General features: G+C 66.8%; 108 protein-coding genes, 1 pseudogene and 1 riboswitch (1 of these 110 running past the window's edge). Of the genes and pseudogenes, 44 read left to right on the top strand and 65 right to left on the bottom strand.

The window, feature by feature from the left end:
- From ABNX08_RS34185 to ABNX08_RS34155, 7 genes are all read left to right on the top strand, one after another.
- A protein-coding gene (locus ABNX08_RS34185; RefSeq protein ID WP_041681677.1) for a hypothetical protein crosses the window boundary here: on the top strand, positions 1-98 show its final stretch. The gene continues 1,225 nt to the left of window position 1, outside the view; the window shows 98 of its 1,323 coding nt (coding positions 1,226-1,323); the start codon falls outside the window, past its left edge; its stop codon occupies positions 96-98.
- 179 nt (positions 99-277) lie between these two features.
- A complete protein-coding gene (locus ABNX08_RS34180) occupies positions 278-1,045 on the top strand; it encodes a ParA family protein (RefSeq protein WP_022537623.1) in 768 nt (255 codons plus the stop codon).
- A gap of 868 nt (positions 1,046-1,913) precedes the next feature.
- Entirely contained in the window at positions 1,914-2,231 is a 318-nt protein-coding gene (locus ABNX08_RS34175; protein ID WP_022537622.1) for a hypothetical protein, read from the top strand.
- A gap of 338 nt (positions 2,232-2,569) precedes the next feature.
- Positions 2,570-2,941, top strand: a complete 372-nt coding sequence (locus ABNX08_RS34170) for a hypothetical protein (RefSeq protein WP_022537620.1) — start codon at positions 2,570-2,572, stop codon at positions 2,939-2,941.
- A gap of 239 nt (positions 2,942-3,180) precedes the next feature.
- Positions 3,181-3,624, top strand: coding sequence for a GNAT family N-acetyltransferase (locus tag ABNX08_RS34165; protein WP_349605834.1), 444 nt, complete (start codon positions 3,181-3,183; stop codon positions 3,622-3,624).
- Between the two features lie 149 nt (positions 3,625-3,773).
- Positions 3,774-3,938, top strand: a complete 165-nt coding sequence (locus ABNX08_RS34160; protein ID WP_349605832.1) for a hypothetical protein — start codon at positions 3,774-3,776, stop codon at positions 3,936-3,938.
- Positions 3,939-4,245: 307 nt separating this feature from the next.
- Complete coding sequence (locus ABNX08_RS34155; RefSeq protein WP_041681676.1) at positions 4,246-4,818, top strand: hypothetical protein; 573 nt, start codon at positions 4,246-4,248, stop codon at positions 4,816-4,818.
- 39 nt (positions 4,819-4,857) lie between these two features.
- Here ABNX08_RS34155 and ABNX08_RS34150 read toward each other — a convergent pair whose 3' ends face one another.
- Both ABNX08_RS34150 and ABNX08_RS34145 read right to left on the bottom strand, forming a co-directional pair.
- Positions 4,858-5,787, bottom strand: coding sequence for a glyoxylate/hydroxypyruvate reductase A (locus ABNX08_RS34150; RefSeq protein ID WP_022537616.1), 930 nt, complete (start codon positions 5,785-5,787; stop codon positions 4,858-4,860).
- A 2-nt stretch (positions 5,788-5,789) separates the two neighbouring features.
- Entirely contained in the window at positions 5,790-6,560 is a 771-nt protein-coding gene (locus ABNX08_RS34145; protein WP_022537615.1) for a class II aldolase/adducin family protein, read from the bottom strand.
- A gap of 111 nt (positions 6,561-6,671) precedes the next feature.
- On the opposite strand from ABNX08_RS34145, the gene ABNX08_RS34140 reads away from it, so the two are divergent.
- Positions 6,672-7,352, top strand: coding sequence for a Crp/Fnr family transcriptional regulator (locus tag ABNX08_RS34140; protein WP_022537614.1), 681 nt, complete (start codon positions 6,672-6,674; stop codon positions 7,350-7,352).
- Between the two features lie 46 nt (positions 7,353-7,398).
- Here ABNX08_RS34140 and ABNX08_RS34135 read toward each other — a convergent pair whose 3' ends face one another.
- The 5 genes from ABNX08_RS34135 to ABNX08_RS34115 all read right to left on the bottom strand — a co-directional run bounded on the left by ABNX08_RS34135 (position 7,399) and on the right by ABNX08_RS34115 (position 12,529).
- Positions 7,399-8,409 (bottom strand): transketolase family protein, encoded by a 1,011-nt coding sequence (locus ABNX08_RS34135; RefSeq protein ID WP_022537613.1) that lies wholly within the window; start codon positions 8,407-8,409, stop codon positions 7,399-7,401.
- Positions 8,406-9,251, bottom strand: coding sequence for a transketolase (locus tag ABNX08_RS34130; protein WP_022537612.1), 846 nt, complete (start codon positions 9,249-9,251; stop codon positions 8,406-8,408). Before ABNX08_RS34130 ends, ABNX08_RS34135 begins: the two co-directional genes overlap by 4 nt.
- A gap of 53 nt (positions 9,252-9,304) precedes the next feature.
- Entirely contained in the window at positions 9,305-10,633 is a 1,329-nt protein-coding gene (locus ABNX08_RS34125; protein ID WP_022537611.1) for an MFS transporter, read from the bottom strand.
- 84 nt (positions 10,634-10,717) lie between these two features.
- Positions 10,718-11,467 (bottom strand): SDR family NAD(P)-dependent oxidoreductase, encoded by a 750-nt coding sequence (locus tag ABNX08_RS34120; protein WP_022537610.1) that lies wholly within the window; start codon positions 11,465-11,467, stop codon positions 10,718-10,720.
- Positions 11,468-11,647: 180 nt separating this feature from the next.
- Positions 11,648-12,529, bottom strand: coding sequence for a LysR substrate-binding domain-containing protein (locus tag ABNX08_RS34115; RefSeq protein ID WP_022537609.1), 882 nt, complete (start codon positions 12,527-12,529; stop codon positions 11,648-11,650).
- Between the two features lie 261 nt (positions 12,530-12,790).
- Here ABNX08_RS34115 and ABNX08_RS34110 point away from each other — a divergent pair, with 261 nt between their 5' ends.
- The 4 genes from ABNX08_RS34110 to ABNX08_RS34095 all read left to right on the top strand — a co-directional run bounded on the left by ABNX08_RS34110 (position 12,791) and on the right by ABNX08_RS34095 (position 14,660).
- Complete coding sequence (locus ABNX08_RS34110) at positions 12,791-13,225, top strand: Ohr family peroxiredoxin (RefSeq protein ID WP_022537608.1); 435 nt, start codon at positions 12,791-12,793, stop codon at positions 13,223-13,225.
- Positions 13,226-13,370: 145 nt separating this feature from the next.
- On the top strand, positions 13,371-13,625 hold the full coding sequence (locus ABNX08_RS34105; RefSeq protein WP_022537607.1) for a hypothetical protein: 255 nt from the start codon (positions 13,371-13,373) through the stop codon (positions 13,623-13,625).
- A 194-nt stretch (positions 13,626-13,819) separates the two neighbouring features.
- A complete protein-coding gene (locus ABNX08_RS34100; RefSeq protein WP_022537606.1) occupies positions 13,820-14,281 on the top strand; it encodes a MarR family winged helix-turn-helix transcriptional regulator in 462 nt (153 codons plus the stop codon).
- Positions 14,282-14,381: 100 nt separating this feature from the next.
- Positions 14,382-14,660 carry a hypothetical protein gene (locus ABNX08_RS34095; RefSeq protein WP_041681675.1) on the top strand — a complete coding sequence of 93 codons (279 nt, stop codon included), beginning with the start codon at positions 14,382-14,384 and terminating at the stop codon, positions 14,658-14,660.
- Here ABNX08_RS34095 and ABNX08_RS34090 read toward each other — a convergent pair.
- From ABNX08_RS34090 to ABNX08_RS34050, 9 genes are all read right to left on the bottom strand, one after another.
- Complete coding sequence (locus ABNX08_RS34090; protein WP_022537604.1) at positions 14,646-15,731, bottom strand: LacI family DNA-binding transcriptional regulator; 1,086 nt, start codon at positions 15,729-15,731, stop codon at positions 14,646-14,648. The two genes, ABNX08_RS34095 and ABNX08_RS34090, sit on opposite strands and share 15 nt — an antisense overlap.
- A 56-nt stretch (positions 15,732-15,787) precedes the next feature.
- The gene (locus ABNX08_RS34085) at positions 15,788-16,771 is read right to left on the bottom strand and encodes a tripartite tricarboxylate transporter substrate binding protein (RefSeq protein WP_022537603.1); all 984 of its coding nucleotides are present in this window, start codon (positions 16,769-16,771) and stop codon (positions 15,788-15,790) included.
- An 87-nt stretch (positions 16,772-16,858) separates the two neighbouring features.
- Positions 16,859-17,965: a porin gene (locus tag ABNX08_RS34080; RefSeq protein WP_022537602.1), complete on the bottom strand. Its 1,107-nt coding sequence runs from the start codon at positions 17,963-17,965 to the stop codon at positions 16,859-16,861.
- 91 nt (positions 17,966-18,056) lie between these two features.
- The gene (locus ABNX08_RS34075; RefSeq protein ID WP_022537601.1) at positions 18,057-18,398 is read right to left on the bottom strand and encodes a cupin domain-containing protein; all 342 of its coding nucleotides are present in this window, start codon (positions 18,396-18,398) and stop codon (positions 18,057-18,059) included.
- Positions 18,395-19,372 carry a zinc-binding alcohol dehydrogenase family protein gene (locus ABNX08_RS34070; RefSeq protein ID WP_349605828.1) on the bottom strand — a complete coding sequence of 326 codons (978 nt, stop codon included), beginning with the start codon at positions 19,370-19,372 and terminating at the stop codon, positions 18,395-18,397. The genes ABNX08_RS34075 and ABNX08_RS34070 overlap by 4 nt, the downstream gene beginning before the upstream one ends.
- 38 nt (positions 19,373-19,410) lie before the next feature.
- Complete coding sequence (locus ABNX08_RS34065; protein ID WP_022537599.1) at positions 19,411-20,295, bottom strand: 3-keto-5-aminohexanoate cleavage protein; 885 nt, start codon at positions 20,293-20,295, stop codon at positions 19,411-19,413.
- 36 nt (positions 20,296-20,331) lie between these two features.
- Complete coding sequence (locus ABNX08_RS34060; protein ID WP_022537598.1) at positions 20,332-21,081, bottom strand: SDR family NAD(P)-dependent oxidoreductase; 750 nt, start codon at positions 21,079-21,081, stop codon at positions 20,332-20,334.
- A 43-nt stretch (positions 21,082-21,124) separates the two neighbouring features.
- The gene (locus ABNX08_RS34055) at positions 21,125-22,063 is read right to left on the bottom strand and encodes a dioxygenase (RefSeq protein ID WP_022537597.1); all 939 of its coding nucleotides are present in this window, start codon (positions 22,061-22,063) and stop codon (positions 21,125-21,127) included.
- 260 nt (positions 22,064-22,323) lie between these two features.
- On the bottom strand, positions 22,324-23,274 hold the full coding sequence (locus tag ABNX08_RS34050) for a LysR substrate-binding domain-containing protein (RefSeq protein WP_022537596.1): 951 nt from the start codon (positions 23,272-23,274) through the stop codon (positions 22,324-22,326).
- 118 nt (positions 23,275-23,392) lie between these two features.
- Here ABNX08_RS34050 and ABNX08_RS34045 point away from each other — a divergent pair, with 118 nt between their 5' ends.
- The 3 genes from ABNX08_RS34045 (at position 23,393) to ABNX08_RS34035 (ending at position 26,789) form a co-directional block, all read left to right on the top strand.
- Positions 23,393-25,222 (top strand): gamma-glutamyltransferase family protein, encoded by a 1,830-nt coding sequence (locus ABNX08_RS34045; protein WP_022537595.1) that lies wholly within the window; start codon positions 23,393-23,395, stop codon positions 25,220-25,222.
- 75 nt (positions 25,223-25,297) lie between these two features.
- Entirely contained in the window at positions 25,298-26,275 is a 978-nt protein-coding gene (locus ABNX08_RS34040) for a tripartite tricarboxylate transporter substrate binding protein (protein WP_022537594.1), read from the top strand.
- 10 nt (positions 26,276-26,285) lie between these two features.
- Positions 26,286-26,789: a GAF domain-containing protein gene (locus tag ABNX08_RS34035; protein ID WP_051369941.1), complete on the top strand. Its 504-nt coding sequence runs from the start codon at positions 26,286-26,288 to the stop codon at positions 26,787-26,789.
- A gap of 215 nt (positions 26,790-27,004) precedes the next feature.
- On the opposite strand, the gene ABNX08_RS34030 is transcribed toward ABNX08_RS34035, so the two are convergent.
- Together ABNX08_RS34030 and ABNX08_RS34025 are read right to left on the bottom strand one after the other, a co-directional pair.
- Positions 27,005-27,436, bottom strand: a complete 432-nt coding sequence (locus ABNX08_RS34030; RefSeq protein WP_041681674.1) for a hypothetical protein — start codon at positions 27,434-27,436, stop codon at positions 27,005-27,007.
- Positions 27,417-28,484, bottom strand: a complete 1,068-nt coding sequence (locus ABNX08_RS34025) for a type IV toxin-antitoxin system AbiEi family antitoxin (protein ID WP_349605825.1) — start codon at positions 28,482-28,484, stop codon at positions 27,417-27,419. Before ABNX08_RS34025 ends, ABNX08_RS34030 begins: the two co-directional genes overlap by 20 nt.
- Before the next feature lie 166 nt (positions 28,485-28,650).
- Here ABNX08_RS34025 and ABNX08_RS34020 point away from each other — a divergent pair, with 166 nt between their 5' ends.
- Genes ABNX08_RS34020 through ABNX08_RS34005 form a run of 4 tightly spaced genes read left to right on the top strand, consistent with a single transcriptional unit; the run spans position 28,651 to position 33,838 of the window.
- Positions 28,651-29,394 carry a DUF3348 domain-containing protein gene (locus tag ABNX08_RS34020; RefSeq protein WP_022537590.1) on the top strand — a complete coding sequence of 248 codons (744 nt, stop codon included), beginning with the start codon at positions 28,651-28,653 and terminating at the stop codon, positions 29,392-29,394.
- 10 nt (positions 29,395-29,404) lie between these two features.
- A complete protein-coding gene (locus ABNX08_RS34015) occupies positions 29,405-32,542 on the top strand; it encodes a DUF802 domain-containing protein (RefSeq protein ID WP_022537589.1) in 3,138 nt (1,045 codons plus the stop codon).
- Entirely contained in the window at positions 32,539-33,186 is a 648-nt protein-coding gene (locus ABNX08_RS34010) for an OmpA family protein (protein WP_022537588.1), read from the top strand. Before ABNX08_RS34015 ends, ABNX08_RS34010 begins: the two co-directional genes overlap by 4 nt.
- Positions 33,179-33,838, top strand: coding sequence for a DUF2894 domain-containing protein (locus ABNX08_RS34005; RefSeq protein ID WP_022537587.1), 660 nt, complete (start codon positions 33,179-33,181; stop codon positions 33,836-33,838). Before ABNX08_RS34010 ends, ABNX08_RS34005 begins: the two co-directional genes overlap by 8 nt.
- A gap of 18 nt (positions 33,839-33,856) precedes the next feature.
- On the opposite strand, the gene mdcH is transcribed toward ABNX08_RS34005, so the two are convergent.
- The 11 genes from mdcH to ABNX08_RS33950 all read right to left on the bottom strand — a co-directional run bounded on the left by mdcH (position 33,857) and on the right by ABNX08_RS33950 (position 45,950).
- A complete protein-coding gene (gene mdcH, locus ABNX08_RS34000; protein ID WP_022537586.1) occupies positions 33,857-34,789 on the bottom strand; it encodes a malonate decarboxylase subunit epsilon in 933 nt (310 codons plus the stop codon).
- Positions 34,786-35,433, bottom strand: coding sequence for a malonate decarboxylase holo-ACP synthase (locus tag ABNX08_RS33995; protein WP_022537585.1), 648 nt, complete (start codon positions 35,431-35,433; stop codon positions 34,786-34,788). Before ABNX08_RS33995 ends, mdcH begins: the two co-directional genes overlap by 4 nt.
- Complete coding sequence (gene mdcE / locus ABNX08_RS33990) at positions 35,421-36,257, bottom strand: biotin-independent malonate decarboxylase subunit gamma (RefSeq protein ID WP_022537584.1); 837 nt, start codon at positions 36,255-36,257, stop codon at positions 35,421-35,423. Before mdcE ends, ABNX08_RS33995 begins: the two co-directional genes overlap by 13 nt.
- On the bottom strand, positions 36,254-37,105 hold the full coding sequence (locus ABNX08_RS33985; protein WP_022537583.1) for a biotin-independent malonate decarboxylase subunit beta: 852 nt from the start codon (positions 37,103-37,105) through the stop codon (positions 36,254-36,256). Before ABNX08_RS33985 ends, mdcE begins: the two co-directional genes overlap by 4 nt.
- Positions 37,102-37,422: a malonate decarboxylase subunit delta gene (locus ABNX08_RS33980; RefSeq protein ID WP_022537582.1), complete on the bottom strand. Its 321-nt coding sequence runs from the start codon at positions 37,420-37,422 to the stop codon at positions 37,102-37,104. The genes ABNX08_RS33985 and ABNX08_RS33980 overlap by 4 nt, the downstream gene beginning before the upstream one ends.
- A complete protein-coding gene (locus ABNX08_RS33975; RefSeq protein ID WP_022537581.1) occupies positions 37,422-38,351 on the bottom strand; it encodes a triphosphoribosyl-dephospho-CoA synthase in 930 nt (309 codons plus the stop codon). Before ABNX08_RS33975 ends, ABNX08_RS33980 begins: the two co-directional genes overlap by 1 nt.
- Complete coding sequence (gene mdcA, locus ABNX08_RS33970; protein WP_022537580.1) at positions 38,351-40,009, bottom strand: malonate decarboxylase subunit alpha; 1,659 nt, start codon at positions 40,007-40,009, stop codon at positions 38,351-38,353. Before mdcA ends, ABNX08_RS33975 begins: the two co-directional genes overlap by 1 nt.
- A gap of 135 nt (positions 40,010-40,144) precedes the next feature.
- Entirely contained in the window at positions 40,145-41,062 is a 918-nt protein-coding gene (locus tag ABNX08_RS33965; RefSeq protein ID WP_022537579.1) for a LysR substrate-binding domain-containing protein, read from the bottom strand.
- A gap of 64 nt (positions 41,063-41,126) precedes the next feature.
- Positions 41,127-43,109: an acetate--CoA ligase gene (gene acs, locus ABNX08_RS33960; RefSeq protein ID WP_022537578.1), complete on the bottom strand. Its 1,983-nt coding sequence runs from the start codon at positions 43,107-43,109 to the stop codon at positions 41,127-41,129.
- Between the two features lie 33 nt (positions 43,110-43,142).
- Positions 43,143-44,546, bottom strand: coding sequence for an SLC13 family permease (locus ABNX08_RS33955; RefSeq protein WP_022537577.1), 1,404 nt, complete (start codon positions 44,544-44,546; stop codon positions 43,143-43,145).
- A gap of 459 nt (positions 44,547-45,005) precedes the next feature.
- Positions 45,006-45,950, bottom strand: coding sequence for a LysR family transcriptional regulator (locus ABNX08_RS33950; protein WP_022537576.1), 945 nt, complete (start codon positions 45,948-45,950; stop codon positions 45,006-45,008).
- Positions 45,951-46,052: 102 nt separating this feature from the next.
- Between ABNX08_RS33950 and ABNX08_RS33945 the strand changes: the two genes are divergently transcribed.
- Positions 46,053-47,075 carry an aldo/keto reductase gene (locus ABNX08_RS33945; protein WP_022537575.1) on the top strand — a complete coding sequence of 341 codons (1,023 nt, stop codon included), beginning with the start codon at positions 46,053-46,055 and terminating at the stop codon, positions 47,073-47,075.
- Between the two features lie 83 nt (positions 47,076-47,158).
- On the opposite strand, the gene ABNX08_RS33940 is transcribed toward ABNX08_RS33945, so the two are convergent.
- Both ABNX08_RS33940 and ABNX08_RS33935 read right to left on the bottom strand, forming a co-directional pair.
- The gene (locus tag ABNX08_RS33940) at positions 47,159-47,509 is read right to left on the bottom strand and encodes a hypothetical protein (RefSeq protein WP_022537574.1); all 351 of its coding nucleotides are present in this window, start codon (positions 47,507-47,509) and stop codon (positions 47,159-47,161) included.
- Between the two features lie 135 nt (positions 47,510-47,644).
- The gene (locus tag ABNX08_RS33935; RefSeq protein ID WP_022537573.1) at positions 47,645-48,499 is read right to left on the bottom strand and encodes an amidohydrolase; all 855 of its coding nucleotides are present in this window, start codon (positions 48,497-48,499) and stop codon (positions 47,645-47,647) included.
- A gap of 120 nt (positions 48,500-48,619) precedes the next feature.
- On the opposite strand from ABNX08_RS33935, the gene ABNX08_RS33930 reads away from it, so the two are divergent.
- The 3 genes from ABNX08_RS33930 (at position 48,620) to ABNX08_RS33920 (ending at position 51,452) form a co-directional block, all read left to right on the top strand.
- Complete coding sequence (locus ABNX08_RS33930; RefSeq protein ID WP_022537572.1) at positions 48,620-49,369, top strand: GntR family transcriptional regulator; 750 nt, start codon at positions 48,620-48,622, stop codon at positions 49,367-49,369.
- A 27-nt stretch (positions 49,370-49,396) separates the two neighbouring features.
- Positions 49,397-50,383 carry a tripartite tricarboxylate transporter substrate binding protein gene (locus ABNX08_RS33925; protein WP_022537571.1) on the top strand — a complete coding sequence of 329 codons (987 nt, stop codon included), beginning with the start codon at positions 49,397-49,399 and terminating at the stop codon, positions 50,381-50,383.
- A gap of 79 nt (positions 50,384-50,462) precedes the next feature.
- A complete protein-coding gene (locus ABNX08_RS33920) occupies positions 50,463-51,452 on the top strand; it encodes a tripartite tricarboxylate transporter substrate binding protein (RefSeq protein ID WP_022537570.1) in 990 nt (329 codons plus the stop codon).
- An 84-nt stretch (positions 51,453-51,536) separates the two neighbouring features.
- On the opposite strand, the pseudogene ABNX08_RS33915 reads toward ABNX08_RS33920, so the two are convergent.
- Positions 51,537-52,849: pseudogene (locus ABNX08_RS33915) on the bottom strand (TRAP transporter large permease); the annotation flags it as partial.
- Here ABNX08_RS33915 and ABNX08_RS33910 point away from each other — a divergent pair.
- Positions 52,812-53,018: a hypothetical protein gene (locus tag ABNX08_RS33910; RefSeq protein WP_349605839.1), complete on the top strand. Its 207-nt coding sequence runs from the start codon at positions 52,812-52,814 to the stop codon at positions 53,016-53,018. The pseudogene ABNX08_RS33915 and the gene ABNX08_RS33910 overlap by 38 nt on opposite strands.
- Positions 53,019-53,055: 37 nt before the next feature.
- Here the strand turns inward: ABNX08_RS33910 and ABNX08_RS33905 are convergent, their stop codons facing one another.
- Positions 53,056-53,790: a GntR family transcriptional regulator gene (locus ABNX08_RS33905; protein WP_041681916.1), complete on the bottom strand. Its 735-nt coding sequence runs from the start codon at positions 53,788-53,790 to the stop codon at positions 53,056-53,058.
- A gap of 133 nt (positions 53,791-53,923) precedes the next feature.
- On the opposite strand from ABNX08_RS33905, the gene ABNX08_RS33900 reads away from it, so the two are divergent.
- From ABNX08_RS33900 to ABNX08_RS33890, 3 genes are read left to right on the top strand one after another with little or no spacing between them, the layout of a single operon-like run.
- Positions 53,924-55,300 carry an adenylosuccinate lyase family protein gene (locus tag ABNX08_RS33900; RefSeq protein ID WP_022537566.1) on the top strand — a complete coding sequence of 459 codons (1,377 nt, stop codon included), beginning with the start codon at positions 53,924-53,926 and terminating at the stop codon, positions 55,298-55,300.
- A gap of 56 nt (positions 55,301-55,356) precedes the next feature.
- Positions 55,357-56,346 carry a tripartite tricarboxylate transporter substrate binding protein BugD gene (locus ABNX08_RS33895; RefSeq protein ID WP_022537565.1) on the top strand — a complete coding sequence of 330 codons (990 nt, stop codon included), beginning with the start codon at positions 55,357-55,359 and terminating at the stop codon, positions 56,344-56,346.
- A gap of 5 nt (positions 56,347-56,351) precedes the next feature.
- Positions 56,352-57,746, top strand: a complete 1,395-nt coding sequence (locus ABNX08_RS33890; protein WP_022537564.1) for a lyase family protein — start codon at positions 56,352-56,354, stop codon at positions 57,744-57,746.
- Positions 57,747-57,752: 6 nt separating this feature from the next.
- Here ABNX08_RS33890 and ABNX08_RS33885 read toward each other — a convergent pair whose 3' ends face one another.
- Positions 57,753-58,400 carry a hypothetical protein gene (locus tag ABNX08_RS33885; protein ID WP_022537563.1) on the bottom strand — a complete coding sequence of 216 codons (648 nt, stop codon included), beginning with the start codon at positions 58,398-58,400 and terminating at the stop codon, positions 57,753-57,755.
- 2 nt (positions 58,401-58,402) lie between these two features.
- Complete coding sequence (locus tag ABNX08_RS33880) at positions 58,403-59,077, bottom strand: hypothetical protein (protein WP_022537562.1); 675 nt, start codon at positions 59,075-59,077, stop codon at positions 58,403-58,405.
- Positions 59,078-59,477: 400 nt separating this feature from the next.
- Between ABNX08_RS33880 and ABNX08_RS33875 the strand changes: the two genes are divergently transcribed.
- Positions 59,478-60,683, top strand: coding sequence for a DUF4148 domain-containing protein (locus ABNX08_RS33875; RefSeq protein ID WP_022537561.1), 1,206 nt, complete (start codon positions 59,478-59,480; stop codon positions 60,681-60,683).
- An 11-nt stretch (positions 60,684-60,694) separates the two neighbouring features.
- Here the strand turns inward: ABNX08_RS33875 and ABNX08_RS33870 are convergent, their stop codons facing one another.
- Together ABNX08_RS33870 and ABNX08_RS33865 are read right to left on the bottom strand one after the other, a co-directional pair.
- Positions 60,695-61,738: a phosphotransferase gene (locus tag ABNX08_RS33870; RefSeq protein WP_022537560.1), complete on the bottom strand. Its 1,044-nt coding sequence runs from the start codon at positions 61,736-61,738 to the stop codon at positions 60,695-60,697.
- Positions 61,739-61,764: 26 nt separating this feature from the next.
- Positions 61,765-62,553: an SDR family NAD(P)-dependent oxidoreductase gene (locus tag ABNX08_RS33865; protein WP_022537559.1), complete on the bottom strand. Its 789-nt coding sequence runs from the start codon at positions 62,551-62,553 to the stop codon at positions 61,765-61,767.
- A gap of 274 nt (positions 62,554-62,827) precedes the next feature.
- On the opposite strand from ABNX08_RS33865, the gene ABNX08_RS33860 reads away from it, so the two are divergent.
- The 4 genes from ABNX08_RS33860 (at position 62,828) to ABNX08_RS33845 (ending at position 67,695) form a co-directional block, all read left to right on the top strand.
- Positions 62,828-64,507: a fatty acid--CoA ligase gene (locus tag ABNX08_RS33860; RefSeq protein WP_022537558.1), complete on the top strand. Its 1,680-nt coding sequence runs from the start codon at positions 62,828-62,830 to the stop codon at positions 64,505-64,507.
- A 44-nt stretch (positions 64,508-64,551) separates the two neighbouring features.
- Positions 64,552-64,866, top strand: a complete 315-nt coding sequence (locus tag ABNX08_RS33855; protein ID WP_022537557.1) for a DUF485 domain-containing protein — start codon at positions 64,552-64,554, stop codon at positions 64,864-64,866.
- Positions 64,863-66,539, top strand: coding sequence for a cation/acetate symporter ActP (gene actP, locus ABNX08_RS33850; protein WP_022537556.1), 1,677 nt, complete (start codon positions 64,863-64,865; stop codon positions 66,537-66,539). The genes ABNX08_RS33855 and actP overlap by 4 nt, the downstream gene beginning before the upstream one ends.
- 136 nt (positions 66,540-66,675) lie before the next feature.
- A complete protein-coding gene (locus tag ABNX08_RS33845) occupies positions 66,676-67,695 on the top strand; it encodes an NAD(P)H-quinone oxidoreductase (RefSeq protein WP_022537555.1) in 1,020 nt (339 codons plus the stop codon).
- Positions 67,696-67,738: 43 nt separating this feature from the next.
- Here ABNX08_RS33845 and ABNX08_RS33840 read toward each other — a convergent pair whose 3' ends face one another.
- Positions 67,739-70,528 carry a LuxR C-terminal-related transcriptional regulator gene (locus tag ABNX08_RS33840; protein ID WP_022537554.1) on the bottom strand — a complete coding sequence of 930 codons (2,790 nt, stop codon included), beginning with the start codon at positions 70,526-70,528 and terminating at the stop codon, positions 67,739-67,741.
- Positions 70,529-70,591: 63 nt separating this feature from the next.
- Complete coding sequence (locus ABNX08_RS33835; protein ID WP_022537553.1) at positions 70,592-71,278, bottom strand: type 1 glutamine amidotransferase domain-containing protein; 687 nt, start codon at positions 71,276-71,278, stop codon at positions 70,592-70,594.
- A gap of 384 nt (positions 71,279-71,662) precedes the next feature.
- Here ABNX08_RS33835 and ABNX08_RS33830 point away from each other — a divergent pair, with 384 nt between their 5' ends.
- Positions 71,663-72,103 (top strand): DUF3597 domain-containing protein, encoded by a 441-nt coding sequence (locus ABNX08_RS33830; RefSeq protein ID WP_022537552.1) that lies wholly within the window; start codon positions 71,663-71,665, stop codon positions 72,101-72,103.
- A gap of 59 nt (positions 72,104-72,162) precedes the next feature.
- Here ABNX08_RS33830 and ABNX08_RS33825 read toward each other — a convergent pair whose 3' ends face one another.
- The 3 genes from ABNX08_RS33825 to ABNX08_RS33815 are packed head-to-tail and all read right to left on the bottom strand — an operon-like array spanning position 72,163 to position 76,197.
- Positions 72,163-72,681 carry a hypothetical protein gene (locus ABNX08_RS33825; RefSeq protein WP_022537551.1) on the bottom strand — a complete coding sequence of 173 codons (519 nt, stop codon included), beginning with the start codon at positions 72,679-72,681 and terminating at the stop codon, positions 72,163-72,165.
- A complete protein-coding gene (locus tag ABNX08_RS33820; protein ID WP_051369938.1) occupies positions 72,678-73,898 on the bottom strand; it encodes a sialidase family protein in 1,221 nt (406 codons plus the stop codon). Before ABNX08_RS33820 ends, ABNX08_RS33825 begins: the two co-directional genes overlap by 4 nt.
- Before the next feature lie 25 nt (positions 73,899-73,923).
- Complete coding sequence (locus ABNX08_RS33815) at positions 73,924-76,197, bottom strand: TonB-dependent receptor (RefSeq protein WP_041681671.1); 2,274 nt, start codon at positions 76,195-76,197, stop codon at positions 73,924-73,926.
- A gap of 268 nt (positions 76,198-76,465) precedes the next feature.
- Positions 76,466-76,568: riboswitch (glycine riboswitch) on the top strand.
- A gap of 81 nt (positions 76,569-76,649) precedes the next feature.
- Between ABNX08_RS33815 and ABNX08_RS33810 the strand changes: the two genes are divergently transcribed.
- On the top strand, positions 76,650-78,008 hold the full coding sequence (locus tag ABNX08_RS33810; protein ID WP_349605815.1) for a D-amino acid dehydrogenase: 1,359 nt from the start codon (positions 76,650-76,652) through the stop codon (positions 78,006-78,008).
- A gap of 54 nt (positions 78,009-78,062) precedes the next feature.
- Here the strand turns inward: ABNX08_RS33810 and ABNX08_RS33805 are convergent, their stop codons facing one another.
- From ABNX08_RS33805 to ABNX08_RS33760, 10 genes are all read right to left on the bottom strand, one after another.
- Positions 78,063-79,049: a branched-chain amino acid ABC transporter permease gene (locus ABNX08_RS33805; RefSeq protein ID WP_374063735.1), complete on the bottom strand. Its 987-nt coding sequence runs from the start codon at positions 79,047-79,049 to the stop codon at positions 78,063-78,065.
- Positions 79,050-79,078: 29 nt separating this feature from the next.
- Positions 79,079-79,963 carry a branched-chain amino acid ABC transporter permease gene (locus ABNX08_RS33800; protein WP_349605812.1) on the bottom strand — a complete coding sequence of 295 codons (885 nt, stop codon included), beginning with the start codon at positions 79,961-79,963 and terminating at the stop codon, positions 79,079-79,081.
- A gap of 9 nt (positions 79,964-79,972) precedes the next feature.
- The gene (locus ABNX08_RS33795) at positions 79,973-80,698 is read right to left on the bottom strand and encodes an ABC transporter ATP-binding protein (RefSeq protein ID WP_022537545.1); all 726 of its coding nucleotides are present in this window, start codon (positions 80,696-80,698) and stop codon (positions 79,973-79,975) included.
- A 10-nt stretch (positions 80,699-80,708) separates the two neighbouring features.
- The gene (locus ABNX08_RS33790; RefSeq protein WP_022537544.1) at positions 80,709-81,485 is read right to left on the bottom strand and encodes an ABC transporter ATP-binding protein; all 777 of its coding nucleotides are present in this window, start codon (positions 81,483-81,485) and stop codon (positions 80,709-80,711) included.
- A gap of 49 nt (positions 81,486-81,534) precedes the next feature.
- Entirely contained in the window at positions 81,535-82,224 is a 690-nt protein-coding gene (locus tag ABNX08_RS33785; protein ID WP_022537543.1) for a DUF2848 domain-containing protein, read from the bottom strand.
- Positions 82,225-82,297: 73 nt separating this feature from the next.
- Positions 82,298-83,536, bottom strand: a complete 1,239-nt coding sequence (locus ABNX08_RS33780; RefSeq protein WP_022537542.1) for an ABC transporter substrate-binding protein — start codon at positions 83,534-83,536, stop codon at positions 82,298-82,300.
- A gap of 62 nt (positions 83,537-83,598) precedes the next feature.
- Entirely contained in the window at positions 83,599-84,942 is a 1,344-nt protein-coding gene (locus ABNX08_RS33775; protein WP_022537541.1) for an amidase, read from the bottom strand.
- 2 nt (positions 84,943-84,944) lie between these two features.
- Complete coding sequence (locus tag ABNX08_RS33770; RefSeq protein ID WP_022537540.1) at positions 84,945-85,325, bottom strand: cupin; 381 nt, start codon at positions 85,323-85,325, stop codon at positions 84,945-84,947.
- Positions 85,326-85,369: 44 nt separating this feature from the next.
- Positions 85,370-86,854 (bottom strand): 4-hydroxyphenylacetate 3-hydroxylase family protein, encoded by a 1,485-nt coding sequence (locus ABNX08_RS33765; protein ID WP_022537539.1) that lies wholly within the window; start codon positions 86,852-86,854, stop codon positions 85,370-85,372.
- A 37-nt stretch (positions 86,855-86,891) separates the two neighbouring features.
- On the bottom strand, positions 86,892-87,425 hold the full coding sequence (locus ABNX08_RS33760) for a flavin reductase family protein (RefSeq protein WP_022537538.1): 534 nt from the start codon (positions 87,423-87,425) through the stop codon (positions 86,892-86,894).
- A gap of 369 nt (positions 87,426-87,794) precedes the next feature.
- Between ABNX08_RS33760 and ABNX08_RS33755 the strand changes: the two genes are divergently transcribed.
- On the top strand, positions 87,795-89,018 hold the full coding sequence (locus tag ABNX08_RS33755) for an IscS subfamily cysteine desulfurase (protein WP_022537537.1): 1,224 nt from the start codon (positions 87,795-87,797) through the stop codon (positions 89,016-89,018).
- 10 nt (positions 89,019-89,028) lie between these two features.
- Here ABNX08_RS33755 and ABNX08_RS33750 read toward each other — a convergent pair whose 3' ends face one another.
- Positions 89,029-89,571, bottom strand: a complete 543-nt coding sequence (locus tag ABNX08_RS33750; RefSeq protein ID WP_022537536.1) for a MarR family winged helix-turn-helix transcriptional regulator — start codon at positions 89,569-89,571, stop codon at positions 89,029-89,031.
- Between the two features lie 113 nt (positions 89,572-89,684).
- Between ABNX08_RS33750 and ABNX08_RS33745 the strand changes: the two genes are divergently transcribed.
- A complete protein-coding gene (locus ABNX08_RS33745) occupies positions 89,685-90,266 on the top strand; it encodes a nuclear transport factor 2 family protein (RefSeq protein WP_022537535.1) in 582 nt (193 codons plus the stop codon).
- A gap of 48 nt (positions 90,267-90,314) precedes the next feature.
- On the opposite strand, the gene ABNX08_RS33740 is transcribed toward ABNX08_RS33745, so the two are convergent.
- Complete coding sequence (locus tag ABNX08_RS33740) at positions 90,315-91,190, bottom strand: LysR family transcriptional regulator (protein WP_041681912.1); 876 nt, start codon at positions 91,188-91,190, stop codon at positions 90,315-90,317.
- 132 nt (positions 91,191-91,322) lie between these two features.
- On the opposite strand from ABNX08_RS33740, the gene argH reads away from it, so the two are divergent.
- From argH to ABNX08_RS33720, 4 genes are all read left to right on the top strand, one after another.
- On the top strand, positions 91,323-92,831 hold the full coding sequence (argH, locus tag ABNX08_RS33735; protein ID WP_022537533.1) for an argininosuccinate lyase: 1,509 nt from the start codon (positions 91,323-91,325) through the stop codon (positions 92,829-92,831).
- A gap of 61 nt (positions 92,832-92,892) precedes the next feature.
- On the top strand, positions 92,893-93,873 hold the full coding sequence (locus ABNX08_RS33730; protein ID WP_022537532.1) for a tripartite tricarboxylate transporter substrate binding protein: 981 nt from the start codon (positions 92,893-92,895) through the stop codon (positions 93,871-93,873).
- A gap of 262 nt (positions 93,874-94,135) precedes the next feature.
- Positions 94,136-94,951, top strand: coding sequence for a DUF2092 domain-containing protein (locus ABNX08_RS33725; protein ID WP_022537531.1), 816 nt, complete (start codon positions 94,136-94,138; stop codon positions 94,949-94,951).
- Positions 94,952-94,963: 12 nt separating this feature from the next.
- Positions 94,964-95,473, top strand: a complete 510-nt coding sequence (locus tag ABNX08_RS33720) for a hypothetical protein (RefSeq protein WP_022537530.1) — start codon at positions 94,964-94,966, stop codon at positions 95,471-95,473.
- A 136-nt stretch (positions 95,474-95,609) separates the two neighbouring features.
- Here the strand turns inward: ABNX08_RS33720 and ABNX08_RS33715 are convergent, their stop codons facing one another.
- The 4 genes from ABNX08_RS33715 to ABNX08_RS33700 all read right to left on the bottom strand — a co-directional run bounded on the left by ABNX08_RS33715 (position 95,610) and on the right by ABNX08_RS33700 (position 99,362).
- A complete protein-coding gene (locus ABNX08_RS33715; RefSeq protein ID WP_022537529.1) occupies positions 95,610-96,449 on the bottom strand; it encodes an intradiol ring-cleavage dioxygenase in 840 nt (279 codons plus the stop codon).
- A gap of 48 nt (positions 96,450-96,497) precedes the next feature.
- On the bottom strand, positions 96,498-97,088 hold the full coding sequence (locus tag ABNX08_RS33710) for a malonic semialdehyde reductase (protein ID WP_022537528.1): 591 nt from the start codon (positions 97,086-97,088) through the stop codon (positions 96,498-96,500).
- A 77-nt stretch (positions 97,089-97,165) separates the two neighbouring features.
- A complete protein-coding gene (locus ABNX08_RS33705) occupies positions 97,166-98,719 on the bottom strand; it encodes a 4-hydroxyphenylacetate 3-hydroxylase family protein (RefSeq protein ID WP_022537527.1) in 1,554 nt (517 codons plus the stop codon).
- 85 nt (positions 98,720-98,804) lie between these two features.
- Complete coding sequence (locus ABNX08_RS33700) at positions 98,805-99,362, bottom strand: flavin reductase (protein ID WP_022537526.1); 558 nt, start codon at positions 99,360-99,362, stop codon at positions 98,805-98,807.
- 138 nt (positions 99,363-99,500) lie between these two features.
- Here ABNX08_RS33700 and ABNX08_RS33695 point away from each other — a divergent pair, with 138 nt between their 5' ends.
- Complete coding sequence (locus ABNX08_RS33695; protein WP_022537525.1) at positions 99,501-100,451, top strand: LysR family transcriptional regulator; 951 nt, start codon at positions 99,501-99,503, stop codon at positions 100,449-100,451.
- A 109-nt stretch (positions 100,452-100,560) separates the two neighbouring features.
- Positions 100,561-101,397, top strand: a complete 837-nt coding sequence (locus ABNX08_RS33690) for an FAD synthetase family protein (RefSeq protein WP_022537524.1) — start codon at positions 100,561-100,563, stop codon at positions 101,395-101,397.
- Between the two features lie 20 nt (positions 101,398-101,417).
- Here ABNX08_RS33690 and ABNX08_RS33685 read toward each other — a convergent pair whose 3' ends face one another.
- Positions 101,418-102,158 carry an SDR family oxidoreductase gene (locus tag ABNX08_RS33685; RefSeq protein WP_022537523.1) on the bottom strand — a complete coding sequence of 247 codons (741 nt, stop codon included), beginning with the start codon at positions 102,156-102,158 and terminating at the stop codon, positions 101,418-101,420.
- Positions 102,159-102,269: 111 nt separating this feature from the next.
- On the opposite strand from ABNX08_RS33685, the gene ABNX08_RS33680 reads away from it, so the two are divergent.
- The gene (locus ABNX08_RS33680) at positions 102,270-103,193 is read left to right on the top strand and encodes a LysR family transcriptional regulator (RefSeq protein ID WP_022537522.1); all 924 of its coding nucleotides are present in this window, start codon (positions 102,270-102,272) and stop codon (positions 103,191-103,193) included.
- A 7-nt stretch (positions 103,194-103,200) separates the two neighbouring features.
- On the opposite strand, the gene ABNX08_RS33675 is transcribed toward ABNX08_RS33680, so the two are convergent.
- From ABNX08_RS33675 to ABNX08_RS33650, 6 genes are all read right to left on the bottom strand, one after another.
- Positions 103,201-103,677: a MarR family winged helix-turn-helix transcriptional regulator gene (locus ABNX08_RS33675; RefSeq protein WP_022537521.1), complete on the bottom strand. Its 477-nt coding sequence runs from the start codon at positions 103,675-103,677 to the stop codon at positions 103,201-103,203.
- On the bottom strand, positions 103,674-105,197 hold the full coding sequence (locus ABNX08_RS33670; RefSeq protein WP_022537520.1) for an MFS transporter: 1,524 nt from the start codon (positions 105,195-105,197) through the stop codon (positions 103,674-103,676). The genes ABNX08_RS33675 and ABNX08_RS33670 overlap by 4 nt, the downstream gene beginning before the upstream one ends.
- 27 nt (positions 105,198-105,224) lie before the next feature.
- Positions 105,225-106,403, bottom strand: coding sequence for an efflux RND transporter periplasmic adaptor subunit (locus tag ABNX08_RS33665; RefSeq protein WP_022537519.1), 1,179 nt, complete (start codon positions 106,401-106,403; stop codon positions 105,225-105,227).
- Positions 106,400-107,905: an efflux transporter outer membrane subunit gene (locus ABNX08_RS33660; protein WP_051369937.1), complete on the bottom strand. Its 1,506-nt coding sequence runs from the start codon at positions 107,903-107,905 to the stop codon at positions 106,400-106,402. The genes ABNX08_RS33665 and ABNX08_RS33660 overlap by 4 nt, the downstream gene beginning before the upstream one ends.
- Positions 107,906-107,978: 73 nt before the next feature.
- A complete protein-coding gene (locus tag ABNX08_RS33655) occupies positions 107,979-108,434 on the bottom strand; it encodes a MarR family transcriptional regulator (protein ID WP_349607054.1) in 456 nt (151 codons plus the stop codon).
- Between the two features lie 91 nt (positions 108,435-108,525).
- Positions 108,526-109,050 carry an Lrp/AsnC family transcriptional regulator gene (locus ABNX08_RS33650; protein WP_022537516.1) on the bottom strand — a complete coding sequence of 175 codons (525 nt, stop codon included), beginning with the start codon at positions 109,048-109,050 and terminating at the stop codon, positions 108,526-108,528.
- A gap of 157 nt (positions 109,051-109,207) precedes the next feature.
- On the opposite strand from ABNX08_RS33650, the gene mdeB reads away from it, so the two are divergent.
- Positions 109,208-111,931, top strand: coding sequence for an alpha-ketoglutarate dehydrogenase (mdeB, locus tag ABNX08_RS33645; RefSeq protein WP_022537515.1), 2,724 nt, complete (start codon positions 109,208-109,210; stop codon positions 111,929-111,931).
- The last annotated feature ends 36 nt before the right edge of the window (positions 111,932-111,967 follow it).

Below are 111,967 nucleotides of genomic sequence, written 5' to 3'. Positions count from 1 at the left end.
GCGCCCCGCGGTGGATCTTCGGGCTGAACAACTCAGGCGCAATGACCGGAACCACGTTCCTCGTCGACTTCCTGATCACCCCGAAACTCAGCTGGTAGGGTGTTCGGAATCAGCGATGGTGGCACCCCGCCATCATCGCTCGCCGACGATACTATCCCCCCAAGAGAGACAGAGGTCTTGTCCCTGCCCGCGTTGTCGTTGCCCGGGCCACTTCTGCCGCGCATCGCCTCGCTAAGGTATGCTTGCGCCTTCGGAACGATCTACTCCAGAGGGGCAAATGCGGCGCGTCGTATTCAATCAGAAGGGTGGGGTTGGCAAGTCGACTATCGTATGCAATCTCGCGGCGATCAGCGCCAGCGAGGGCTTGCGTACCCTGGTCATCGACCTGGATGCGCAAGGGAACTCGAGCCAGTACCTGCTGGGCGCGAAGGCCGCAGAGGCAAGCCCGACGGTGGCGAACTTCTTTGAAACTTCCCTGACCTACACCTTCAAGCCGGTGGACCTGACGTCCTTTGTCCACCCGACGCCGTTTGAGAACCTGGATGTGATGCCGGCGCATCCTGATCTGGATTCCCTCCATGGCAAGCTCGAATCCCGCTACAAGATCTACAAGCTGCGCGATGCCCTGCTCGAGCTGGAAGCAATCTATGACGCCATTTACATCGACACGCCACCGGCCCTGAATTTCTATACCCGGTCCGCACTGATCGCCGTGGAGCGCTGCCTGATCCCGTTCGATTGCGATGACTTCTCGCGCCGTGCCCTCTACACGCTGCTGGATAACGTGAAGGAAATCCAGCAGGACCACAACGATGGGCTGCAGGTCGAAGGAATCGTCATCAACCAGTTCCAGCCGCGCGCCAGCCTGCCGATCAAACTGGTCGAAGAACTGGTAAGCGAGGGCCTGCCGGTACTGGAATCGCGGCTGTCTTCATCGGTGAAGATCCGGGAATCGCACCAGCACGCCACCCCCATGATCCATCTGGATCCGCGCCACAAGCTTGCGCAGGAATACGTGGCGTTACACCGGGAGCTGGCTGGCTGAAGCACACGCCAAGCGGCTCGGGACATCAAGCATTGAGTGGGAGCGATGGCTTCTGGTCGCCTGGGCATGCCACGCGGCGACTCACACCACGGTGGCTGAGCTCCTCCAGCATCCTGGCGCTTTCGGCAGCGTCCTGGTTATCGTCGACAACCAGGATACGACCAGCGGTGAGCGCATCAGGGCGCGTAGGCGAGGCGCCCAAGTGGGTACATTGGTGAACGGGACAGCGGGCCGCCTGGCTTGCCACCAAGCATGCCGAAGTGGTTGGCTCACTGAGATGCGTTCCTGATGTGCCTAGTTGGCCACCGCGTGCAAACGTGGGCCTGACGGAACGCTCCAATATGGCGCCAGGATGCGCGAGCGCACTCAACGTCCACAACGATGTCGTGCTATGACCCGGTATGCGCTCGTTTCCCTGAACAGGGTTGTCGATCCGCTCCCACGGCGACTTTGCGGGCGTCGCAAACCTGCCGCATTTTGGTCATTTTCTGCGGGACATAGCTTGAGGTTTGCCGGCAATCGTCGCAACCCGAGTCCCAGGAAAGATATCTCCTGTGTCGGAGATTTAGCGCGTATGCTGAGATTGCCAGTCCGGCGGAGCAAATGACCAGGAGTACCAGCATGGCCAAAAGTCAACTACGTGGCAATCGCGAAGCCAAGAAACCGAAGCAACCCAAGAAGCCGTCGGTACCCGCTTCCCCCTTCAGCACGGTTCAGTCTCGCGTGGGGAACGATGATGTCGCCAAGAAGCGGAAGTGAGTAAGCTTGGGCACGAGGACGCAAGATCTTGCCAACCAGGCAGCCGGTGACGTTCCACATGGATTCTAAATACCTCCAATGGAAGCGCAGACTGCTTCGGGAGATGCATATGATTCATGACAACAAGGACACGACTTTCCGAGGGCTTCCACTTACCGCAGAACAAAACTCGGAGATCCGTCACTACTTCAAAAGGAAGGCCAGGCTGGGCCAGCCATGGAATACACCCGAGTTGCACGGCATGCTCGAGGACATGTTGTTGCCTCCAAGTACCGAGGATGACAACCAAGGTGACATCCCCCCTGATGCATTTTCCGTCGCAGAACGCGCTGCCGCGTTCATCGACCAGGAAATGGAGCCAATCGAGGCGTATGAGGAATGGCACGCCGCGATGGAAGCCGAGAGCATGAAAGGGGGTATGCGATGAGGTGTGGCCACACACTTGGTGCAGCTGGAGTGCGGCCCTTCGAACGCGCCCACACGGACTCGGGTCGTCCGAGGGAGGTCCAATGACAATCTGGCCACTTGCTTTCCTGGGGATGCTGATCGCGCTCTACGCCCTTATCATCCGAGTGGGAATCCACCGCAAGCCGGTGCTCCACAAAGCGAAGCACTCGCTTCGGTACTGGCGGAATCGCCTGGCCCACGTGGCCAGGTAATAGAGCCGCGCCGAGCCCACCGCCCAATGGTCGCCTTCACCCGCTTGCGTCACATCCCTGCTTACGGGTATATTTTTGCGCGATGACTCCATCGCGGAGACTTCCCATGAGCGCATACATCGCCCGCAATCGGGCCAGTGCAGTTGAGTACATCAAGGCACGCGCAGAGGGCACGGTCGAACTGGACTATGAGTCGGCGTGGGAGGATGCGCTCGAGCTCGGACGCCTTGGACAAAAATGTGGCGTCGATGTCCAGTATCGAACCTCCGAGCATATCTGCGTCGAATCCGCTGACGCCCTGGCCCGAGGGCTGCGGGGCGAAAAACTCACGTTCAGACAGCGGTACCTCTACTGCAGATTCGACCTGAATGCACTGACCGAGGAGAGCCTGTGCGAACTGGAAAGCCTGGCCATCGAGCACGGCGACTACATCTTGCCTGGCCACTTGCTGCAGGAAACGACACTCGTCTGGAGGTAGACGGGCCCGGCCTTTCCACAGTCGGCTTAGCAACGCACTTGCCCGCCCCCCACGGCCAATACCTGGGCCGTGACACAGCGCCTCATCATCATCTTTCATATCGCTCGCGTTCTCGCTCGGCATGAGGTGCCAGATCCCCATAAGGCAAGCAAGACAGCATAAGGTAGCAAATCTACTTAAGAACAATCCCTACAGGCGGAAGGGTCCCCACAAAAGTAGGATAGAAGGACCAATTAAGCGTGAAGGAACACGCCATGCGTCCTCACTATGCCACCGAGACCGACCGGCCGGAGATCGAAGCACTCCTACGCGCCTCCTCCCTGTCCGTCACGGGGGTGCGCGAACATATCACTCAATACATGGTAGTCCGCGACAACGCGGGGCTTCTCGGTTGCGCAGGTTTGGAGCGCTATGAGAATACCGGCGTCCTTCGCGGACTCGCTGTTGCGCTACGCGCAAGGTCTGCAGGTCTTGGCGAGCTTCTGATCTCCGCCATCGTGGCAGCCGTCCGTCCGGAGGGCGTCGAGTCCATCGTGCTGCAGACAAAGACCGCGGCCGGCTATTTCGCGCGCCTGGGCTTTATGCCAATCAGCGATTCAGACTTGCCACCGGCCGTACTCCCCTCGCAGGAATTCCGCCGCGACCAGCAAGATGTCGGGACGTTGATGCATATTGCCTTGTGACAGGCAGTCCTGGGCCGACCAACTCGACTATCAGCCAAATGGATTAGTGCGCAGACACGGTCCACCCTCCTGCCATCTCACCCGCTTTACCTATTGCAAAGGCCCCCGCTACCCTGAAGAATGGGCTTATGGATGACGGGGGGCTGACCATGGAAATGCGTTGGGAAAAGCTTTACTCAGGTGGACTGACCGAATTCCGTAAGTCCGAGTGGGCAATCTGCCGGCCCATGCGCCGGGCAAAAGCCCTGAACGTGGCATGCCTGGGCACGCTGCTGACGGTATTGGCCATTGGGACCGTGCTGATCTTCCAGTAATACGTTCGCCGGGATCCCAGGCGAACATCCTTTCCGCTTTTGTCTATTGTCCCGTGCAAGACCTGGGCAGGATGCGACCGACCAGGGTCGCTTGCCTGCCAGTTTCGGCCGCACAGCGGTGACTCACGATTGCAAGAGTAATCCCAGACAGACAGGGCAATCTCCAATCCGTAGACCAGCAAGAAGCTATCCCGCGCGGCGTGTGAGACCCACCCAAACGTTCCAAATGCAGGACGCAGCCAGGAAGGCCGTAGAATCCGCGGTGACAATCTGTTCCAGCACCGTGAATTTACTTGCCAGCCTCGAGATGAAGAAGGTCACCCTACTCTGCGCCGCCCTGTTGACATCCCTCGCCGCCCACGCGGCACCTCCTGCAACCCAGCCCGAAGCCTCAGGCAATACCGCGGCGCCGCTCGGACTGGAGCTTGGCAAGGCCAGGTGCTCGCGGCTGGCGCCGCCACAGAATCACGCCAGGACCGGCAAATCCGAGTGGGCCGGTGGCGATACGGTGGAGCTCAGGCATCTGGAACGCTTCCACCTTCCAGGCCTGACGCGTGTCATCCTGAACTGCGACGCCCAGGACACCGTGGTGCTGATGACGATGACGTTTGAGCGGTCGGCGCTGGATGAAGTGCGCAAGAAGCTGGACGACCGCTATGCCTCCCTGCGCAAGACCGAAGGTGCGGCCGAGAACGGCTACGCCGAGTGGGCGGCCGCCAACGGCAGCCTGGAGCTGCTCTACGGGCGCGACAGCAAGCACTTTACGGTGGCGTACTGGGCGAAGGGTGCCAAGGCCAGGTACTTCGCGTACAGCGGCACTGCCGACAAGAAGCCCGCCGCGGCCACGCCTGCTGCAGCGCCCCAGCCCGCGCCGCTGTAACGGGCTGGCAGCGCGCGCGCTGATGGCCCGGCCAGCCCGTCAATAGCCGGCCTGCCGGTCCACCTGGTTCAGCAGCGCCCGCCCGTCCCGCGCGCGACGCAGGTTTTCGATGCACTGCCGCGCCACCAGCTCGTACGACGGGTCCGCCGCGATATGCGGCGTGGCTTCGATGCGGGGATAGTTCCAGATCGGGTCGTCCGCCGACGGCGGTTCCTTGGCGAACACGTCGAGCGCCGCGCCGGCGAGATGTCCCTCGTCGATCAGCGCGATCAGGTCGGCCTCGACCACATGCTCGCCGCGTCCGACGTTGATGAAGAACGCACCCTTTGGCAGCCGCGACAGTGTCTGGCGGTCGAGCATGCCATCGGTCCGCGGGGTCAGCGGCAGCGTGCAGACCAGGATGTCGCTCTGCGCCAGCATCGCGTCAAGGCCGTCGTCGCCGGTGTAGTCGGTCACGCCGGGCAGGTGCTTGGCGCTGCGGCTCCAGCCGCCGACCGGGTAGCCGATGGCGGCGAACATGCGCGCCACCTCGCTGCCGATCTCGCCCAGCCCCAGCACGCCGACGCGGCAGCGCGACTGGTCGCGGCCCGGATGGCGCTTCCACTCGCCACGGCGTTGCTGCGCCGCGTAGGTGGCGAGGTCGCGGGTGTGGCGCAGCGCGGTGGCCAGCACGTAGTGGGCGATGCCGGCCTGCTGGCCGGGATCGACGATGCGCGTGACCGGCATGCTGTCGGGCAGGTCGGGCGCGGCCAGCAGCTTGTCGACGCCCGCAGTGGCGGCGCAGACCAGCCGCAGCTTCGGGTAGGCGGGCAGCACGCCGGGCTTGAGCCCCCAGGCGACGATGGCCTCGACGTCTTCCGGTATCGCGGCCTCGCGGCCGTTCCACACGGTGATATCCGGCGCGGCTTCGCGCAGCGCCGCGGTGATCGGGACCGCCATGAACGACGGCAGGTGGACGAGGATGGCCATGGTCAGTTGCGGTAGTCGGGGTTGATGCGGTCCAGGCGTCGCAGCAGGCCCGGCCAGGCGAGGTTGGAGCCCTTGCCCTTGGTGGCCTGGCGCGCCTGCTGGCCCATGTTGGCGCCGGCGGCTTCCGGCACCGTGGTCAACGGCGAGCCGCCGCTCTGCGCCAGGATCTGGATGCGGCAGGCGGATTCCAGCGTGTACATGGTCAGGAAGGCATCGGCGACGGTGCGGCCGCACGTCAGCAGGCCATGGTTGCGCAGGATCATCTGCTTGCAGCGGCCCAGGTCGGCCACCAGCCGCGCCTTCTCGTCCTGGCGCAGCGCCACGCCTTCATAGTCGTGGTACGCCAGCCCGGTCAGCGCGAACATCGATTGCTGCGAGATCGGCAGCAGCCCCGCCTGCTGCGCGGACACCGCGACGCCGTGCGGCGTATGCGTGTGCATCACGCATCCGACTTCGGGGCGCGCCTCGTGCACCGCGCTGTGGATGATGAAGCCGGCGGGGTTGACGTCATACGGCGTCGCCAGCACGGGCTGCCCTTCATGGTCGACCTTCACCAGGCTGGAGGCGGTGATCTCGTCGAACATCATCCCGTAGGGATTGATCAGGAACTGGTCGGGCGCATCCGGCACCCGTGCCGAGATATGGGTGAAGATCAGGTCGTCCCAGCCGAAGTGGGCGACCAGGCGGTAAGCGGCCGCCAGGTCGACGCGCATCTGCCATTCGGCGTCGGAGACGCGGTCTCTTACTGAATCGACGAGCTGGATCTGGACCATCTAGGTGTCTCCGCGGGGGCATGTCAGTCATTGAACGGGTGCATTCTCATGGCGCACGGCGCCGAAGTCTGTTAAGTAGTTGACAATCTCGACGCCACCAGGGAGAGCGATGTGAAAGGCTCGGAACCAATCCGGACGCTGCCGCGCAGCGTGCTGGCAAGCGGCTGGCTGCGCAACGCGCCGCCCGGCGTGCTCGATGCCGTGGCGAATGCCGCACGCCGCCTGCGCTTTGGTGACGGCGAAATGATCTTTGCGCGCGGCGATCCGCCTACCTATTTCTGCATGGTGCTGTCAGGCCGGGTGCGCATGAGCCGCGTCAGTACCGGCGGGCGCGAGTCGGTGTATTCGGTGATCGGGCGCGGCCGGTGGTTCGGCGAGATCTCTCTGCTGGATGGCAAGCCGCGCACGCACGATGCCTTTGCGGTGGGCAACACCGAGCTGCTGGTGCTGGGCCGGCGCGAATTCCACCGGATCCTGGCCGCGCATCCGGAAGGCATGCAGCTCATCGTGCAGCAGATCTGCGCGCGCCTGCGCGTGGCGTTCGACAATGCGGAGAGCGCGGAGCAGGCACCGGTCGATGCGCGGATGGCGGCGCGCCTGCTGCAACTGGCCGATCGCACCGACCATGTCGTGCGCATCAGCGCGGAGCACCTTGGCGATATGGTCAACCGGTCGCGGCAGACGGTGGCCAAGTACCTGCAGGCGTGGGAGGACGCGGGATTGATCCGGCGGCGATACCGGGCGATCGAGTTGGTGGATGCGGGGGCCTTGAAGCGGTTGGCCAAGGGATAATGTAATTGGCGCGCCGATCCAAAGCCGCCCCCAACTGCAGTGCTGTTTATGCGAGCCAACGCTTGATCGAACCCGCCATCACATTCGCCGAGATGCCATAGCGGTCATGCAGCGTCGGCAACGCACCGGCATCCAGGAAGGCATCCGGCAAGCCGACCTGCCGGAATGGCACGGAGACGCCGGCTTGCATCAGCGTGGTCGCCACCGCCTCACCCAGCCCACCGATCACGGTGTGGTTTTCCGCCACCACCACCAGGCGCCCCGATCGCTTCGCTTCGCGCAGGATCGTTGCAGTGTCCAGCGGCTTGATGGTCGGCACGTGCAGCACCGCCACGCCAACGCGATCGGCTTCGAGTGCCTTGGCCACCTCCAGCGCCCTCATTGTCATGATGCCGGATGAAATCACCAGCACCTCGGCGCCGTCGCGCAGCAGCTTGGCCTTGCCCAGTTCGAACTTGTAGTCGTATTCGTCCAGCACCACCGGCACGTTGCCGCGCAGCAGGCGCGCATACACCGGGCCGTTGTGCGCGGCGATGGCCGGCACCATCTGCTCGATATCGATGGCATCGCACGGGTCGATGACGGTCATATTGGGCATCGCACGCATCAGCGCGAGATCCTCCGCGGCCTGGTGGCTGGGGCCGTATCCGGTGGTCAGCCCCGGCAACGCGCACACAATCTTCACGTCGAGGTTGTCCTCGGCAATGGCCTGGTGCATGAAGTCATAGGCGCGTCGCGTGGCAAACACCGCATACGTCGTGACGAATGGCTGGGCGCCTTCGTGCGCGAAGCCGGCGGCCGCGCCCATCAGCAGTTGCTCGGCCATCCCCATCTGGTAGTAGCGCTCGGGAAACGCCTTCGCAAAGAGATGCAGGTCGGTGTACTTGCCCAGGTCGGCGGTCATGCCGATGACATTGGACTTCTGCCGGCCCAGTTCCACCAGGGCGTGCCCGAACGGCGCCGAGCGGGTGGCCTGCCCCTCGCCGGCGATGGAGGCGATCATCGCCGAGGTCTTCAGCTTCGGCCTGGCGTTGGTGTTCGTATTGGTGCTGCTCATGCTTGTCTCCCGGCTTCCAGGGCCTGCAGTGCGAGTTGCCATTCGTCGGCATCCACGCGGATAAAGTGGTTCTTCTCGCGCTGTTCGAGGAACGGCACGCCGCACCCCATGCGCGTATCGCAGATGATCATGCGCGGCTGGGCGCCCGGATGGGCGCGGGCGGCGCGGAAGGCCTCTGCCACGGCATCGATGTCGTTGCCGTCCACGCGCTGCGTGAACCAGCCGAAGGCTTCGAGCTTGGGCAGCAGCGGCTCGAACGCCATGATCTGCGTCGACGGGCCGTCGGCCTGCTGGTTGTTGACGTCGACCACGGCGATCAGGTTGTCGAGCTTCCAATGGCTGGCGGACAGGATGCCCTCCCAGATCGCGCCCTCGTCCAGCTCGCCGTCGGAGAACAGCGTGTAGACGAAGGCGTCGGAGCCCTTGCGCTTGAGCCCCAGGCAACGGCCAACGGCGATGGTCAGCCCCTGGCCGAGCGATCCGCCCGACATCTCCATGCCCGGCGTGTAGCTGGCCATGCCCGACATCGGCAGGCGGCTGTCGTCGCTGCCATAGGTCTCCAGCTCTTCCGGGGGCAGGATGCCTGCCTCCAACAGTGCCGCGTACAGCGCAATCGCGTAGTGGCCATTCGACAGCAGGAATCGGTCGCGCCCCTCCCACTTGGGGTCTTCCGGGCGGTAGTGCATGGCACCGAAGTAGGCGACCGCGAGCACATCGGCGATATCGAGCGCCTGGCCGATATAGCCCTGGCCCTGGACCTCGCCCATCAGCAGGGCATTGCGGCGGATCCGGTAGGCGCGTTCCCGCAGGGTCACGGCCTGGTCGGAAGTCTGGTGTTGCATGGTGTCTCCTGCAATCAATTGGAAAGATGAGGCAATCGGTAAGGCGCGGCCGCTCAGCGATTGACCGCCTTGGCTGGCACCAGGAAGACGAGCATGGCGCCCGCCACCACCGTGGCCGAGATAAAGATGAGACCGGCGGTGGACTTGCCAGTCAGGTCGTTGAGCCAACCCACGATGGCGGGCGAGAAGAAGCCGGCCAGGTTGGCGACGCAGTTGACCGCCGCGATCCCTGCCGCTGCGGACATGCCGCCCAGCAGCGCGGTCGGCAAAGCCCAGAACTGCGACGACGAGGCCAGGATGCCGGCGGCGGCGACGCACAGGCAGATCAGCGAAGCGGTGACGCTGCCCAGCATCGGCAGGGTCGCAAAGCCCGCCGCGGCGACCAGCATCGGCACGATCAGGTGGAAGCGGCGTTCACGCTGGCGGTCGGCGCTCATGCCGACCAACGGCAGCGCCACGATGGCGCACAGATACGGCAGCGCGGTAAAGATGCCCACCCACAGCGGATCGGCCACGCCAGACTTGCGGATGATGGTTGGCAGCCAGAAGGTCAGCCCGTACTGGCCCAGCACCACGCAGAAGTAGATCGCGGCCATCAGCCACAGGCGGCGGTCGCCCATGAACGACCGGATCGACACGTGGACCACCTTCTGCGCGTTGTCGCCCTCGATATTGCGCTTGAGCAGCGCCTTCTCCGCATCGGTGAGCCAGTGCGCCTGCTCGATGCCGTTGTCCAGGTAGAACAGGATGGCGACGCCCAGGCACAGCGACGGCAGCGCCTCGATCAGGAACAGCCACTTCCACCCGGCCAGGTCGCCCACGCCGTGGAAGGCGTGCATGATGTAGCCCGACAGCGGCCCGCCCACGATGCCCGCCAGCGGGATCGCCATGAAGAACATCGACAGCGCCTTGGCGCGGCGTTCCGAGGGGAACCAGTACGTCATGTACAGGATCACGCCGGGCGCGAAGCCCGCCTCCGCCACACCGAGCAGGAAGCGCAGGATGTAGAACTGGGTCGGCGTGCTGACAAAGGCGAAGCAGGCGGAAATCACCGCCCAGGTCAGCATGATCCGGGCTAGCCACCGCTTGGCACCGACCTTGTGGAGGATGACGTTGCTGGGCACTTCAAAGAGGAAGTAGCCAAGGAAGAAGATGCCGGCGCCGAGGCCGTAGATGGTTTCGCTGAACTGCAGGTCGCTCAGCATCTGCAGCTTGGCAAAGCCTACGTTGACCCGGTCCAGGTAGGCGCCCAGGTAGCACAGCATCAGGAACGGGATCAGGCGCCGCACGACCTTGGCGTAGGTCCGGGTTTCGAACGTGGCCGCGTCGGCGTGCGGCATCGCTTCGCCGCCGATGGGCGAAGGCGCGTATTTGGTTTTCATCGGTTGTCTCCTGCCATGTGCGCCGCGGGTATGGCGCAACGGCATTTGTGGTGGCCCGCCTCTGTGGGCGGCTTATCAGGAAGATTAGTGGATCAGCATGCCGCCGTTGACGTCGAGCGTGATGCCGGTCAGGTAGGCGGACAGGTCGCTCGCCAGGAAGATGCAGGCGTTAGCCACGTCGGCGGCGTTGCCCAGGCGGCCCAGGGGGATGCCCTTGATGATGTCGGCGCGCATCTCGGGGGTGAGCTTGTCGCCGGTGATGTCGGTCTGGATCAGGCCGGGCGTGATCGAATTGACGCGTATTCCATCGGGTCCGAACTCCCGCGCCATGGCACGGGCCAGCCCCAGCACGCCGGCCTTGGCGGCGCTGTAGTGCGGGCCGCCGAAGATGCCGCCGCCGCGCTGGGCGGAGACCGATGACATGCACACGATGCTGCCGCGCTTCTGCTCCTTCATCTGCGGCAGGACCGCCTGCGACATGTACAGGGTGCCGCGCAGGTTGACGTCGACCACGGCGTCGAAGTTGGCCGCCTGGATGTCCAGCGTGCGCACCGGCTGGGTGATGCCGGCGTTGTTGATCAACGCGTCGATGCGGCCATAACGCTGCACCACCGCCTGCGCCGCCCGCTCGCAGGCCGCCTTGTCGGTCACGTCGCAGGCCAGGCCGAAATGCTGCTCGCCCAGTTCCCGCGCCGCCGCCTCGGCGTCCTCCTGCCGCAGGTCCAGGATGACCACCGTGGCCCCCTGCGCGGCAAATGCCCTCGCCGCAGCCTTACCGATGCCGCGCGGCGAAGCGGCCCCCGTGATGATGACGACATTGTTCTCGACCAGCATCTTTTGTCTCCTGACTGTTGATGATTTGATGGGTCAAGTTTTGTCGCTGTAGGCTTTGCGATCAACGCGGTCTGGCTCAGGTATTGCTGAGAAATTTTCAGGTGAGCATGCGTCACGGCGCCTGCTCATGCGCGCCTCACACGACACTTCGCGCCGGAAAGCGGCGCGTTATGGACGGATTCAGCCGGGCAACTGCCGCTCCACCCAGGCCAGAAACCGCTCGACGCGCGGAAGGTCGGCGTTCTGTGCCGGATAGACCAGATGGTGGCTGCCGACCTCGACTGCATGGGATGCATCGAACACCGGCACGAGCGCCCCCTTGCGGATCAGGACCGACGCCAGCAGCGTGCTTTCGAGGGCCACGCCGAGTCCCAGGGCGGCCGTCTCCAGCGACATGTAGGAGCGATCGAAGGTGAAATCGAACGTCTTGCGGTCGGTGGGGACACCGAAGCGGGGGAACCACTGCTGCCATTGGACCAGCGGCGTCTCCGAATAGATCAGGCGCTGCGCCAGCAGATCGGCCGGCGACTGGATCGCATGCCTGGCGAGGTAGGCCGGCGAGGCCAGCGGGGTAATCGTCTCCTTGCGCAGCGTCCTGACCTGCAGGTCACGCCAGTGGGCATAGCCGTGGCGGATGTCGACGTCGTAGTACCCGCTCGTGAAGGAGACGTCCTCGTACGAGCAGGACAGGTTCAGCTGGATGTCTCCGTTGTCTGCCTGGAACGATTCCAGCCGCGGCAGCAGCCACATCAGGCCGAAGCTCGGGCTCGAATGCACGCGCAGGATCTGGACGTCGGACTGGCTGGAAGCGCGCTCGGTCGCGCGGTTCAGTTCCGCCAGCGCCCCGGTGATGTCGCGCAGGTACTGCTCGCCCACCGGCGTCAGGACCAGGCCACGTCCCTGCCGGAAGAAGAGCGCCTGCCCGATCGCGTCCTCGAGATTGCTGATCTGATGGCTGACGGCGGACGCCGTCAGGCCCAACTCCTCCGACGCCCGGCTGACGCTTTTTGTCCTGGCAACGCTTTCGAAGGCGACGATTGCCTTCATCGGTGGAATTCGCATGGCTCGGGGATCGGCAACGGATCAGGGTCAGGTGACGCGGTCCGACCTGGGTGGGGAACATCCGGGAATTCTACTTCCGCCGGACGGGGATGCTTCCGCCGCCACCTCCTGCCGTCTTGGATGAGCCGTTGAGCCTGTTACAACTTGCCTGCGTTTTTCTCCTTGACATCGATCCGCTCATGCACCATCATTCATTCCATCGCATCCGATTTAATATCACGCGATATAAATAAACGACTCAACCACCTTTAAGGATCATCCATGAGCAAGATCGACAAAGTCCTCCTGACCGGCAAAACCCACACCACGCTGAGCGACGCTGGCCGCGACAGCGTTGACATCAAACTCTCGTCGCCCGGCAGCGCCGAGCCGGCCCACGTCTTTGCCGGCATCCAGTCGCACCCGACTGCGGAGCAACTGTTCGCCGGGGCATGGTCGGCCTGTTACATCGCCGCGATCGGGCTCGTGGCCAAGGAGAAGAAGGTGACGCTTCCGCCTGACCTGTCCGTCGAAATCGAGGTCGACCTGGGCCAGACCGGAAAGGAGTACTTCCTGCAGGCGCGCTTCAATGTCCGCTTGCCGGGCGTCGCGCACGACGTGGCGACGGCCATCGCGCACGCCGCCGATGAAATCTGCCCGTACTCGAAGGCGACGCGAGGCAATATCGACGTGGCCCTGAACGTAGTCACCGCGTGATGTACTGCCTGGCCCTGAACATCGACCAGCTTCTTTGACATTTGCAAATTGATCGTATGCGATTAAATCGCATACGATCACGCAACAAGCTCTTCCGCGCGGCCCCGGCCGCGCACAACTTGACACGAACCTGAAGGAAACCATCATGACCGCCAACATCGCCAAGCGTTTTGTCTTCACCGTCGCACTGCTTGCCGCCGCTGCCAGTGCGCAGGCCGCCGGAATCTCCCAAGCGGGCGCGCGCGACCCGTTCACGGACGGTGCCCGTTCGGTCACCAGCGCGCGGAACCCGTACTTTGACGGCGCGCGTTCGGTGAGCGGCGTGCACGACACTTACACCGACGGTGCGCGCTCCGTCCACGATGCCCGCAGCCCGTACTACGATGGGGCCCACGGCTGATGGCTCGGCAATGGCAGCGCTACCGGGCCCACGCCGTATGCCACCGCCCCTGAACGGGTGGTGGCCCGGCCGGCACTGGCGCGCAGAGCGGCACGCGGCATCGCCGCAGTAATTTAGTACACCTCCGATAAAATCGCATCCGATCTATAATGGGCTCTTGCGAACCCACCAGCCTTTGCCCAGAGAGGAAGCCCATGAAATCGACCGACAAGGCGGCCGCCGCGAACCCGACGCTCTCCGACTTCCTGTGTTTTGCCGTCTATTCCGCCAACCTGGCGTTCGGCAAGGCATACAAGCCAATCCTGGAGCAGCTTGGGTTGACCTATACGCAATACATCACCATCGTGGCGCTATGGGAGCAAGACCATCAGACCGTCGGCAGCCTGGGCGAGAAGCTGTTTCTCGAATCGAACACCCTCACCCCGATCCTGAAGAAGCTGGAGGCGATGGGCTATGTCGAGCGACAGCGCGATCCCGAGGACGAGCGCCAGGTGCGGGTCACGCTGACCAAGAGCGGCCGGCGGCTGCGCGAAAAACGCCTGGAAACCGGCCTCGCCGAAGCAACCGGGCTGACACCGGACGAGTTCGCGGGCATCCAGAAGGCAGTCGCCACGCTACGCGACAATCTCGTCGACTCCGTGAAGGCCGAGGAATGAGGTGTTGTCCCGGCGCACGAAGCCTTCGCGAGAGCCACCAATCCAACTATCGCGACTCGTTCGATGGCGAGTCGCGGAGCAACCGGCTGGAGCCACGATCATGAGCAGCAATGCCACCCACTACAACCCGATCAGCTGCGAGTTCCATGATGTGCTTGAGGCGCTCGCGACCGTACGCAGGCCGGCGTCCATCAGCTTCCACGACGACGATGGCGCATTGCGGCAACGCACTGCGATCATCCATGACGTGTACAGCCGGGATGGCGCTGAGTATCTCTCGCTCAGCTCGGGCGAGACCTTGCGCCTCGATCAGCTGGTCGAAGTCGACGGCAACAGGTTGACTGACTTCTTCTGCGCTACAGGCTCAGACCACGCGTGAACCCGGCTTCGCCGTAGAGCCGCGCACGATCAGCTCCGGCGTCAATTGCACCGTCACGGCATCCGACGCCGGCTTCTCGATCTTGCGCAGCAGTAGCCTGGCCGCTTCCTCGCCCATCTCGTGCACGGCAATCCGCACCGTCGTCAGCGGCGGCGTCAGCGCGTCGACGAATGGCATGTCGTTATGCCCCACGATCGAAACGTCATCGGGACAACGCAAGCCACGTTCACGCAGGAAGTCGTAGCAGCCCATCGCCACCAGGTCGTTGCCGGCAGCGATGGCGGTCATCCCGGGGAATGCCTCGAAGAGTTGCTCACAGGCAATCCGCCCGGCTTCGCGCGAATAGCTGGCCGCTTCCACCACCTGCCATTCACCGCGGCGCAGCCGGTGCCGCTTGACCGCCTGGATAAAACCTTCGCGACGCAGATAGCCGGTGGACAGCGACGCCGGCCCGGCAATATGCCCGATATGGCGATGGCCCAGCCCGACCAGGTGGTCGACCGTCTGCCGCATGGCCAGCAGGTTGTCGCTCACCACGCACGAGACCCCGCCGGTACCTTCGCCCCGGTTGACCATGACCACCGGGATATGCTGTTTCAGGCAGTAGTCGAGGATCGGATCCTCCCGTTCCGCGGTGGCCAGCACCAGCCCTTCAACCTGCCGTCCCAGCATCTGGTCGATCACGAAGCGCTGGCGGGTCTTGTCGGTGCCGGCATTGACCACGATCGGCACGTAGCCTTGCTGGGCCAGCACGGATTCGATCCCGGCCAGGATCGGCGGGAACACGGGGTTGGCGATGTCGGGCAGCACCACGCCCACCAGTCCGGAGCGCTGGGTACGCAAGCCCGCCGCGATGCGATTGGGGCGGAAGCCGCGCGCTTCGGCAACTTCCAGGATGCGTGCCGCCACCTCTTCCGCCACCAGGTGCCGCGTGGCCGGGTTCATCACTCGCGAGACGGTCGAGTAATGCACGTCGATCTCGGCAGCCAGGTCTTTGAGGGTGAGGCGCTTGCGCTCGGGCATGGCGGCAGGTGGCTGGGCGGCGGCCCAGGGGGGATTGGAATACGCCATTTTAAGCCAGCCCCACCCTTGCCCCCTGCGTTTTGCTCCACCGCCGCCGCTTGCCGCTACTGGCCAGCCTGCACCCCGGATTGCCGCACCACCGGCGCAAGCTTGCCGATCTCCGACTGGATATAGGCCGCAAATTCCTGTGGTGACGAGCGCTTCGGCTCGGCGCCCTGCGCGGCCAGGCGCTCGCGCACGTCAGGCGCCGCCAGTGCCTTGCCGATCTCGGCATTGAGTGCGTCGACGATTTCCTTCGGTGTGCCGGCAGGGGCCAGTACGCCGAACCAGGAATCGAACGCAAAGCCGGGGAAACCGGACTCCGCGACAGTCGGGATATCCGGCAGCGCGCTGGCTCGCCTGGCCGTGGTCACCGCCAGCGCGCGCAGCTTGCCCTGCTTCACAAATGGCATGGCCGATACGGTGGGCGCGAACATCATGTCGCCGCGGCCGGCCATGACATCCGTCAGCGCTTCGCCGGTGCCCTTGTACGGGATATGGGTGATGTCGATGCCCGCCTGCATCTTGAACATCTCGCCGCTGAGGTGGGTGGAACTGCCGGAACCCGCGGAGTCGAAGTTCAGCGCGCCCGGCGTTGCCCTGGCGGCCGCCACGACGTCCCGCACGGACTTGTACTTGCTGGCGGCGTTGACCACCAGCACATTGGGCACGGTTGCCACCATCGAGACCGGCGTGAAGTCCTTCACCGTGTCATAGGAGAGCTTGGGATACAGCGTGGCATTGATCGCATGCCCGACCGACACCAGGATCAGGGTGTAGCCGTCCGGCGCCGCCTTGGCCACGCCGGTGGCACCGACCGTGCCGCCGGCGCCGGGCCGGTTGTCGACGATCACCTGGTAGGTCCCGCCCTCGCCCATCTTGCTGCCGATAATGCGCGCCAGGATGTCGGTGGCGCTGCCTGCCGAGAACGGCACCACCAGCCGGATCGGCTTGCTGGGGTACTGCGGTTGCGCGCTGGCGGCGGGAGCGGCCGCCAGCATGAACGACGAGGTCAGGGCCAGCACGGCGCCTTGGATGGATCGAATCATGTTATGTCTCCTCACTGCCGAAGCGAGCGCGAACGTCGCGCATCGCCGATCAGGGCGGCACGCCCCTGCCGGGCGCGCCGCCACGCCTCAGAAGAAATGCCGCATGCCGAGCGCGAAGGTCTGCGGGTCGGCGCCGGCGCTCACGCCAAGCTCGTTGATGGCAAAGTCATAGATCGCGTTGCGCTTGTTGTTGATGCGGCTGTAGTACGCAAACAGCGCGGTACGCTTTGACAACGGATAGTCGTAGCCGACGGTGACCTGCGTGGCGCCCGTCTCCGCGCCGCTGCGGAAGAAGCCGACCGTTTCCGTCGCATTGCCAGCACCGTTGCTCGCCAGCGCAAAGCCGACGCGCACGCTGCCCGGGCCGAGCTTCTGCACCAGCGAGGCGTAGTAGCCGTTGCGGGTCAGGTCGCCCGTGGCGGTGCGGTAGTGGAGCCGTTCATAGAGCAACGCGACGGTAGTGCTCGGAAACTTGTAGGACACGCCCGCCTTCATCGCATCGTCCTTGCGGCCGGCGGTCTGGTAGTGCTGGTGGATTTCATAGGCCAGCGCAATGTTGAGCGGCCCATTGTCATAAGCCGCGGAAAACGAATAGAGCCCCGGGTTGCGCGGTACGCTGGTCCTCTCCTCGTTCACGCCCCACGCCGCGGCGCCGCTGAAGCCGGCCAGCGACGGCGTCTTGTAGACGACAAGGTTCTTCTGCCGGCGGTCGAACGAACTGGTGTCCTGGACGTTGTCCGAGCTGGACGTGGAGCCATTGCCGATCAGCGCCATATAGCCGGCGGTGGTCGGGTAGTACGGGTCATAGCCCGCGGTCGCCTCGGTATAGGGCGTTTGCCAGTGGCCCATGAAGAACGTGCCGGCATCCCCCTGCAGCCCGATGCGCGAGTTGCGGCCCGCGATCTGGCCCTGGCCGGTGTCGAGCGAAACGTTGCTTTCGATCTGCCAGATCGCCTTCAGGCTGCCGCCCAGTCCTTCCTCGCCGCGCATGCCGAAGACGGAGCGGTTGTTGGTCAGCCGGCCGGTGCCGCCCAGCTTGATGCCGTCGGTGGCCGTGTTGGCGTACGAATACTCCAGCGCCGTATTGAGGCGCCCGTACAGCGTCACTGAAGACTGCGCGCCGGCCTCGCCGACCCAGCCGGCCGCGACCGTGGCCAGCAGCAGGACGCTGCTGCGCTTCGGAACGGATGTCATTTGTCTCCCCTGCTTCTTGTGGTGGTCTTGTTGTGCATGGGCCGCCCGCCTTCCCGTCCTGCAATCGTTTGCAAAAGCGACCCAAAAAAAATCAGCCCCTGGGATACGGCATCGCCAGCAACAGCATCGCCGGCCGGTTGCCCGGGTTCGACACCTGCCGCGCCTCGCCCGGCGCGAGCCGCACCGAATCGAACTGGCCCAGCGTCACGGTGCCTTCCGGCGTGCGGATGCAGACCTCGCCTTCGAGCACGACGTAATGCTTTTCCACGGGCGAGGCATCCATCGACGTATGGCCGCCCGGCAGCAGTACCGACACACCCAGCCACAGCGCATCGGATGGCCCGGCTTCATGCCCCTGCAGCCGCAGGCAATGCATGCCTTCGTGGTTGGCCGGATAGTAGGCCGGCGCCTGTGCAAACCGGGTCGTATTCATGGCTTGAGCACCACGCGTTCGGTCGCACCCTGCAGCACGGCACGATAGGCGTCCTTGGCCTCTGCGAGCGAATAGGTGTAGTCGGCCAGCACCGGGAACGGCCGCAGCTTGCCGGCGGCAAACATCGGCGCCAGCTGGTCGAGGATGCGTGCGCAGGCACCGCTGTCCAGCGCGAGCGTGTCGACCCCCACATAGGTGTGCTGGCCGCGATAGAACGCAAAGATATCGAACGGCACCGGCTTCTCGATGGTCGAGATAAAGATCTGCGTCGCACCGATCGCCATCGCCTGGTTGGCCTGTTCGAAGTACGGGCTGCCGACGGTGTTGTAGACGATATCCGCGCCGTGGCCGCCGGTCTCCTCGCGCACCACGGCGGCGATGGCTTCGCGGCTGGCATCGATCATGCGCACGTCGCCGCTGGCATGGCCACGATAGGCCTCCGCGGTGCGCTCCACGGCAAAGACGCGGGCGCCCAGCGCCGTGGCGATCTGGATGGTGGCCTGGCCGACCTTGCCGTTGCCGCCGCATACCAGCACGGTGCTGCCGGCCTGCGGCATGCCCGCGCGGCGCAGGCCTTCATAGGCGGTGATGAACGGCACGCCCACGGCGCCGGCTTCCAGCAGCGACAGCGACGCCGGCTTGGCGCGCACGGACGCTGCCTCGATGCGCAGGTACTTGCCATGCGTGCCGTCGCGGCGGATGCCGAGCTCGCCGCCGCTGCCCCACACCTGCAGGCCCAGCAGGCCGGCGGGGCCATCGACCACCAGGCCGGCATAGTCGCGGCCCGGCGTGCGCGGCCAGATGGCGTGCGGCATCAGGCCAAGGGTTGCCTTGACGTCGCTCGGGTTGACCCCGGCGCTGGCGACTTCGATGATGCATTGGTCCGCTGCCGCTTCAGGGCGCGGCACGCCGAGCAGCTCAAGCTGCAGGGCATCGATGTCGGGGGCTTTCTGGGTGACTCGGATGGTGTTCATGATGGTTTCTGTTTGAAATCTGCAATGCTGTTAGGGACTCAGGCTTCGCGCAGGCCGAGCGTGCGACGGGCATCGGCCGACGAGGCAAGCTCGCCGCCAAGCGACCTGACGATGTCGCGCGCCTTGGCGACCAATGCGGCGTTGCTCGGCGCCAGCACGCCCTTCTCCAGGTAGATGTTGTCTTCCAGCCCGACGCGCACATGTCCGCCGGCCAGCCACGCCTGCGCGACGATCGGGAACTCCGCGCGGCCGATGCCGAAGGCCGACCAGTGCGCGCCGGCGGGCAGCATGCTGCGGGCATAGAAAATGGTCTCAGGGGTAGGCGCAAAACCGTACTTGACGCCCAGCACGAAGGTCCACAGCCCGGGGCCATCCAGCACGCCCTCGCGGATAAAGTCGAGCGCCATGTTGAGGTCGCCGGAATCGAAGATCTCCAGCTCCGGCATGACGCCCGCGGCACGGATCGCCGCGGCCATCTTGCGCACGTTGGCGGGCGTATTGATCACGACGTCGCCGCCAGAGTTCATGGTGTTCAGGTCTAGCGAACACACGTCGGGCCGCAGCGCGGTGATGTGTTCGACCCGCCTGGCCGGAGGCAGCAGCGTCGTGCCCGGCGCCGCCACGCGCGGCTCGTCCTCGCTCGGCACGAAGCGGCCGCCGGGGCCGGTGGTGAGGTTGATGATCAGCGCGCGGTTGCGTGCGCGGATGCGGTCGATGACATCGGCGTAGTACTCGAGCGACATCGACGGGCGGCCCGTTTCGGGATCGCGCACGTGGATGTGGGCGGCGGCCGCGCCGGCTTCGGCGGCTTCCAGCGCGGCGTCGGCGATCTGCGCCGGCGTGACGGGCAGGCCGGGATGCTGCTCGGGGGTGGTGATGTTGCCGGTCACCGCGCAGGTGATGATGGTCTTGCGTGCGTGCATGAGCGATGGGTGGTGATGGAAAAGGAAAGGCGTGGCTTATCCGAGCTGGCGGCCACCGTCGACGACGATGGTGGTGCCGGTGGCAAAGCGCAGCGAGGTGGCGCAGGCGGCGATGGCATCGGCCACATCCTGCGCAGTGCCGATGCGCTTGAGCGGCGTCGATTTCGCGGCGCGCTCGTTGAAACTGCTGTCGCGCCCCGGCACGAAGGCGGTATCGACCACGCCCGGCGAGACGTTCAGCACGCGGATCTGCGGCGCCAGCGCGCGCCCGAGCGACATCGCCATGACATCGAGCCCGGCCTTGGCCGCGCAGTACGCGACGTTGCTGCCCTGACCCGTACGGCCAGCGATTGAGCCGACATTGACCACCAGCCCGTCGCCATTGGCGCGCAGGTGCGGCGCAAAGGCGCGGATCGCTGCGAACTGGCCGCGCCAGTTGACGGCAAATAGTTCGTCGATCAGGGCATCGTCCAGCGCGTCGAGGTCGGCATGCGGGATCGCCCGCGTAAAGCCCGCGGTGTTCACCAGGATATCGGCGCGGCCGTAGAGGTGGCTGACCTTGTCGGCCAGCGCGCGCAGCGAGGCGCTGTCGGCAATCTCCGCCACGGCGGCGAGATGGTTGCCGGCCGGCAGCGCGGCCGCGGCGCTGGCCGCCTTCTCGGCGTCGCGCCCGGTCAGGACGATGCTTGCGCCAAGGCGGGCCAGCGTTTCACCGGCGGCGAAGCCGATGCCGCCGGTGCCGCCGAGGATCACGGCAACCTTGCCGGAAAGAGAGGATGCGCTCATGGTTTTCGATGTCGAAATGCGTGGGTGGAGGTCGAGGAAGCCGTCAGTCGATCGGCGGCTTCGGGAAGGTCTGCTGGCCCGGCTCCAGCGTGAAATCGAACTGCAGCGTGTAGAACGGCGCCGCCACGTCGCCCCAGTCGCTGCGGCCGTGGTCGTGCAGCCGCAGGTTGCCCACCAGCAGCCGATGCACGCCGAACGTGACATCGGACTCGAGCTTGTCCGCCTCGTCGGCGAACACCTGGGTCACGAGCGTGCGGTACCCCGGCGCCGCGACGATGAAGTGGATATGCGCGGGCCGGTACGGATGGCGCTGCTGCGCGGCCAGCAACGTGCCCACCGGTCCGTCGGTCGGCACCGGATAGCCGGCGGGGCGCACCGTGCGGAAGTGGTAGTTGCCGTTCTCGTCGGTATGGAAGCAGCCGCGCAGGTTGCGGTCGGGCTGGTTCGGGTCCTGGTTGTCGTACAGGCCTACCGGCGATGCCTGCCAGATCTCGACCAGCGCGCCGGCGAGCGGCGTGCCGTCAGTGGCGCGCACGGTACCGCAGACCAGCAGCGGCAAGCCCGGCGCGTCGTCCTGCACCACGCAGTCGCCACAGGCATAGCGCGGGGCGTTGGCGCGATAGAACGGGCCGAGCAACGCACCGGGCGTGCGCCCGTCCCTGGTGCTGTTGTTCATCACGGTCACCAGCGTCGACAGGCCCAGCACGTCGGCCGCCAGCACGACCTCGTTGTGGCTGGCATGCGTGGCGTGGCCAAGGCGGGCCAGGAACTCCAGCGCGAACTCGAATTCCGCGTCGGTCAGCCGCGCTTCGCGCAGGAAGCCGTGCAGGTGCCGAACCAGCGAGCCCATGACGAAGCGCAGGCGCGGGTCGGACGTGTTGGCCATGGCGGCTTCGACGATGCGGGTTACCGAATGCTCGTCTTCGATCAGTGCGGGGCACAGGCCTGGCGACGCTTGCTGCGTCTCAAAGGAAGTTTCCATGTTTTTCTTGCCTCACTGCAAACGTTTGCAAAGTCTTTGCATTATCGGCGCTGCAAACGTTTGGTCAAGGGCAGAAAGGGGGCCCCAGCGGCCAGCGGGACGCTGGCGCGGGCCTAAACCGCAATCAAAACAAGCGGATACGAAGGGATTTCGGGAGAAACCCTATGAGGTCCTGGTACAGGCTGAATGTGTCGGAGCCGCCGCGCGGCTGGGGACGCGCGCGATGTGTGGGATGGGCATGGCGTCAGCGGCCAGCCGGCTCACTCTCCCTCCCACCGCAACGCCCCCAGGCAAGCCACCAGCGCCGCCACCACATCATCCTCCACCGCCTGCCGCCGCCACATCACCCCCACCGGCGGCAGGTCCCAGCTCAGCGCATGCGGCAGCGCCGTCGCCCCCTTGGCATCGACCAGTTCGCTGGCGACCGCCTTCGGCACGATGGTCGCCGCCGCCGGATGCTTGCGCATCAGCGTGGCCATGGTCTTGATCGAATAGGTCTCGACGATCGGCGTTGGCTGCGCCACCCCGGCCACCGCAAAGATGGTGTTGATGGTGCGCCGGATCGGCGTGTTGGGCGGTGGCAGGATCCAGTCGCGCTCGGCCAGCTGGCGCCAGTCGAGCGGGCCGCGCGCCAGCCGGGCGGCGGCCGCGGTGGGCACGACCAGTGCCGGTTCTTCGCGGTACAGCGGCTGCTGCGCAATATCCGCGCCCGGCGCATAGAAGGTGCGCGCCACCACGCAGTCCAGTTCGTGTTCGCGCAGCGCGTTGACCAACTCGTCGGTGGTGCCTTCGCGTACCAGCACCGAGACCCGCGGTGTCTGCGTCAGGCCGAAGGTGCAGGCGGCGTCGAGCACGCTGCGGCTGATGTAGGGGATCACGCCGATGCGCAGCCGGCCCGACAGCCCGGACCCGATCGCCGCCAGTTCGCGCCCCAGCGCATCGGCATCGGCCAGCGTCAGCCTTGCGTGCGCCAGCACCGCGCGGCCGGTGGGCGTGGGCTCCAGGCCGCGCCGGGTGCGGGTGAACAGCGGCACCATGAAGATGTCTTCGATCTCGCGCAGGGTCTTGGTGACGGCCGGCTGCGACAGGTTCAGCTCGGCCGCCACCCGCGACACCGAACGCTGCCGCTCCAGCGCCAGCAGCAGCGGCAGGTGCCTGAGGCGCAGGCGGGACACGAGGTTGTGGACCAGCTTGTCGGGGGCGATGGACACGGCGCTTCCTGCAAAAATGGGCGAGTTGTATTACCAGATGGTAATACCACGATAACTAATCAGGCGCTGATGGTTATTCGCCAATCCTATACTGCCTGCATCACAGGAGCTGCAATCCATGTTCACCACCCGTCCCGAGATCGTTGGCACCTTTGGCGTCGCCGCCTCCACGCACTGGCTGGCCACGCAGACCGCCATGGGCGTGCTGGAGCGCGGCGGCAATGCCTTCGACGCCGCGGTTGCCGCCGGCTTTGTGCTGCAGGTGGTCGAGCCGCACCTGAACGGCCCCGGCGGCGAAGTGCCGATCGTCTACTGGAGCGAGCGCGAGCGCGCCATGCGCACGGTCTGCGGCCAGGGCCCGGCCCCGGCGCTGGCCGATCCGGACGCGCTGCGCGCCATGGGCCTGGACCTGGTGCCCGGCATCGGCCTGATACCGGCAGCCGTGCCCGGCGCCTTCGGAGCGTGGCTGACGATGCTGCGCGAGCACGGCACCTGGTCGCTGGCCGACGTGCTGGCGCCCGCCATCGGCTATGCCCGCGAAGGCTTCCCGCTGGTGCCGCGCATCTCGCGCGCGATCCTGGCGGTGCAGGCGCTGTTCCGCGACGAGTGGCACAGCTCGGCACAGACGTGGCTGCCGGACGGCAAGGTGCCGCGCCCCGGCAGCCTGCACACGCTGCCCGCGCTGGCCGCCACCTACACCCGCATCGTCGAAGAGGCCCGGCGCCACCGCGATACCCGCACCGGCCAGATCGATGCGGCGATGGACTGCTGGTACCGCGGCTTCGTCGCGCAGGAGATCGATGCGTACTGCCGCAACACGCCGGTGCGCGACACCACCGGCGACAAGCACACCGGGCTGCTGCGCTATGACGACATGGCCAACTGGGCGCCGGAGATCGAGGCCCCCGTCACGCTGGACTTCGGCCGCTACACCGTGGCCAAGTGCGGCATCTGGAGCCAGGGGCCGGTGTTCCTGCAGCAGTTGGGCATGCTGCGCCACGCCGGCCTGGAGCAGCATGCGCCGGAGTCGCCCGAGTTCGTGCACCGCATTGCCGAAGCCACCAAGCTGGCCATGGCCGACCGACTGGCCTGGTACGGTGATCCGCATTTTGCACAGAGCCCGCTGGCGGCGCTGCTCGATGATGGCTACCTGGCGGCGCGCGTGCGGCGCATCGGCACGCGTGCCGCGTTGTCGCTCGACCCGGGCACGGTGAACGGCATGGCGCCGCGCCTGCCCGACCTGGCCGCGGCCGAGCGCACGCTGCAGCGCGCCGACGTGCGCTTCGGCGTGGGCGAGCCGACCTTTGCCGAACTGCCGCCGGTGGCCGAATGGGCCGAGCAGGAGATCTTTGTCGGCGATACCTGCCACATCGATGTGATCGACCGCCACGGCAATATGGTCGCGGCGACGCCGTCGGGCGGCTGGCTGTCGTCGAGCCCGACCATCCCGTCGCTCGGCTTTGCCCTCAATACCCGCCTGCAGATGACCTGGCTGGAGCCCGGCCTCCCCAACACCCTCGCGCCCGGCAAGCGGCCGTGCACCACGCTGTCGCCGTCGCTGGCGCTGCGCGACGGCGAGCCCTACATGGTGTTCGGCACGCCCGGCGGCGACCAGCAGGACCAGTGGTCGCTGGCATTCTTCCTGCGCCACGCCGTCCACGGCATGAACCTGCAGGAGGCGATCGACGCGCCGGCCTGGCATATCGACCACTTCCCGGCATCGTTCTGGCCGCGCCAGACCGTGCTCAACCGCATCAGCGTCGAATCGCGCTTCCCTGAAAGCACCCTGGCGGCGCTGCGCGAACGCGGACACGAAGTGCGCGTGGGCGAGCCCTGGTCCGAGGGCCGCATGTCGGCCTGCTCGCGCGAATTCGATGCCGGCGGCCGGCTGGTGCTGCGCGCCGGCGCCAATCCGCGCGGCATGCAGGGCTATGCGGTCGGGCGCTGACGATTGACGAGACCACTGACGAGAATTGCGGCGGGCCGCATCGTGCGCCCGCCCGGGACGAGGAGGAGTAAGACAATGCGGTTGATCACCAAGACCCTGCTGGGCGGCATGGCCGTGCTGGCGATGTGCTTTACCGGCGCGGCTTCTGCGGCCGATGCCTGGCCGCAGAAGCCGGTCACGCTGATCGTGCCGTGGGCGGCCGGCGGCTCGACCGATATCCTGGCGCGCGTGCTGTCCGAACACCTGACCCGTTCGCTCGGCCAGCCGGTGATCGTGGACAACAAGCCGGGCGCGTCCGGCAATATCGGCTCGGCCATGGTCGCGCGCGCCAAACCCGACGGCTACACGCTGCTGGTCGGCTCGATGAGCACGCACGCGATGAACCCGGCGCTGATGCCAAACATGCCCTTCCGCGGCGTGGAGGATTTCACGCCGCTGGGTCTGCTGGCCTACGTGACCAACACCATGGTGGTCCATCCGTCGGTGCCGGCGCAGAACGTCAAGGATCTGATCGCCTACGCCAAGGCCAACCCGGGCAAGCTCGCCTACGCCAGCGCCGGTCCCGGCTCGACCAACCACCTGAGCGCGGTGCTGTTCGAGAAGATGGCCGGCATCCAGATGCTGCACGTGCCCTACAAGGGCGGCGCGCCCGCCGTGGTCGATACCGTGGCCGGCCAGACCCAGCTGCTGTTCTCCGCCGGCACCCAGACCCTGCCGCACGTGAAGGGCGGCAAGCTGCGCCTGCTAGCCGTCACCGAGAGCAAGCGCTCACCGTTGCTGCCCGATGTGCCGACCGTGGCCGAGACCGTCCCCGGCTATGAACTGGCGGTCTGGTACGGCGCCTTCGGTCCGAAGGGCATGCCGGCGGACCTGACCGCGCGCCTGAACCGCGAGATCAACGCCGTGATGTCCCTGCCCGAGGTCAAGTCCAGGATGAACGCCATCGGCGTCGAGACCGCGACGTCCACCCCGCAGCAGTTCGGCACCATCCTGCACCGCGATGCCGACCGCTACGGCAAGCTGATCCGCGAACTCGGCATCAAGGGGGAATGAAGTGAGCCATATGCGCACGGCCCTGCTGGTGGCCAAGGCCAACGTCCTGTGCGACCGGCTGCAGCAGGCCAGCGATCCCGCCGCCGCGTTCGATGCGATCGGCGCGGCAACCTTGCAGACGATCGGGCCCGGCCTGCTGACGATCAATGCCTGGCATGCCGGCCGGGCGCAGATCGAACGCCTGTGGTCGTCGGATACCTCCGCGTACCCGGTCGGCGGGCGCAAGTCGAAGGGCGACAGCCCGTGGCGGCGCCAGTTGCTCGAACGCGGCGAGCTCTTCACTGGCGAGGGCGACGCGGCGCTGGCGGCGGTGTTCGACGATGTGCAGGTCATCCGCGGCCTCGGCTGCACGGCCGTGGTGAACGTGCCCCTGTGCCACCGGGGGTGGGTGATCGGCACCTTCAACTACCTGGCTGACCGAGCGGAGTGGTCAGCGGCGGAGCTGGCGGCATTGCGCGTGCTGGCGGCGCTGGCCGGGCCCGCGGTACGGGATTTGCTGGCGGCGCGAGGCTGACCCCGGCGACTGGTAAAGCCAATCGATCATCCGGGCGGCTGCAGCGGTGGCCGTGCCGGTACAGCAGGCCAGGTAATTGCAACGGGCAGCGCGTGGCGCTGCCCATTTTGATTTATCCGTGCCTACCGCTCAGCCCTGGCCGCCGCAAACCAGACAGCCCAGCGCGCGCTGAGCCGTGCGGGCCTTGGCCAGGCCGGGTGTGCCCGCGGGACTATCTATCCTCGTAGGCCTCTGGCAAGAATCCCCAGCAACCGATGATCAGCCAGTGCCTTCCCCTCCTCGACGTTTGGCCGTGTCCGCGCCATATGCATGGCCAGCCGGTGGTCGAGAATAGCCCGGCATTGCGCCAATGTGGCCCGTTTCGCAAGCTTCGCGATATCCGCGCCAAGCAGCAGAACGCCAGCCGCATCGGGATCGTACCCCAGCGCCGCAAAGACAGCCTCGTCGAGTTCGAAGACGCGATCGATGTTCCCGGCCTCCGAATAGTTGCGCATCAGCGTAGCGTAATAGAACCGGTGTGGGGCGTCCGCTGCTGCCCGAAACCCTGCGTGCCGCACTAACGCTGCGCCTATCTCGCCAAACTCCGCCCAGGTTTCCACCGCCACGGCAGCAGGATCCAGCGGTCGGTCAGAACTGATCAAGCGCATGCTGGATGACGCCTGAGCGCAACACACCGGCCGCTTCCAGACTGCGTGAATCAAGGCTGGCCATCAGGTCCGCATAGACAACTACCGCTGGCGCGATGCCAGCAGGCTCGGCATTGGCCATCGACGCGGGCCAGAATGCATCGAGAATTTCGATCGCGCCGTCTGGCTGAGGGCGCAACCGGTACTTGTGCATCAAGTGCTTGAGGATCGAGCCCTTGTGCTCTACGTCGACATACATGGTTTGCGTCTCCGCCTGCAGGAACCCAGTCATCTTCTCGGCGGCGACGTCTCCGCTCCAATAAGCATTTCCTGAAACCATTTCGGACGCCGCGCGCCACCAGTCAGGATCGGGCGCTTCATATCGGCCGACTTGCAGTCGGGGCCGCAGGATGGAGGGATAGTTGGCGACCCACTCGTCAAGGAGCCGGTCAGTCGCGGTCAGCCGCCTGCGCTTTGTCGTCGGCTCCTCCAGCAGCAAACCCCGCGCTGCGAGCTCCCTGAAAACTCCGCCGACAGACCCGAGGGCAATGTCACTGGCTTGTGCAATCTCGCGATAGGTCGCCTGCAACAGGGACGGCCGGTTGAGCAGCGCGAAGATCATGCGCAAGGCTGTGGGGTTACCGGTGCCACGCGCCCTGGCCGGCAACAGGGTGGTATCCGGCCGTCCGCCGCTCACGTAGACATAGAGACCGGCGGTCTCCAGATAAGCGTTGCCTGCTGTGTCGATGAATTGCAGGCCGATGTCCCGGCAATGCTCGGCCAGGAAGGGACTGAGATAGGTCGTGATGATCAGGTCGGGCGCTTTTTCTTCAGAGCGCGTGCGAACAAGCGTCAACGCCGCGGTGCTGGCGATCGTGGTTTTCCATGTCGCCTGGTAGCTCTGGGCAATGGTTCCCCGCTTCAGCACCACCGGAAAATCCTGTGTGCTGTCGGTAGCAGGACCGATATGGGCGTCCACGCCCGAGGAACGCTTAAGCGTCTCAAACGCCACACTAACAGCACTTATGATCACTTCACTGTTCATATTTAGCGTCTGTTCACTATTCATGAACATATGATAGATATGAACACCAAGGCCATCAATGACGGAATCCTTCGCCGAACATCGCCTCCTGCCAGCTCCCCGGTACCCGCCCTGCCAGCGACTTCCCCCCCACAACCGCCGACTGCCCCCCGCGGGCGTGTAAACTGCTGGATTTTTCCGACCCCGCAGCATGTCGCAAGCCCCCCGGCGCACAGGTTTCAGCGGCCCGACCCTGGTCCGGCTGCTGGCTCGCCTGACGGACGCCGATGTCCCCGAACCCGGAAACTCGCTGTCGAGCCAGCTCAGCCAATGGCTGGGCTGGGCGGACGCGATCGCCTTGTCGGCGGCGCTGAAGGGCAGCCCGCCGGCCGTGGCGCCGGACGCACAAGCCTCCGACAGCACCGAGGAGGAGCGCGAGTGCGCCCGCGTGCACACCGCGCTGGCCAATGCGGCCAGGGAAGATGGTGCTGGCGCCGGCAGGCGGCGCGGGCCGGCCCGGCCGTCCGCGCTACCGGATCCGATGGAGGCGCAGGTCGACTACGCGGTCTATCGCCAGCGCTATGTGACGCAGCAACAGTCGATGGAGACCGCCATCGGCAACCTGCGCGGCCGCCTGCGCATCGCGCTGTCGGGCCGCGCGCCCGGCATGGCGAAGCTGGCGATGGTCGATACCGTGATGGAGCGCGTACTGGGGGCGCGCGAGCAGAGCCTGCTTGGAACGGTGCCGGCACTGCTGGAGGCGCACTTCCAGCGCCTGCGCCAGGCCGAAGCGGCGGCGCTCGCCGAGGCGCAGGCCGCGGGGCAACCTGCACCGGTCACGGCCGGCGCATGGCTGGCCGTGTTTCGCAAGGATATGCAGAGCGTATTGCTCGCCGAGCTGGACCTGCGCTTCCAGCCCATTGAAGGATTGCTCGCGGCGCTCCGTGACAGCTAATCAGGACATCATGACCCGATACCTCATCCATATTGTTGCTTTCCTGGCAGGCTTGGCCGTCGTGGGCTGGATCGGCGCCAGCTATGCGGGCTCGAACGCCCTGGCGCTGGTCGTCACGCTGCTGATCGGCGGCTGCTACCTGGCGGGCGCGCACGAGCTGCAACGCTATCGGCAGGCCACTTCCACCCTGTCGCAAGCCCTCTCCAGCCTTTCCGAAGCGCCGGCGAACCTCGCCAGCTGGCTGGAGCGCCTGCACCCCAGCCTGCGCGATGCCGTGCGCCTGCGCATCGAGGGCGATCGCGTCGCCCTGCCCGGCCCGGCGCTGACGCCCTACCTGGTCGGCCTGCTGGTGTTGCTGGGCATGCTGGGCACCTTCCTGGGCATGGTGGCGACGCTGCGCGGCACGGGGCTCGCGCTGGAAAGCGCAACCGACCTGCAGGCGATCCGCGCGTCGATGGCGGCACCGGTCAAGGGCCTGGGCTTTGCCTTCGGTACCTCGGTCGCGGGCGTGGCCACGTCGGCAATGCTGGGGCTGCTGGCCGCGCTGTGCCGGCGCGAGCGGATCCAGGCCGCGCAGAGCCTCGACGCCCGCATCGCCACGGCCTTGCGCCCCTACTCGCGCGGCCACCAGCGTGAAGAAGCCTTCCGGCTGCTGCAGCGCCAGGCTGACGTGATGCCCGCGCTGGTCGACCGGCTGCAAGCCATGATGACCGCGATGGAGCAGCAGAACCTGGCGCTGACCGAGCGGCTCGCCGCCAGCCAGGACGCCTTCCACGGCAAGACCGAAGTGGCATACACGCGCCTGGCGTCTTCCGTCGAACAATCGCTGAAGGACAGCATCGCCGACAGCGCCCGCGCGGCCAGCGCAGCGATCCAGCCGGCCGTGGATGCCACCATGGCGGGCCTGGCACAGGAAACCGCGTCCTTGCGCGAGACCGTGACGCAGGCCGTGCAGCAGCACCTGGACGGTGTATCGGCGCGCTTCGAGACCACGACCACCAACGTGGCCGATATCTGGAACCAGGCGCTGGCCGGACAACAGCGTACCAGCGAGGCGATCGCCAACGACCTGCGCACCACGCTGGATGGATTTGCTCAGACCTTCGACCAACGCTCGGCCGGCCTGCTGGACGGCGTCGCCACACGGGTGGACGCGGCGGCGGCCAGCACCGCGGCAGCATGGACCGAAGCGCTGGGCCGGCAGGAGCGCGCCAGCGAGAAGCTCGCCGGCGACAACCAGCAGGCGCTGGCCAGCGCCACGGCCGCCTTTGCACAGCAGTCCACCGCGCTGGTCCAGGCCGTGGACCAGTCGCATGCCGGCTTGCAGGCACAACTGGCGGCGCGGGACGAGCAGCGCCTGGCGGCCTGGACTGAAGTCCTGGGCGCGATGGCGGCATCGCTGCGCCAGGAATGGCAGCAGGCAAGCGCGCATACCGCGACCCGCCAGCGGGAAATCTGCGAGACGCTCGCCAAAACCGCGAACGACATCGCCGCCCAGGCACAAACGCACGCCAGCGGCACCCTCGCCGAGATCGACCGCCTGGTGCAGGCCGCCGCGGAAGCCCCGAAGGCCGCCGCGGCGATGCAGGCGGAACTGGCCGCCAAGGATGAGCAGCGGCTGGCGGCGTGGACCGACTCGCTCGGCGCCATGGCATCGGCGCTGCGCACGGAATGGGAGCAGGCCGGCGCGCACACGGCTGGCCGGCAACGGGAGATCTGCGCCGCACTCACGCAGACCGCGCGCGAAATCTCCACGCAAACACAGGCGCACGCCAGCAGCACCATCGCCGAGATCGACCGCCTGGTGCAGGTAGCAGCGGAGGCCCCGATGGCCGCGGCAGCGTTGCAGGCGGAACTAGCCGCGCAGGACCAGCAGCGGCTGGCGGCGTGGACGGAGTCGCTCGGCGCCATGGCATCGGCGCTGCGCTCGGAATGGGAGCAGGCCGGCGCGCACACCGCGACCCGCCAGCAAGAGATCTGCGCAACCCTCGCGCAGACCGCACGCGACATCTCCACGCAAACGCAGGCGCACGCCAGCAGCACCATCGCCGAGATCGACCGCCTGGTGCAGTTAGCAGCGGAGGCCCCGAAGGCCGCCGCCGCGATGCAGGCGGAACTGGCCGCCAAGGACGAGCAGCGGCTCACCGCGTGGACCGGCTCGCTCGCTGCCATGGCCGCATCGCTGCGCCAGGAATGGGAGCAGGCAGGCACCAGCACCGCCAGCCGCCAGCAGGAGATCTGCGAAGCGCTGGCCCAGACTGCACGCGATATCTCGACGCAAACGCAGGCACACGCCAGCGGCACCATCGCCGAAATCGACCGCCTGGTGCAGGCCGCCGCGGAGGCCCCGAAGGCCGCCGCCGCGATGCAGGCGGAACTGGCCGCCAAGGATGAGCGGCGGCTTACCGCATGGACCGGCTCGCTCGCTGCCATGGCCGCGTCGCTGCGCCAGGAATGGGAGCAGGCCGGCGCCCACACCACCAGCCGCCAGCAGGAGATCTGCGACACGCTTGCGCAGACCGCACGCGACATCTCCACGCAAACGCAGGCGCACGCCAGCAGCACCATCGCCGAGGTCTCGCGCCTGGTGCAGGCAGCCACCGAAGCGCCCAAGGCCGCGGCCGAGGTCATCGCCGAACTGCGCCAGAAGCTCACCGACGGCATGGCCCGCGACAACGCCATGCTGGAAGAACGCAGCCGCATGCTGGAGACGCTGGGCACGCTGCTCGACGCCGTCAACCACGCCTCCACCGAGCAACGCACCGCGGTCGACAAGCTGGTCGGCACCACCGCCGACCTGCTCGACCGGGTCGGCACCCGCTTCACCGACAAGGTCGAAGCCGAAGCCGACAAGCTCGCCGCAGTCGCCGCGCAGGTCACGGGCAGTGCCGTCGAGGTGGCCAGCCTGGGCGAGGCCTTCGGCGTGGCGGTGCAGCTCTTCAGCGATTCGAACGACAAGCTGATGGGCCACCTGCAGCGCATCGAGGCCGCGCTCGACAAGTCGATGGTACGCAGCGACGAGCAACTCGCCTATTACGTGGCGCAGGCCCGCGAAGTGGTCGACCTCAGCATGATGTCGCAGAAGCAGATCCTTGAAGACCTGCAGCAACTCGGCGGCCAGGGCGCATCCCGCGCAGAGGCGGCATGAGGGACGACTTCGACGCCGGCGTGGAGCCGACCGTACCGGCGTGGGCCGTCTTCGGCGACCTGATGTCGGTGCTGCTGGGCGCCTTCGTGCTGATCCTGCTGGGCGTGATCGGCGTGCAGCTCGAACTGACGGCGAGGCTGGAAGACGAGGTCAGGCAGCGGCAGGAGGAAGCGCAGCGCCGCGAGACGCTGGAGAAGGCGTTGGCCGGACCGCTCGCCGCCGGCCGGGTGACGCTGGTCAACGGGCGCATCGGCATCAACGGCAGTGTGCTGTTCTCGCTCAACTCCGACCAGTTGCAGCCCCAAGGCCGCGAAGTGCTCCGCAGCCTGGCCGCGCCGCTGTCGGCCTACCTGCGCAGCCGCGACGAGATCCTGATGGTCAGCGGCTTCACCGACGACCAGCAGGTACGCGAAGGCAACCGCCGCTTCGCCGACAACTGGGAACTGTCCGCGCAGCGCGCACTGACCGTGACCCGCGCATTGATCGATGCCGGCGTGCCGGCCGCGTCGGTGTTCTCGGCGGCCTTCGGCTCGCAGCAGCCGGTGACGCCGAACGCCGACGCCGAAAGCCGGGCCCGCAACCGTCGCGTGGAAATCGCGCCGATCCCGCGGGTGACCACGGGCACCGCCAAGCGCAATGGATAGCGGCAAGAACGGCGACGTCCGCGCAACGCTCGAGGCCTGGCGCGAGCGCGGCGCCGACCGGCTCGACCCGGTGCGCTTCCGCTTTATCGAAGCGCTGGCCCGGCGCGCGGCCGGCCACAGCGGCGCCGCGCGGCGCCTGCTGGACGACCGGCTGGCCAGCCTGGTCGAGGCCTATGGCAAGACGATGGAGAGCGCCGCGTGCGAAGGCGTCCACGCCAGCAGCGCCGTGCTCCCACGCAAGCCTGCTGCCGGCATGCTTGCCGGCCTGGTCGGGCATATGCAGGCCCATGCGCAGCCCGCGCAAAGCGCTCCCGCAACGCGCACGCCCCTGCCGCGGCGCCCCGCCCCGGTCGAACCGGAGCTGGTCGATTATTTCCGCGATACCTGGGCCAGGGTCAGCGTCGACCGGCAGCTGCGCCAGTCGCTGGAGCACGTGCCGGAGCATGCCGGCCCGCTCAACTCGAACCACCTGGTACATCGCTCGCTGTCGCTGATGCGCGAGATGTCGCCGGGCTACCTGCACCAGTTCCTGTCGTACGTCGATGCGATGTCGTGGCTGGAACAGTTGCATGGCGGCGGTGCGCTGCCGGACAAGGAAGCGGCAAGAGCCGGGAGTGCGAAGAAGACGGTGCGCGGGAAAGCGCGCAAGTAAGGGCTCGTCCGGAGAACCCTAACTCTCTCGCCGCTCGCGCCGCATGATCGCCGCGATCGAATCCACCCGGGTCCGGTCGCACGCCAGCGCCATGCCATCGGCAAACACCGGCTGCGCCAGCCGTGTCAGCACGTCGCCCGGCGGCGCTTCCACCACCAGCCTCGCACCATTGGCACGGACCAGCAGCATGGTTTCATGCCAGCGCACAGGGGTGGCCATGTTCTGCACGAGGTCCTCGGCGATCTTGCGGGGATCGCGCAGTTCGCGTGCCTTGCTGGCGCTGAAGTAGCGCAGCGTGGGCGGCGACAGCGGTACGTCTTGCATGGCATCGCCCAGTGTCTGCGCAGCGTCATCGAGCAACGGACAGTGCGACGGGACGTGGATGGCCACGGGCTTTGCGGCCTGCGCACTGGCCGCGAGGGCGAGCGCCGATACTTCTGCCAGTGCCGACAGCTTGCCCGCGATCACGATCTGGGTCGGCGCATTGAAGTTGGCCAGGTACACCGGTTGCTGCGGCGAGCAGACTTGCGCGACCAGCGGTTCGAGCCGGCTTCGGTCCAGGCCGATGATGGCCGTCATGCCGTAGCCCTGTGGGTAGGCCTGTGCCATCAGTTCGCCGCGCAGCCGCACCAGCCTGAGCGCATCGGCGAAAGACAGCACCCCTGCGCTCACCGCTGCCGCGTAGGCGCCGATGGACAGGCCGGCAACTGCATCCGCGCTGGCCTCATGCGCGGCCAGGCAGCGCGTCATCGCCACGCCTGCGGTCAGCAGGCAAAGCTGCGTCCAGACCGTGGATTGCAGGCTTGCCGGCGAATCCATCTCCGCTACTGCTACCTGCAGGACCTCCTCCGCCTCCGCCAGCACCGCTGCGACCGCTGGATGCGCCGGCAGGTCCTTCAGCATGCCCGGGCGCTGCGCGCCCTGGCCGGGAAAGGTGAACAGGATGTTCATGGCGCGGGTTGCCAGGGATCGACGGTCATCCTCGGGCCGTGCGCAGTCTTCAGCAGCACCTTGCCGCCGCTGCGCACTCGCTCCAGCAACGAGAAGCCGCCGAACGGCGTCGCAACCTGGATGTCGATCCTGGCCGGCGCGGCGCGCTGCAGTTCGGCAAGCAGCTCCACGTGCCGGGCCGGCAGCGGTTGCGCAGCTTGCACAACGAGGTCGAGGTCACTGTCGGCATGCAGCACGTTGTGCGCACAGGCAAGCGAGAAGCCTGCACTGCCGGTCACGCCCCACCGGATATCCGCTGCGTCGAGCCAGTCTGCGATAGCCTCGAGCGCGACGATTGCCGGCAGTGTCGCCAGCTCCGGTCGATGGCGCCAGGTGCGCTGCGCGGCCAGCTCGATCGGCGTAACGATCTTGCAGATCGCCGAGGGCGCGACCCAGGTGCCATAGCGTTCCGAGCGCGTGCGGCCGCGCAGCCCGACGGGAATCTCACCGATGCGGCAGCCATCGCGACGCACCACCACCGGCATCTCGCGCAGCGCTGTCAGCGAGACCCAGTCCGGCAAGGCATCCCGGTCGAGGCTGGTGGCAGGATCGGCCAGCCAGACCAGGTCATGCGGTGCCAGCGTGGCGGCGTTCAGGCCTGCCATTGCCGCGTCAGGCAGGCGCGCACGTCGGCCGACGCCTTGCGGTTGGCCCCCGCGCGCCGGCTCGACAGGTCGTGCGCCTGATCGCGCTGGATATCCGCCAGCGCGGAGAGGATGGTGTCGCGGGCCAGGTGCACATCCGCCGCCATTGGTTCGCTGGCCGATTCCACATCAATGAGCCGCCACAGGATGCCCAGCGTGGCGAAGTTCTCGATGTCATAGGCCATCGGCGGCACGGTCGATGCCAGCGCTTCGAGGTCCTCGACCGTGCGCATGGTGATCCTGGCGGCGGCTTCCTTGCCCATCGCATGCACCAGCACGCCCTTGTCATCGAGCGCGATGATGCGGTTGGCCTGGTAGCCGTGCGCAAGGAAGGCCCCCGACATGGCGCGCCCGACGATCAGCGCCACCACCGGATGGCCGGCCAGGCGCGCGTCGGCATAGGCGGCCACGGCGCCGGCCAGTGACTGGTGGATGCCGAGCGCTTCTTCGCGCCGGCCATACGCCTGGCTGGGCGTATCGACGATCGCCACGATTGCGCGCTTGACCTGCGCGTTGCGATCCGCTTCGATCACCTCGCGCACCGCGCGCGCCAGCGACCAGCCTTCAAGCAGGCCGGCCTCGCCGTTGCGCGCACGCGGGAAGCGGCTGGTCGCATCCGGCACGAGCGCGATCCAGCGCACCGCTCCGCCGGCCAGTTCGCCGTCCGCAACTGCCACCGAGTCCGGGAAGCCAGGCAGGTACGACGCCGTCGGCGCCAGCGCCTGCAGCCATCGTGCGCCGCGGCTGATTTCGCGTCCAGGCGCGGGATGGAGTTGTGCGTTCATGCGTCGTTCTCCCATTGAAACAGGTCTTGCACCCCCGCCGGTGTCGGCTGGACGCTGGCGTCATAGTCTTGCAGCGCGGCCAGGTACTGCGCGTAGCGCTCGCTGCGATGGCTGGCGGCAACGGGGCCGCGCACCAGTGTGGCGACTTCGCTGCGCATGGCGTCGCAGTCGTCATCGACGTAAATATCCGCAAAGCCGCTGGCAACGCGCTGCGTGCCGCCGGTAAAGCTCCAGATAAAGGGCCGGTCGCGCGAGTCATACTCGGCAATGCCCGCCTCCTGCTCGATCACGGCCGGGCCGTTCAGGCCCAGGCGCCCTTCCTGCGTCATCACCAGCGCGGTACACAGCCCGGCGGCGATCGACATGCCGCCAAAGCACCCCACCTGCCCCGCGATCACACCCACCACGGGCTGGTAGCGCCGCAGGTCGACGATCGCGGCGTGGATATCGGCAATTGCGGCGAGGCCCAGATTGGCTTCCTGCAGGCGCACGCCGCCGGTTTCCAGCAGCAGCACCGCGCGCGTCGGTTCGCCGCGGCGATTATCCTCGGCCGCGAGCTCGAGCGCGCCGGCGATCTTGGCGCCGCCGACTTCGCCGAGGCTGCCGCCCTGGAACGCGCCTTCAATCGCCAGCACCACCACCGGCATCCCGTCGATGCGTCCCTTGGCAACCACCACGCCATCATCGCTCTGGGGCACCACGCCCTGCGGCGGCAGCCATGGTGATTGCAGGCCGTCGAACGGGCCGGCCAGTTCGCGGAAGGTGCCCGCGTCGAGCAGCACGCGCGCGCGCTCGCGTGCCCCCAGTTCGATAAAGCTGTTGCGCGCCAGCAGTGCCTCGGTGCTCATGACCCCTCTCCTGGTTGCTGTACGCCCCCCAGCGCCTCAAAGGCTTCGGCCAGGCGCATGCCGACCACACCCGGCGTCGCGCCGAAATCGTGGATGCGGATCTGCATCGATGCCCGCGGCTCGGCGGCAAAGACGCGCGAAAGCTGCGCATCCCAGACGCGGCTATAGCCATTGATCGAGGTGGTGACCTCCACTGTGGTCACGCCGCCGCTGCCGGGCTCGACCAGCACCTCGAGGTCGCCCGATCCCACCACGCCGACCAGCACGCGCCCAGCGGCAGGCTGCCCTGCCGGAAATTCAAATCGCAGTTGTTCCATCACAGTCCCCTGAAGTCGTGCCCGCCGGCATCGTCGTCGTGCGACAGCCGGTCCAAAAAGATGGTGGCGGCCAGCAGGTCCGCCGCGCCGCCCGGTGAGGCGCGCTGCGCCAGCATGCCGGCGTCCAGGCTGCGCAGGTGCCGCCGTCCGGCCACCGTGCCCGCGCCACCGGCGGCGAGTACCGCCTTCGCACCGGCCTGCATGTAGCCCAGGCCCTTGTGCCCGGACCTCGCCAGCACGCAGGTATCGTCCAGCGCGCTCATCAGCGCCAGCAGCGCATTGAGGCGTGCCGTGGATTCGCTGTCGCCGCGCGCGCGGCTGCGCTGCAATGCCGGCAGCGCCAGCCGCATCACGTGCGGGAAACCCGCCCGTGCCTGCTCCCGCGCACCGCCAACCCCGTACGCCAGGCACGCGAGCTCGCCCTTGTTCCCGGTCACCGCGGGGCGGTGACGGTCCGGCAGCGCGGCAATGGCGCCGGCTGTAGCACTGATCGCGGCGGCACTGGCACGGTGCCCGGCAGCGCTGACGTGTCCCGCGGCGCCGACCAGCAAGCCGATGCACCAGATCGCGCCGCGATGCGTGTTGACGCCGCCGGTGGCAGACAGCATGACGGCCTCGGCCTCGCGGCCGAGTGCGCCCAGCCGTTCGCGCAGCCCATACGCAACGCGCGGCGCCTGCAGGCCGGCGTCGGCCATGGCCACGAACGATGGTTCCAGCGACTGCGCAGAGCGCAGCATCAGCGGCAATGTCAGGTCGGTATGCGCACCGCTGCCGCGGCTGTCGACCAGGCCGGGCTTGGGCGACAGGCGTGCTTCCTCGACAATCGCGCTGACGGCCAGGCCAGCCAGTGCCTGGGCGCGGGTGGAGGCCGCAGGCTGGTGCCAGGGCTGTGCCGGCGTATGCAGGATCCTTGCAGCTGCGCTCGCCATTACCAGCTCCGGAAGCGGGCCGGCGGCGCGTACAGGCCGCCGGACCAGTCCACCAGGTCGGCCATGCTCTTGGCGGCCAGCAGGCTGCGCGTGGCCTGGCTGCGCTGCACGCCCAGGTCTTCAGGCAGCGCGATCAGGCCGTCGCTGCGCATGCGGCGCGTCGTGGCGGGGTCATGCTTCATGCCGATCGGCGTGACGCCGGCCACCGCGGCGATCATCCGGCGCCGCTCTTCCAGCGATTGCGCCTTGTACAGGTAGGCGATGCCCTCCTCGGTCAGCACGTGCGTGACGTCGTCGCCGTAGATCATCACCGGCGCCAGCGGCATGCCGCTTTCGCGCGCGACGTCGACCGCGTCCATCGATTCCACGAAGGTGGGCTTGCCGCCTGCCTGGAAGGTTTCGACCATCTGCACCACCAGCTTGCGGCCGCGCGCGAGCGGATCGTCGGTCTCGATCAGGTCCAGCCAGGCCGGCGTCGGGTGCCGGCGCCCGCCGGGCTGGTGGCCCATGTTGGGCGCGCCGCCAAAGCCCGACAGGCGCCCGCGGGTCACCGTGGACGAGTGGCCGTCGCCGTCGATCTGCAGGGTCGAGCCGATGAAGAGGTCCACCGCGTACTGGCCGGCAAGCTGGCAGAAGGCACGGTTCGAGCGCATCGAACCATCCGCACCGGTGAAGAAGACATCCGGCCTTGCGGCAACATAAGCCTCCATGCCCAGTTCGCTGCCAAAGCTGTGCACGCTCTCGACCCAGCCGGTCTCGATGGCAGGGATCAGCGTCGGATGCGGGTTGAGGGTCCAGTACTTGCAGATCTTGCCTTTCAGCCCCAGCGACTCGCCATAGGTAGGCAAGATCAGTTCGATCGCCGCGGTGTTGAAGCCAATGCCGTGGTTGAGCGACTGCACCTGGTGGCGCTCGTAGATGCCGCGGATCGCCATCATCGCCATCAGCACGTGGACCGGCTTGATCAGGCGCGGGTCGCGCGTGAACAGCGGTTCGCAGAAGAAGGGCTTGTCCGCTTGCACCACGTAGTCGATCCAGGAGCCCGGCACGTCCACGCGCGGCAGGCCGGCGGGGTCGTCGACGATCTCGTTGACTTGCGCGATGACCAGGCCGTCGCGGAAGGCGGCGGCCTCGACGAGTGCCGGCGTGTCTTCGGTGCTCGGGCCGGTGTAGAGATTGCCGTCGCGATCGGCCTTGTATCCGGCGATCAGCACGACGTTGGGAACCAGGTCCACATACAGCCGCGCATAGAGTTCGATATAGGTGTGGATCGCACCCACTTCGAGCTGCCCGTCTTCCAGGAACTGCGAGATGCGGATGCTCTGCGCGCCGGCGTACGAGAAATCCAGCTTGCGCGCGATGCCGCGCTCGAACAGGTCCAGGTGCTCGACCCGGCTGACGCTGGGAATGATCATGTGCAGCGCGTTCACGCGCGCGGGATCGACCTGCGCCAGCGAGCGCGACAGGAAGTCAGCCTGCTTCTGGTTGTTGCCCTCGAGCACCACGCGGTCGCCCGGAAGCAGCACGGCCTCCAGGAAGGGCACGATATCGCTGGTCGGGACCAGCTTGCCCTGCGCGATCGCGGCGGCGTTCTGCTTGCGGCGCGCCTTGGCTTCCCTGCGGGTGTTCCATTGGCGGCCCGTGCTGGTGGTGGTCATCGCATCTCCGGCTGACGTCTGTCTGATGGGTCCACCTTAAACAGGTGGAGGTCACCGAACAATCACGCCGGGGGGAGAACCGTTACGCTGGCCGGAAGCGAGGCCAGCAGCAAGGCTGGAAGCGGCCCCGGCGCCCTATTGGTCCGTCTCGCGCATGGCCATGCGGCACACCGCGGCCAGCGCCAGCAGGTTGGGATCGCGTTCGCGGCGGCGCAGGAAGCTCAGGCCGATGCTCTGCTTGATGTCGTACTCGCCGGTCAGTGGCACGAACGCCACGTTGCGCGAATACACGCCCCGGACCCGGCCGGGCAGCAGCGTGCAGCCGATGCCGCCGCCCACCAGGTTCATCAGCGAGAAGATATCGCCCACCTTCATGACGAGATTCGGCGTGAACTCCGCGATCCGGAACGCCTCGACAAATCCATGATAGGTGACGAAACCCTCGCTCAGCGCGACAAATGGTTCGTCGCGGCAGGCGCGCAGGTCGACCGCCGGCATCGAGGCATAAGGGGAGTTGGCCGGCGCCGCAAAGAAGATATCGTCCTCGAACAGCGGGATCGATTCGATATCCGGATCCGGCTCGGGCACCGCCATCAGCGTGGCGTCGATCGAGCCTTGCTTGAGCTTTTGCAGCAGGTCCGCATTGGAGCCCAGCACGAGTTCGGTCTGCAGCTCCGGGCGCCGCAGCTTCAGCCCGATCACGATCTTGGGCACGGTCTGGACCGTCAGTGAATAGAGCGAGCCGATCTTGAGCTGGTCGGCCGAATAGCCGGCGGCCTCGCGCGTGGCGCGGATGCCGTCGGCCATGGTCTTGAGCACTTCTCTTGCCGTATCCGCCAGCACATAGGCCGCATCGGTCGGGATCAGGTTGCGGCCCTCATGCCGGAACAGCGCGCAACTGGTGCCCTCCTCCAGCGAATGCAGCGCACGGTGCACGCTGACCGTGCTGGTGTCCAGGATCTCGGCCGCCTTGGCCAGGTTGCCCGATTCCATGAACGCCAGCAGGGCTTCGAGTTTGCGGAAGGTGATCTCTTCGCCAATGCGGATTCTCATGGTGCTGGGCTCGGGTGTGGGGGGCGGCCTCCTATCTTAGCCGCGTGGCGGCTGGTTCGCATGGCTAACTGGCCTGGCCGAGCTGCTCCAGGATCGCCGGGTTCTCCAGCGTCGAGGTGTCCTGCGTGATTGCCTCACCCTTGGCCAGCGACCGCAGCAGGCGCCGCATGATCTTGCCCGAGCGCGTCTTGGGCAGGTTGTCGCCAAAGCGGATGTCCTTGGGCTTGGCGATCGGGCCGATTTCCTTGCCGACCCAGTTGCGCAGCTCGGTGGCGATCTTGACGGCCTCTTCGCCAGTGGGACGCGCGCGCTTCAGTACGACGAAGGCGCAGATGGCTTCGCCGGTCATGTCGTCCGGGCGGCCCACCACCGCGGCTTCGGCCACCAGCGAGTTCGCCACCAGCGCCGACTCGATCTCCATCGTGCCCATGCGGTGCCCCGACACGTTCAGCACGTCGTCGATGCGGCCCATGATGGTGAAGTAGCCGGTGTCCTTGTCGCGGATCGAGCCGTCGCCGGCCAGGTAGAGGTTGCCGCCCAGCTCCTCGGGGAAGTAGCTCTTCTTGAAGCGCTCCGGGTCGCCCCAGATGGTGCGGATCATTGCCGGCCACGGGCGCTTGACCACCAGGATGCCGCCGTTGCCGTTGGGCACGTCATGGCCGGTCTCGTCGACGATCGCGGCCATGATGCCCGGCAGCGGCAGCGTGCACGAGCCCGGCACCAGCGGCGTCGCGCCCGGCAGCGGCGTGATCATGTGGCCGCCGGTCTCGGTCTGCCAGAAGGTGTCGACGATCGGGCAGCGCTCGTTGCCGATGTTCTTGTAGTACCACATCCAGGCTTCGGGGTTGATCGGCTCGCCCACGGTGCCGAGCAGGCGCAGGCTGGACAGGTCGTATTGCTTGGGGTGGATCTTCTCGTCGGCTTCGGCGGCCTTGATCAGCGAGCGGATCGCGGTCGGCGCGGTGTAGAAGATGCTGACCTTGTGGCGCGCGATCATGTCCCAGAAGCGGCCGGCGTTGGGGTACGTGGGCACGCCTTCGAACACCACCTGGGTGGCGCCAGCGGCCAGCGGGCCATAGGCAATATAGGTATGGCCAGTGACCCAGCCGATGTCCGCGGTACACCAGAACAAGTCGTCGGGCTTGATGTCGAAGGTCCACTTCATCGTCATCAGCGCCCATAGCAGGTAGCCGCCGGTGCTGTGCTGCACGCCCTTGGGCTTGCCGGTGGAACCGGAGGTGTAGAGCACGAACAGCGGATGCTCGGCGCTCACCGGCTCGGCTTCGCAGGTGTCCGGCTGGCCGGCGCTGACGTCTTCCATCCAGCGGTCGCGGCCCTCGGTCCAGGGCACGTTGCCGCCGGTGCGGCGGTAGACGATCACGTTCCTGACCGCCTCGCAGCCGCCCAGTGCCAGCGCATCATCGGCGATCGCCTTCAGCGGCAGCGCCTTGCCGCCGCGCATCTGCTCGTCGGCGGTGATCAGCGCCACCGCGCCGACGTCAACCAGCCGCTCCTGCAGCGACTTGGCCGAGAAACCACCGAACACCACCGAATGCGTGGCACCTAGCCGTGCGCAGCCCTGCATCGCCACCACGCCTTCGACCGACATCGGCATGTAGATCACGACCCGGTCACCCTTCTTGATGCCAAGCGACTTCAGGCCATTGGCGAAGCGGCAGACCTTGCCATGCAGCTCGCGGTAGGTCACGCGGCTGACGGTGCCGTCGTCGGCCTCGAACACGATCGCGACCTTGTCGGCATTGCCGTTCTGCAGGTTGCGGTCCAGGCAGTTGTAAGACGCGTTGAGCTCGCCGTCCTCGAACCACTTGTAGAACGGCGCGTTGCTCTCGTCCAGCACCTTGGTGAAGGGCTTGTTCCAGTGCAGCAACTCGCGCGCGTGGCGGGCCCAGAAGCCCTCATAGTCGTGCTCGGCTTCTTCGCACAGCGCCTGGTAGGCGGCGAGGTCGGGGATGGCGGCCGGCCTGGCCCGGGATTGCACAGGCACAATGGCCTGCGGCGCCTGCATGATGGATTCGAGCAATTTCATGTTTTCGAGTCTGGTGTAGGCGATGGAAGGAACTCAGAGCACAACGAAGATGAACCACAGCACGACCGGCGCAATCACGGTCACCAGCGCGCCATAGATCATCAGCTTGCGGAAGAAGGCCTGCCGGTCCACGCCCTGGGCGTTGGCCAGTACCAGCGCACCGTTGGTCGAGAACGGGCTCACATCCACGATCGTCGAAGACACCGCCATCGCCGCGATAAAGCCGATCGCGCTGACGTCGGAGCCTTGCTGCAGGAACGGCACGGCAAGCGGGATCAGCGAGCCCAGCACCGCGGTCGACGATGCGAACGCCGACACCACCGCTCCTACGAAGCACAGCAGCAGCGCCGCCATCAGCGGCGAGGTCAGGTGGGCCACGCTGTGGCCGACGAAATCGATCGTGCCCATCTTGTCCATCACGCCCACGTAGGTGCTGACGCCGACGATCAGCATGATCTCGGGCCACGACACCTGGCTCAGTGCGCGCTTCTGCAGTTCCGGCGCCATCAGCGTGAGCAGCAGCGCGATGGTCAGCGAGACAAAGCCGATATCGAGCTTGAAGTAGAGGGTCAGGACAGCCAGCGCCACCAGGCCGGCCACGGTCAGGTACTGGTAGAGGCCGGCCGGCGCCTCGGCGGTGCTGGCGGCATTGCCTTCGAGCATCGACCCGCGGTCGCGTGCCATCGTCTTCCGCTCTTCCATGCCGGCCTCGGCCTCGGCATCGCCATAGATCTGCGCGCCCTGCGCCGGCACGGTGTGTGCGCCGAAGGGAGGGCTCATGGCCAGCACACCGTCGGCGGCCGCCTGCGGTGCTGCCGCCGGCGCCGATTGCCGCATCAGGCGCAGGCCGCCGAATGCGACGAACAGTCCCGCGGCCACGGCAAGGTTGACACCCAGGCTGGCAAAGGCCGTCGCCATCTCGTTCAGCGGCAGGCCCGCCTTCTGCACGATCTTGTTGGTGATGCCGCCATAGATGCTGATCGGCGAGAAGCCGCCGCCCTGCGCACCGTGGATCACCATCAGCCCCATCAGCAGCGGATTGATGCCATAGCGCGCGGCAAACCCCAGCGCGATCGGCGCAATGATCGCCACCGCTGCCGGGCTGACCGCGCCGACCGAGGTCAGCACCGCCGCGATCATGAACATGATCCACGGAATCGCCGCGATCCGGCCGCCCACGGCGCGCACCGCAAGCCTCACCAGCCAGTCGATGGTGCCGTTGTTCTGCGCCACAGCGAACAGGTAAGTGATGCCGACCAGCGTCAGGAACAGGTCGGCGGGGAAGCCGGCCAGGATACCCTTGGCCGGCATCGCGGCAACCAGGGTGCCGACCAGGAACGCGCCGACGAAGGCCAGCGCGCCCATATTGATGGGCAGGACCGTGGCGATGACAAACATCAGCGCCAGGACAGAGATGGAAATCAGGTGTTGCGACATAGCGTCTCCGTCGCGGAAGGCGCGCAGGGGCGCCCGCCGCTTGGTGGGTCAAGCGAAGGAAGTGCTTTGGCAGGGAGTGCCGGAAGCGCGGGCCGCCCCCGGGGCGGCCGCTACGGCGAGGTGGGGATGCTGTGGATGGTCACGTCTGTCTCCTGGGATAGCGCGATACAGCCCGCAGGAGAATCGCGCAGGCCGGTCGTCATTTCAGCTTTGCTGTTATGGGACCAACGATAAGAAGACGGGGACCGAGCGTCAATTAAGCCGCGACGCGGATCCTTACGGAAATCGGAACTGGCCGGGCCGGCACGAGGTGCGCGCTCTGCACGGGCCACAGGCTACGCAGGGAAAACCCTGACCAACGTCCGCCACATCAAGCGCGATAGCGCAAGGCATCCCAGCAACGCAAAGGCAGGAGATGACTGGCGGCGGCTCGGGAAGTACAGGTGCACGCCGAGCCGCTCACGCCGCAGCCGGCGTCAGGCGCGGATAGGCCGGCGTGCCGGCGAGCGCGTCGGCACTCGTGGCCAGCAGCGTCTTGCGGAAAATCTCCACCAGCGGGCGCAGGTTGACCTTGTGCCAGGCGGCCCACAGCGGCGTGCGGTACGTGAACCACGACAGGTCGTGCAGCACCACGCCGCCCGGTGCCTGGTGGCGCAGGCTCTGCTGGATCATGGTCACGCCGAGCCCGGCGGCAACCAGTCCGAGCGCGGCCAGCGGCTCGGTGGCCTCCATCGTGATCGCGGGTGTGAAGCCGGCGCGCGCGCAGGCAGCGATAAAGGGATCATGGCCCAGCGCGTTCTCCTTGTGCATCACGCCGATCCACTTCTGCACGGCCAAATCCTCGGGCGTCAGCTGCGCGACAGCGGCCAGCGGATGGCCCTCGGGCATCGCGAGCAGCATCGGATCGTTGAGCACCTGCGCGCACTCGAGGTCGGGATCGTCGGGCGCGGGCGGCTCGCAGACCAGGGCGATGTCGAGGCTGCGCTGGCGCAAGCCCTCGATCTGCGCGGCCGAGTTGTAGTTGTAGAGCGCGATGTGGACCGCGGGCCGCTCGGCGCGCAAGGCGCGCAGCGCATTGGGCAGCACGCCTGAATGCATCGCGTATTCCAGGTAGCCGATGCACAGCCCGCCCTCGTCGCCCTTGCCAAGGCGCCGCGCCAGCGATTCAAGCCGGTTGGCATGGGTCAGGAAGGCCTTGGTCTCCGCCAGGAACGTGCGTCCGTCGGGCGTGAGGCGGATGCGCTGCTGGGAGCGCTCGAACAGCATAAGCCCGAGCTTGTCCTCGAGCTGCGCGATCTGCCGGCTCAGCGGGGATTGCGAGATATGCAGGCGCTCGGCGGCCCGGCCCACGTGCTCGTCCTCGGCCACCGCGACGAAATAGTGAAGTTGCCGTATATCCAACATTTGAGACTCCGCAGGACTTAACTACAGACAATTATGTCTTAGACAGACTTAAGTTGCCATCCTAGACTTGGCTTCACCAATCGTTACGTTATGGAGCAAGTCATGAGCATCAAGGACAAACTGCCCGCGGGCACCCGGCTTGGGTTCGGCACCGCCCCGCTCGGCAACATGTTCCGCGAGATCCCGGAAGCGGAAGCCGAGGCCACCGTGGAAGCGGCCTGGGACCACGGCATCCGCTACTTCGACACCGCCCCGTTCTACGGCGCCGGCCTGTCCGAGATCCGGCTGGGCCGGATCCTCGCCAGCCACGATCGCAAGGACTATGTGCTGAGCACCAAGGTCGGCCGCGTGATCCTGGATGAAGTCGAGGACGTCAGCGCGCGCGACCTTGGCGAGAAGGCCGGTGTATTCGCTTCCGGCCGGCCCAACAAGATCGTCAACGACTACAGCGCCGACGGCACCATGCGCTCGTTCGAGGACAGCCTCAAGCGGCTGAATACCGATCACATCGACATCGTGTGGATCCACGACATCGCGCAGGACTTCTATGGCGATGAATGGCTCGCGCAGTTCGAGATCGCGCGCAAGGGCGCGTTCCGCGTGCTGACCCGCCTGCGCGAGCAAGGCGCCATCAAGGCCTGGGGCCTCGGCGTCAACCGCGTCGAGCCGATCGAGCTGACGCTCGACCTGGATGAGCCGCAGCCGGACGGCTTCCTGCTGGCGGGCCGCTACACGCTGCTCGACCATGGCCGCGCGCTGCAGCGCGTGATGCCGGCCGCGGCCCGGCGCAATACCGAGATCGTGGTCGGCGGTCCGTACAGCTCCGGCATCCTCGCCGGCGGTACGCACTTCGAATACCAGAAGGCCCCGCCCGAGATCCTCGCCAGGGTGGAGCGCATCAAGGCGCTCGCGCAACGCCACGGCATCAGCGTCAAGGCGGCGGCGCTGCAGTTCTCGCTGGCCCATCCGGCGGTCGCCGCGGTGATCCCGGGCGCGAGCCGCCCCGAGCGGATCGCCGAGGACCAGGCAGCGCTTGCCGAGGCCGTTCCGGCGGACTTCTGGCGCGAGCTGCGCGCGCAAGGGCTCGTCGCGCCCGAGGCACCGCTTCCCATCGACCAGGCCTGAGGCAGCGCCGGCGTGATGCCGGCATGCACAACCGCCGCGGCCCGACGCGGCCACGGCGGTGTGGGCCCCTCTTTGCCAACGCCTCAGCCAGCAGCGGGCTCGCCCTCCTGCAGCGGCACCAGCGGCCCCTGCATGCGCACGAACTGCAGGTCCGGCGTGGTAAAGAACGCCTGCGATTGCCCACGCGCAAAGTCGTCGACATGGACCACCGTGGCGCCGTTGGCCTCCTGCCACGAGATCACGTAGATCCCTTCTGCAACCTGGCGCCATTCGCACGCGGCCTCGCCACTTGCGCCCGCGTAGGGGCCTGAGACGATGGCGTAGCGCAACGAGCGGCCATCCTCGGCATAGATGTTGTGGGCGGACAAGCCCTCGTAGTCGACGCGGTAGCTGCGGCCGGCGAAGGGCGGCCTGGATGCTGCGAAGGGCTTCATTGGGAATCTCCTGTTCTGGTCGAGCAAACAGGAGGCATTCTGGGCAGGACACGCCTTGCGAAACAGCCTTGGATGCGCGAATGATATTTGCGCTGAAATCAAGAATAGGAGCGATCCCGGCGTGGGATTGCGACCCTACTGTTCCATCGCAAAGCCATACAACGCCGCCGCATTCCTCCACCGGAACGCATCCGCCAACGCATCGCGCGGCATCTCCGCAATACCCGGCAACGGCGTGCCCAGCCACCCCGACAAGGCTTCGCATTCCTTCGCCCGCGCCGGCGCCTCATGATTGGTCCACGGCCAGTCGCTGCCCCACAGCAGCCTGTCGGCACCCGCGACATCGAGCCACTTCCGCGCCAGCTGCCGCCAATCCTGCAGCGCATTCAGCCTGTAAGGCGCGCTGAACTTGACCCATACCTGGCGGCGCTCGCGCACAGCCGCGGCCACGCTGAAAACCGGATCGTCGATACCGGCGGCGCCCGGCCTGCCGAAGTGGTCGATCACGACCGGTACGCCGGTGTCGCCCAGTGCGACATCCAGTTGCGCCAGCACGGTGCTGCCGTCGCCATTGTCGGTATGAAGTTCGACATGCCAGCCCAACGCAGCGATGCGCGCGAACAGCACGCGCCAGGGTGCGGTGGCAATGCGCTGCCAGTCGGGATCGCGGTACAGGTTCAGCCGGATGCCGCGCACGCCGGCGTCATGCAGTTCGCGCAAGGCATCGTCGGACACGCCCGGATCCACCACCGCGACACCTCGCAAACGCGCGGGCATGGCGCGCAGCGCGGCAAGCAATGCGGAATTGTCAGTGCCGAGAAAGCTGGTCTGCACCACCACGCCGCAGGGATCGCCCAGCGTGGCAACGAGGCTGTGCCAGTCCTGCAGGCCGGCGGCATAGGGGGGGCGATAGCGGGCCGAAGGCGCGGCCCCGCCCGCGTCGAACACATGGAAGTGGCAGTCCACCACCGGCAAAGCACTTTTACTCATCTGTCTGCCTCATAGGCCTACCCTCGGCACCCCGCGGGTATTTACGGATATGGGATCCGGGTCCGCGTCAGTATTCTAGTCCTCTAGAGGACATCGACATTCAATTTACCACGCCCTGACATGCGAGACAACGACGTTTCCCTGATGACAGCGGCCACCGCGGGAGTGAGCCGATACGGCAAGATCGCGGCCGAGTTGCAGGCCCGGATCGTGTCCGGCGAATGGCCGCCGGGCGAGGCGATACCGGCCGAAGGGTTGCTGGCAAAGGAATTTGGCATTGCGCTGGGAACGATCCGCCAGGCGATTGCCGTGCTGGTGCACCAGGGCCTGCTGGAGCGCGTGCAGGGCAAGGGCACCTTCGTGCGCAAAGGCCTGACCGGTGGCAGCCTGATGCGCTTCTTCCGTTTCGGCGCCGCCGATGCGATGGCTGCCGTGCCCCGCTCGGAGATCCTGTCGTGCCGCTCCGTGCGGCTGGACAAGGCCATGGCCGAGCGCTTCGAGCTGCCCGCCGGCGCACGCGGCCTGGCGATCTCGCGCCGCCGCTGGCTGGACGAAAAGCCCCGGCTGCTGGAATCGATCTGGCTGCCGCTGCCGCGCTGCGAGGCGCTGCAGCAACTGCCTGTGTGGCAGTGGGGCGACCTGCTTTATCCGTTGCTCGGCAGCCAGTGCGGGATCACGGTGCACCGCGCCGTGGATGAAGTGACCTTCCGCACGCTGACGGTGGACGAGGCCCCGCTGCTCGAACTGCCGGATGCGCATCCGTGCGCGGTGGTGACACGACACGCCTTCGACCTGCGTGGAACCTGCATCGAATACCGGCTGACCCGGGGCGATGCCTACGCCTTTCGCTATACCGCGGACATCCGATAACAAGTCCGCACCCGAGGAGACAGATTCATGCAAAGCATCAAGGCGATGGCCGCGGCCATTGGCGCCGCAGGCATCCTGCTGCAACCGGCACCGGCGCAGGCCGCCGACCCCGCGGCCGCATGGCCGTCGCGCCCGATCACCATCGTGGTGACCTATCCTCCGGGTGGCGGCGCCGACCTGATGGCGCGCCAGATCGCGCCCGGACTTGGCCGTGAGCTGGGCCAGTCGGTCATCGTGGAGAACCGGCCGGGTGCCGGCGGGCAGATTGGCGCGGCCTATGTCGCCAAGGCGGCGCCGGACGGCTACACGCTGATGGTCGATGCGTCGTCTTATGCGGTGAACCCGAGCCTCTATCCGAAGCTGCCCTACGATCCGGGCAAGGCTTTCACGCCCGTGGGCGTGCTGGCGCGCTACCCCAACGTGCTGGTCGCCACCGCAAGCTTCCCCGCCAGCAAGGTCAGCGACGTATTGGCGATGGCAAAGCAGAAGCCGGGCTCGGTCGCATTCGCCTCGTCCGGCAACGGCTCCGCGCAGCACCTGGCCGGCGTGCTGTTCGAGCAGCGCGCGGGCGTGGACCTGCTGCATGTGCCCTACAAGGGCGGCGGCCCGGCCATGACCGATGTCATCGCGGGGCAGGTGCCGCTGTTCTTTGCCAACGTCGCCTCCAGCCTGCAGCACATCAAGGCCGGCAAGCTCAAGCCGCTGGCGGTGACCAGCCATAGCCGCACCAGCGCGCTGCCGGATGTGCCAACGATGCAGGAAGCCGGCGTGGCGGGCTACGAGGTCTACGAGTGGAATGCCGCCTTCCTGCCGGCCGCAACGCCCGAGCCAATCGCCGGCAAGCTTGCCGATGGCTTGCAGAAAGTCATGAACAGCCCGGAGATCAAACAGCGCGTGACCGAGCTGGGTGGCGAGCTGGTCGCCGCCCCGCCCGCGCAGGCGCGCCAGTTCATCGACGGACAGACCAGGCTATGGGCCAAGGTCATCAGGGACGGCAACGTCAAGCCCGAGTAACGACCCGCCGCCTTCCCTCGCGTTAATGGCCCGCGCAAATGACCTGCGCGCTAACGACCCAATATTTCCGGAGACTCACATGACCGACATCGACCCCATTCGCCGCCATTTACTCAAGGCCTCCGCCGCGCTGGGCGCGTGCGCGCTGGCACCGTCGCTGGCCCGCGCGCAGGCCTGGCCGGCCAAGCCGATCCGCCTGGTGGTGCCCTTTGCACCGGGCGGCAGCTCGGAAATCGTCGCCCGTTCCACCGCGGCGGAGCTGACCAAGCTGCTCGGCGTATCGGTGTTCGTCGAGAACAAGCCGGGCGCCGCCGGCAATATCGCCATGGGCGAAGTCGCGCGCGCCGAAGACAACCATACGCTGATCCTGGGCCACATCGGCACGCTGGCGGTCAACCCGTTCATCTTCCCCAAGCTGCCGTACGACCCCAACAAGGACTTCCGCCCCATCTCGCTGCTGTCCAAGGTGCCGAGCCTGTATGTGGTCCATCCCGATGTGCCGGCGAAGAACCTGAAGGAATTCGTCGCGCTTGCCAAGAGCAAGCCCGGCAAGCTGAACTACGGCTCGGCCGGCAACGGCAGCGCCGGCCATCTCGCGTTCGAATACCTGAAGGCCGCGACCGGCACCTTTATCACCCACGTGCCGTATCGCGGCAGCGGCCCGCAGATCACCGACCTGCTCTCGGGCCGGCTGGATGCCGCAGCAGTGGGCGCGCCGGCGATCCTCCAGTTCATCAAGGCGGGCAAGGTGCGTTGCATCGCCACGGGCACGACCCAACGCATCCCGCAGCTGCCGGACGTGCCCACCGTGGCGGAGCAGGGCTATGCCAATTTCGAGATGACGCAATGGTACGGGCTGCTCGCACCCGCGTCGCTGCCGCAGGCTGCCGCGGACAAGCTGGCCGATGCGACCATCAAGGCAGTGAAGAGCCCCACGTCGGTCGAGCGCCTGAGCGGGGACGCGGCCATTGTCATCGGCAATACGCCCGCGGAGTTCGCGAAGTTTATCGCGCAGGAACAGCAGCGATGGAAGCCGATCATCGCGCGGGCGGGGATCAAGCCGGATTGATCTGGCGGGTGAAACGCACTGACAGGAGGACAAGCCACCGGAAGGCGGCTTGTCAGCTTTGGACTACGCACCGCGCAGCGCTGGTCACAGGAAGCCGATGGAGAACCAAGGCACCAACGTCAACAGCAACAGCAACAGCGCGATAAACAGCGCCGCCATATGCGGCCAGACCCGCGGCATCGCCACATCGGGTGAAACCCGTCCGATCGCACAGGCCGCATAGAACCCCACGCCAAAAGGCGGCGCGAACAAACCCAGCCCCATCGCGAAGATCACCACCATCGCGTAGTGCACCTCATGCACGCCGACCAGCTTCGCAATCGGGAACAGCAAGGGCCCGAACAGCACGATCGCGGGGATGCCCTCCAGCAGGCTGCCCAGGATGACAAAGGCCAGCGCAGAAACGAGCAAGAAGCCGATCTTGCCGCCTGGCACGGCGGACATGATGCCGACCAGGTCCTCGGCAAACCTGATTGCGTCAGCGCCCACGCCATGGTGGTGGCGCAGCCGACAATCAGCAGGATCGCACCCGACAGCGCCGCCGTATCAAGCAGCATCGGGTAGATCCGGCGCCAGTCGAACTGCCGATAGACCACGACGCCCGCCAGCACGGTATAGAAGATACCGATGGTCGATACCTCGGTTGCCGTGGCCATGCCCTCCACGACCGCGCTGCGGATAATGACCGGCAGCGCCAGCGCGGGCAGCGCAACCAGCAGGGACCTGAGGATTTCCCGCCGTGGCGCACGTACGGCAGCGCTCATGTCCTCCCTGCGCGTCTGGGACCAGACCACGAAGGCCATCATGACCAGCCCGACCACAGCCGGCATCAGGCCGCCGATAAACAACGACGTGATCGACACGCCGGTCACCGACCCGACCGTGATCAGCACAATGCTTGGCGGAATAGTTTCTGACATGGCCCCCGATGCCGATAGCAAGCCGATCAGGTCGCCGTCCCTGGCACCGCGCTTCCTCATCTCCGGAAACAGCGCCGGGGCCACTGCAGCCATGTCGGCGGCCTTGGCGCCGGAGATGCCGGAGACGATATACATCGCGCCCAGCAGTACATGCTGCAGGCCGCCGCGCACGTGGCCGATCAGCGTGACGAGGAAGCTGATCATCGCCCGCGCAAGACCGGTCATCTCGATCAGCCCGCCCAGGAAGACAAACAAAGGCACCGCCAGCAGGATCAGGTGGGACATCCCGTCCTGCATGCGGTTCGGGATGATGGACAGCGGCGTGGCGGTGGACAGCGCCAGGTATGACAAGGTCGCCAGCCCGAAAGCGAAGGCGATGGGCACGCCGATGACGACGCAGGTGACGAGCATCAGCAGGAAGAAGATCACCAGGTTGGCATTGCCCAGTTCCATCAGCGTCGGCGACAGCAGCCACTTCCCCACCGTGATCGACTGGATCACGCGCGGCCTGGTGAATCCCGGCCACATCGTCACGCACCAGTTCGACTTCCGCGACGTCGCCGCCGCCTTCGACCTGGCTGAACGCCATCCGCAGCAGAGCTGCAAGGTGTTGCTCGATTTTGGCGAGGCGTCCCACGGCGGCTAAGCCGATGCCTGCACCTCCGTCAGCGTGACAAGGGCCCTCACCCCGCCGAGCGCTGCATCCGCATCGACACCGAGAAACTATCCGCCGGATGCACGGTGACCGAGACCTCGAAGGTCTCGCCAGCCGCGTCCATATAGCGCCGCACAATCTTCAGCGCAGCGGCGCCCGCCTCCAGCCTGAGCGCGTCAGCAATGCGTCCGTCCTTGACGGCAAAGGCGCGCACATCCTGGTAGATCTCCGCAATCTGCCGGTCGTAGCGCGACTCGATCAGCGCGCTGACCAGCGTGTCCGGCGACGCGCGCACCATGTCGCCGATCTCCGCATAGGCCGGATCCACATACACATCGGTCCACGCCATCGGCGGGCCGTCCTTGCCGCCATCCATGCGCAGGCTGGAGATGCGCAGCCAGCGCACGCCGGGCTCGCATCCGATCTCCGCCGCGACGTCGGCCGGCACAGCGATCTCCTCCACCGACTGCACCACCCGCAGGTGCTCCGCGCCGAACTGCACCAGGTCGTCCACTGACGCCAGCGAGGGCCGGAATACCGGCCTGGGCCTGGCCGACTCCACCCGCGTGCCCACGTTCTTGCGCCGCGACACCAGCCCCAGCTGCTGCAACTCCTGCAGCACCGCGCGGATGGTGTAGCGGCTGGCCTGGTACTGCTCGCACAGCTCGAATTCCGTCGGCAGCAGCGAGCCGACCGCAAAGCGACCGCTGGTGATGCCCTCGATGAGCTGCCTGCTGATGTCTGCTGAATTGGTCTTGTTCATGAATGCCTGCCGCGTCACAAAACGCGAACACGGGTTAACCATCATTTCCTAAATATGTTCGAACATATTTAATGGCTACATACCGATATGTTCGAACATATTAACGCACCTCTCACCTCTCCAAGGTAGCACCATGTCCATGTTCACTACCGCGGCGGCCAGCACTGTCGTCGACTCCATCCTCTTCCGCGACGCATTCGGCACCAGCAAGATGCGCGAGATTTTCTCCGATATCGCGCTGGTCCAGCGGTATATCGACGTCGAGGTCGGACTTGCCCGGGCCGAGGCCAAGGCCGGCGTGATCCCCCCGGAAGCGGCCGAGACCATCGCCCGCGAATCCCGCATCGAGCGGATCGACTTCGACCATATGCGCGAGGAAACCGACATCGTCGGCTACCCGATCCTGCCGCTGGTGCACCAGCTCGTGTCGATGTGCGGGGACGCCGGGCGCTATGTGCACTGGGGCGCTACCACCCAGGACATCATGGACACCGCCGTCGCGCTGCAGGTGCGCGACGCGCTCGACAGCATCGATGCGGATATCCGCGAGCTGCGCGGCATCCTGGCCGACCTCGCCGTGAAGCATCGCAATACGCCCATGGCGGGCCGCACCCACCTGCAGCAAGCACTGCCCGTCACCTTCGGCTACAAGGTCGCGATCTGGCTGGCGATGTTCGACCGCCACCAGCAGCGCCTGGCCGAACTGCGTCCCCGCGTGGCGGTGGTCGAGTTCGCCGGTGCGGCCGGCACGCTGGCCTCGCTGGGCGACCAGGGCTTCGCAGTGCAGGAGGCGCTGGCCGATGAACTCGGCCTCGGCGTGCCCGCGACGACCTGGCATGTGGCGCGCGACGGCTTTGCCGAAGCGGTGAACCTGCTCGCGCTCATCACCGGCTCGCTCGGCAAGATCGCGCTCGACATCATGATCATGGCGTCGACCGAGTTCGCCGAAGTCTATGAACCCTTCGTCAAGGGCCGCGGCGCCAGCAGCACCATGCCGCAAAAGCGCAACCCGATTTCCAGCGAGCTGATGCTGGCGGCCTCCAAGGCCGTGCGCCAGCACGCGGGGCTGATGGTCGATGCCATGGTGCAGGACTTCGAGCGCGCCACCGGCCCGTGGCACGCAGAATGGATCGCCATCCCGGAGAGCTTCATCCTGAGCGCCGGCGCGCTGCACCAGGCCAAGTTTGCGCTGGGCGGCCTGATCGTCGATGAAGCCCGCATGAAGCACAACCTCGGCATCACCAACGGCCTGATCGTGGCCGAGGCCGTGATGATGGGCATGGCGCCCCACATCGGCCGGCAGCAGGCGCACGACGTGGTCTATGACGCCTGCCGCACCGTCAACGAGCGCGGCGGCACGCTGGCCGATGCCCTGGCCGCGCTGCCCGAAGTCACCCGCCATTTCGACCGCGCCGCCATCGATCGCATGACCGATCCGGCGAACTACCTGGGCCTCGCGCCCCAGATGGTCGACCGCGCCGTCGCCCTGTCCAGGCAATCCGCAGCCTGAGGCCGGCATCGCAACCTGAAACACACCACAGACACCATAAGCAGGAGACACCCTTCATGAATCGCATCCGCACCTTCGCCGCCAGCGCCGCCATCACCGCCGCCGCACTGGCCGCGGCCATGCCGGCCTTCGCGCAGTCGTATCCCGCCAAGCCCATCACCTGGATCGTGCCGTTCGCCGCCGGCGGACCGACCGACGCGCTGGCGCGGACCATTGCCGACCGCGTCTCGCGCGAGGTCGGCCAGTCGATCATCATCGACAACTCGCCGGGCGCCGGCGGTACGGTCGGCGCCGCCAAGGCAGCGCGAGCGCAGGCCGACGGCTACACCATGCTGGTCGGGCACATGGGCTACATGGGCGCCGCGCCCGCGCTGTACAAGAAGCTGCCCTATGACCCGGTCAAGGATTTCGCGCCGGTGTTCCGCTTTCCCGATACGCCGATGGTGCTGATGGTCCGCAAGGACCACCCGGCCAAGGATGTGCGCGAGCTGGTCGAAATGGGCAAGAAGAACCCCGGCAAGCTGTTTATCAGCAATGCCGGGGTGGGCTCGACCTCGCACCTGGTGGCGGCGCTGTTCGCCGCGTCGGCCGGCATCAAGGTCTCGCTGGTGCCGTACAAGGGCGCGGGCCCGGCACTGATCGACGTGATCGGCGGACAGGTCGACGGCATGTTCGACCAGACCAATACCGCGCTGCCGCAGATCACGGAATCCAAGGTCCGGCCGCTGGCGGTGACCTCCGCAGCCAGGGTGGCGCAACTCAAGGACGTGCCGACGCTGGCGGAAACCGTGGTGCCGGGATTCGAGGCCAGCACCTGGTACGGCATCTACGCACCGAAGGGGACGCCGCAAGCGGTCATCGACAAGATGCAGCAGGCCTATCTGAAGGTCATGACCGACAAGGCGTTCACCGCGAAGATGTCGGCACAGGCGATCCAGATGCTGCCGCCCGAGCGCTACACGGCCAGCGCGCTGGGCAAGCACACGGCTGCGGAAGTCGAACGCTGGAAGACCGTGGCGGCCAAGGCCAACATCTCGCTGGACTGAGCGCCATGACAGCGTTTCGCGTCGAGCATGATGCCTTCGGCCCGGTCGATATCCGGGCCGACCGCTACTGGGGGGCGCAGACGCAGCGCGCCCTGGCCATCTTCGAGGTGGGTGAGGAGCGCTTCCCGGCGTGCCTGATCCATGCGTTCGGCCTGCACAAGATGGCGGCGGCGCAGGCGAACATGCGCTGTGGCGTGCTGGATCCGGGCCTGGGCGAGATGATCGTCGCCGCTGCAGCGGAGCTGCGCAGCGGCAAGTTCGACCAGCACTTCCCGCTCACCATCTGGCAAACGGGGTCCGGCACGCAGACCAACATGAATGCGAACGAGGTGATCGCGAACCGGGCCAACGAGTGCCTGGGCCAGCCGCTCGGCACGAAATCGCCGGTCCATCCGAACGACCATGTGAACGCCTCGCAGTCTTCCAACGACAGCTTTCCCACGGTCATGCATATGACCGCGGCGCTCGAGCTAAAGGACAGGCTGATCCCTGCCCTGGTGCTGCTGCGCGACAGCCTGCGCGAGCGTGCCGATGCCTTTGCCGATGTGCTGAAGATCGCGCGCACGCATTTGATGGATGCCGTGCCGATGACAATGGGGATGGCGTTCGAAGGCTTCACCGCGCAGCTCGACAATGCGCTCGAACGCCTGCACGGCACCATGCCGCGCCTGCTGGTGCTGCCGCAAGGCGGCACCGCCGCCGGCACGGGCCTGAACGCCCCGCCCGGTTTTGCCGCGGCATTCTGCGAAGAGGCCAGCCAGCTGAGCGGCCTGGCGTTCCGGCCGAACCCGTGCAAGGTCGAAGGCATGGCGGCCCACGATGCACTGGTCGAGCTGTCGGGCGTGCTCAACGTGATCGCGGTGTCGTTCACGAAGATCGCCAACGACCTGCGCTGGCTCGGATCGGGCCCGAACTGCGGCCTGGGCGAGCTGCTGATCCCCGAGGATGGCCTGACCTCATCCATCATGCCGGGCAAGCGCAATCCGACTGTGGCGGAGGTCGTGGTCCAGGCGGCCATGCAGGTGTGCGGCAACCACATGACGGTCACCATGGCCGGCGCCTCCGGCAGCTTCGAGCTCAACGTCGCCAAGCCGGTACTGATCTACAACGTGCTGCAGTCGATTCGCGTGCTGGCGGACAGCGCCCGCATGTTTGCGCAACGGCTGGTCCGGGGGCTTGCGCCGAACCGTGAGAAGCTTGCGCGAAACCTGGAGAACCCCCTGCTCGCCGTGACGGCGCTCAATTCCGTGCTGGGGTACGATCGCGCCGCGCAGATCACGAATACCGCCGTCAGCCGCGGCATTGCGCCGCGCGCGGCAGCGCTTGAACTGGGATTGCTGAGCGGGGAGGAATTCGACCGGCTGGTCGATCCGATGCGCATGGCCAAGGGGAATCCTTAGCCCCCGTCAGAAGCTGATCGCCACGGAAATCACGGTGACCTGCTCATGCGACGCCGGGTTGAACCAGTACACCGCGGCGGCGACGTGCTTGCCCTTCACCTGCGCAAACACGCCGCGTTGCAGGTTGCGGCCGTTGTCATGCACGCGCGTGCGCTGGGCGGCAAGGCCGATGCGGAACCATTCGACCGGGCGGAACGCCAGCTCGCTCCAGGCGTAGGCGTAGCCGGACGGCTGGGCGTCCGGCACGTACTCGAACTCGATATAGGCATCCGCATACCGGCCGGTCAACGTGGCCTCGAAGCCGCCCACCACGCTGTGCGTGCTGCCCGTGACAAACCCCAGGATCGGCGTGAAGTCCAGGCGCACGGCTTCGCCGACACCGAGGTTGTACCCGACGAAGAACGAGTACGCGTCCATGCCTTCGTAGTTGCTGCGGGCTTCCAGGTGCAAGGCGCCGCGATTGGCGATGGCGATGCCGGTGACATAGGCCTCATTGCCGCGCGGCAGGTTGAGGTAGGCTGCGAGCGAGCCGCTCCAGGCGGGCGCTTCCGCCGCCGGTGGCTGGGCTTCGCTTTGTTCGGCTGCGCGCGCATCCAGCGGCGCGGTTGCCGCGGCCAGCAGCAGGCAGGGCGCGGCCAGCCGCGCGGCCCACATGCTCAGCCTCCCAGCAGGATGATGGCCACTGTCAGCGCGATGCCCAGCACCGTCATGGCCACGCCTGCTATCCAGCCGCCGAAGCCGGCGTGGCGCCCGAGGGCAATGCCGGCGCCGAACAACATCACGATGGTCAGGACCCGCGATACCAGCAGCGCCGCCGGGACCTCGTGAATGAGGATAAAGGGAAGCGCAACCGGGAACGTCGCGAGCACGACAATCCCGAAGATCGCCGCTGCCGCGAGAAAGTCCTGGCCGCGCAGCGCGGGCTTCTCGGGCCAGTCGGTCGACCTGGCGATACGGCTGCGCATTGCCTCCAGCTCCGTGTCGGCGACCAGCGTCCGCAAGGCCGGCGAAAGCGCTTCGCGCAGGCGTGCGATGCCATCGGACGGGTCGCTTGCGCGCACCGCCTTGACCAGCGACAGCTTGCGCCCCCGCTCGGTCAGGGTCCGGACCAGGTACATCACCGCGTCGACAAGCCCCCAGGCCAGGTTGCAGCCGAGGGCCGTTTGGAACATGACGCGGCCGGCATCTGCTGGGGCCGCCACAGCCGATACCGCCCCCACGAAGGTCAGCGCCATGAACAGGCCGAAGCACATCTCGGAGACCCGGTCGACGGTATCGAGCAGGCGGGGTCGCTCTTCGGCGGCATGCGGATCGATGGAAGTAGTCAACACGGGCGCGCACCTCGACCTGTCTGTCCACGGCGGAGGTCATCGTCGATGTCATCGCGGGCACGATGGCATCGATCCTGCGGATCTCAGGCGGGCAGGCGCCTGGACGAGACCGGACGGCAATGGCGACCCCGGACTGGCCGGCTGCCGCCGCCTTCACTGTAGGCAGTGATCCACACCGTAACTTGATCGGGCGCAAAATCCTTTGGACTTTGTGGCGCATGAGGCGGTATCAGCGCTGTTACGTCTTGCTTGCCGCACAGATCCGTCCTTAGAAACTCTTTCCGCTGGCCCGCCACGCCTGCCTAAACTTGCCCGTAGCGCACGCCCTATGCGCGCAAGGGCACTGCATTCGGCCAGCGGACCCACCGCTTGCGCGCCGGCTTTCCGGAGGGAGGCTCGCATGTTCAAGCCCTTCATCGCGGCGCTCGTCGCCCTGCTTGCCGCCACGGCAGCCTCCCTGGCGCTGGCGCAGACGTGCCGCTGGGACGGTACCGCGCCCTTCTGCAGCGGCTCCTGCCGCGACGGCGAGTCGGAGACCATGCGTCTCAGCTCATCGCCGGATCACTGGCAGGACGCGTTTCCCGGCATCCAGAATACGGACTTCGGCGAAGCCTGCTCGACCGGCAGCAAGGCGCTGTGCTGCCCCGCGACCCAGGGCAGCGAATGCCGCTGGGATGGCACCGCGCCCTCTTGCGACGGCAGTTGCGGCGCCGGCGAGCAGCGGCGCACGCCGCCCGCGGGCAGCTTCAGCGGTGCCGCGTGCGTGACCGGCAGCAAGGTGTTTTGCTGCCGCAGCAATACCGCATCATCGCGCTCGGCATTGCGCACCAATCCCGAGCTCACCATCTTTGCAGCAGTGTGGGACAAGTCTTCCGGACCCGCCTGGGAGGCGCGGAATGGGCTGAGCGCGCAGCAGTATCAGCAGGAGTTCGAGAGCCTGGTGGCGCGTGGTTTCCGGCCGGTTGTCGTGCGCGGGTATGGCGTCAATGGCAGGCCGACCTACGCTGCGCTCTTCGAGCAGCGGGAGGGCCCGGCCTTTGTCGCGCGCCAGGGCCTCACGCGCGCAGAGTACCAGCGCGAGCTCGACCGCTGGGTCCAGGCCGGCTACCGGCCGGTCGACGTGGCCGGCTTCACCAGCGGCGGCATCGACCGCTACGCGGTCATTTTCGAAAAGGTGCAGGGCCCCGAGTTCCGCGCCTTCCACGGCATTACCGCGGCGGCCTACCAGGCCGAGATCGACCGCGCGGTGCGGGACGGCTTCGGCCCCGTGCGCGTGAGCGGCTACAACGTCAACGGCCAGGACCTTTACGCCGCCATCTTCGAGAAGCGTGCCAGTCCGCCTTTCGCCGCGCGCTACGGCATGAGCTCGGCGCAGTACCAGCAGGCCTTCAACGAGCTCGGCCAGCAGGGCTACCGGCTGGTGCACCTGAGCAGCTGGAAGGCCGGCGACAGCGGCCGCTATGCGGCCATCTGGGAGAAGACGGACGGTCCGGTCTGGCAGGCGCGCCACAACATGCTGAGCGACAGCTACCAGGAGGAGTTAGACAAGCTCGCCAAGGCTGGATACCGGCTACGGGATTTCAGCGCCTTTCACTTGTATGAGTAGCGGCGGGGCCATCAGCCCTGCACCCGCCGCGCGGCCTCGTGCCGCATCGCGTAGTGCCACGCCAGCTCGGCCATCGGCCTGGCCTTCTGTCCCGTTTCCACCGCATCGGCAGCGGCCGCATTGCCCTGCCGCGCACGCTGCGCGATGCCGAACAGGATGGCGGCCAGGCGGAACAGGTTGTAGGCGAGATAGAAGTCCCAATGCCCGATGCCCTGCCTGTCGGTCGCAACGCAGTACCACTGCATATAGCTTGCCTCTGCCGGGATGCCGAGACCATCGAGATCCAGTCCGGCGATCCCGCGCCACAGCGACGGCGGGATATGCCAGCTCAGGCAGTGATACGCGAAATCGACCAGCGGATCGCCAAGGGCCGACAGCTCCCAGTCCAGCACGCCGATGATCCTGGGTTCGCTGGGGTGGAAAACCACGTTATCCAGCCGGAAGTCGCCATGGACGATGCACGTGCCTTCTGTGGCGGGGATGTTCTTTGGCAACCAGTTCATCAGCGACTGCATGGCCTGGCACTCCGCAACCGGCAGTTCGCGGCACTGGCGGCTCCAGCCGGCGATCTGGCGTTCGAGGTAGTTGCCGGTGCGGCTGTAGTCGGCCAGCCCCGCCTGCCGGAAGTCGACACGGTGCAGCGCGGCCAGCACGCGGTTCATCTCCGCGTAGATGGCGCTGCGCTGCGCGGGCGGCATGCCTGGCAGCGACTGGTCGAGCAGCACCCTGCCCTCCAGGTACGCCATCACATAGAACGGGCTGCCGGTGACCGAGCGGTCTTCGCTGTAGAGGTACACGGCCGGGACCGGCACGCCGCTGTCGCGTAGTGCCTGCATCACGCGGTACTCGCGGTCGATGGCATGGGCGTTGGCATGGACCCGGCCAGGCGGCCTGGTGCGCAGCACATAGCGGCGTTCGTCGGATGCCACCAGGAAAGTCGGATTGGATTGCCCGCCCGCAAGGCGGGACACGGACACCTGCGGCTGGTCGATCAGCCCGTGCGCGCGCAGCGACCTGGCCAGCGCGTCCCAGTCGTAGTGATGCGTTTCGTTCATCGCGAATACGTATGTCAGAGCGTGTATCAGAGCGAGCCCACCAGGTGCCCGCCATCCACCGGCAGCACCGCGCCGGTGATGTAGCTGCCGGCGTCAGATGCCAATAGCATCAGCGCACCGTCCAGTTGCGACGGATGCCCCAGGCGCCGTTGCGGAATGCGCCGGATCATGGCCTGCCCGCTTTCGGTTTCGAAGTAGGCGCGGTTGATCCCGGTTTCGAAATAGCCCGGCGCCAGCGCGTTCACACGGATGCCATGGCGCGCCCATTCCAGCGCCAGCGAGCGCGTCAGGTGGATCAGCCCGGCCTTGGCTGCGGTGTACGCCGGCACCTGCTGGGCCACGCGCAGGCCGAGGATCGAGGCAATGTTGACGATGCTGCCCTGCCGGCCGGCCTCGCGCATGTGCCGCGCCGCGCGTTGGGCGACCCGCCAGGCGCCGCTCAGGTTGGTGTCGATGACACTGGCCCAGTCCGCCTCGGTCGTCGCAAGCGCTGCTTCCGTCGTGGCGATGCCGGCGCTGTTGATGACGATCTCCACGGTGCCGAGCGCCTCGCGCGCTTGCGTGAAGGCGTCCGACACCGAGGCGGCATCGCGCACGTCGAGCTTCACGACGCACCCCGTCCCGCCGGCGGCGCGGATCTCTTCCAGCAACGGCTCGCCGTCGGCGTCACGCCTGCCCGCGAGCGCCACGCTGCACCCCGCGCCGGCCAGTGTCAGCGCAAAGTGGCGGCCGAGACCGCCGAACGCGCCGGTGACCAATGCCACCTTGCCTGCCAGGTCAGGGAACACGGGTCGGAAATAGGGGGAGGAATCCATGGCGTCGTCTCCTTCGTCGTTGGGCACCGTCAGTGGAGCGCACAGCGTAGGCGACAACCCCGGCAACGCCAGCCCCCCAATCGGGGAGGCCCCAGCTTCGTCCTCCCGCCCCCCGCCTGGCCACCCACCCGAAGCCGCGGGACTCCCCGATCGGGGGGCTGGATTGCGGCCTGCGCGCGCTTACGCTGCCAGCCATCCGGCATTCCCGCGGATGGCGCGCACCCACGCTGGCCGCGCTGCCCCGGGCCGCCGCCACCGCGAACCAGGAGGCTCCGTGTCACAGCCAACCCCCATCCCGCGAACGCCGTCGGCGTACGCCTACCCGCTTCTGATCAAGCAGCTCCTGCATACACCGCTGGCGGTCAATCCGGAGCAGGAGATCGTCTATCGCGACCAGGCCAGGCTCAGCTACTGGAACTTGCGCCATCGCATCGGCCAGCTGGCCAGCGGCCTGCACACGCTCGGCATCCGGCCCGGCGACACCGTCGCGGTGATGGACTGGGACAGCCATCGCTACCTGGAGGGCTACTTCGCCATCCCCATGATGCGCGCCGTGCTGATGACCGTGAATGTGCGCCTGTCGCCCGAGCAGATCGCCTACACGCTGAACCACGCAGGCGCCAGGCTGCTGATCGTCCATGCCGACTTCCTGCCGGTGATCGATGCCATCCGCGACCAGCTGGGCACCATCGAGTGCTATGTCCTGGCCTGCGACAGCAGTTTCGGCATGGACAGCGCGCCGCTGCCCGACGGCTTCCTTGCCGGGTATGAAGCGATGCTGGCCTCGTCACCGCCTGACTATGCGTTTGCGGACTTCGACGAGAACGCGCGCGCCACGACCTTCTACACCACCGGCACCACCGGCTTGCCCAAGGGGGTCTACTTCAGCCACCGGCAGATCGTGCTGCACACGCTGGCGACCATGACGGCGCTGACCAGCGCCCCGGTGCAAGGCCGGGTGCACCGGGACGATGTCTACATGCCGCTCACGCCGATGTTCCATGTGCATGCATGGGGGATGCCTTTCGTGGCAACCGCGCTCGGCCTGCGCCAGGTATATCCGGGCCGCTATGCCGCCGACCATCTGCTCGCGCTGATCGCGCGCGAGGGCGTGACCTTCTCGCATGGCGTACCCACGCTGCTGCATATGCTGCTGTCGCATCCCGATTGCGCGCACACGGACCTGAGCCGCCTGAAGATCATCGTCGGCGGCTCGGCGCTGCCGCGCGGGCTGGCGCAGGCGGCGCTGGCGCGCGGCATCGACGTCTTTACCGGCTACGGCATGTCCGAGACCTGTCCCATCCTCACGCTGGCGCAGGTCAAGACGCCGTTGCTTGCCGATGCCGAAGCCGCGCTGGACATCCGCACCAGGACCGGGTTGCCGATCCCGCTGGTGGACCTGCGCATCGTCGACGACGAGATGCGCGACATCGCGCACGACGGCAAGGCCACAGGCGAGATCGTGGTGCGCGCACCCTGGCTGACCCAGGGCTATCTCGGCAATGCCGCCGAATCCGAGCACCTGTGGGCTGGCGACTATCTCCATACCGGCGATATCGGCGCCATCGACAGCGACGGCTACCTCCAGGTCACCGACCGCATCAAGGACGTGATCAAGAGCGGCGGCGAATGGGTCTCGTCGCTGGAGCTGGAAGACCTGATCTCGCGCCACGCCGCGGTCAGCGAAGTGGCCGTGATCGGCATCAAGGACGCGCGCTGGGGCGAACGGCCGCTGCCCGTGATCGTGCTGCGGCCCGGGCAGGCCGCCGACGCCGCCGCGATCCGCACGCACCTGCACGAATATGTGCGCCGCGGCGCGATCTCGCGGTACGCGGTGCCGGACCACGTGCTGTTCGTGGAGGCCATCGAGAAAACCAGCGTCGGCAAGATCAACAAGCGCCTGCTTCGCGAAAAATACGCAGCCGTTTCCCCGGCGGGCGGCGCGAACGGATAGGCATTGCCGCAAGCCAACGACCACAACATCACAGGAGACAAGTCATGCAGGATTCCACCACCATCGCGCGCATCCGGCGCCATCCCAGGTTCGCGGAGCTGGCGCGCCGCCGCGCCCGCCTGTCATGCGGGCTGCTTGTACTGGTACTCGGTCCGTATCTTGCGCTGATGCTCGCAGTAGCTGCCGCGCCGCACGTGCTGGGCCGGCCACTCCATGCAAGCGGAATGATCAATCTCGGCATCGCCCTTGCCATCGGCGTCATCCTGCTCGGATGGCTGGCGACGTGGTTCTATGTGCATCGGGCAAATGGGGTGCTGGAAGCCCTCGTCGGGACGATCCTGCAGGAGGCCCGTCAATGAAGCCGCGCCACGCTGACGCCTTGACGGCGATGTCTTCCCTTGCGGCAGCTCCGACAGTGGCACAGGCCGGCCCAGCCATCGAAGCCGGACAGGCCCAGCCGCTGAACCCCGAAGCCATCGCGATGTTCCTGGTCTTTGTCGCACTGACGCTCGCCATCACCTGGTGGGCATCGCGGCGGACGCGGACCGCCCAGGACTTCTTTACCGCCGGCGCCGGCATCTCGGGCACGCAGAACGGCCTGGCGGTGGCGGGCGACTACATGTCCGCGGCGACACTGCTGGGCGTTGTCAGCCTGGTCTACGCACGCGGCTTCGACGGCTTGCTCTACATCGTCGGATTCTTTGTCGGCTGGCCGGTGATGCTGTTCCTGATGGCGGAGCGGCTGCGCAACCTCGGCAAATTCACCTTCGTGGACATCATCTCCGACCGGCTCGACCCCGTCAGCACCCGCTGCGTGGCCGCGGCGAGCAGCCTGGTGGTGGTGCTGCTTTACCTGATCGTGCAGATGGTCGGCGCGGGCGAGCTGGTGCAGCTGCTATTTGGCATCGACTACGCCTATGCCGTGATCGGGGTCGGCGCACTGATGATGGTCTACGTCAGCGTCGGCGGCATGATCGCCACGACCTGGGTCCAGATCATCAAGGCGGTCCTGCTGCTGTTCGGCGGCACCTTGCTGCTGCTGTTGTCGATGGTGCAGTTCGGCTTCAGCTTCGAGGTGCTGGCCAGGCGCGCGACGGCGGTACATCAGAGCGGCAGCGCGCTGCTGGCGCCGGGGACGCTGTTCGCGGACCCGGTCTCGGCGCTGTCGCTGTGCGTGGCAACCGTGCTGGGCCTGTCGGGCCTGCCGCATATCCTGATGCGTTTCTTCACCGTGCCCAATGCACGCGAGGCGCGCAAGAGCGTGCTGGTGGCCAGCTCCTGCATCGGCTACATGTTCCTCGCCATGTTCGCCATCGGCCTTGCCGCCATTGTCATCGTCGGCACCGATGGCCGCTACTTCGAGCTGGGGCAGGCCGGCGGGCGCCTGCTGGGCGGCGCGAACATGGTGGCGATGCACCTTGCCCGTGCCACCGGCGGCAATCTCTTCCTCGGCTTCCTGGCGGCGGTGGCGTTTGCCACCATCCTTGCGGTGGTTTCAGGACTGACGCTCGCGGGCGCGTCGGCGATCTCGCACGATCTCTATGCCAACGTCCTGCGGCGCGGCAGTACTACTGAGGCGGCAGAGATCGCCGTCACCCGACGGGCGACGGTGGTGATCGGCGTGGTTGCGGTGCTGCTCGGCATCGGCTTCAGGGGGCAGAACCTGGCCTTCCTGGTGGCGCTGGCATTCAACGTGGCGGCGTCGGCAAATTTCCCGGTGCTGGTGCTGTCGATGTACTGGAAGGGGCTGACCAGCCGTGGCGCGGTCTGGGGCGTGGCCACTGGCCTGGTGTCGTCGGTCGTGCTGGTGATCCTTTCGCCGGCGGTGTGGAAGAACGTGCTTGGGCATCCTGCCGCGCTCTTTCCCTATGACCATCCGGCGTTGTTCACGGTGCCGCTCGCATTCCTGGTCACCTGGGCGTGCTCGCGGCTCGACCGCAGCCCGCGTGCGGTTGCGGAGCGCGAGGCATTCGACGTGCAACTTGTGCGCGCAGAGACCGGCCATGGCGCAGCGGCGGCTTCGGAGCACTGACGATGCAATTCTGCATCGGAGCCATGAATTGCTGCATCACCGCTGGCGATTTCGCAAACCTATACTGCCTCCACCTTGAGGCAAGCCATCGTGGCTACTGCCTCTGCACACTCAACGACGTACCCCAGGAACTACCATGCGTGCGAATTCCCCCCATATCCCAACCTCGATGACGGCCATCGAAATCGTCCGTCCCGGCGGCCCGGAAGTGCTGGTGCCGGTGCAACGGCCCGTCCCCGTCCCCGGCCCCGGCGAGCTGCTGATCCGGCACCGCGCCGCCGGCGTCAACGGCCCTGACGTGTTCCAGCGCAAGGGCTTGTACGATCCTCCTCCCGGCGCTTCCGACATTCCCGGCCTCGAAGTCGCGGGAGAGGTGCTGGCCATCGGCAGCGGCGTCACCCACTTCAGCATCGGCGACACCGTGTGCGCGCTGGTCCCGGGCGGCGGCTATGCCGAGTATGGCGTCGCCAGCGAAGACACCACGCTGCATCTGCCCCAGGGGCTGCAGCTGGTGGAAGCCGCCGCCATGCCCGAGACCTTCATGACCGTGTGGCTGAACCTGTTCCAGCGCGGCCGTTTCACCCGCGGCGATACCGTGCTGATCCATGGCGGCGCTTCGGGCATCGGCACCACGGCGACCATGCTCGCCAGGGCATTCGGCGCCGCCACCATCATCACCACGGTCAGCTCCGCGGCGCAGCGCGACGCCAGCCTGGCGCTCGGCGCGGACTATGCGGTGAACTACCTGGAAGAGGATTTCGTGGACGCCGTGATGCGCGAGACCGGCGGCAAGGGTGCCGACGTCATCGTCGACATCATTGCGGGCGACTACGTGCCGCGCAACTATGCCGCCGCGGCGATCAACGGCCGCATCGTTCAGATCGGCGTGATCAAGGGCGTCGCCCGCGAAGTCGACCTGTTCCCGATGCTGACCAAGCGCCTGACCCATATCGGCTCGACACTGCGCTCGCGCACGCCCGCGGAAAAGGCCGAGATCATCCGCGAGCTGGAAACCCACGTGTGGCCGCTGATGGCATCGGGCCAGGTCAAGCCCGTCCTCTACCAGACCTTTGCGCTGGAGCATGCGCGGCAGGCGCACGAACTGATGGACTCCGGCACCCACATCGGCAAGATCGTCCTGACGATGGAGGCGTGACGGGCGCCGGCACGCGTGTGCCGGCGTCGGCCACGATCAGCCCTCAGCTCTTGCGCAAGCTTCGGTCAGCCACCAGCGGCAAATCGCGGCCCAGGCCGCTGCGCACGGCCTGGATGCGGGAATTGACCTTGAGCTTCTCGTAGACATTCTTCAGGTGCCACTTGACCGTCTCCGGGGCCACACGAATCGCACGCGCGATTTCCTTGTTCGACAGCCCGCGTGCGACGTAGTCGAGGATCTCCACCTCGCGGGCACTGAGCCGGCTTGCACCGAGCGCTTCCTGCGCCGGTCCCGACGACGCACCCGCGCTCGCACCCGGCACGCCGGCGGGTGCGTCGAAGCCGGCGCTGAGTTCTGCCAGGTACCACGGCTCGAGCCCCGCATGGCGGTGCGGCCCCGATCGCATGCCGTCGAGGATTTCCCGCACGGCCGGACCACCGTCGATAAAGGTCCGATGCAGGCCATGCTGCTGCCCGTAGGCAAACGCGGGCGCGATGGCCTGCACCGCCTCATCGCCCTGCCCGGCCGCGTGCAAGGCGGTGGCAAGGGCGACGCTGACCTGCGCGGCGAGGTATTGCATCCGTGCCGCGTGCAGCTCGGCATGCACGCCTCGCAGCACCGGGACGGCTTCGGCCGGCCTGCCGCGAGCGACCAGCAGGCGGCCCTGCGCGATCTGGAAGCGCTGCCACGTTTCCAGGAAGCTGCCTTGCAGCGCCTCGGGGCGGGTACCGGCGAGCGCCTCGAGCTCATGGCCGATCCGCGCCGCGCGACCCAGGTTGCCGGCCCGAATCGCCATCCGGATCGCTTCCGCCTTGCACGCGACCTGCATCCGCAGCCACTGGCGGCTGCGTGCCACGGCTTCGGCATCCTCCAGGATGCGGTAGGCCTCGTCCTCCTTGCCCTCCATGCAGCGCAGGCGCGCCAGCGTCACGCAGAAGCCGGCCAGCGGGCCGAGCGAGCAGGCCTGCAGCGCGATCTCGAAGCGTCCCTCCAGCAGTGCGGCGACCCGCTCGATGTCGTTCCACTCGTAGTGGATTGCGGCCAGGTAGCCTACCGGCAGCACTGACGCGGCTGACTGCGCGCCGGCACGCGTGTTGGCCTCGCGCAGCACGTCCTCCAGCGTCTGCACGGCTTCGCCAAGCCGGCCCTGCACGAACAGGCTGAGCCCCAGCATGCTCTGCCGGTACACCGTGGCGTAGAGCGGTGCCGATGCCCTGCTGCCAACGCCAGACGGATGTCGCAGCAGCTCTACCGCTTCGAAGCGGGATGCATAGGTCAGCCCGAAGACGTGGGTGGTAAGCCCGATGCCCTCCGCCCACGTGCCTTGCGGCGGGTGCAGGTCCAGCACGCTCCGGCCCAGCTCGAGCGAACGCTGGCTCTCGTCGCACAGGCCGGCGATCAACGCCTTGACCGCTTCCAGTTCAACCCGCAGCGTGTCGGTCACCGGCAGCAGGCCGTGCGCTATATCGTCCTCGACCGCGGCCAGCGCCTGTTGTGCCGGCACCGCCTGCATCGTCAGCGCCAGTGCCCACGCATGCGCCAGGCGCAGCCGCAGTCGTGCGCGCACCGCCTCGGCGGGCAGCTTTGCGACCCAGCTCAGCAGCGTGCGCACGTCGCTGGCCTCGACCAGGCCCATCGCGCATTGCTCGACCCAGGCCGCGGCGCGTTCGACATCGCCGGCCGCCAGTGCATGCCTGACCGCCTCGGCCCACAGCGACTGCCCGGCATACCATTCGCTGGCGCGGCGATGCAGCGCCGCGAGCTCCTGCGGCCGTTCCCGGGCGAGGCGCGTGCGCAGGTATTCCGCAAACAGTGCGTGATAGCGGTACCACTGGCAGTCCGCGTCCAGCGGGCGGAAAAACAGATTGTGCGCAACCAGCCAATCGAAGCTGGCCTGTGCCGATTCGGTCCCGGTCACTGCGTTGCACAGCGGCACCGACATCCGGTCCAGCACCGAAGTTTGCAGCAGGAAGGCCTGCAACGGCTGGGGCACGTGCACGAACACATTCTCGTTGAGGTAGGCGGCGATGCTGTGGCGTGCATGCGGCAGGCGGATGGCGAAATCGTCGATGCCACCAGGTTCGCCCAGCGCAAACGTGGCCAGCTGCAGCCCGGCCACCCAGCCTTCGGTCGCATGCAGCAGCGTCTCGGCTTGCGCCGCACTCAGGCTCAGCCCGGATACGCGGCTGAAGAACGCCTGCGTCTCCGCGCTGTCGAAGCGCAGCACCTCCGCGTCGAGCCTGAGCAACTGCCCGCGCACCTCGAAATAGCTTTGCGGAAATGCCGGCTCGCCGCGTCCCGCGACCAGGACGTGCAGGTTGTCGGGCGCATAGCGCAGCAGGCGGAACACCGCCTCGTGGATCGCCGGCGCCTCCAGCCGGTCGAAGTCGTCCAGCACCAATACCATCTGGCGCGGCAGCGCCGCGATCTCGTTGAGCAGCTCGGCAAAGATCGCGTCCGCCGGCGCCAGCGCATCGTTCTCGAGCCGTTCGCGCACGCTGTTGCCGATCTCCCCGCAGGCCTCGCGCACCGCGGCAAGCAGGTAGGCCCCGAACTGGTAGAGATCGTCGTCATCGCGGTCGATGCTGAGCCAGCCGACCGCAACGCCTTCCGCAGCCAGGATGTTCTTCCATTCGCCCAGCAACGAGGTCTTGCCGCACCCTGCCGGTGCGGTCAGCACGGTCAGCTTGCGCTCCAGGCCCGGGCGCAATTGCCAGATGGCCTGCTCGCGGCTGACGTAGTGGCGCGTCCTGGGCGGCGCCAGCTTGGTCGCGATCAGCGCGGGCCGCCACGGGGATCGCTGTGTGGTGAGGGCCGGGGATGGCTGCGTCATTGCGGTGACGGCGGGCGCGCACCGCACAGGCCGCGCCCGCCGCCTTCACGGCGCCTTACGGCCTCACGCCTTCAGTGCCGACAGCAGCAGATCGGCAACCGCCCCGCCGGAGGCCGGGTTCTGACCCGTGATCACGCGCGAATCCTCCACCGCAAACGACTGCCACGGCTCGGGCGCCTTGGTGTACTTTGCTCCGCGCGCAAGCATTTCCGTCTCGGTCAGGTACGGGACATGGCTGTCGAGCCCGGCCAGCTTCTCTTCCTGGTTCGAGAAGCCGGTGACCTTCTTGTTGTTGATCAGCAGCGTGCCGTCGGACAGTTTGATATTCAGCAGTCCCACGGCACCGTGGCATACCGAGGTGACATAGCCACCCGATTCATAAATGTTGCGGCTGAGCGCCTGCAGTTCCTCGTTGTCCGGGAAATCCCAGATCACGCCGTGGCCGCCGGCGAAGTAGATGGCCACGTAGTCGCCGGCCCTGACCTCGCTGGGCTTGAGGGTCTGGCCCAGCCGGTTCATGAAGTCCTTCTTCTGGTACCACTCCCAATCCACCGGCTCGGCCATCTGCAGGCTATGGGGATCGATCGGCGTATAGCCGCCCTTGGGACTGACAAAGTCCACCTGGTAGCCCGCGGCTTCCACCTTCTTGACGAAATGCACGGCCTCGCCCAGCCAGAGGCCGGTTGCACGGTCCATGTTCGGGTACTTCTCAAAGCTGGTCAGTACAACGAGGATCTTCTTGCCACTCATGATTCGCTCCTGTCTCACGCAGGCGTCAGGGCCTGCCACCCACACAACTGTGATAGATCATCCGTTGTGGCGAGGGCAAGCGGCAAGGGATGGCGGGGGGTCCGACGGGGGGGCAGGCGGGGGGCCAATCCGGAGCGCGTATCGCCGGACGGCAACACGGCGCGGCCGCGCTGGCCTGCGGCGTAGGAGGACCGATCGTCGTGATTGTTCTTGAAGGCGGTGGCGCGTACGCCGTCATGTGCAGCAAACGTCGTGACGAACCTGGCCCGCGCTGCACGCAACATTTACAAAGCGTCAGCGGCAGACCGGCGCCCGGGCGCAGGCGGCACCATGGCCCGGAACATGCGTGCGCTGTAGCCCCCAACACCAATTCAGGAGCCAGCCATGAGCATCTTCAAGGACATCCTCAACAAGCTGCTAGGGAAGGCCAAGCCGGCTGCCACGACCACCGCCGGCACGCCGACATCCGCCGGCGCGACGCCGTCGGGCCCTGCCACCACCGCGCCGGCAGGCGGCACCGCCCCGGGCAGCGCCGGGGCGGCCACTGCGGCCAAGCCCGAGCCGCTGTCCGGCGTCGATGTCGAGGCCATCATGGACCGCCTCGTCACGGAAGGCGGGCAGAAGCTGGAATGGCGCACCTCCATCGTCGATACGATGAAGGCGCTGGGCGTCGACAGCAGCCTGGAACACCGCAAGGAGCTGGCGCGCGAACTTCAATACAGCGGCGACATGAACGACTCAGCGGCGATGAACATCTGGTTGCACAAGCGCCTGATGCAGGAGCTGGCGGCGAATGGCGGCAAGCTGCCGAAGGAATTGTCCTGAGGCATGGCGCCGGCCCGGCCGCCCCTTGCGGCCGCCGGCGCCGGCGCGTCCGGGCGAACTCAGCCGGCGATGCCGGCCCAGCGCAGGTGCTTGTCCCAGTCCGCGTCGCTGATCACGCCTGACACGCCCTGCCGCTGCCCGTCCGCGCGATAGAAGTAGGTGCGCGGCATCTCCCCCATCCAGTCGGGATCGACCGCATAGCGCAGCCGTTCCTGTGGCTCGCTGCCGGACACCCATGCGTTGCGCGTGAGGTTGACCCGCCTGAGCAGCTGCTGCACCTGCGGCAGCGCCTCGGGATTGTCCATCGCCAGCGTGACGACGCGCAGGTCAGGATAGCGCGCGCGCAGCTTGCCGATGGCGTCGAAATTGCGCTTGCAATAGACGCAGTCGAGCGACCACACCAGCAGCACGAACGGATTGCCTTTCTGGCTGGCGGTGAGTTGTGCGGCGCTGGCGGATTCGAATACGGCCACGCGGCTGGTTGCCGCATCATCCTTCTTGCCGGCGGCATTGGCGACGGACCTGCCCATCAGGGCAAACGCTGCGGCAGCCAGCAGCTTGCGGCGGATCGGCTTCATGCGCCCTCCTTTGCCAGCGGGAACACCTGGAAGCCTTCGGCCTCGGTGCGCCACAACACGTAGGCGCGGCCTGCATGCTGCAGCACGTGTGGTTGATCGGAGTCGCGCTCGGTGCGGGCCACCTGCCGGGTCTGCCAGGTCTTGCCGCCGTCGTGCGACAGCATGGCGGACAGGCGCGTCTGCTGGCCGTCGAACGACTTCCAGGCGACCGCGATCTCGTTATTGTCGAGCGCGACAATATCGGCATGCTGCGCGCGCGGGTCTTCGAGCGGGCGCTGCGCCTGCAGCTTGCCGTCCTTCCAGCGGCCGACCGACACCGTGGGCTTGCCTTCGCGCATGTTGAACCAGACCATGTGCAGCGTGCCGTCCGGCGCCACCGACGCGCCCGGCCCCTGATGCGGGCAGGCGTCGATGCGCCAGTCGTCGAAGGTGGCGCGCTGCAGCGGCGTGGCGGTGCCGTCGGCGCCAAGCTGCGCGAGCGCGTGGTCGCGTGCGTTGGGCGGGAACACGTGGCGCCACAACGCCAGCATGTTGCCGTCGGGCGTGGGCGACATGGCAATGCGGCAGCATTCGCACGACTGGTCGGCGATCTTGTAGTCGCCCTGGAAGCTCTTGCCGTGGTCGGCCGATACCGCGTAGTAGATCGCGGCGCCGGCATACGGCTGCTTGCGCGCCTCGGCGGCGATGACGTCGCGCTTGTCGATCCAGCTGACGAAGATGCGGCCGGACTGGTCGACCGCGATGGCGTCGAAGCGGTGCGTGATCTCGTCGCGATTGGCATGTACCGTCAGCGGCGTGGCGAAGGACTTGCCACCGTCGGTGGAGCGCGCAAAGCGGATAAAGCCGGTCCAGGGCTTGGGCCGCGGCTGGGTCCAGGTGACGAAGATCTCGCCGTCGCGCCCGGTGGCCACCTTGGGCCGGCTGTCGTGGTCGGCGGCAACCGGCTCCGGCGTGCTGTTGATGTGCTGCGCGGGTCCGAAGCTGCGGCCGAAATCCGTCGACGAACGCACCGCGACATAGGGGCCGTCCTTGTAGGCGATCCACAGCTTGCCGTCCCGGTCGAACGCGGCGCCGGTGCCCAGTTCGCTCATCTTCGCGGCCTTGGCCTGGCCACCGTGGCCGCCGTGGTTGCCATGCGTTTGCGCGGTGCCCGCCAGCGCGGTGCAGGCCAGCAGCCCGGCAACGAGAAAGCGAAAGCCGGGGCGCATGCCTGTCATGGTTGTGGTCAGCCTGTTCAATTGCTTAGAAGGAGAGCTTGGCCTCGGCGTAGAACGTCCGCCCCGGATACGGGTGGTAGACGTAGTAGCGCTGGTCGGTCAGGTTGTCGATGCCAAGCCCGAGGCGCACGTTCTTGGCAGGCCGGTAAGTCACCTTGACATCGAAGGTCAGGAAGCTGCTGGTGCCGCCGAAGGTGTCAGGGTTGACGTCCGAATTGTCGAGCGTATTGTACTGCCGCCCGGAATAGGTCATGGCCAGCGTGCCGGCCCAGGCCGGCGTGATGCGATAGGTGCCGACCAGGTTGGCGCGCCACTTGGGGATCCGGTAGAAATACTTGCCCACCGAGGCCGGGTTGTTGGCGTTCTCCAGCGTCTTCGAATGGTTGTAGGCGCCGCTGGCCGACAGGTCGAAGCCGTTGATAAAGACATCGCGCGCGTCATACGCCAGCTCGATGCCGCGCGTGCGCACGCGGTCCACGTTCTGGAAGCTGGTGACGGTCGGGAACACGGTGGTGTTGGTCTGGCTCACCAGCGCGTCGCGGATATCGTCCTCATACACCGAGACGCGGAAATACGCCCGCTCCACCGTCCGCTCGAAGGTCAGGTCCTTGGAGAACGAGCGCTCGGGCCGCAGGTTGGGATCGTTGTTGATCAGCGAGGTGCCGGTGATGCGCCCCTGGAACAGCTCGCTGACAGTCGGGTAGCGATAGGCCTGGCCCAGCGACAGCCGGCCCAGCCAGTCCTGCCCGATCGCTTTCTCGAGCGCCAGCTTGGGCGACCAGTTGGATTCGCTGCGCACCGGGTAGCCGATATTCACGCCGGGTTGGCTGCGGCTGCCGTCATAGGCGCGCCAGTGCTCGTAGCGCACGCCGGGGATCAGCTTCCAGTCCGGGGCGAAGTACCAGGCATCCTGCGCATACAGCGCCTGGGTCTCGGTCTTGCCGGCAAAGGCATTGTTGAAGGCGGTGATGGTCGCCGCCTGCCAGTCCGAGGTGTTGTAGGTGGTATTGGTCAGCCGGTAGTTGTCGTAGTGGTAACCGAAGGTGACCCAGTGCCCGCCCTGCAGTTGCTGCGGACGGTAGTCGGCCTTCAGGTCCAGCGTGCGCCAGCCGGTGCCGTCGCCATAGGTAACGGTGCCCGGACCGTTGCCAGCCGTGCTGGCGGTGCGGCTCACGTCCTTGCTGACATCGAACAGCGACGCCACGCCGGAGAAGTTCCAGCCGGTCTCGTTGCGCGTGCGCAGCGACAGGCCGTAGAGCCAGCGCGCGTCCTCGCCGTTGCTCGGGGCAAAGGCGTTGGCGGGAATCACATAGCGAAAGCCTCCGATATTCACCGGGCCGCTGGAGACGACGTTGCCGTTGGCATCGCGCAGGTAGCTGCCGGTGGCGCTGGAGCGGTCCTGTTGCCAGTACGCGGCGGTGAACTGCGCTTGCAGCGTATTGGTGATGTCATAGCCCAGCTTGACCTTGAGCTGGTCCTGCACCGTGTGCGTGACGCCCTCGCTGTTGACGCCCATCACCACGCGGTCGGCGCCGGTCTGGTCCTTGTCGAAGAAGGCGCCGGTGACCGGCTTGTCGGCGGAAGTGGCGCGCGCGGACGAACGCGCCGCGGTGTAGAAGCTCAGCGGCTGGCTCTTGCTGTCCTGCCGGTCCACGCTGACCAGCCAGGAGAACGGGCCGACGCGGTCGCCCACGTAGGCGTTGGCATGCACGCCGTTGAAGTTGTCATGCGTGCCGTACAGGCCGAAGCGCTGCGTGAACAGCTGCACGCTGGCATCGCCCTCGAACTTCTCCGGGGTGCGCGTCGAGATCAGCACCGTCGCGCCCAGCGAATTGCCCGGGTACAGCGCGGAATACGGGCCGTACAGCACGTCCACGCGCTCGATCTCGGCGGCATTGACCAGCGACCAGCGCGGCGGAAATGTGAAATCCGAGCCCAGCAGGTTGGACAGCAGCAGGCCGTCCGCATAGACTAGCCCCCGCGCCGACTGGCGCGAGCTGGTGCTGCGCACCGAGATGATCGAATTCATATCGCCGATAAAGCGCTTGCGCACGGCGAGATTGGGCGCGTACTTGAGCGCGTCCTCGGTGTTCACCACATTGAAGTCCGCCATGCGCTTGCTGCTGATGCCATAGGCCGGCGACGGCGTATTGGGCGGCGTGGCGGGAGTTTCACTACGCTCGGTCTTGGCCGAGACCACCACCTCCTGCAGTGGCTCAGGCGCGGCAACCTGGGCGCCCGCCATGCCGGGGCCCATCAGCGCGGCCGATGCGGCCAGCGCAATCCGATTTCTCTTCACTGGAAAACCTTGTTCTCGTCTTTTTTGGCTCGCCTGCCCTGCGCGCGCTGTGTGTCCGGCGCTTCCTCCCGAGAGCGAGCGCTGACATTTTAGGTGGCAAGCAGGTCCCGGCCGGTGCGACATAGCGACGCGGGCGACGCCGGAGCCGCGGTGAAAGTGCTCGCCTCGTCCCACGGCGAACGGTGGATTGCCGCATCGCGCCACTCGCGTAAACCCGCATATCCAAGGCCGTGCCTTGTCTCTACATTGCCCGGATTGGCGTCAAGCCAGTGTGATGCTGGGAGAGACTGTTCCGGCGGCAACCGCCGCGGGACAGCGCCGAAGGAGCAACCGCCCCGGAAACTCTCAGGCAAAAGGACCGGTATCACTAGCAGTGCACTCTGAAGAATGTCCGGCGTCATCGTCCGCCGGCATACCGAAGGAGCAAGCGCGCATCGCCCCGGCGAGGCGTCGTGAATCTCTCAGGTCCAGAACAGAGGGGGCGTCCGCTACGCATATTGCGTATGGACTCCCACCATCGACGTTCCTGGAGCCTGCAGCTCATGAAGACAATCGCCGTCATCGGCGGTGGCATCACCGGTGTCACCACAGCCTACGCGCTCGCCCGGCGCGGATTCTCCGTCACGCTGTTCGAACGGCATCGCTATGCCGCCATGGAGACCTCGTTCGCCAATGGCGGACAGCTGTCCGCCTCCAATGCCGAGGTCTGGACCCACTGGTCGACCATCGTCAAGGGGCTCAAATGGATGCTCAGGAGCGACGCCCCGCTGCTGGTCAATCCCAGCCCGAGCTGGCACAAGCTCACGTGGTTTGCCGAGTTCATCGCGTCGATCCCCCACTACCGCAGCAATACTGCCGAGACCGCGCGCCTGGCCATCGCGGCCCGCGAGCACCTGTTCGCCTGGGCGGCGCAGGAGGGCATCGATTTCGACCTGAAGAAAGAGGGCATCCTCCATATCTACCGCGACAAGGCCGGCTTCGAGCATGCCGGCCGCGTCTCCGCGCTGCTGGCGCAGGGCGGGCTGGAGCGGCGCGCCGTGACGCCGCAGGAGATGCGGGCGATCGAGCCGACGCTGGTGGGCTCCTACTACGGCGGGTATTTCACCGAGAGCGACTCGACCGGCGATATCCACAAGTTCACCAGCGGCCTGGCCGCGGCCATCGACCGGCTCGGCGTGCGCTGCCTCTACGGGCAGGACGTCAGCGCCGTCAAGACCGACGGCAGGCGCGCCAGCGTGACCGTGCAGCAAGGCACCGATACGTCCACGTCGACCTTCGACGGCGCCATGATCTGCGCCGGCACCGCCAGCCGCGCGCTGGCGGCCGGCCTGGGGGACCGTGTCAACATCTACCCGGTCAAAGGCTATTCGATCACGGTCAACCTGGCCGACGAGGCCAGCCGCGCCGCGGCGCCGACCGTCAGCCTGCTCGACGATGCAACCAAGCTGGTCACCAGCCGCCTGGGCGACGACCGCTTCCGCGTGGCCGGCACCGCGGAGTTCAACGGCTACAACCGCGACATCCGCGCCGATCGCATCCGGCCGCTGGTGGAGTGGGTGCAGCAGTGCTTCCCGGGTGTCAGCACGCGCAGCGTGGTGCCCTGGGCCGGATTGCGGCCGATGATGCCGGACATGCTGCCGCGCGTAGGCCGAGGGAAAGCGCCGTGCGTCTTCTACAACACGGGGCATGGGCACCTGGGCTGGACGTTGTCCGCGGTGACGGCGGATATGGTGGCTGGGGTGGTTGAGCAACACCTCGGCGCAAAGACGGCGGTCGCGCCGGCTGCGGCGCTGGCATTGGCCAAGGCCTGAGCTCGCGGGTGTTTTCTCCCCTCTCCCGCAAGCGGGAGAGGGGAAAACCGGGCCTCATCCAGGACTTCGCCCCAGACTGCCGACGATGCCCCTGCGGAACGTCAGCACGCAGACGATGAAGATAATGCCGGTCACCGTCGACACCGATTCCCCGAGCCCGTTGAACCAGTCGATGCCCGTCGCGGCCGCCAGGTAGCTGCCCAGTTCGCCGAGCTTGTTCTCCAGCGCGACCACGACAAAGGCGCCGACGATCGGCCCGGACAGCGTGCCGAGGCCGCCCAGCAAGGTCATCAGGATGACCATCCCGGACATCGACCAGTGCACATCGGTCAGCGTCTCGAAGCCCAGCACCAGCGCCTTGATCGAGCCGGCCAGCCCCGACAGCGCCGCCGACAGCACGAAGGCGGTCACCTTGAAGCGGTCGACGTCATAGCCCAGCGAGATCGCGCGCGGCTCGTTCTCCTTGATCGCCTTCAGGATCTGCCCGAACGGCGAATGCACCGTGCGCACGATCAGCGCAAAGGCCGCGACGATGATCGCCAGCGCCACGTAGTACAGCGTCAGGTCACTAGACAGCGACAGCACGCCGAACAGCTTGCCGCGTGGGATGCCCTGCAGGCCGTCCTCGCCGCCGGTGAACGGCGCCTGCAGGCAGATGAAGAACAGCATCTGCGCCAGTGCCAGCGTGATCATCGAGAAGTAGATGCCCTGCCGGCGGATCGCCAGCGAGCCCACCACGTAGCCGATCAGAGCGCCGGTGGCCGTGCCCAGGATCAGGCCGATCTCCGGCGTCACGCCCCAGGCCTTCATCGCATGGCCGGCCGCGTAGCCGGCGCCGCCAAAAAAGGCCGCATGGCCGAACGACAGCAGCCCGGTGTAGCCGATCAGCAGGTTGAAGGCGCATGCAAACAGCGCGAAGCACAGCACCTTGAGCACGAACACCGGATAGGCCCCTGCCAGCGGCGCCGCCAGCAGGCACGCCAGCAGCGCCACGTACAGTGCCCGCCGTGGCAGGCGGCGTACCGCCTGCGGTGGCTGCATTCCCAGTGCAGCGATAGATTGCCCGTTCATCATTTCTCCTTTCCGAACAGCCCTGCCGGGCGCAACAGCAGCACGATCACCATGGTCACGAACACCACGGTCGACGATGCTTCCGGATAAAACACCTTGGTCAGCCCTTCGATCACGCCCAGACCCAGGCCGGTCAGGATCGCGCCCAGGATCGAGCCCATGCCGCCGATCACCACCACCGCGAACACGATGATGATCAGGTTCTGCCCCATCAGCGGCGACACCTGCATGACCGGCGCGGCCAGCACGCCGGCAAACGCCGCCAGTGCCACGCCGAAGCCGTAGGTCAGCGTGACCATCAGCGGCACGTTGACGCCGAAGGCCTCCACCACCTTGGCGTTCTCGGTGCCCGCGCGCAGGTAGGCGCCCAGCCGGGTCTTCTCGATCACGTACCAGGTCCACATGCAGACCGCCAGCGAAGCCACGACTACCCACGCGCGGTAGTTGGGCAAGCGCATGAAGCCGAGGTCGGCGGCGCCTTGCAGCGCTTCGGGCGGCGAATAGGGCAGCCCGGACACGCCATAGACCGAGCGGAAGATGCCCTCGATCACCAGCGTGATGCCGAGCGTCAGCAGCAGGCCGTAGATATGGTCCAGCTTGTAGATCCAGCGCAGCATGGTCTTCTCGATCGCCACGCCCAGTGCTGCGACCACCAGCGGCGACAGCAGCAGCATCGCCCAGTAGCTGAGCCCGGCATAGGTCATGCCGGCCCACGCCAGCACCGCGCCGAGCATGAAGAGCGCACCGTGCGCAAAGTTGATGACGTTCAGCAGGCCGAAGATGACCGCCAGGCCCAGGCTCAGCATGGCGTAGAAAGCACCATTGACGAGCCCCAGCAGCAGCTGCGACAGCAGCGCCGGAAACGGGATTTCAAACAGAGTCATAGGGGCTCCTCATACGCCCAGCAGTTCATGCAGCACCGGCATCCTGGCCTGCAGCTCACTGGCCGCGAAGCGCTCGACGATGCTGCCGTGCTCCATCACGTAGAAGCGGTCGGCCAGCGGCGCGGCGAAGCGGAAGTTCTGCTCCACTATCACCACCGTGTACCCCTTCTGCTTGAGCATCAGGATCATGCGCGCGAGCGCCTGCACGATCACCGGTGCCAACCCTTCCGAGATTTCATCGAGCAGCAGCAGGTTGGCACCCGTGCGCAGGATGCGCCCGACCGCCAGCATCTGCTGCTCGCCGCCGGAAAGACGCGTGCCCTGGCTCTGGCGCCGCTCCTTCAGGTTCGGGAACATCTCGTAGATATCCGCCTCGCTCATGCCCTTGCTGGTGTCGGCGCCCTTGAGCACGGGCGGCAGCATCAGGTTTTCTTCGCATGAGAGGCTGGAGAAGATGGCGCGCTCTTCGGGGCAATAGCCAATGCCGTAGTGCGCGATCTTGTGCGTGGGCAGGCTGATGGTTTCATGGCCATTGACCTTGATCGAGCCCTTGCGCGCACCCGTCAGGCCCATGATCGCGCGCAGCGTGGTGGTGCGACCGGCGCCGTTGCGGCCCAGCAGCGTGACCACTTCACCGCGGTTCACCGTCAGGTCCACGCCGTGCAGGATGTGCGATTCGCCGTACCAGGCCTCCAGGCCCTTGATTTCGAGGGCAGGTGTATTCGATGTCGTCATGTCGTGCCCCTCAGTGCGCGCCTTGCAGTTCCGCGTCGACAGTGCCCATGTAGGCCTCCATCACGCGCGGGTCCTTCGACACTTCAGCGTAAGGGCCCTCGGCCAGGATCGCGCCGCGCTGCAGCACCGTGATCTTGTCCGCGATCGACGACACCACGCTCATGTTGTGCTCCACCATCAGGATGGTGCGGCCCGCCGAGACCTTCCTGATCAGCTGCGTGACGCGGTCCACGTCCTCATGGCCCATGCCCTGCGTGGGTTCGTCCAGCAGCATCAGCTCGGGCTCCATCGCCAGCGTCGTGGCGATCTCGAGCGCGCGCTTGCGGCCGTACGGCAGGTTCACCGTGACGGTGTGCGCGAACTCGGTCAGCCCGACCTGCTCGAGCAGTTCCATGGCGCGGTCGTTGAGCACGTTCAGCGAGCGCTCGCTGCGCCAGAACTGGTACGCGGTGCCAAGCTGGCGCTGCAGGCCGATGCGCACGTTCTCCATCACCGTCAGGTGCGGGAACACCGCCGAGATCTGGAAGGAACGGATCACGCCGCGGCGCGCGATCTGCGCGGGCTTCTCGCGGGTGATGTCGATGCCGTTGAATAGGATGGTGCCGGTGGTCGGCTCCAGGAACTTGGTGAGCAGGTTGAAGCAAGTGGTCTTGCCCGCGCCGTTGGGCCCGATCAATGCATGGATCGACCCGCGTCGCACCCGCAGGTTGACATCGCTCACCGCCGTGAAGCCGCGGAAGGATTTCCCGAGGTTCCGGGTGGCCAGTATCAGGTCGTCTTGGGGCATGGGCGTAACTCCGTAGCGCTGCCGTGGCAATGTGGATGGCGCGCCATGCTCAACCCTCGACGGGCAGCGTCGCGACCGCGTATGCATGGCGCAGCGTGCGCCCAAGCACCGGATCTTCCAGTTCGATCTCGAAGCGCTCGGCCGGGCGGATGCCGCCGATGGCGGGCAAGGTGCCGCACAGCATGGCCGCGCCCTCGCCAAAGTCACCACCGTGGCCGGCGAACCGCTCCAGCAGGTCGGTCGGGGACCGCATGGCCGTCACCGGGCCCTCCTGGTACAGCACACGTTCGCCGTCGATGGTGGCGTAGGAGCGCAGCACCAGCCGGTCCCAGTGTCCCGCCACTTCGGCCAGGCGCCACAAGGTCGGCGCACAGGGCTTTTCGCACATCTGCTTCGATACGGTAATGCCGTAGGTCTCGGCCTCGCGGTCGGTATGGTCCGAGGCGATGCCCACCAGGATCTCGCCGCCATCCCTGACCAGCAGGAACTCGGCCTCGCCGCTGCTCGCTTCGCCGCTGACCTGGATCTCCCCCGCGGTACCCAGCCGCGCCGCCGCGACGCGATAGAAGACCGGGGTATAGGCGGGACGCTTCACGCCCAGTTCCTCCAGCTCGCGGATGTGGGCCTCCATGGCTTCGACGTCCCGGCCGGTCCATCCGGCCACGACCAACTGGCAGATGGTGACGGCGCGCTGCGACTTGCCGAGGCGGGTTTCGATATCAAAGGTAAGGGTTTTCATTTCGGATGCTCTCTGCGGTGTTGTGGCTGACCGGTGCTGGCACACGTGCCGGCGCCGGCCAGGTAGATGGGGCTTACTTCCTGACCAGCGGGCAGGTGCTTGCGCTGAGCGGACGAAATGCTTCGTTCGCGGGGATCACGGCCTTGATCTTGTAGTAGTCCCAGGGCCGCTTCGACTCCTGCGGGCGCTTCACTTCGACCAGGTACATGTCGTGGACCATCAGGCCGTCGGCGCGGATCGTGCCGTTGCTGGCGAAGAAGTCATTGACCGGCGTCGCGCGCATCCTGGCCAGCACGGCATCGCTTTCGTCCGTGCGCGCGGCCTGGACCGCCTTGAGGTAGTGCATCGTCGACGAATACACGCCGGCATGGACCAGCGTCGGCATGCGCCCGGTCTTCTCGAAGAACCGTTGCGACCAGGCGCGCGTGGCGTCATCGCGGTCCCAGTAGAACGCCGTGGTCAGCGTCATGCCCTGTGCGGCTTTCAGCCCCAGGCTGTGGATGTCGCTGATGAACATGTGCAGCCCGGCCAGCCTCTGCTTGCCCGCGCCGTTCATGCCGAAGTCCGCTGCCGTCTTGATCGCATTGACCGTGTCGGCGCCCGCGTTGGCCAGGCCGATCACCTTCGCGCCGGAAGCCTGCCCCTGCAGCAGGTAGGACGACAGGTCCGCCGAATTGATCGGATGCTTCGCCTTGCCCTTGATGGTTCCGCCGACGCCCGACAGCGCCTCGGTACCGTCCTTCTCGAGCGATGCACCAAGGGCATAGTCGACGGTCAGGAAGTACCAGCTGTTGTCGCCGCGCCGTGCCAGGGCCTTGACGGTATTAGCGGCGAATGCGTAGGTGTCGTACGAGTACTGGATAGTGTAAGGCGAGCAATCCTCGTTACTCAGGCGCGTGGTGCCGGCGCCGCTGGCAATGACGATCTTGCGCTTGAGCTTGCCCAGGTTGGAGACGGCCAGCGCCACCGAGGACGGCAGCGCGTCCTGGATGATGTCGACCTTCTGGTTGTCGAACCAGCCGCGCGCCAGCGTAGCAGCCACGTCGGTCTTGTTCTGGTGGTCGGCGCTCACCACCTGGATCGGTGCGCCCAGCACCTTGCCGCCGAAATCGTCCACGGCCATTTGCGCGGCCACCACCGAGCCCTTGCCGCCGATGTCGGAAAAGATGGACGACATGTCGGTCAGGACACCGACCTTGACCACGCCGTCGCTGACGGGTGCGCTGACGGGAGCTGTTTGCGCCGTCGCGGCAGTCGCCGCGAACAGGGTGGCGCAGGCAAGCACGGCCGCGCCGATACGGATATCAGGCATGTTGTCTCCTATGTATTTATGGAAATGCCGGGTATTACGGTCGGCGGCGCTGCCGCCGGGGTCTAACCTCGTTCATGGCGCAGCGCCGACTCGATCCCCATGCCGATCGCCAGCAGCCTGCGGTCGGCAAGGTGGCGGCCGAACAGCATCAGGCCGACCGGCGCCTCGCCGTGGCGATGGCAAGGGACCGACAGCGAGCACAGGTCCAGCATGTTGGCGATGGCCGGGTTGCGCAGCAGCAGCCGGTTGGTGGCAAAAAAGGTGTCGTCATCGTCGAGGTCCGCAATGCGCGGCGCGACGATCGGCACGGTCGGCAGGACCACGGCATCGAAGCCCGCCAGTTCGGCGTCCGCCCGCCGGCACAGCTCGCCGCGGCGCTGCCGCATGCGCAGGTAATCGGCGGCGCGCTGCCCGTCCGCCAGCCGGATGCGCGACAGCACGCGCGGGTCATAGCGGTCGGCATGCGCCGCCACCAGGCTGCCGTGCCATGCGCTGGCCTCGGCGGCAACCATGCCGCCGTGGGCGCCGAGCTCGGCCAGCTGGTCCCAGCTGTCGAACTCCACGTCCTGCAGCAACGCGCCAGCCGCGGACAGCCGGCGCAGCGTGCGGCTGAAGACCTCGGCAACCTCATCGGAGATGCCTTCCAGCACCAGCCCGGTCGGCACGGCCAGGCGCAGGCCCACGAGCGGCACCGCTGCCGTGGGCCCCTCTTCGCCTGCCATCACCGCATCGACGGCGGCACAGCACGCAACCGTATTGGCCAGGCACCCGACCGAGTCGTAGCTGGGCGACAGCGGTACCGCACCCTGCAGCGGCACGCGGCTTGCCGTGGGCTTGAAGCCGACGATGCCGCACAGCGCCGCGGGGATGCGGCAGGAGCCGCCGGTGTCCGAACCGACCGCGGCCAGCGCCATGCCGTCGGTCACGGACACCGCTGCCCCGGACGACGATCCGCCCGGAATGCGGCCGGCTTGCCGGTCGAACGGGTTGCGCGGCGTGCCATAGTGCGGATTGATGCCGACACCGGAGTAGGCGAACTCGGTCATATTGGTACGCCCGACCAGCACAGCCCCCGCCGCACGCAAGCGGGCGATGGGCGGCGCATCCGCACCGGCGGGCCGCTCCGGCAGCACGCGGGCACCGGCGCGGGTCACGTCGCCCTGCACGTCGAACAGGTCCTTCACGGAGACGGGCAACCCTGCAAGCGGGCCCGCCACGCCCTGTTCGCGCAGCATGTCGCTCGCCTGGGCCTGCTTGCGGGCCGCCATGCTGACGCCATGCGGGAAGACGCGCGCGCCTTCGCCGCCCGGATTGCAGATGCGTTCGACGCACGCTGCCAGCAGTGACTGCGCATTGGCGCTGCCGTCGGCAAGCTGGCGTCTGGTGGAGGCTACGGTGGCTTCCATGATCAGGCCGGGTCGTAGTAGTGGATTTCCAGCAGCATGCAACCGCCGCTCGACTTGAACGGACCATGGAATGCGCCGGGCGGACGGCAGGCGTAGGTGTTGGGCGCGAAGGCTTCGCCGCCCTCCCCGTTGACATCGTTGCCGACGGTCAGGTCGCCGCTGAGCAGGTAAACCTCCTCCCAGTACTCGTGCACGAACGGCGCGGTGGTGAAGACACCCGGGTCAAAGCGCAGCAGGCGGGTGCGGCTGCCGCCGCGGCCGCCTTCGTCCAGCGCGCCGGACAGGATCTTCTGCTGGATGCCGGCGGGATAGCCGTGAGGGACCTCCCAGCCGGACGCCAGGTCTACGGTATGGAATTCGTCGTGAAGCTTGTTGATTGCCATGCTGATCTCCGTTATCGGGGCAAGGGGGAAACAATGCAGGCGTGTCAGGCCGCCTGCGGCAGCCGGGCCAGTTCGTCTTCGAGGGAGTAGCTGCCGAGCATGTGGTCGACCAGGCCGGAAGCGCTCTTCCAGTCGTAGGTCCGGTAGGCGTGGCCCTTGGTGACGAAGGTGGCGCCGGCGTAGAACATCTCGTACTGGTTATGGCGCGAGGCAAACTCGGAGCCGACGGCATCCCAGGCCAGCTTGAAGAACTTGACGCGCTCCTCCGGGCTGCACACCGGCGACTTCTGCGTCTTGGCGATAATCCCGGCGAGCGCGGGGTTGGCGAAATCCCCGATGCTCGACGGCAGCATGATCATGCCGCCGCCGGCCAGCTCGCGCAGCGTGTTGAGCACCTTGGCATAGAGCTGCTGCGTCACCACCTGCGAGCCGTACAGCATGCTGCGGTCGGGCACGAAATAGCCGTTCTGGTTGACCTGGCCCTTGGCCTCCATGCCGTAGACCCAGGCCTCGACCATGCCCGCCTCCGCGGCGAGCTGGCCCAGCAGCTCCCTGACCTGCGGGAAGCCGTTGGTGCCGTTGATCTCGGTGATCCGGTGCGCGAGCCCGACCAGGAAGCGCAGCTTCACCATCAGCCGGACCTGGCACTGGTAGTTCTGGTAGACGTGGGCGGGCGTGGCGTGGAACTGCTTTGCGCACATCGCTACGTCGCCCGCGACGAAGATCCGGTCCCACGGCACCTTGACGTCGTCGAAATAGAGCACGGCATCGTTCTCGTCGAAGCGGCTCGCGAGCGGGTTGTCGAAGACCGAGGTAGCGCTGGCCTCGTACGACTTGCGCGACATCACCTTCAGCCCCTTGGTGTTCATCGGCACCGCGAACGACAGCGCATACATCTCGTCGCCCTCGCGCAGCGGCTGGATGCAGCTGCAGAACACCTCGTTGGCCATGATGCCGCTGGTGGCCAGCATCTTCGCGCCGCGCACCGTGATGCCCTCGGCGTCCTGGTCGACAATGCCCACGGCCAGGTACTTGTCTTCCTGCTCGTGCGCCGCCTTGGCCTGGTTGGCCTGCGGGTTCACGATGACGTAGGTCAGGAACAGGTCGTTGTCCCGCGCATAGCGGTAGTAATCACGCAACGCACCGGCGCGAGCGGGATCGGCCTGCTCGAGCACGTCGATGCCCATGACCATGCCCGAGATACAGGAGGCGACATGGTCGGGCGAGCGGCCCATGAAGCCATAGTGCAGCGCGGTCCAGGCTTCCAGCATCTGGCGGCGCTCGACCAGCTCGTTGTAGCTGGTGGGGAGCTCCCAGATGCGGCTCACGCGCCGGTCCGCGCCTGCGGGCTGGAAGGTCATCTTCTCGATGTTCTCGGGACGCGCCTGGTAATCGTAGAGATTGGCGTAGCTGCGAATCGAGTTGCGGAACGCCGGGTGCACCGTGACGTCCGTGACCCGCTTGCCGTCCAGATACACTTCGCGGCCATCGCGCAGCATCGCGATGTGTTGGCTACCGGTCTTGATCATGTCGTTCTCCTGTCCTGACTGCCTGTGTTTTGTGGATTCAAGCGGCGGCCGGGCTGTCTTCCAGTGCCCGGTACTTGCCGCCAAAGAAGATCAGGGGCCGGCCGTCGTGCCGGGCCTGATGGCGGACCACCCGCCCGATGAAGATGACGTGGTCGCCGCCGTCGTGCTGCGCGTAGGGCTCGCATTCGAACGTGGCCAGCGCATCCGGCAGCAGCACATGGCGCTCGCCGTCCTGCGCGCCGAAGTCGATGCCTTCCCACTTGCCTGTGTTCGCCTTCGCGAACCGGTTCGAGATCTCCTGCTGCGCTTCGGCCAGCACGTTGACCGCGAAGCGGGGGGCCGTGCGCAAGTCGCCAAGGCTCAGGCAGCGGCGGTCGACCGAGAACAGCACCAGCGGCGGGTCCAGCGACACCGAGTTGAACGACGCCACCGTGATGCCGACCGGCACCCCCTCTTCGCGCGGCGCCGTGATCACGGCGACACCCGTTGCAAACATCGCCAGCGCATTCCTGAAGCGGCGCTGTGCATCGGCGTCCATCTCGACGCCACGACCGGCAGATGACTCAGCCATCACGACTCCTACGCATGTTTGTTCCATCAACTCTATTGCTTTGTTTATTAGCTTTGTAAGTTAGATATTATTGAATGCTAGGTAACAACGCTATTCAAGTTAGTGGAAACCCTAGGCGGGATCCGGAGGGCGCGCGCGCCGGCCCCTGAAGAAATCCGCAAAGCCTTGCTGAACAAGACTTTGCGGGCGGCACGCCGGGTCACCAGACACGCCGGCAGAGCCAGTGGAGAGGCGTCAAGCAACCCTACCGGCAGCATGGCACCCGCCCGGCGCGCGGGCACCCGGTGCTAGACTCGGCCCCACTTTCCTTGACCAGCGGGTTCGCCTGCACACGGTCCTCCCCACCTCCGCATCCAGGAAATGAGCCCCATGCCAACCGAACCGAAATCCCTTCCGATCTACATGGACTACAGCGCGACGACGCCGGTCGACGCCCGCGTCGTCGAGAAGATGGTCCCGTTCCTGCAGCACCAGTTCGGCAACCCGGCCTCGCGCAGCCACTACTACGGCTGGCAGGCGGAAGAGGCGGTGGAAGCCGCGCGCGCGCATGTCTCGGCGCTGCTCAATGCTGACCCGCGCGAGATCGTCTGGACCTCCGGCGCGACCGAGGGCAACAACCTGGCCATCAAGGGCGCAGCGCATTTCTATCGGGGCAAGGGGAATCACATCGTCACGGTCAGGACCGAGCACAAGGCGGTGCTCGATACCTGCCGCGAGCTGGAACGGCAGGGCTTTGCGGTGACCTACCTGGATGTCGGCGAAGACGGCCTGGTCGATCTCGACACGCTGTGCGGCGTATTGCGGCCGGACACCATCCTGGTGTCGGTGATGATGGTCAACAACGAGATCGGCGTGATCCAGCCGGTCGCGCAGATCGGTGAGATCTGCCGCGCGGCAGGCATCGTGTTCCACTGCGATGCGGTGCAGGCGGCGGGCAAGGTTCCCATCGACCTGGAGGCGCTGAAGATCGACCTGCTTACGGTGACCGCGCACAAGGTCTACGGCCCCAAGGGCATCGGCGCGCTCTACGTGCGACGCAAGCCGCGCATCCGGCTGGAAGCGCAGATCCACGGCGGCGGGCATGAGCGCGGCATGCGCTCCGGCACCCTCCCGACGCACCAGATCGTGGGCATGGGCGAAGCCTTCAGGCTGGCAAGACTGGAACTGGCGGAAGAAGCGCGCCGTGTAGGCGCGCTGCGCGACCGGCTGCTGGCGGGGCTGTCGCGGCTGGACGAGGTCTACGTCAATGGCAGCCTCGCGCACCGCATCCCGCACAACCTGAACATCAGCTTCAACTTTGTCGAAGGCGAATCCCTGATCATGGGCATTAAGGACGTGGCGGTGTCTTCGGGCTCGGCCTGCACCTCAGCCTCGCTGGAGCCGTCGTTCGTGCTGCGGGCGCTCGGCCGCAGCGACGAACTGGCGCACAGCTCGATCCGCTTTACGCTGGGCCGCTATACCACCGAAGCGGAAGTCGATGAAGTGATCCGGCAGGTCAGCGCCACGGTGTCGCGGCTGCGCGAACTGAGCCCGCTATGGGAAATGCACCAGGAGGGCATCGATGTCGGCACCGTCCAGTGGGCCGCGCACTGAAGGCAGCGGGCTAGCCCTTCTGGCGGCGCGCCTGCAGGTGCTCCAGGTCGAGCGCGGCGCGGTCGCCGTTGGCGACCAGGCGGTCGACCACCGAGCACAGCACCTTGAATTCGGTGCGGGTGACGCCGTCGAACAGCACGTCATTGATCTGCTGCTGCACCGGCAGCAGTTCATTGAGCAGCTTCGATCCCGCCGCCGTGATGGTCAGCCGCATCTTGCGCTTGTCGTCGGGATGGGCCTTCTTGTCGATCAGGCCAAGCTTCTTCAGCTTGCCGGTTTCGATGGTAATGAACGGGCCGCTCAGGTGCAGGTGGTCGGCCAGCTGGTTCACCGTTACCTCGCCTTGCTGCGAAAGGTGCGAAATGGAGCGGATCAGCGAGTACTGTACCCCGGTCAGGCCGATCAGGCTGCCGAAGCCGTCGCGCACGGAAAGCAGCCGCGCGGCAAACGGCAACAGGCCATTGACCAGGTGCCGGAACTCGCGGTCCGAGCCATCGATCAGGCAAGCCGGGTGCGTGATCGTCAGAGTCTTGCTTGCAGGATTCGTCGCCATCGTCGCTTAGGTCATTTAGCTTGCAATGCAAGCTTTGTGCCAAATTCTATCAAACTCCCTGCGTCGCCCCGGCGCTTGTGTGCCATCCCCTACACCCCAAAAGGTTACCCGGCATGAACCCGATCTCACTCACCGCGGCAAAAGCGCTGCTCGCCCTCTATGTCGAGGCCAAGGACAATAATCGGCCGGCGCTGATCGCTGAAGCTTTTGCGCAGGATGCGTCGCTGACGTTCTCGATCGACACCGATACCATCAGCTTTCCGGCGAAGACGGAAGGCGCGTCAGCCATCGCCGCGACGCTGGTGAGCGACTTTGCGCGGACGTTCGACCGCTGCCGGACGTACTACATCGGCGACGCCGCCGCCGCGTTCACGGGGAACACCATGACCATTCCGTGGCTGGTGGTGATGCGCGAAACGGCGGCCCACACCTTGCGCGCGGGGAAAGGTTTCTACCGCTGGGGCTTTGCCGCCGGGCACGACGGTTCATACCGTATCGCCAGCCTGCATATTCATATCGAGCGGATGGACTCGGTGCCGGATCCGGGGGCGGCGGTGTTGTCGGCCTTGCAGTCGTCGTTGCCCTATCCCTGGCTGCCCGAACCCACGCTGAAGACGGTCATTGAAGGCAGCGCCGCGGCACAGCCGGGACTTGCGTTCCTGCAGGCCTTTACGGCGCCGGCGCGCATGGCTTAAGCCTTTGCTAAAGCCTGCCCTGCCGCTGGCGCCCGCAATGGCTTGTCCTTACCCCGTCACCCGCCGCAAGCACGCCAGGAACCACTGCGCCAGCGCCGGTACCGGCCGCTGCGGGTTGAACAGGATATGGCTCTGGAAGGCGATGACAGGCTCGAACGGAATCGCCTTGACGCCGGCCGGCTTCAGGCTGCGCACCACCAGCGGGTTGACCACGCTGACGCCCAGCCCCATGCCGACCATCGTGCAGATGGTGGCGGCATAAGGCGTCTCCAGCGTCAACACGCGCCGGTCATCCGGCACGAAGGCGGCATCGACCGTGGTGCGCGTGCCGTCGCCATGAGTCAGCGAGATAAAGCGCTCGCCGTCGAGGTCGCTGGCGTGGATGCGGCGCTTGCGCGCCAGCCGGTGCGTGGCCGGCACGATGCATACGCCGTCCTCGCGGCGCAGCAGCTCGCTGCGGATGCCGGTGGTCTCGGCCATATACGACACCAGCCCGATATCGCAGAACCGCGCCGCGGTCCACTTGGCCACCGTGGGCGAATCGTTGGTATGCACGGCGATCGGCACGTCCGGATAGCGTTCGCGAAAGGCCAGGATGGCCTGCGGCATCACGCTCATCGCAATCGACGGCACCGTGCCGATACGCAACGTGCCCACCCCTGACTCGCGGATCGACCGCGCCGAGGCACGCAGGCTGTCCAGGCCAACGAAGGAACGCTCCACATCCAGGAACAGGGCCTCGGCCTCGTCGGTGGGCGCGAGCCGGTTGCCGACCCGCTCGAACAGCCGGAAGCCCGTTTCGCGCTCCAGCTGGCCGATCACGCGGCTGATATTCGGCTGCGAGGTGTGCAGCTGCGCCGCCGCCTCGGTCATGGAGCGTGTGAGCATGACGGCACGGAACGCTTCGATCTGCTTGTAGTTCATGGGGGCGCTGGGCTGGAACACGGAGGGCAGCCGCAGCATATCAAATCCGCATATCTGCAGCCAAAGTTCTGATTTGACGATATATCCCGCGGATTTCCATACTTGCTCCATCGTTTCAGGAGATCGAACAGCATGGAATCCAAAGTCAGCCGCCGCCTGACCCAGCCCACCGCCGCCGAGGTATGCGAACACATCTACCTGCCGCGCCTGATGCGCGAGTTCGGCAGCGGCTTCCGCTATCTCACCGACATCAACCAGGCGCACCTGCTGATGCTGCACGGCACTGAGCTGATCCCCGCGGACGTGGCTGCGGTGCTGGCCCAGGCACTGGAGCGCATCGAGTCCGAGGGCGCCGGCGCCGTGCAGCTGGATCCGGCGCGCGAAGACGCGTACTTCAACTACGAAGCCCACCTGATGCAGATCGCCGGCGCGGACGCCGGCGGCAGGCTGCATGTCGCGCGCAGCCGCAACGACATCCTCGCCACGCATGACCGGCTGCGCGCGCGCGACCTGGCGCTGGACATCCTGGATGCCATGCTCGCGGTGCGTTCGGTGGCGCTGGACCAGGCTGCCGCTTACGCCGACGTGGTGATGCCCGGGTATACCCACCTGCAGGCAGCGCAGCCGATCACCTATGGCTACTACCTCGCCGGCTTTGCCGAAGCGCTCGGCCGGGATATCGCGCGCCTGGAGCGGGCGCTGGCAGCGCTGGATGCCTGCCCGCTCGGCGCCGGCGCGCTGGCCGGCACGGCATTCGCGATCGACCGGGCGGCGACGGCGCGCTGGCTGGGTTTCTCCACCTTCGTGCCGAACTCGCTCGATGCCGTGGCATCGCGCGACTTTGCGTGGGAGATGCTGTCGGCGATCACCATCGCCGCCGTCACCTGGGGCCGCGTGGCGCAGGACCTGTACGTCTGGGCCACGCCGGAATTCGGCCTGATCGACTTCCCGGACAGCGTGGCGGGCACCTCCAGCATCATGCCGCAGAAGAAGAACCCGGTCGTGCTCGAATACCTGAAGGGCAAGGGCGGCCACATGGTGGGCCTGCTGACCGGTGCGCTGGCCGCGCTCAAGGGCAGCCACTTCACGCATTCCGGCGACGGCAACCGCGAAAGCATGCGCGGCTTCTGGGAGGCCGGCGACGAATGCCTGCGCTGCCTGTCGCTGCTGCGCCTGGTGATCGCCAGCGCCACGCCGCAACGGGCCGGCATGCTGTCGCGCGCACGCCGCGACTTCTCCACGGCGACAGACCTCGCCGATGCGCTGGTCCGCGAGGCCGGCATGTCGTTCCGCCAGGCCCACCACATCGTCGGTGCCGTGGTGCGCGACGCGCTCGACCAGCATCTTCCCGCGGACGAAATCAGCGCGGACATGGTCGATGCCGCCGCGGTGCGCGTCGCGGGCCGCCCGGCGGGCCTGGGCGCGGCCGCGGTAGCACGCTGCCTGGATCCCGAGCAGGGTGTCGCCGCGCGCACAGCAGCGGGCGGCCCGGCACCGGCGCTGGTGCGCGACAACGTGGCCGCCCAGCACGCCGCGACCCAACTGGCGCGGGAGAGCCTTGACGCCACACGGTCGCGCCTGGACGCCGCCCGCGCGACGCTCAAGCGCTCGGTCGGCCACCTCGCCGCCTCAATTCACTGAACCACGGCGCGCATCGCAGCCGGCATTGCCCTTATCCTTGTCCCACGGAGAACCCGCCCCCATGAAACCAATCGCACATGCGCTGGCTGCAACGTGTCTGACGCTAGCAACTACGCTCGCCACCACGCTGGCCCTCGCCGGCCCCTACCCTGACAAGCCGATTCGCCTGGTGGTGCCGTTCCCCCCGGGCGGTACCACCGACCTGCTCGGCCGGGTGCTGGCGACCCGGCTGTCCGAAACGCTGGGCCAGCAGGTCGTCGTGGACAATCGTCCCGGCGCTGGCGGCACCATCGGCTCGGACGTGGTGGCCAAGGCGCCGGCCGATGGCTACACCCTGCTGTTCGGCACCGTGGGCACGCAGTCGATCAACGCGACGCTCTACAAAAAGCTGCCGTTCGATGCGCAGAAGGATTTCTCGCCGGTGGCGCTGTTCGCCGGCGTGCCGAACATCCTCGTGGTCAACCCCAACGTGCCGGCCAGGAACGTGCGCGAACTGGTGAGCTATGCCAAGGCCAATCCCGGCAAGCTGAACATGGGCTCGGCGGGCAACGGCACCACCAACCACCTTTCGGGCGAACTGTTCAAGTCGATGGCGGGCATTGAGATCGTGCACGTGCCGTACAAGGGCAGTGGACCGGCAATGGCCGACCTGCTGGCCAACCAGGTGCAGCTGATGTTCGACAACCTGCCGGGCTCGCTGCCGCACGTGAAGGCGGGCCGCTTGCGTGCGCTGGCGGTGACCAGTGCTACGCGCTCGCCAGCGCTGCCGGACGTGCCGACCATGGCCGAGGCTGGTATCAGCGGCTATGAGGCCGACGTCTGGTTCGGTGTGGTCGCGCCGCGCGGATTGCCGCCGGCGGTCGCGAGCCGGCTGTCGCAGGAGATCACCCGTATCGCGCAGGACAAGGCGATGCGTGACAAGCTGGTGCACGCTGGGGCGTCGCCGCTGACTTCGACACCGGAGCAGTTCTCGATGCTGATCCGGCACGATACGGACAAGTGGGCGAAGCTGGTGCGGGAATCGGGCGCGAGTATTGATTGAGGTGAGTAACGGGAAGACAGTATGTCAGCCCGGGCCGGTGCGCTGCGCCGGCTTCGTGACATTTATGCATTGTTCCGCACTTCTGGCTTTCGAGGCGGCTTAACGTCCGCCGCAAAAAGTTTCACTTCACTAAGGCCCGGCTGTCATGGAACATTTGCGGGCGTCGCCATTGCTGGCATGAGGGCACGGCCGCGCAAGTCCGGCGTCATGGCAACGGCACCCGTCCTGCGCTGGTAAGGATTCTCCTCTATTGGAGTTCACCATGGCACGCATACCGGTTCTGAGCTTGCTAGTCATCGCGCTGGCGGCTTGCAGCACGCCTTCCAAGACCTCCAGCACGCCGCCAAGCCCGCCTGCGGCTTCGGCCGCCCCAACGCCTGCTGCGCCCACCAAGGCGCCGGTTGATGCGAAGGCAGTCGACCCGGCCGCCGTGCAGGCGCTGAACGACATGGGTAAATACCTCCAGTCGCTCAAGCAGTTCGAAGTCTTCATCGACCTTTCCGGGGAGCGGGTGCTGATGGATGGCCAGAAGCTGCAGCACGCGGCGACGGCCGATCTCGATGTCCGGCGGCCGGACAGGTTGCGCGCCCAGATGCGCAGCGCGCGTTCGCAGCGCGACCTGATCTATGACGGCAAGAAGGTGACCCTTTCCATGCCCGTGCAGAAGTACTACTCGCAGGCGGACTTCACCGACAACCTCGGCGTGCTCGTCCAGCGCCTGAGGGAGCGGTTCGGCGTCGAGATTCCTTCGGCCGACCTGTTCCTGTGGGGCACGCCCGCCGCCCCGCTCGACGACCTGGAATCGGCGATGATTGCCGGCCAGGACATCGTCGGCGGCGAGCTGTGCGACCACTATGCCTTCCGCCAGGGCCAGCTCGACTGGCAGATCTGGATCGCCACCGGCAGCCGGCCGCTGCCGCGCAAGCTCGTCATCACCAATCGGTCCGACGAGGCCAGGCCGCAATCGGTCACGCTTTACAAGTGGAACCTGAATCCGAGGTTCGGCGATTCCGTGTTCGCGTTCAAGCCACCCAAGGATGCCAGGCAGGCAGAGTTTGTTCCCCTGAAGGCCCGGTAAAGGAGCATCGCCATGACCTACACATTTGGTAAGCCGTTTGCGGTGTGCATGGCCGCGCTTGTCCTGGTGGCATCGGGCTGGACGCCGACCGCGGAAGCTGCTCGGGGCGAGGGCCGCGCCGCCGGCGCGCATGCCGGTGGACAAGGCCGCGCCGCCGCGGCCGGCGGCGCACGCGAGGTAAACAACCAGCGTGCCGATGTACGTACCAACAACGTCCGCAACTCGAGCGTCAACAATGTCAATGCCAGCCGCAACGTCAATGTCAATACCAACCGGAACGTCAACGTAAATGTCGATAGCCATGGCTGCTGCGGCTGGGACAACGATTACCACCCGGTGGCGACAGCCGCAGCGGTCACCGCCACGGTCGCGGTCACGTCGGCGGTGGTGGGCTCCTTCGTTCGCTCCGTTCCGCCGAGCTGCGTTCCTGTCAACTACGGTGGCATGGTTTACCAGCAATGCGGCAGTACCTGGTACCTGCCGCAGGGGTCGCAGTATGTTGTGGTCAACCCGCCATACTGACGAAAGGAGACTGCAATGGTGGCCGCCCTACGCACCTCTAGCGGCGCACAGGGCGGTCGTCCAGTGCATACCCGGCGCCAGTGATGCCCGACTCACTTCCGCCCCAAGCTTCGCGGCTTTCGAACTGGTCCCTCCCCTAATCTGAACACGCCGCGCGGTTCAGCACGAAGTCGAAGTCGAGCCGCCAGCTGCCATCGCCCTGCCGCACCCACTCGCCCACCAGCGATTCGCGCACGCCGAACACAGCGTCGGAATCAAGATACTGGTCGCCCTTGCGGAAGACATGGGTGACCAGCGTCTCGTAGCCCGGCGCCTGGATCATGAAATGCAGGTGCGCGGGCCGCCACGGGTGGCGGCCGGTGGCACGCAGCAAGTCACCCACCGGGCCGTCATCCGGAATCGGGTACGCCTGTGCCAGCACCGTGCGGAAGCGGAACCTGCCGTTCGCATCGCTATGCAGCACGCCACGCCCCTGAGCCTGGTCCAGGCCGGCGTACTGCACGTCGTAGCGGCCGTCGGCATCGGCCTGCCAGACGTCGATGGTCGCGCCCGGCACCGGCTCACCGGCGAGGTCGCGGATGGTGCAGGACACCTCGCACGGTTCTCCTTTGGCGCCGTTGGCGAGATCGGCGCCATCCTCGTAGTGCGGTGCGCCTTCCACGTGGAACGGGCCGAACACCGTGGCTTCGGTGCAGCCGGCCGGCTTGCGGTTGTTCATGCAGACCGTCAGCATCGACAGGCCGAGCACGTCGCTGAGCAGGATGAATTCCTGCCGCTTGTCATCGCACTTGTGGCCGGTGGCGGTCAGGAAGCGGATGCCCTGCAACCACTCCGCTTCCGTCAGCCTCACGTCACGGGCAAAGTCGTGCAGGTGCCGCACCAGGCTGGCGACGATCTCCCTGACGCGTGGATCGGGCGTGTCGGCCAGGCGTGCCAGCACCGCCTGGGTGATGGTGTCCTCGTCGAGATTGCGCATGCTTGTCTCCGTTGGATTGTGGGGAAGCCGGGGTCGGATCGTTTGGGCCTACGCCAGCGTGCAGGCCTGCTCGAACGCCAGGCGCGGGCTGCGCGGAAACACCCGGCCGGGATCGCCATGGCCCAGTCCACAGATAAAGTTCGACCGGATCGTCGTTCCCGCAAAGAAAGCCGCGTCCACCGCGGCATTGTTGAACCCCGACATCGGTCCGCAATCCAGCCCGACCGCGCGCGCGGCCATGATCAGGTAGGCGCCCTGCAGCGTGCCGTTGCGGAACGCCGTGGTCTCGGCGAAAGCGGCCTTCTCCGGGCCTTCGAACCAGGACTTGACCGCAGGGTTGTGCGGGAACAGCTCAGGCAGGCGGTCGTAGAAGCGGGTGTCATAGCCGACGATGGCCACCACCGGCGCGTTCATCACCTTGTCGACGTTGGCCGGCGCCACGGCGCCCGCGAGCTTTTGCTTGGCTTCCATGCTGCGGACGAAGACGATGCGCGCGGGCGAGCAGTTGACCGAGGTCGGGCCGAACTTCATCTGGTCATAGATCTCGCGCAGCCTGGCGTCGGGAACGTCGCGGTCGAGCCAGCCGTTCTGGCTGCGTGCCTCGCCGAACAGGGTAGCAAGGGAAATGGTGGCAGTCATGATGGTTTCCTTCTCTTGTGGATGCGAAAAAACGCGGGCGGGCCGGGCGGAGCCCCCTCCCCCGTCCGCCGCGCGGGTCAAATCGCCATGGCGCCCGCCAGCGCGACTTCTTCCTGGTGCCGTGCGGCGTCGAGCGCCTTGGCGTAGTCGGCGGTCTTGCGGTATTCGGTGTCGTCGGTCACCGCCGAATCGATGCCGCACACCTGCCGCGCCAGCTTGCCGTACGGCCCGGAGCCCGAGAACTCGGCGCGCTGCATGGTCAGCATGCGGATGCCCTGCAGCGGCGTGCCGTTGAAGTTCTCGAACACGAACAGGCGGCTGCCCCAGTCGGTGAGGAACAGGTCGCGGATCACGCGGCCGATCTTCACGCGGTCATGCGGGCGGCCCACCGGGCCGTTGTTCATGCGCTCGAACCAGCCATTGAGCTTGTCGTCGTTCCACTGGTCCTCGCTGGCAAAGATCAGCGCACTGCGGCCGGACAGGTCCACCAGCTCGTAGATCATCTGCGAGAAATTCTCGAGGTAGAGCGCACGGCCGAAGTCGTAGATCAGGATGTTGGGCTTGTAGTGGCCGCCGGGCGTATGGAAGCCCAGTTCCTCGCTGGCGATCAGGTGTGCCAGCATGGCCTGGTGGAAACCGATCAGCTTGGCCACACGGGTCTGCACCGCCGGGATCTTGTTGGTGCCGATATGCTCGGTGATCAGCACCGCCAGGCCGGCCACCAGCTCGGCCCGCACCATCTGCCGGATCAGCGCGTGGTAGTGCAGCCAGTCGAACACGCGCTGCGGGTACAGCTTGGCATGGTTGGGATTGCCGATATGGAAGACGTGCGACCACGGGATGAAGACGTTCTCGAATACGGTCATGCCGTCGAGTTCGTCGCCCTGCGCGGCAAGCGGGTGCTCGACCTTGTCATCCTTGACCAGGCTCTCGCGGCAGACGATGGTGACGCCCGGCGTGTTGACCGGTGTCGCGGCAAAGATGACCTGGTCGCCGGGAATACCGGGGCGGAAGAACACGCCGATGTGGATCCAGTCGGCAAAGGCCACGCCGGTGCCGATGGCCTTCACGCCGTTCACCACGATGCCCTTTTCGTTCTTTTCCACCACGCGCAGGCCGGGCGAGCGCTCCTGCGCGTCCGGGTTGGAACGGTCCATCTGCGGGTCCACGAACTGCGGGGCGCAGTTCAGGTCATGCTCCCGGGCGTAGCGGATGAAGTCGACGATCTTGCCGGCCTTGATATGCCCGTCGTCGCCGATCGACTGCGTTTCCCACGGCGCGGGGTCGTCGATGTAGGTGGTCAGCACATAGTTGTTGACGTCCGGCGTGCGGGGGAACGACGCGCCCGCCATCTCGCGCATGACAGTCTCGTGGTACTTGCGCTTGCGGCGCAGCTGCTCCTTGTCGCGGTGGCCGAACCACTGCATGGCCCGGCGCTGGCCACCCTCGTCGATATAGGTCATCACGTCCTGCAGGTCCGGGCGATGGTGCAGGTCGTAGAAGTCGGCGTGGCGCTGCGCGTAGTCGCGTGTCTTGGGGTGGGTGGCAACGTTGTCGATCTTCTCGTTGCCGACCCAGACATTGCGGCCGTCGTTCAGGGATTCCAGGTACTGCGTGCCGGTACGAATCATGGCGGTGTCTCCTTGGCAAAGGCTCTGCTGCGCGGGCCGTGCGGACTCGCGTGGTTGGGGGTTCAGGGGAAGCGGCGCGCGGCGCCTAAGCAGCAACCGGTGTGGTAGTCGCGTAGCTGCGCTGGCAATAGACCAAAGGGGGAACGCTGTCCGTCTCGTCGTGCGCGGCCGACACGACCCGGGCCAGGAAGATGCTGTGGCTGCCCACTTCGAAGGCCTCGCTGATGCGGCAGTCCAGCGTCAGCGCGGCATCGCTGCTGCACGGTGCACCGGTGCGCTGGCGATGCCAGGTGCCGGTGGCAAAGCGCTCGGGCATGGGCAGCCCGCCGGCGCCGGCGAAAACCTGTGACAGCCCGGACTGTCCCGCGTGCAGCCAGTTGACGCTGAGCACCCCGTTGGCCTTGATGACCGCATTGGCGTAGCTGTTGCGATTGATGCAGACCAGCACTGTCGGCGGGTTGTCGCAGACCGAACAGACCGCCGAGCAGGTCACGCCCGCCTCGCCTGCCTGGCCGTTGGTGGCAATCACCGTCACCGGCGTTGCGGCGCGCGACAGCGCCTCCCTGAACCGCTGCGCACTGATGCCATCGGGAACTTCTCTGTCCTGGCTGCCCGACGGCGCCGCGAAGGGAAATCCGTTCATGTCGTCCTCCTTTGGTGATGACTTCTCGCATCCGGATCCAGGTTTCGCCACCGGCGCGATGCGCGCTTGTTGTATTCATGGCTGCGCGTTCCACGTAGACTAGTTGCAACGCCGGACTTCTACTATTGAGACGACGTCATGGACACTATTCCTCAGCGGCATGAAGACGATCTGGGCCTGCATCACCTGCAGGTGCTCGACGTGCTGCTCGCCGAGCGCAGCCTGACCAGGGCCGCACGCGTGCTCAACATCACGCAGCCGGCGCTGAGCAAGACGCTGGCAAAGCTGCGCACGTACTTTGGCGATCCGCTGTTCGTGCGCGTGGCCTTGCGCATGGAACCCACGCCCAAGGCGCTGGCGCTGGCCGAGCCGGTGCGCGGCATCCTGGAACGCATGCGCGCGCTGCGTTCCGACCACGTGGCCTTCGATCCAGCCACGTCATCACGCACCTTCAGCTTCTTCATCATCGATGCCGGCGGGGCGCAGATGCTGCCGCCGCTCATCAACCGCCTGGCCAACGGCGCGCCCGGCGTGCATGTGCAGGCCGTCAATTGCGACGCACAGCACATCGACCTGTGGCTGGAGTCCGGGCTGGTCGACCTGGCCATCGGCTCGTTCCCCGGCCTGACGCAGGGCGTGCGGCGCCAGCCGCTGTGGCGCGAGCGCTATGTCGCCGTGACGCGCCGCGGCCACCCGCGCCTGGGCGCGCGCCCGGACCTTGCCGCGTTCATCGCGGAACAACACGTGCTGGTGACGGCGGCCGGGACCGGGCACGAGCACCTGTCGGTGGAACGCGCCGTCGAGGCCGCCGTGCCGCGCGAGAAGATCGTCTGTCGCGTGCCCATGTTCACGACCGCCGCGCTGATCGCGTGTCGCTCCGACGCCGTGGTGCTGTTGCCGATGACGCTGGGGCGGATGCTGGCGGACGAGATGGGACTGCAACTGGTCACGCCGCCGCTGGACTTGCCCGAGATCGAGGTTGCGATGTACTGGCACGACCGCGTGCATCGCGAGAGTGGCAACCAGTGGATACGCGGGGTACTGCGCGAGTTGTTCCAGCAGCACGCGTCGGCCGTGGCCGAGGCATAGGGGGAAGCCCTCACCATCGCGCTGGTTATGGTGGCTATGCCGGCGCGCCCGCTGGCAGCCCGGGCCGGTGCCGCCTAGCATGGCTCTCATGTTTCATCGGGAGCCTCCCATGCAGCTACTCTCCGAAGCAGAAGCCTTCGCGCCCTCCGGCGCCGTGGTATCGATCGGCATGTTCGATGGCGTGCATCGCGGACACCGCGCCGTGCTGGCGCAGTTGCGCGCCCGCGGCGATGCGCTGGGGCTGCCTGCCGTGGTGGTCACCTTCGATCCGCACCCGCGTGCCGTGGTCACGCCGCACCGCGCGCCGCCGCTGCTCGGCAGCGTCGGGCAGCGCCTGGCACTGCTGGCCGCGAGCGGTGCCGTGGATGCCTGCCTGGTGATCCGCTTTGACCGTGCGCGCAGCACGCAGCCCGTGGACGCATTCGTCGAACAGACCCTGCTGGGCGGGCTCGGCATGCGGGCCCTGGTGGTGGGAGAGAATTTTGCGTGCGGGCACCAGCGCAAGGGGGACGTGGCTTACCTGGTGCAAGCCGGGCTGCGCCACGGCTTTACGGTCAACCCGGTGGCACTGCGGCAGGCAGCCGAAGCCGGCAGCGATGCACCGTGCTCCTCGACCTACGCCCGGCAGCTGGTATCGGCCGGCGACGTGGAGCTTGCCGGCGCCGTGCTGGGGCATCCGCACGAACTGGCCGGCACCGTCATGGCCGGGCCGGCAGCTCATGCGCTGGCAGTGAGGCTGCCGCAGGGGATCTGCACGCCCGCCCCGGACGATTACGACGGCGCGGTGGCGCAAGCGGGTGATGGGAGATGGATGCCGGCCATGCTGCAGGTCCGCGCGGGCGTGTGCGGCGTGACGCTGCACACGCGCGACGCGGCCAGGCTACCGGAAGGCAGCCGGATCCTGCTGCGCTTTACCGCGAGGCGGCTACGCGCGGCGGCCGCGTGAGGCCGCCATCGCACCAAAAGTCAGGCGCTGAACCCGCCATCGATCATCAGGCTGGCGCCCGTCACAAATCCGGCTTCCGGGCCCGCGACATAAGCCACCATGCCCGCGATCTCGTCCGGCGTCGCGTGGCGTCGCAGCGCCATCAGGTCATGCAGCGCGGCGCCGAATTCGCCGGCTTCCGGATTCATGTCGGTGTTGGTCGGACCCGGCTGGATGTTGTTGACGGTGATGCCGCGCGGACCCAGGTCGCGTGCCATGCCTTGCACCAGGCCCAGCAGCGCGGACTTGCTCATGGCATACGCGCTGCCGCCGGGGAACGGCATGCGGTCGGCATTGGTGCTGCCGATATTGATGATGCGGCCGCCCTGCCCCATGTGCGGCAGTGCAGCTTTCGCGGCGACGAAGACGGCGCGCACGTTGACGGCGAGCGTCTTGTCGAAGTCCTCCAGCGAGAAGCTCTCGACCGGGCCGAGCAGCAGCACGCCGGCGTTGTTGACCAGGATGTCGAGCTTGCCGAACTGGTGTGCGACGTCGTTGATCGCACCGGTGAGCGCTCCGGGGTCGGCGGCGTCGGCCTGGATGGCGAGCGCGCGGCCGCCGGCCGCCTCCACTTCAGCCACCAGCGTATTGGCCGCGGCCGCCGATTGCTGGTAAGTGAAGGCGACTGCCGCGCCCTCGCGCGCCAGGCGGCGGACGATCGCCGCGCCGATGCCGCGGGCGCCACCGGTGACAAAAGCGGTTTTTCCGGAGAGGGTGGTCATGAAGTGCTCCTGAACATGAGAAGTTGGTGAGACCAGTATGGTTGGCGCATTGCATCGCCGGTAGTCACTAGTCGGCATCAACTTTTTCAACCGCTGGTATAAGCTGGTGGCATGGAAGCGCTCAATCTCCTCGAATCGTTCGTCCGGAGTGCCGAAGCCGGCAGTTTCTCGGCCGCCGCACGCCAGCTTGGGTTGACGCCTGCCGCGATCAGCAAGAACGTGGCGCGCCTGGAATCGCACCTTGGCCTGCGGCTGTTCCAGCGCAGCACGCGCCAGCTGACGCTGACCGCAAGCGGCGAACAGTTTCTCCGGCAGGTATCCGATCCGTTCTCGACCCTGCGCGACGCCTTTGCCAGTGCCTCGCAAGACGCCGGCAAACCCGCGGGGGTGCTGAAAGTCAGCATGGCGCTCGCCTTCGGCAGGGAATACCTGGTACCGCTGCTGGGAGAATTCCTGGAACGCTATCCCGCGATCGTGCCGGACTGGCACTTCGAGAACCGGCCCGTGGACCTGATCCAGGACGGCTTCGACGCCGCGATCGGCGGCGGGATCGAGTTGACCGACGGCGTGGTCGCGCGCGAGCTGGCGCCTACACACATCGTGGTGACGGCATCGCCCGCGTACATGAAAGGCAGGCCGTTGCCGAAGCATCCGCGCGATCTTGCCGTGCTGGACGGGATCGTGCGGCGCTCAGGTTCGACCGGCCGGCTGCGCGCGTGGACGCTGCGCAACCAGGTCGGCGAAGAGGCGCCAGCCGAGCACCGCACGCGGATGGTCTTCGACGACCCGGAAGCGATGGCGCATGCGGCCATTCTCGGCCTGGGCGTTGCGCTGCTGCCGACCCCGCATGCCGCCAGGTGGCTGGAGAGCGGTGCGCTGATGCGGCTGCTGCCGGCCTGGTATGCCGACAACGGCCCGGTCTCGCTGTACTACCCCAACAAGAAACTGCTGCCCCCGAAGACGCGGGTGTTCATCGATTTCGTTGTCGACGCTTTCCGCCACGGGAGGCTGGCAACGCGCTTCGACGCGCGCTGAGCCTGCACTAGCTCGCCAGCGGCCGCCTGGCGGGCCCTGACAGCGCCGCAACGGCCTTGTCCATCAGATGCAGCAACATGCGCAATTCCGGCCCCGCCATGCCGCCATCGAGCGCGTCGGCCATCTGCCTGCGCAGTTGGGCATCGACCTTGCCGCACAGGGCCTCTCCCGAGGGGCTGATGCACAAACTGACGCTGCGCCGGTCTCCTGGCACCTTCAGCGCCACGATCAGTTCGCGCTCGCGCAGCAGGTACACCGCGCGCGACAGCGCGCCAGCGTCATGGTCGATGGCGGCGGCGATTTCGGTGAGGGTGCTGCCGTCGGCGCCGCGCAGATGGCACAGGATCAGCCACTGCGACACGGTCAGGTCCGCGTCGCGCAACACCGGAATGGCACCATGCTGGGTGGCGCGCCGCAGGCGGCTGGTCGCTACCAGGACCGCGGACAGTGCCACCGCATCCGACGGCTGCGGGTCGCGGCTCATCGGATCACCTTCTGGACCAGGCTCACCGCGACCGCCAGCACCGCCACCACCGCCAGCGCGCGAAAATGGTCGAGGTTAGCCAGCAGCGCGGACTGCTGCGCCAGCACCTGAGCGATCTGCGCGGTGGCCAGTTCCGCGGCGCGGACGGGATCCATCGCGTTCGAGAACGCCGCCGTGAAGCGCGCGTGGGTCTCCTGGTACTGCGGATTGGCAGGATTGATCGCGCCGTGCAGCGTGCTGTAGTGCCACGTCGTCAACCACTGCTGCCCGACCGTGGCAAGCGTCACGCCCAGCGCCTGGCCCATCTGCCCCAGCATGTTCTTGGTCTGCTGCGCGTGCGAGAACACCGACTCGTCGTGCATGACGCCGTTGAAGGTCTGCATGGCCGTGACCGGCATCAGCATCATGATGAAGACCCCATAGAGCGCGAGCGCGGGCAGGATATGGCCCCACAGGTCGGGCGCGGGCGTGGTCCGGCTCATCAGCCAGGCGGAGGCCGCCAGCGCCAGGAAGCCCGCGACAAAGTACTTGCGCGGGCTGGGCCAGCGCGGCAGCAGGCGCGTCATTGTCAGCCAGGTCGCGACGCCGGCGCCAAGCCCGAGCGCATAGAACTGTCCGGCGGTGGACCACGAGTGCCCCAACGAGCGCTGCAGCATGATCGGCAGCAGGTAGCCGTTCGCGCCCAGCGTCACATAGCAGAAGGTAAAGAGCGCCAGGCCGCTCAGGTAGCGCGGCTCGACCAGGCTGCGCAGCTTGAGCAGCGGACGTGTGCTTCTGGATTCCGTCCAGATAAAGGCAAGCAGCGCGGTGGCGCCCGCAACCGCGCCGATCACCAGCCACAGCTGGTCGGCGTAGAAGTCGTAATAGGAACGCTGCAGCACGAACAGGAGCAGGAAGCTGCCGACCGCCAGCGCCGCAAGCCGAACCGGATGGGCGTCCGAGCGTTGCGCCGGCGCCAGCGTGGCCGTGGGCAGGACGCGGGTGGCCGGAAGCAACGCCAGCACGGCAGCGGCCACCAGCCAAAAGATCAGGGGCCACCGGTCTGCCGTGACGATGACGGAGGCCAGCCAGGGCCCGATCGCCGTACCGCAGCAAATGCCCGTGGCCAGCGCCTTGATGCCGAGGAACCTGCCCGGACTCGGAGGGATCAGGTTCACCGCCAGCCGCGACGAGGTCAGCATGCCCGCGCAGCCGAGCGCCATCACCATGCGGCCGACCAGGAAGCCCGGATAGCTCTCGGCCGTGGCACACAGGATCGCACCGATCGCAGCCGCGCCAAGCGCGGCCTGGACATAGCGGCGCCATCCCACGCGCTCCACCATCCAGCGCTGCAGCGCAATCACCACCACGGCCACGCTGGCGTATGCCGCCGCGACGGTGCTGTACTCCTCGGGGCTGGCGCCGATCTCGCCCATGATGGGAGCGGTGGCGAAGGCCACCATGCCGTTCTGCAGGAAGTCGATCGAGGTCAGCGCACCGATCGTCAGCAGCAGCAGGCCTTGGGGTTTAGCGGGTTTCATGCCGGCGTCTCCGTTGTGTTGCGGTGCCTACAGGTTCTCTTGGACAATGCGGCGCACCAGTTCGTCGGCGCGCGCCAGCTCGTCGGCGAACACCGTGGTGCGGTAGTTCTGGCCCGACGCATCGACGGCGACCAGCCGCTTGCCGTCGCGCGAACGCGTATCCACCGAAACCTTCATCGACAGGCCGATCTGCAACGGGTGGGCCGCGACTTCCGCGGGAGTGAGCGCGATACGCACCGGCACGCGCTGCACCACCTTGATCCAGTTGCCGGTGGCGTTCTGCGCCGGCAGCAATGCAAAGGCACTGCCGGTGCCGGCGTCCTGCCCGATGACACGGCCGTGGAACACCACGCCGTCGCCGTACAGGTCGGTGGTCAGCGTGACCGGCTGGCCCAGGCGGATATCGCGCAGTTGCGATTCCTTCAGGTTGGCCGTGACCCACAGGTGGTCCAGCGGCACCACCGACATCATCGGCACCCCGGCGCTGACACGCTGCCCGACTTGCACCGAACGCTTGGTGACCACGCCGCCGACCGGCGCGGGAATGTGCGTGCGCGACAGCGCGATGCTGGCATTGCGCACCTGGGCGGCCGCCGCCTGCACGTCGGGGTGGGAGTCCACCGAGGTGCGCTCGACCAGTGCCTGGTTGCGCTTGAGCTGCTCGCTCGCCATGGCCAGCGACGCCTTCGCGGTGCGCACGGTCTGCGTGGCGTGGACCAGCTCCTCGCCCGAGATCGCGCCGCTTGCGGCCAGCGCCGAGCGGCGCGCCAGATCTTCCTGGGCCCGCGCCAGGTCGACCGAGCGCAGTTCCACGTTGGCGCGGTCCTGGCCGGCGGCGGCAAACTGGCCACGCACCTGGCGCACCGTGCGCGCAAGCTGGGCCTGCGCCGCGGCGAGAGCGAGCTGTGCATCGACGCCGTTCAGTTCGACCAGCGTCTTTCCGGACTCGATCAGGTCGGTGTTGTCGGCAAGAATCGCAGTCACCACGCCGCCTACCTGCGGCGTCACCTGCACCACATTGCCCTCGACATACGCATCTTCCGTCGACACCTGGTGGCGCCCGTATTGCACCCAGTAGCCCGCCGCCGCGGCAAGGGCCACCGCGAGCGAGGCCGCGGCGACGATGCGCCGGCGGCGCGACGGGCGGGCATCGCCCTGCTCCGCCGGTGTCTTGTTCGTGGGATTGGGTTGGCTTGCGGGATTCATGATGCGCTCCGTGTCGCGGGGGTTTTGGCCGTGCCCGTGTCGTTGGCGGGCGCGGCAGCCGTTTCGTATCCGCCGCCGAGGGCGCGGATCAGTTCCAGGTGCAGCGTGCGTTCCTGGGTTTCGAGATCGATCAGCAATTGCTTCTGCTGCAGGACCTGGCCTTCGGCCGACAGCACCTGCAGGTAGTTGCCGACGCCGCTGCGATAGCGCGACACGGCCATGTCGTAGGCCTCCTGCGTCAGCTGCAGCGCCTGGTGCTGTTCGCCGGCGCGCTCGGCCAGCCAGCGCAGCGACACCAGCTGGCTGACCACGTCGTGCAGCGCGGTGACCAGCGTGGCGTTGTATTGCTCCGCGGCGGCGTCGTACTCCGCCTGCCGCGCGCCGAGGTTGGAGCGCAGCCGGCCCCCATCGAAGATGGGCAGCGAGATCGCCGGGCCGATGCCGAAGGTGCGGCTGCCCGCCGTCAGCAGGTCCGACAGGCTCAGGCTTTGCAGGCCGGCAAACGCGGTCAGGCTGATGTTGGGATAGAACTGGGCCCTGGCCGCCTTGATGTCATGGCTGGCGGCTTCCACGCGCCAGCGCTGCGCGACCACGTCCGGCCGGCGGCCGATCAGCTCGGCCGGCAGCGAAGCCGGGACTGCTACCGCGTAGTCATTGCGAAGCTGCGGGCGGCGGATATCGGCGCCGGCGTCCGGGCCCTTGCCGACCAGGGCGGCGAGCTGGTTCTGGGTCAGCGCAATGATCTCGTTGATCGCGGCAAGCCGCTCGCGCGTGGCCGGCAGCGCCGCTTCGGCCTGCTTCATGTCGAGCCGCGAGTCGAGTTGCGCGGCCACGCGCTGGCGTGTCAGGTCCAGCGTGTTCTGGCGCTGGCGATAGGTTTGTTCGGTCAGCGTGCGCTGCGCATAGGCGGCGTCGAGCTTCAGGTAGGTCCGCACCACGGACGTGGTCAGGATCAGTTCCGCCGCGTGGTAGTCGACTTCCGCGGCGCGGGCGCGGTCGAGCGCGGCGTCGAAGGTCGCCTGGTTCTTGCCCCAGAAGTCCAGTTCGTAGCCGAGGCCAAGCTGCACGTCGCTGGCCCATTTCCAGCTGCCTGCCAGCGGCCGCGGCGCGACACTGTTCTCGCTGAAGCGCTGGCGCGTGCTCCGGGCGTTCAGGTTGACTTGCGGAGACAGCGCGGCTTCGGCACCGCCCGCCAGCGCATCCGCCTGGCGCACTCGCGCCGCGGCGACGCGCAGCGTCGGCTCTCCGGCCAGCGCCGCCTCGACCAGTGCATCCAGCTGCGGGTCGCCAAAGCCCTGCCACCATGCACGCTCCGGCCATGCCGCCGGCGACACCGGGGTAGCGCCCAGCGATGCGGTCGCGGCGAGGCGGTTGGCATCATCGACCGTGGCTTGCGTCTCCAGCCCCGTCATGCTGGCGCAGCTCGCCAGGAGCACGGCTGCACCCAGCACGCCGAGGCGCCGCAAGGCCGGGACGGTTCGCGCCTTTCGTGGAATAGTCATCGCCTTTCTCCGCATCTCTTTGCCCAGGCTTAATATGCCTAGGCAGATAAATATTCAAAAAAAGCCGGCCGGATCAGCCCTCGGCCGCATTTGCCAGGATGCGCTTGAGCATCCCGCGCAGCGCCTCGGCATCGTTTTCGCTGAAGCCGGCAAGCAGGCGGCGAATCGCCACCTCGGTACCCAGCCGCGCCTGAGGGAACACCGCTTTGCCTTGCTCGGTCAGTTCCACGATGTGGCTGCGCCGGTCGGCCGGGTTCTCCACGCGGCGGATGATGCCCTTGGCCTCGATGCGGTCCAGCAGCCGCGTCATGGCGCCCGAATCGTAGCCGAGCAGCCGGCAGAATTCGCTGAGCGTGCGGCCCTTGCCCGACATGATGCTGTTCAGCACCACGAACTGAGCCGCTGTGATCTGCAACGGTTCCAGCTCGCGCTCGACGCCGGCAAGCAAATGGTTGCGCACCTCTGTGACGAGAAAGCCAAGTTCGCCAGTACTCAGTTCTGCAATCACTGATCGTTTCTTTGCGTCCATGGCCAAGCCTCCAGATTCGGTTGGCTGGAATATAGCTGCCTGAGCAGAGTTTGGCAAGGCAGGATTTAGAACCGCGCTTCAGGTGCCGTATCTACCGCCACGCGTCCTCCTCGCTATCCACGCTCAACGTCAAGCCGCCCGGCGGCAACGGCAGCGCCGTGCGGTATCTCACCTGCTTCAGCGCAAAGCTCGAGCGGATATTGGAGACCCCAGGGATCTTGGTGAGCTGCTCCAGGATGAAGCGCTCCAGGCTCTGCATGCTTGGCACCACCACGCGCAGCAGGTAGTCGGCGTCGCCCGTCATCAGGTAGCACTCCATCACCTCGGGACGCTTGTCGATCGCCTCTTCGAAGCGACGCAAGGCATCTTCCACCTGCTTCTCCAGGCTGACCTGGATAAACACATTGATGCGCAGCCCCAGCGGCTCCGGATTCAGCAGCGTGACCTGTTGTTTGATCAGCCCCGCTTTCTCGAGGGCCTTGACCCGGTTGAAACAGGGTGTCGGCGACAGGTTCACGGCGCGCGCGAGCTCGGCGTTGGTGATGCGGGCGTTCTGCTGAAGCTGGTTGAGGATCGCAATGTCGGTACGGTCCAGCTTTTGTGCATTTTCGAGCATATGTAACTATTCCTCTAAATGACATCTTCCAGGAGAATTTATACTGCCTCCACCGGTTTCCACAAGATAAAACAGACACACATTCCGCAGCTCCAGGCGTAGCCTTTGTTGACAACAGGATCTATCCCTTCCCCGCAATTCGGACCGGAGTCGTGCCATGACGGATGTGTCAAACGGTATGCAATCGATGCTCGCCCTGCCCTCTGCCAACGAGGACAGCGATCCACAGGAAACGCGCGAGTGGCTGGACGCGCTGGAGGGCGTCGTCGCGCACGCAGGCAACGCGCGCGCGCAGTTCCTGCTCCAGCGCCTGGCCGCCCATGCATCGACCAGGGGCCTCGCGGCCGCGCGCATCACTTCGACCCCGTATGTGAATACCATCCCCGTCGAAGCACAGCCGCCCTATCCGGGCGACCTGGAGACCGAGGCACGCCTGGGCGCCGCCCTGCGCTGGAATGCGCTGGCCATGGTGGTGCGCGCCAACCGCGCCTATGGAGAACTGGGCGGGCATATCGCCAGCTATGCCTCCGCTGCGGACTTGTTCGAGGTGGGGTTCAACCATTTCTTCCGCGCAGCCGATGCCGGACAAGGTGGCGACCTCGTCTACTTCCAGCCTCACTCGGCACCAGGCGTGTATGCGCGCGCCTATCTCGAAGGGTTCCTCAGCGAGTCGCATCTTGAACACTACCGCCGGGAAATCGCCGGGCCGGGCCTGTGTTCGTATCCCCACCCGTGGCTGATGCCCGATTTCTGGCAGTTCCCGACGGGGTCGATGGGCATCGGGCCGATCAACTCGATCTACCAGGCGCGCTTCATGCGCTACCTGCAGAATCGCGGGTTGCTGCCGGCATCAGAGCGCAAGGTCTGGGGGTTCTTTGGCGACGGCGAGATGGACGAGCCGGAGTCGATCGGCGCGCTGTCCCTCGCCGCCCGTGAGCAGTTGGACAACCTGGTGTTCGTCATCAACTGCAACCTGCAGCGGCTCGACGGGCCTGTGCGCGGCAACGGGCGCATCGTCGACGAACTCGAAGCCCTGTTCGCCGGCGCGGGATGGAATGTGATCAAGGTCTTGTGGGGTTCAGACTGGGACGAACTGTTCGCTCGCGATCGTTCCGGGGCCCTGCTGCGCGCCTTCGCCCAGACGGTCGACGGCCAGTTCCAGACCTTCTCGGCAAACGACGGGGCGTACAACCGCGAACACTTCTTCCAGCAAAACCCGGAGCTTGCCGCGCTGGCCGCGCACCTGAGCCATGACGATATCGATCGCCTGCGCCGCGGCGGCCACGACCTGCGCAAGCTCCATGCCGCCTATGCCAGGGCCATGGACCACCACGGCCAGCCGACCGTGATCCTTGCCAAGACGATGAAGGGCTTCGGCATGGGCGCGGCCGGCCAGGGCCGCATGACTACCCACCAGCAGAAGAAGCTCGATCTCGATGACCTGAAGGCGTTCCGCGACCGCTTCCAGCTGCCGCTGTCGGACGAGGACGTCGCGGAAGTGCGGTTCTACAAGCCGGCGCCGGACAGCCCGGAAATGCGCTATCTCCATGCGCGCCGCGCCGCGCTGGGCGGCTACCTGCCGCGACGCCGCCAGACCGCGACCGAGGGGCTCGCCGTGCCGGCACTGGACAACTGGGCGCGCTTCGCGCTGGACGCAGGCGGCAAGGAGATGTCGACGACAATGGCGGTCGTCCGCATGCTCGGCAGCCTGCTGAAGGATGCCGCGCTCGGCCCGCGCATCGTGCCGGTGGTGGCCGACGAGGCCCGCACCTTCGGCATGGCCAACCTGTTCCGGCAGGTCGGCATCTATTCCCCGCTCGGCCAGCGCTATGAGCCCGAGGACCTGGGCTCGATGCTCTACTACCGCGAATCCACCGGCGGGCAGATCCTGGAAGAAGGCATCTCCGAAGCCGGCGCGATCTCGTCATGGATCGCTGCCGCCACCGCCTACAGCGTGCACGACCTGCCGATGCTGCCGTTCTACATCTACTACTCGATGTTCGGCTTCCAGCGCATCGGCGACCTGATCTGGGCGGCCGCGGACCAGCGCGCCCGCGGCTTCCTGATCGGCGCCACTTCCGGCAAGACCACGCTGGGCGGCGAAGGCCTGCAACACCAGGACGGCACCAGCCACCTTGCCGCATCGACCATTCCGAACTGCCGCGCCTGGGACCCCGCATTTGCCTACGAGGTCGCGGTGATCGTGGAGCATGGCATGCGCGAGATGGGCGAACAGCAGCGCGATGTCTTCTACTATGTCACGGTCGGCAACGAGAACTATGCGCAACCGTCGATGCCGACGGGACCGGACTGCCACGGCGGGTCAGCGGAAGCATTGCGCGATGGCATGCTGAAAGGCATGTACTCGCTGACGCCGGAGAACCAGGCCGCGAGCCAGGTCAGCCTGCTGGGATCGGGCGCGATCCTGCCAGAGGTCATCGCCGCCGCGCGAATCCTTGCAGAAGATTGGGGCGTGGTGGCGCAGGTGTGGAGCGTCACCAGCTTTACCGAATTGCAGCGCGAGGCCATCGAGGTGGAACGGACGAACCGGCTGAGCGACCAACACGCCGGATCGTATGTGGAGACGACTCTGGCAAAGTCGAACGGCCCGGTGATTGCTGCCACGGACTATGTCAGGGCGGTGCCCGAACTGATTCGCGCCTATGTGCCTGGCCGCTATGTGACGCTCGGCACGGATGGATTCGGGCGCAGCGACACCAGACAGGCGCTGCGCGAGTTCTTCGAGGTGGATCGGTTCTCCGTCGTGGTCGCCGCTTTGCGGGCGCTGGTGGATGACGGCAAGCTGCCGATCGAAGTGGTCAGGTCCGCGCGCGAACGCTACGGGAAATCGGTGGCCCAGCCTGCGGCATGGAAGGCGTGAGCGCAGCTGCAGCCGACGCCGGTCGTCCTCGTCGAC

The sequence above is a fragment of the Cupriavidus sp. DF5525 genome (assembly GCF_040149425.2).
Taxonomy (GTDB): Bacteria; Pseudomonadota; Gammaproteobacteria; order Burkholderiales; family Burkholderiaceae; genus Cupriavidus; species Cupriavidus pickettii_A.
Note: the sequence above shows the minus strand (reverse complement) of the source record. Positions and strands in the feature narration are given on the sequence as shown.

Coding starts and splice junctions, on each gene's coding strand:
- ABNX08_RS34125 (WP_022537611.1), bottom strand. CDS start 10,633: ATGAAAACCAAATACGCGCCTTCGCCCATCGGCGGCGAAGCGATGCCG.
- ABNX08_RS33905 (WP_041681916.1), bottom strand. CDS start 53,790: ATGAACAAGACCAATTCAGCAGACATCAGCAGGCAGCTCATCGAGGGC.
- ABNX08_RS34055 (WP_022537597.1), bottom strand. CDS start 22,063: ATGGAAACTTCCTTTGAGACGCAGCAAGCGTCGCCAGGCCTGTGCCCC.
- ABNX08_RS33755 (WP_022537537.1), top strand. CDS start 87,795: ATGCCAACCGAACCGAAATCCCTTCCGATCTACATGGACTACAGCGCG.
- ABNX08_RS33725 (WP_022537531.1), top strand. CDS start 94,136: ATGGCACGCATACCGGTTCTGAGCTTGCTAGTCATCGCGCTGGCGGCT.
- mdeB (WP_022537515.1), top strand. CDS start 109,208: ATGACGGATGTGTCAAACGGTATGCAATCGATGCTCGCCCTGCCCTCT.
- ABNX08_RS33925 (WP_022537571.1), top strand. CDS start 49,397: ATGCAAAGCATCAAGGCGATGGCCGCGGCCATTGGCGCCGCAGGCATC.
- ABNX08_RS33935 (WP_022537573.1), bottom strand. CDS start 48,499: ATGAGTAAAAGTGCTTTGCCGGTGGTGGACTGCCACTTCCATGTGTTC.
- ABNX08_RS33820 (WP_051369938.1), bottom strand. CDS start 73,898: ATGACAGGCATGCGCCCCGGCTTTCGCTTTCTCGTTGCCGGGCTGCTG.
- ABNX08_RS34150 (WP_022537616.1), bottom strand. CDS start 5,787: ATGGCCATCCTCGTCCACCTGCCGTCGTTCATGGCGGTCCCGATCACC.
- ABNX08_RS33845 (WP_022537555.1), top strand. CDS start 66,676: ATGCGTGCGAATTCCCCCCATATCCCAACCTCGATGACGGCCATCGAA.
- ABNX08_RS33675 (WP_022537521.1), bottom strand. CDS start 103,677: ATGAGCCGCGACCCGCAGCCGTCGGATGCGGTGGCACTGTCCGCGGTC.
- ABNX08_RS33695 (WP_022537525.1), top strand. CDS start 99,501: ATGGACACTATTCCTCAGCGGCATGAAGACGATCTGGGCCTGCATCAC.
- ABNX08_RS34045 (WP_022537595.1), top strand. CDS start 23,393: ATGTTCACCACCCGTCCCGAGATCGTTGGCACCTTTGGCGTCGCCGCC.
- ABNX08_RS33870 (WP_022537560.1), bottom strand. CDS start 61,738: ATGAACGAAACGCATCACTACGACTGGGACGCGCTGGCCAGGTCGCTG.
- ABNX08_RS33895 (WP_022537565.1), top strand. CDS start 55,357: ATGAATCGCATCCGCACCTTCGCCGCCAGCGCCGCCATCACCGCCGCC.
- ABNX08_RS34170 (WP_022537620.1), top strand. CDS start 2,570: ATGAGCGCATACATCGCCCGCAATCGGGCCAGTGCAGTTGAGTACATC.
- ABNX08_RS33800 (WP_349605812.1), bottom strand. CDS start 79,963: ATGACTCTGTTTGAAATCCCGTTTCCGGCGCTGCTGTCGCAGCTGCTG.
- ABNX08_RS33705 (WP_022537527.1), bottom strand. CDS start 98,719: ATGATTCGTACCGGCACGCAGTACCTGGAATCCCTGAACGACGGCCGC.
- ABNX08_RS33920 (WP_022537570.1), top strand. CDS start 50,463: ATGACCGACATCGACCCCATTCGCCGCCATTTACTCAAGGCCTCCGCC.
- ABNX08_RS34115 (WP_022537609.1), bottom strand. CDS start 12,529: ATGCGAATTCCACCGATGAAGGCAATCGTCGCCTTCGAAAGCGTTGCC.
- ABNX08_RS34090 (WP_022537604.1), bottom strand. CDS start 15,731: ATGGCGTATTCCAATCCCCCCTGGGCCGCCGCCCAGCCACCTGCCGCC.
- ABNX08_RS33830 (WP_022537552.1), top strand. CDS start 71,663: ATGAGCATCTTCAAGGACATCCTCAACAAGCTGCTAGGGAAGGCCAAG.
- ABNX08_RS33715 (WP_022537529.1), bottom strand. CDS start 96,449: ATGCGCAATCTCGACGAGGACACCATCACCCAGGCGGTGCTGGCACGC.
- ABNX08_RS34015 (WP_022537589.1), top strand. CDS start 29,405: ATGACCCGATACCTCATCCATATTGTTGCTTTCCTGGCAGGCTTGGCC.
- ABNX08_RS34100 (WP_022537606.1), top strand. CDS start 13,820: ATGAAATCGACCGACAAGGCGGCCGCCGCGAACCCGACGCTCTCCGAC.
- ABNX08_RS33760 (WP_022537538.1), bottom strand. CDS start 87,425: ATGGCTGAGTCATCTGCCGGTCGTGGCGTCGAGATGGACGCCGATGCA.
- ABNX08_RS33790 (WP_022537544.1), bottom strand. CDS start 81,485: ATGCCCCAAGACGACCTGATACTGGCCACCCGGAACCTCGGGAAATCC.
- ABNX08_RS33650 (WP_022537516.1), bottom strand. CDS start 109,050: ATGCTCGAAAATGCACAAAAGCTGGACCGTACCGACATTGCGATCCTC.
- ABNX08_RS33985 (WP_022537583.1), bottom strand. CDS start 37,105: ATGAGCACCGAGGCACTGCTGGCGCGCAACAGCTTTATCGAACTGGGG.
- ABNX08_RS33795 (WP_022537545.1), bottom strand. CDS start 80,698: ATGACGACATCGAATACACCTGCCCTCGAAATCAAGGGCCTGGAGGCC.
- ABNX08_RS33665 (WP_022537519.1), bottom strand. CDS start 106,403: ATGAATCCCGCAAGCCAACCCAATCCCACGAACAAGACACCGGCGGAG.
- ABNX08_RS33770 (WP_022537540.1), bottom strand. CDS start 85,325: ATGGCAATCAACAAGCTTCACGACGAATTCCATACCGTAGACCTGGCG.
- ABNX08_RS33785 (WP_022537543.1), bottom strand. CDS start 82,224: ATGAAAACCCTTACCTTTGATATCGAAACCCGCCTCGGCAAGTCGCAG.
- ABNX08_RS34060 (WP_022537598.1), bottom strand. CDS start 21,081: ATGAGCGCATCCTCTCTTTCCGGCAAGGTTGCCGTGATCCTCGGCGGC.
- ABNX08_RS34075 (WP_022537601.1), bottom strand. CDS start 18,398: ATGAATACGACCCGGTTTGCACAGGCGCCGGCCTACTATCCGGCCAAC.
- ABNX08_RS33875 (WP_022537561.1), top strand. CDS start 59,478: ATGTTCAAGCCCTTCATCGCGGCGCTCGTCGCCCTGCTTGCCGCCACG.
- ABNX08_RS33995 (WP_022537585.1), bottom strand. CDS start 35,433: ATGGCAGGCCTGAACGCCGCCACGCTGGCACCGCATGACCTGGTCTGG.
- ABNX08_RS33745 (WP_022537535.1), top strand. CDS start 89,685: ATGAACCCGATCTCACTCACCGCGGCAAAAGCGCTGCTCGCCCTCTAT.
- ABNX08_RS33900 (WP_022537566.1), top strand. CDS start 53,924: ATGTCCATGTTCACTACCGCGGCGGCCAGCACTGTCGTCGACTCCATC.
- mdcH (WP_022537586.1), bottom strand. CDS start 34,789: ATGAACATCCTGTTCACCTTTCCCGGCCAGGGCGCGCAGCGCCCGGGC.
- ABNX08_RS34070 (WP_349605828.1), bottom strand. CDS start 19,372: ATGAACACCATCCGAGTCACCCAGAAAGCCCCCGACATCGATGCCCTG.
- mdcE (WP_022537584.1), bottom strand. CDS start 36,257: ATGAACGCACAACTCCATCCCGCGCCTGGACGCGAAATCAGCCGCGGC.
- actP (WP_022537556.1), top strand. CDS start 64,863: ATGAAGCCGCGCCACGCTGACGCCTTGACGGCGATGTCTTCCCTTGCG.
- ABNX08_RS33835 (WP_022537553.1), bottom strand. CDS start 71,278: ATGAGTGGCAAGAAGATCCTCGTTGTACTGACCAGCTTTGAGAAGTAC.
- ABNX08_RS33980 (WP_022537582.1), bottom strand. CDS start 37,422: ATGGAACAACTGCGATTTGAATTTCCGGCAGGGCAGCCTGCCGCTGGG.
- ABNX08_RS34065 (WP_022537599.1), bottom strand. CDS start 20,295: ATGCACGCACGCAAGACCATCATCACCTGCGCGGTGACCGGCAACATC.
- ABNX08_RS33945 (WP_022537575.1), top strand. CDS start 46,053: ATGAGCATCAAGGACAAACTGCCCGCGGGCACCCGGCTTGGGTTCGGC.
- ABNX08_RS33765 (WP_022537539.1), bottom strand. CDS start 86,854: ATGATCAAGACCGGTAGCCAACACATCGCGATGCTGCGCGATGGCCGC.
- ABNX08_RS34120 (WP_022537610.1), bottom strand. CDS start 11,467: ATGCTGGTCGAGAACAATGTCGTCATCATCACGGGGGCCGCTTCGCCG.
- ABNX08_RS33670 (WP_022537520.1), bottom strand. CDS start 105,197: ATGAAACCCGCTAAACCCCAAGGCCTGCTGCTGCTGACGATCGGTGCG.
- ABNX08_RS33825 (WP_022537551.1), bottom strand. CDS start 72,681: ATGAAGCCGATCCGCCGCAAGCTGCTGGCTGCCGCAGCGTTTGCCCTG.
- ABNX08_RS34110 (WP_022537608.1), top strand. CDS start 12,791: ATGAGCAAGATCGACAAAGTCCTCCTGACCGGCAAAACCCACACCACG.
- ABNX08_RS34010 (WP_022537588.1), top strand. CDS start 32,539: ATGAGGGACGACTTCGACGCCGGCGTGGAGCCGACCGTACCGGCGTGG.
- ABNX08_RS33890 (WP_022537564.1), top strand. CDS start 56,352: ATGACAGCGTTTCGCGTCGAGCATGATGCCTTCGGCCCGGTCGATATC.
- ABNX08_RS34155 (WP_041681676.1), top strand. CDS start 4,246: ATGAAGAAGGTCACCCTACTCTGCGCCGCCCTGTTGACATCCCTCGCC.
- ABNX08_RS33865 (WP_022537559.1), bottom strand. CDS start 62,553: ATGGATTCCTCCCCCTATTTCCGACCCGTGTTCCCTGACCTGGCAGGC.
- ABNX08_RS34020 (WP_022537590.1), top strand. CDS start 28,651: ATGTCGCAAGCCCCCCGGCGCACAGGTTTCAGCGGCCCGACCCTGGTC.
- ABNX08_RS34030 (WP_041681674.1), bottom strand. CDS start 27,436: ATGCGCTTGATCAGTTCTGACCGACCGCTGGATCCTGCTGCCGTGGCG.
- ABNX08_RS33855 (WP_022537557.1), top strand. CDS start 64,552: ATGCAGGATTCCACCACCATCGCGCGCATCCGGCGCCATCCCAGGTTC.
- ABNX08_RS34040 (WP_022537594.1), top strand. CDS start 25,298: ATGCGGTTGATCACCAAGACCCTGCTGGGCGGCATGGCCGTGCTGGCG.
- ABNX08_RS34160 (WP_349605832.1), top strand. CDS start 3,774: ATGGAAATGCGTTGGGAAAAGCTTTACTCAGGTGGACTGACCGAATTC.
- ABNX08_RS33685 (WP_022537523.1), bottom strand. CDS start 102,158: ATGACCACCCTCTCCGGAAAAACCGCTTTTGTCACCGGTGGCGCCCGC.
- ABNX08_RS33950 (WP_022537576.1), bottom strand. CDS start 45,950: ATGTTGGATATACGGCAACTTCACTATTTCGTCGCGGTGGCCGAGGAC.
- ABNX08_RS33940 (WP_022537574.1), bottom strand. CDS start 47,509: ATGAAGCCCTTCGCAGCATCCAGGCCGCCCTTCGCCGGCCGCAGCTAC.
- acs (WP_022537578.1), bottom strand. CDS start 43,109: ATGAAATTGCTCGAATCCATCATGCAGGCGCCGCAGGCCATTGTGCCT.
- ABNX08_RS33710 (WP_022537528.1), bottom strand. CDS start 97,088: ATGACTGCCACCATTTCCCTTGCTACCCTGTTCGGCGAGGCACGCAGC.
- ABNX08_RS33840 (WP_022537554.1), bottom strand. CDS start 70,528: ATGACGCAGCCATCCCCGGCCCTCACCACACAGCGATCCCCGTGGCGG.
- ABNX08_RS34130 (WP_022537612.1), bottom strand. CDS start 9,251: ATGCAACACCAGACTTCCGACCAGGCCGTGACCCTGCGGGAACGCGCC.
- ABNX08_RS34085 (WP_022537603.1), bottom strand. CDS start 16,771: ATGATTCGATCCATCCAAGGCGCCGTGCTGGCCCTGACCTCGTCGTTC.
- ABNX08_RS33700 (WP_022537526.1), bottom strand. CDS start 99,362: ATGAACGGATTTCCCTTCGCGGCGCCGTCGGGCAGCCAGGACAGAGAA.
- argH (WP_022537533.1), top strand. CDS start 91,323: ATGGAATCCAAAGTCAGCCGCCGCCTGACCCAGCCCACCGCCGCCGAG.
- ABNX08_RS33660 (WP_051369937.1), bottom strand. CDS start 107,905: ATGACTATTCCACGAAAGGCGCGAACCGTCCCGGCCTTGCGGCGCCTC.
- ABNX08_RS34175 (WP_022537622.1), top strand. CDS start 1,914: ATGATTCATGACAACAAGGACACGACTTTCCGAGGGCTTCCACTTACC.
- ABNX08_RS33975 (WP_022537581.1), bottom strand. CDS start 38,351: ATGGCGAGCGCAGCTGCAAGGATCCTGCATACGCCGGCACAGCCCTGG.
- ABNX08_RS34095 (WP_041681675.1), top strand. CDS start 14,382: ATGAGCAGCAATGCCACCCACTACAACCCGATCAGCTGCGAGTTCCAT.
- ABNX08_RS33965 (WP_022537579.1), bottom strand. CDS start 41,062: ATGAGAATCCGCATTGGCGAAGAGATCACCTTCCGCAAACTCGAAGCC.
- ABNX08_RS33720 (WP_022537530.1), top strand. CDS start 94,964: ATGACCTACACATTTGGTAAGCCGTTTGCGGTGTGCATGGCCGCGCTT.
- ABNX08_RS33955 (WP_022537577.1), bottom strand. CDS start 44,546: ATGTCGCAACACCTGATTTCCATCTCTGTCCTGGCGCTGATGTTTGTC.
- ABNX08_RS33885 (WP_022537563.1), bottom strand. CDS start 58,400: ATGTGGGCCGCGCGGCTGGCCGCGCCCTGCCTGCTGCTGGCCGCGGCA.
- ABNX08_RS34080 (WP_022537602.1), bottom strand. CDS start 17,965: ATGACATCCGTTCCGAAGCGCAGCAGCGTCCTGCTGCTGGCCACGGTC.
- ABNX08_RS34135 (WP_022537613.1), bottom strand. CDS start 8,409: ATGAGCAGCACCAATACGAACACCAACGCCAGGCCGAAGCTGAAGACC.
- ABNX08_RS33680 (WP_022537522.1), top strand. CDS start 102,270: ATGGAAGCGCTCAATCTCCTCGAATCGTTCGTCCGGAGTGCCGAAGCC.
- ABNX08_RS33740 (WP_041681912.1), bottom strand. CDS start 91,190: ATGAACTACAAGCAGATCGAAGCGTTCCGTGCCGTCATGCTCACACGC.
- ABNX08_RS34005 (WP_022537587.1), top strand. CDS start 33,179: ATGGATAGCGGCAAGAACGGCGACGTCCGCGCAACGCTCGAGGCCTGG.
- ABNX08_RS34025 (WP_349605825.1), bottom strand. CDS start 28,484: ATGAATAGTGAACAGACGCTAAATATGAACAGTGAAGTGATCATAAGT.
- ABNX08_RS34180 (WP_022537623.1), top strand. CDS start 278: ATGCGGCGCGTCGTATTCAATCAGAAGGGTGGGGTTGGCAAGTCGACT.
- ABNX08_RS33780 (WP_022537542.1), bottom strand. CDS start 83,536: ATGCCTGATATCCGTATCGGCGCGGCCGTGCTTGCCTGCGCCACCCTG.
- ABNX08_RS33805 (WP_374063735.1), bottom strand. CDS start 79,049: ATGCAGCCACCGCAGGCGGTACGCCGCCTGCCACGGCGGGCACTGTAC.
- ABNX08_RS33930 (WP_022537572.1), top strand. CDS start 48,620: ATGCGAGACAACGACGTTTCCCTGATGACAGCGGCCACCGCGGGAGTG.
- ABNX08_RS34105 (WP_022537607.1), top strand. CDS start 13,371: ATGACCGCCAACATCGCCAAGCGTTTTGTCTTCACCGTCGCACTGCTT.
- ABNX08_RS33690 (WP_022537524.1), top strand. CDS start 100,561: ATGCAGCTACTCTCCGAAGCAGAAGCCTTCGCGCCCTCCGGCGCCGTG.
- ABNX08_RS33655 (WP_349607054.1), bottom strand. CDS start 108,434: ATGGACGCAAAGAAACGATCAGTGATTGCAGAACTGAGTACTGGCGAA.
- ABNX08_RS33750 (WP_022537536.1), bottom strand. CDS start 89,571: ATGGCGACGAATCCTGCAAGCAAGACTCTGACGATCACGCACCCGGCT.
- ABNX08_RS33730 (WP_022537532.1), top strand. CDS start 92,893: ATGAAACCAATCGCACATGCGCTGGCTGCAACGTGTCTGACGCTAGCA.
- ABNX08_RS34145 (WP_022537615.1), bottom strand. CDS start 6,560: ATGGTCCAGATCCAGCTCGTCGATTCAGTAAGAGACCGCGTCTCCGAC.
- ABNX08_RS34035 (WP_051369941.1), top strand. CDS start 26,286: ATGCGCACGGCCCTGCTGGTGGCCAAGGCCAACGTCCTGTGCGACCGG.
- ABNX08_RS33775 (WP_022537541.1), bottom strand. CDS start 84,942: ATGGAAGCCACCGTAGCCTCCACCAGACGCCAGCTTGCCGACGGCAGC.
- mdcA (WP_022537580.1), bottom strand. CDS start 40,009: ATGACCACCACCAGCACGGGCCGCCAATGGAACACCCGCAGGGAAGCC.